At 53.7% G+C, this 112,562-nt stretch carries 133 protein-coding genes and 2 pseudogenes (2 of these 135 running past the window's edge); 119 read left to right on the forward strand and 16 right to left on the reverse strand.

The features are described 5' to 3' along the window. The 35 genes from B0G52_RS09525 to B0G52_RS09700 all read left to right on the forward strand — a co-directional run. Positions 1-272: the 3' portion of an HXXEE domain-containing protein gene (locus tag B0G52_RS09525; protein ID WP_094043543.1), read on the forward strand. 262 nt of this gene lie to the left of the window's left edge; the window shows 272 of its 534 coding nt (coding positions 263-534); the start codon falls outside the window, past its left edge; the stop codon is at positions 270-272. 58 nt (positions 273-330) lie between these two features. Then, positions 331-876, forward strand: coding sequence for a histidine phosphatase family protein (locus B0G52_RS09530; protein WP_094043545.1), 546 nt, complete (start codon positions 331-333; stop codon positions 874-876). A 33-nt stretch (positions 877-909) separates the two neighbouring features. Next, complete coding sequence (locus tag B0G52_RS09535; protein WP_094043547.1) at positions 910-1,470, forward strand: GNAT family N-acetyltransferase; 561 nt, start codon at positions 910-912, stop codon at positions 1,468-1,470. A gap of 50 nt (positions 1,471-1,520) precedes the next feature. Beyond that, on the forward strand, positions 1,521-1,994 hold the full coding sequence (locus B0G52_RS09540; RefSeq protein WP_094043549.1) for a DUF1572 family protein: 474 nt from the start codon (positions 1,521-1,523) through the stop codon (positions 1,992-1,994). Positions 1,995-2,070: 76 nt separating this feature from the next. Next, positions 2,071-3,012: a 5'-nucleotidase gene (locus B0G52_RS09545; protein WP_094043551.1), complete on the forward strand. Its 942-nt coding sequence runs from the start codon at positions 2,071-2,073 to the stop codon at positions 3,010-3,012. Positions 3,013-3,027: 15 nt separating this feature from the next. Continuing rightward, positions 3,028-3,438 carry a GNAT family N-acetyltransferase gene (locus B0G52_RS09550; protein ID WP_094044031.1) on the forward strand — a complete coding sequence of 137 codons (411 nt, stop codon included), beginning with the start codon at positions 3,028-3,030 and terminating at the stop codon, positions 3,436-3,438. 186 nt (positions 3,439-3,624) lie between these two features. Next, positions 3,625-4,041, forward strand: a complete 417-nt coding sequence (locus B0G52_RS35245) for a hypothetical protein (RefSeq protein ID WP_143762545.1) — start codon at positions 3,625-3,627, stop codon at positions 4,039-4,041. Between the two features lie 88 nt (positions 4,042-4,129). After that, positions 4,130-4,756: a bis(5'-nucleosyl)-tetraphosphatase (symmetrical) YqeK gene (yqeK, locus tag B0G52_RS09560; RefSeq protein ID WP_369827033.1), complete on the forward strand. Its 627-nt coding sequence runs from the start codon at positions 4,130-4,132 to the stop codon at positions 4,754-4,756. A 47-nt stretch (positions 4,757-4,803) separates the two neighbouring features. Next, complete coding sequence (locus tag B0G52_RS09565; RefSeq protein ID WP_094043557.1) at positions 4,804-5,415, forward strand: hypothetical protein; 612 nt, start codon at positions 4,804-4,806, stop codon at positions 5,413-5,415. 189 nt (positions 5,416-5,604) lie between these two features. Next, positions 5,605-6,105, forward strand: coding sequence for a DUF4269 domain-containing protein (locus tag B0G52_RS09570; RefSeq protein ID WP_233162524.1), 501 nt, complete (start codon positions 5,605-5,607; stop codon positions 6,103-6,105). 34 nt (positions 6,106-6,139) lie between these two features. Further along, the gene (locus B0G52_RS09575) at positions 6,140-6,580 is read left to right on the forward strand and encodes a hypothetical protein (RefSeq protein ID WP_094043561.1); all 441 of its coding nucleotides are present in this window, start codon (positions 6,140-6,142) and stop codon (positions 6,578-6,580) included. A 13-nt stretch (positions 6,581-6,593) separates the two neighbouring features. Then, entirely contained in the window at positions 6,594-7,157 is a 564-nt protein-coding gene (locus tag B0G52_RS09580; RefSeq protein WP_233162526.1) for a GrpB family protein, read from the forward strand. 49 nt (positions 7,158-7,206) lie between these two features. Beyond that, positions 7,207-7,632, forward strand: a complete 426-nt coding sequence (locus tag B0G52_RS09585; RefSeq protein WP_094043563.1) for an NUDIX hydrolase — start codon at positions 7,207-7,209, stop codon at positions 7,630-7,632. Positions 7,633-8,038: 406 nt separating this feature from the next. Further along, a complete protein-coding gene (locus tag B0G52_RS09590) occupies positions 8,039-8,581 on the forward strand; it encodes a hypothetical protein (RefSeq protein WP_094043565.1) in 543 nt (180 codons plus the stop codon). Between the two features lie 17 nt (positions 8,582-8,598). Continuing rightward, positions 8,599-9,111, forward strand: coding sequence for a DUF6933 domain-containing protein (locus B0G52_RS09595; protein WP_094043567.1), 513 nt, complete (start codon positions 8,599-8,601; stop codon positions 9,109-9,111). Between the two features lie 20 nt (positions 9,112-9,131). Continuing rightward, the gene (locus tag B0G52_RS09600) at positions 9,132-9,794 is read left to right on the forward strand and encodes a 3'-5' exonuclease (RefSeq protein WP_094043569.1); all 663 of its coding nucleotides are present in this window, start codon (positions 9,132-9,134) and stop codon (positions 9,792-9,794) included. A gap of 57 nt (positions 9,795-9,851) precedes the next feature. Next, positions 9,852-10,175, forward strand: a complete 324-nt coding sequence (locus B0G52_RS09605; protein WP_094044035.1) for a DUF3024 domain-containing protein — start codon at positions 9,852-9,854, stop codon at positions 10,173-10,175. A gap of 397 nt (positions 10,176-10,572) precedes the next feature. Further along, positions 10,573-11,133: a DEAD/DEAH box helicase family protein gene (locus B0G52_RS09610; protein WP_094044037.1), complete on the forward strand. Its 561-nt coding sequence runs from the start codon at positions 10,573-10,575 to the stop codon at positions 11,131-11,133. 94 nt (positions 11,134-11,227) lie between these two features. Continuing rightward, the gene (locus B0G52_RS35250) at positions 11,228-11,455 is read left to right on the forward strand and encodes a DinB family protein (RefSeq protein ID WP_143762546.1); all 228 of its coding nucleotides are present in this window, start codon (positions 11,228-11,230) and stop codon (positions 11,453-11,455) included. A gap of 275 nt (positions 11,456-11,730) precedes the next feature. Next, positions 11,731-12,141 carry a hypothetical protein gene (locus tag B0G52_RS09620; RefSeq protein WP_094043572.1) on the forward strand — a complete coding sequence of 137 codons (411 nt, stop codon included), beginning with the start codon at positions 11,731-11,733 and terminating at the stop codon, positions 12,139-12,141. 57 nt (positions 12,142-12,198) lie between these two features. After that, positions 12,199-12,621: a hypothetical protein gene (locus tag B0G52_RS09625; RefSeq protein WP_143762547.1), complete on the forward strand. Its 423-nt coding sequence runs from the start codon at positions 12,199-12,201 to the stop codon at positions 12,619-12,621. A gap of 482 nt (positions 12,622-13,103) precedes the next feature. Beyond that, entirely contained in the window at positions 13,104-13,691 is a 588-nt protein-coding gene (locus tag B0G52_RS09630; RefSeq protein ID WP_094043576.1) for a histidine phosphatase family protein, read from the forward strand. 75 nt (positions 13,692-13,766) lie between these two features. After that, positions 13,767-14,507: an SDR family NAD(P)-dependent oxidoreductase gene (locus tag B0G52_RS09635; RefSeq protein ID WP_233162528.1), complete on the forward strand. Its 741-nt coding sequence runs from the start codon at positions 13,767-13,769 to the stop codon at positions 14,505-14,507. 106 nt (positions 14,508-14,613) lie between these two features. Beyond that, positions 14,614-15,033, forward strand: coding sequence for a DUF3221 domain-containing protein (locus B0G52_RS09640; RefSeq protein WP_158223649.1), 420 nt, complete (start codon positions 14,614-14,616; stop codon positions 15,031-15,033). Positions 15,034-15,080: 47 nt separating this feature from the next. Further along, a complete protein-coding gene (locus tag B0G52_RS09645; RefSeq protein ID WP_094043580.1) occupies positions 15,081-15,500 on the forward strand; it encodes a hypothetical protein in 420 nt (139 codons plus the stop codon). 71 nt (positions 15,501-15,571) lie between these two features. Then, a complete protein-coding gene (locus tag B0G52_RS09650) occupies positions 15,572-15,886 on the forward strand; it encodes a hypothetical protein (RefSeq protein ID WP_094043582.1) in 315 nt (104 codons plus the stop codon). Between the two features lie 73 nt (positions 15,887-15,959). Continuing rightward, positions 15,960-16,541: a DJ-1/PfpI family protein gene (locus B0G52_RS09655; RefSeq protein WP_094043584.1), complete on the forward strand. Its 582-nt coding sequence runs from the start codon at positions 15,960-15,962 to the stop codon at positions 16,539-16,541. Positions 16,542-16,546: 5 nt separating this feature from the next. Further along, on the forward strand, positions 16,547-17,017 hold the full coding sequence (locus B0G52_RS09660; RefSeq protein WP_094043586.1) for a GNAT family N-acetyltransferase: 471 nt from the start codon (positions 16,547-16,549) through the stop codon (positions 17,015-17,017). Positions 17,018-17,082: 65 nt separating this feature from the next. Then, positions 17,083-17,652, forward strand: a complete 570-nt coding sequence (locus tag B0G52_RS09665) for a GNAT family N-acetyltransferase (protein ID WP_094043588.1) — start codon at positions 17,083-17,085, stop codon at positions 17,650-17,652. After that, positions 17,649-18,218: a hypothetical protein gene (locus tag B0G52_RS09670; RefSeq protein ID WP_094043590.1), complete on the forward strand. Its 570-nt coding sequence runs from the start codon at positions 17,649-17,651 to the stop codon at positions 18,216-18,218. The genes B0G52_RS09665 and B0G52_RS09670 overlap by 4 nt, the downstream gene beginning before the upstream one ends. Positions 18,219-18,389: 171 nt before the next feature. After that, entirely contained in the window at positions 18,390-18,815 is a 426-nt protein-coding gene (locus B0G52_RS09675; RefSeq protein WP_094043592.1) for an ADP-ribosylglycohydrolase family protein, read from the forward strand. After that, the gene (locus tag B0G52_RS09680) at positions 18,794-19,306 is read left to right on the forward strand and encodes a cysteine hydrolase family protein (RefSeq protein WP_255407492.1); all 513 of its coding nucleotides are present in this window, start codon (positions 18,794-18,796) and stop codon (positions 19,304-19,306) included. Before B0G52_RS09675 ends, B0G52_RS09680 begins: the two co-directional genes overlap by 22 nt. A gap of 574 nt (positions 19,307-19,880) precedes the next feature. Continuing rightward, positions 19,881-20,378 carry a nucleotidyltransferase family protein gene (locus B0G52_RS09690; protein ID WP_233162563.1) on the forward strand — a complete coding sequence of 166 codons (498 nt, stop codon included), beginning with the start codon at positions 19,881-19,883 and terminating at the stop codon, positions 20,376-20,378. 13 nt (positions 20,379-20,391) lie between these two features. Then, on the forward strand, positions 20,392-21,051 hold the full coding sequence (locus tag B0G52_RS09695) for an HAD family hydrolase (RefSeq protein ID WP_094043600.1): 660 nt from the start codon (positions 20,392-20,394) through the stop codon (positions 21,049-21,051). 31 nt (positions 21,052-21,082) lie between these two features. Then, on the forward strand, positions 21,083-21,436 hold the full coding sequence (locus tag B0G52_RS09700; RefSeq protein WP_094043602.1) for a VOC family protein: 354 nt from the start codon (positions 21,083-21,085) through the stop codon (positions 21,434-21,436). A gap of 127 nt (positions 21,437-21,563) precedes the next feature. On the opposite strand, the gene B0G52_RS09705 is transcribed toward B0G52_RS09700, so the two are convergent. Then, on the reverse strand, positions 21,564-21,827 hold the full coding sequence (locus B0G52_RS09705) for a hypothetical protein (RefSeq protein WP_094043603.1): 264 nt from the start codon (positions 21,825-21,827) through the stop codon (positions 21,564-21,566). A 170-nt stretch (positions 21,828-21,997) separates the two neighbouring features. Between B0G52_RS09705 and B0G52_RS09710 the strand changes: the two genes are divergently transcribed. From B0G52_RS09710 to B0G52_RS09765, 12 genes are all read left to right on the forward strand, one after another. Further along, entirely contained in the window at positions 21,998-23,365 is a 1,368-nt protein-coding gene (locus tag B0G52_RS09710; RefSeq protein ID WP_094043605.1) for an MFS transporter, read from the forward strand. Between the two features lie 130 nt (positions 23,366-23,495). Beyond that, entirely contained in the window at positions 23,496-23,954 is a 459-nt protein-coding gene (locus tag B0G52_RS09715; RefSeq protein WP_094043607.1) for a RidA family protein, read from the forward strand. Positions 23,955-24,008: 54 nt separating this feature from the next. After that, positions 24,009-24,488: a hypothetical protein gene (locus tag B0G52_RS09720; protein WP_094043609.1), complete on the forward strand. Its 480-nt coding sequence runs from the start codon at positions 24,009-24,011 to the stop codon at positions 24,486-24,488. 15 nt (positions 24,489-24,503) lie between these two features. Next, positions 24,504-24,983 (forward strand): SRPBCC family protein, encoded by a 480-nt coding sequence (locus B0G52_RS09725; RefSeq protein WP_094043611.1) that lies wholly within the window; start codon positions 24,504-24,506, stop codon positions 24,981-24,983. Between the two features lie 25 nt (positions 24,984-25,008). Next, positions 25,009-25,530, forward strand: a complete 522-nt coding sequence (locus tag B0G52_RS09730; protein ID WP_094043613.1) for a GNAT family N-acetyltransferase — start codon at positions 25,009-25,011, stop codon at positions 25,528-25,530. A gap of 94 nt (positions 25,531-25,624) precedes the next feature. Continuing rightward, positions 25,625-26,836, forward strand: coding sequence for an ROK family transcriptional regulator (locus B0G52_RS09735; RefSeq protein ID WP_094043615.1), 1,212 nt, complete (start codon positions 25,625-25,627; stop codon positions 26,834-26,836). A gap of 136 nt (positions 26,837-26,972) precedes the next feature. Further along, entirely contained in the window at positions 26,973-28,268 is a 1,296-nt protein-coding gene (locus B0G52_RS09740) for an ABC transporter substrate-binding protein (protein WP_094043617.1), read from the forward strand. A 93-nt stretch (positions 28,269-28,361) separates the two neighbouring features. Further along, entirely contained in the window at positions 28,362-29,231 is an 870-nt protein-coding gene (locus B0G52_RS09745) for a carbohydrate ABC transporter permease (protein WP_094043619.1), read from the forward strand. Between the two features lie 16 nt (positions 29,232-29,247). Beyond that, positions 29,248-30,117, forward strand: a complete 870-nt coding sequence (locus tag B0G52_RS09750) for a carbohydrate ABC transporter permease (RefSeq protein ID WP_094043621.1) — start codon at positions 29,248-29,250, stop codon at positions 30,115-30,117. A gap of 22 nt (positions 30,118-30,139) precedes the next feature. After that, complete coding sequence (locus tag B0G52_RS09755) at positions 30,140-30,979, forward strand: PIG-L deacetylase family protein (protein ID WP_094043623.1); 840 nt, start codon at positions 30,140-30,142, stop codon at positions 30,977-30,979. Positions 30,980-31,085: 106 nt separating this feature from the next. Continuing rightward, positions 31,086-32,387, forward strand: coding sequence for a purine/pyrimidine permease (locus tag B0G52_RS09760; RefSeq protein ID WP_094043625.1), 1,302 nt, complete (start codon positions 31,086-31,088; stop codon positions 32,385-32,387). A gap of 129 nt (positions 32,388-32,516) precedes the next feature. Beyond that, positions 32,517-32,753 (forward strand): hypothetical protein, encoded by a 237-nt coding sequence (locus tag B0G52_RS09765; RefSeq protein ID WP_143762548.1) that lies wholly within the window; start codon positions 32,517-32,519, stop codon positions 32,751-32,753. A 63-nt stretch (positions 32,754-32,816) separates the two neighbouring features. Here the strand turns inward: B0G52_RS09765 and pdxR are convergent, their stop codons facing one another. Next, complete coding sequence (gene pdxR, locus B0G52_RS09770; RefSeq protein ID WP_094043629.1) at positions 32,817-34,256, reverse strand: MocR-like pyridoxine biosynthesis transcription factor PdxR; 1,440 nt, start codon at positions 34,254-34,256, stop codon at positions 32,817-32,819. Positions 34,257-34,480: 224 nt separating this feature from the next. On the opposite strand from pdxR, the gene B0G52_RS09775 reads away from it, so the two are divergent. From B0G52_RS09775 to B0G52_RS09810, 8 genes are all read left to right on the forward strand, one after another. Beyond that, positions 34,481-35,437 (forward strand): carbon-nitrogen hydrolase family protein, encoded by a 957-nt coding sequence (locus tag B0G52_RS09775; RefSeq protein WP_094043631.1) that lies wholly within the window; start codon positions 34,481-34,483, stop codon positions 35,435-35,437. A gap of 74 nt (positions 35,438-35,511) precedes the next feature. After that, the gene (locus tag B0G52_RS09780; protein WP_094043632.1) at positions 35,512-35,976 is read left to right on the forward strand and encodes a GNAT family N-acetyltransferase; all 465 of its coding nucleotides are present in this window, start codon (positions 35,512-35,514) and stop codon (positions 35,974-35,976) included. 60 nt (positions 35,977-36,036) lie between these two features. Continuing rightward, positions 36,037-36,318 (forward strand): hypothetical protein, encoded by a 282-nt coding sequence (locus B0G52_RS09785; protein ID WP_094043634.1) that lies wholly within the window; start codon positions 36,037-36,039, stop codon positions 36,316-36,318. Between the two features lie 25 nt (positions 36,319-36,343). Continuing rightward, on the forward strand, positions 36,344-36,997 hold the full coding sequence (locus tag B0G52_RS09790; RefSeq protein ID WP_094043636.1) for a hypothetical protein: 654 nt from the start codon (positions 36,344-36,346) through the stop codon (positions 36,995-36,997). A 129-nt stretch (positions 36,998-37,126) separates the two neighbouring features. Beyond that, entirely contained in the window at positions 37,127-37,786 is a 660-nt protein-coding gene (locus B0G52_RS09795) for an HAD family hydrolase (protein WP_094043638.1), read from the forward strand. 16 nt (positions 37,787-37,802) lie between these two features. Next, a complete protein-coding gene (locus B0G52_RS09800) occupies positions 37,803-38,081 on the forward strand; it encodes a GNAT family N-acetyltransferase (RefSeq protein WP_094043640.1) in 279 nt (92 codons plus the stop codon). Between the two features lie 72 nt (positions 38,082-38,153). Continuing rightward, positions 38,154-38,723 (forward strand): NUDIX hydrolase, encoded by a 570-nt coding sequence (locus B0G52_RS09805; RefSeq protein ID WP_233162530.1) that lies wholly within the window; start codon positions 38,154-38,156, stop codon positions 38,721-38,723. 13 nt (positions 38,724-38,736) lie between these two features. Then, positions 38,737-39,153, forward strand: a complete 417-nt coding sequence (locus B0G52_RS09810; RefSeq protein WP_094043642.1) for a GNAT family N-acetyltransferase — start codon at positions 38,737-38,739, stop codon at positions 39,151-39,153. 38 nt (positions 39,154-39,191) lie between these two features. Here B0G52_RS09810 and B0G52_RS09815 read toward each other — a convergent pair whose 3' ends face one another. Then, complete coding sequence (locus tag B0G52_RS09815) at positions 39,192-40,097, reverse strand: LysR family transcriptional regulator (protein ID WP_094043644.1); 906 nt, start codon at positions 40,095-40,097, stop codon at positions 39,192-39,194. A gap of 176 nt (positions 40,098-40,273) precedes the next feature. Here B0G52_RS09815 and B0G52_RS09820 point away from each other — a divergent pair, with 176 nt between their 5' ends. From B0G52_RS09820 to B0G52_RS09875, 12 genes and pseudogenes are all read left to right on the forward strand, one after another. Next, a complete protein-coding gene (locus B0G52_RS09820; RefSeq protein WP_198960617.1) occupies positions 40,274-41,401 on the forward strand; it encodes an extracellular solute-binding protein in 1,128 nt (375 codons plus the stop codon). A 4-nt stretch (positions 41,402-41,405) separates the two neighbouring features. Next, positions 41,406-43,088, forward strand: coding sequence for an ABC transporter permease (locus B0G52_RS09825; protein ID WP_094043646.1), 1,683 nt, complete (start codon positions 41,406-41,408; stop codon positions 43,086-43,088). Then, positions 43,085-44,245, forward strand: a complete 1,161-nt coding sequence (locus B0G52_RS09830; RefSeq protein WP_094043648.1) for an ABC transporter ATP-binding protein — start codon at positions 43,085-43,087, stop codon at positions 44,243-44,245. The genes B0G52_RS09825 and B0G52_RS09830 overlap by 4 nt, the downstream gene beginning before the upstream one ends. A gap of 4 nt (positions 44,246-44,249) precedes the next feature. Next, positions 44,250-44,897, forward strand: coding sequence for a metallophosphoesterase (locus B0G52_RS09835; protein WP_158223650.1), 648 nt, complete (start codon positions 44,250-44,252; stop codon positions 44,895-44,897). A gap of 76 nt (positions 44,898-44,973) precedes the next feature. Next, the gene (locus B0G52_RS09840; protein WP_094043652.1) at positions 44,974-45,666 is read left to right on the forward strand and encodes an HAD family hydrolase; all 693 of its coding nucleotides are present in this window, start codon (positions 44,974-44,976) and stop codon (positions 45,664-45,666) included. A gap of 235 nt (positions 45,667-45,901) precedes the next feature. Then, a pseudogene (locus B0G52_RS09845) lies at positions 45,902-46,918 on the forward strand (LLM class flavin-dependent oxidoreductase). Positions 46,919-47,060: 142 nt separating this feature from the next. Continuing rightward, on the forward strand, positions 47,061-47,570 hold the full coding sequence (locus tag B0G52_RS09850; protein ID WP_094043654.1) for a hypothetical protein: 510 nt from the start codon (positions 47,061-47,063) through the stop codon (positions 47,568-47,570). Between the two features lie 33 nt (positions 47,571-47,603). Then, positions 47,604-48,131 (forward strand): hypothetical protein, encoded by a 528-nt coding sequence (locus B0G52_RS09855; RefSeq protein WP_094043656.1) that lies wholly within the window; start codon positions 47,604-47,606, stop codon positions 48,129-48,131. A gap of 12 nt (positions 48,132-48,143) precedes the next feature. Further along, entirely contained in the window at positions 48,144-48,704 is a 561-nt protein-coding gene (locus tag B0G52_RS09860; RefSeq protein WP_094043658.1) for a GNAT family N-acetyltransferase, read from the forward strand. 15 nt (positions 48,705-48,719) lie between these two features. After that, positions 48,720-49,244, forward strand: a complete 525-nt coding sequence (locus tag B0G52_RS09865; protein ID WP_094043660.1) for a hypothetical protein — start codon at positions 48,720-48,722, stop codon at positions 49,242-49,244. Continuing rightward, entirely contained in the window at positions 49,241-49,828 is a 588-nt protein-coding gene (locus tag B0G52_RS09870; protein WP_094043662.1) for a stalk domain-containing protein, read from the forward strand. Before B0G52_RS09865 ends, B0G52_RS09870 begins: the two co-directional genes overlap by 4 nt. A gap of 109 nt (positions 49,829-49,937) precedes the next feature. Beyond that, complete coding sequence (locus B0G52_RS09875) at positions 49,938-52,814, forward strand: hybrid sensor histidine kinase/response regulator (RefSeq protein WP_094043664.1); 2,877 nt, start codon at positions 49,938-49,940, stop codon at positions 52,812-52,814. Between the two features lie 233 nt (positions 52,815-53,047). Here the strand turns inward: B0G52_RS09875 and B0G52_RS09880 are convergent, their stop codons facing one another. Then, positions 53,048-53,473 carry a PH domain-containing protein gene (locus B0G52_RS09880; protein ID WP_094043666.1) on the reverse strand — a complete coding sequence of 142 codons (426 nt, stop codon included), beginning with the start codon at positions 53,471-53,473 and terminating at the stop codon, positions 53,048-53,050. A gap of 763 nt (positions 53,474-54,236) precedes the next feature. Here B0G52_RS09880 and B0G52_RS09885 point away from each other — a divergent pair. From B0G52_RS09885 to B0G52_RS09945, 15 genes and pseudogenes are all read left to right on the forward strand, one after another. Next, positions 54,237-54,794, forward strand: coding sequence for a hypothetical protein (locus B0G52_RS09885; RefSeq protein WP_094043668.1), 558 nt, complete (start codon positions 54,237-54,239; stop codon positions 54,792-54,794). A gap of 117 nt (positions 54,795-54,911) precedes the next feature. After that, a complete protein-coding gene (locus tag B0G52_RS09890; RefSeq protein WP_233162533.1) occupies positions 54,912-55,133 on the forward strand; it encodes a DNA-directed RNA polymerase subunit alpha C-terminal domain-containing protein in 222 nt (73 codons plus the stop codon). Then, positions 55,130-55,687: a GNAT family N-acetyltransferase gene (locus B0G52_RS09895; RefSeq protein WP_094043672.1), complete on the forward strand. Its 558-nt coding sequence runs from the start codon at positions 55,130-55,132 to the stop codon at positions 55,685-55,687. The genes B0G52_RS09890 and B0G52_RS09895 overlap by 4 nt, the downstream gene beginning before the upstream one ends. A 71-nt stretch (positions 55,688-55,758) precedes the next feature. Beyond that, positions 55,759-56,175 (forward strand): hypothetical protein, encoded by a 417-nt coding sequence (locus B0G52_RS09900; protein WP_094043674.1) that lies wholly within the window; start codon positions 55,759-55,761, stop codon positions 56,173-56,175. Between the two features lie 104 nt (positions 56,176-56,279). Beyond that, a complete protein-coding gene (locus B0G52_RS09905; RefSeq protein WP_094043676.1) occupies positions 56,280-56,474 on the forward strand; it encodes a DUF4177 domain-containing protein in 195 nt (64 codons plus the stop codon). A 28-nt stretch (positions 56,475-56,502) separates the two neighbouring features. Continuing rightward, complete coding sequence (locus tag B0G52_RS09910; RefSeq protein WP_094043678.1) at positions 56,503-56,781, forward strand: bL32 family ribosomal protein; 279 nt, start codon at positions 56,503-56,505, stop codon at positions 56,779-56,781. Between the two features lie 27 nt (positions 56,782-56,808). Next, positions 56,809-57,162, forward strand: a pseudogene (locus tag B0G52_RS36595) (VOC family protein); the annotation flags it as partial. A 315-nt stretch (positions 57,163-57,477) separates the two neighbouring features. Continuing rightward, positions 57,478-57,960, forward strand: a complete 483-nt coding sequence (locus B0G52_RS09915; RefSeq protein WP_369827041.1) for a GNAT family N-acetyltransferase — start codon at positions 57,478-57,480, stop codon at positions 57,958-57,960. A 25-nt stretch (positions 57,961-57,985) separates the two neighbouring features. Next, the gene (locus B0G52_RS09920) at positions 57,986-58,414 is read left to right on the forward strand and encodes a GNAT family N-acetyltransferase (RefSeq protein ID WP_094043680.1); all 429 of its coding nucleotides are present in this window, start codon (positions 57,986-57,988) and stop codon (positions 58,412-58,414) included. Positions 58,415-58,654: 240 nt separating this feature from the next. Then, complete coding sequence (locus B0G52_RS09925) at positions 58,655-60,604, forward strand: heavy metal translocating P-type ATPase (protein WP_369827034.1); 1,950 nt, start codon at positions 58,655-58,657, stop codon at positions 60,602-60,604. 141 nt (positions 60,605-60,745) lie between these two features. Then, complete coding sequence (locus B0G52_RS35560) at positions 60,746-60,922, forward strand: hypothetical protein (protein WP_158223651.1); 177 nt, start codon at positions 60,746-60,748, stop codon at positions 60,920-60,922. A gap of 110 nt (positions 60,923-61,032) precedes the next feature. Continuing rightward, on the forward strand, positions 61,033-61,815 hold the full coding sequence (locus B0G52_RS09930) for an ABC transporter ATP-binding protein (RefSeq protein WP_094043684.1): 783 nt from the start codon (positions 61,033-61,035) through the stop codon (positions 61,813-61,815). A gap of 90 nt (positions 61,816-61,905) precedes the next feature. Further along, the gene (locus B0G52_RS09935; RefSeq protein ID WP_094043686.1) at positions 61,906-62,217 is read left to right on the forward strand and encodes a DUF4870 domain-containing protein; all 312 of its coding nucleotides are present in this window, start codon (positions 61,906-61,908) and stop codon (positions 62,215-62,217) included. 78 nt (positions 62,218-62,295) lie between these two features. Beyond that, on the forward strand, positions 62,296-62,823 hold the full coding sequence (locus tag B0G52_RS09940; RefSeq protein WP_094043688.1) for an AAA family ATPase: 528 nt from the start codon (positions 62,296-62,298) through the stop codon (positions 62,821-62,823). Next, positions 62,820-63,659: a GNAT family N-acetyltransferase gene (locus B0G52_RS09945; protein WP_094043690.1), complete on the forward strand. Its 840-nt coding sequence runs from the start codon at positions 62,820-62,822 to the stop codon at positions 63,657-63,659. The genes B0G52_RS09940 and B0G52_RS09945 overlap by 4 nt, the downstream gene beginning before the upstream one ends. 27 nt (positions 63,660-63,686) lie before the next feature. On the opposite strand, the gene B0G52_RS09950 is transcribed toward B0G52_RS09945, so the two are convergent. Continuing rightward, positions 63,687-64,229, reverse strand: a complete 543-nt coding sequence (locus B0G52_RS09950) for a CGNR zinc finger domain-containing protein (RefSeq protein ID WP_255407491.1) — start codon at positions 64,227-64,229, stop codon at positions 63,687-63,689. A 41-nt stretch (positions 64,230-64,270) separates the two neighbouring features. Here B0G52_RS09950 and B0G52_RS09955 point away from each other — a divergent pair, with 41 nt between their 5' ends. From B0G52_RS09955 to B0G52_RS09965, 3 genes are all read left to right on the forward strand, one after another. Continuing rightward, positions 64,271-64,456: a hypothetical protein gene (locus B0G52_RS09955; protein ID WP_094043694.1), complete on the forward strand. Its 186-nt coding sequence runs from the start codon at positions 64,271-64,273 to the stop codon at positions 64,454-64,456. A 223-nt stretch (positions 64,457-64,679) separates the two neighbouring features. Beyond that, on the forward strand, positions 64,680-65,192 hold the full coding sequence (locus B0G52_RS09960; protein WP_094043696.1) for a hypothetical protein: 513 nt from the start codon (positions 64,680-64,682) through the stop codon (positions 65,190-65,192). A gap of 531 nt (positions 65,193-65,723) precedes the next feature. Continuing rightward, a complete protein-coding gene (locus B0G52_RS09965) occupies positions 65,724-67,295 on the forward strand; it encodes a family 10 glycosylhydrolase (protein WP_094043698.1) in 1,572 nt (523 codons plus the stop codon). A gap of 63 nt (positions 67,296-67,358) precedes the next feature. Here B0G52_RS09965 and B0G52_RS09970 read toward each other — a convergent pair whose 3' ends face one another. Beyond that, a complete protein-coding gene (locus tag B0G52_RS09970; protein WP_094043700.1) occupies positions 67,359-68,204 on the reverse strand; it encodes an alpha/beta hydrolase in 846 nt (281 codons plus the stop codon). A gap of 180 nt (positions 68,205-68,384) precedes the next feature. Between B0G52_RS09970 and msrB the strand changes: the two genes are divergently transcribed. Continuing rightward, positions 68,385-69,362, forward strand: a complete 978-nt coding sequence (gene msrB / locus B0G52_RS09975; protein WP_094043702.1) for a peptide-methionine (R)-S-oxide reductase MsrB — start codon at positions 68,385-68,387, stop codon at positions 69,360-69,362. Between the two features lie 33 nt (positions 69,363-69,395). Here the strand turns inward: msrB and B0G52_RS09980 are convergent, their stop codons facing one another. Further along, the gene (locus B0G52_RS09980; protein ID WP_094043704.1) at positions 69,396-70,286 is read right to left on the reverse strand and encodes a DNA-3-methyladenine glycosylase family protein; all 891 of its coding nucleotides are present in this window, start codon (positions 70,284-70,286) and stop codon (positions 69,396-69,398) included. A 196-nt stretch (positions 70,287-70,482) separates the two neighbouring features. Here B0G52_RS09980 and B0G52_RS09985 point away from each other — a divergent pair, with 196 nt between their 5' ends. The 5 genes from B0G52_RS09985 (at position 70,483) to B0G52_RS10005 (ending at position 74,015) form a co-directional block, all read left to right on the forward strand. After that, positions 70,483-71,415, forward strand: a complete 933-nt coding sequence (locus B0G52_RS09985; protein WP_094043706.1) for a manganese-dependent inorganic pyrophosphatase — start codon at positions 70,483-70,485, stop codon at positions 71,413-71,415. 79 nt (positions 71,416-71,494) lie between these two features. Continuing rightward, complete coding sequence (locus B0G52_RS09990; protein ID WP_094043708.1) at positions 71,495-72,490, forward strand: LLM class flavin-dependent oxidoreductase; 996 nt, start codon at positions 71,495-71,497, stop codon at positions 72,488-72,490. Then, positions 72,487-73,020 carry a 5' nucleotidase, NT5C type gene (locus tag B0G52_RS09995; RefSeq protein WP_094043710.1) on the forward strand — a complete coding sequence of 178 codons (534 nt, stop codon included), beginning with the start codon at positions 72,487-72,489 and terminating at the stop codon, positions 73,018-73,020. The genes B0G52_RS09990 and B0G52_RS09995 overlap by 4 nt, the downstream gene beginning before the upstream one ends. A gap of 194 nt (positions 73,021-73,214) precedes the next feature. Beyond that, positions 73,215-73,613, forward strand: coding sequence for a membrane lipoprotein lipid attachment site-containing protein (locus tag B0G52_RS10000; protein WP_094043712.1), 399 nt, complete (start codon positions 73,215-73,217; stop codon positions 73,611-73,613). An 87-nt stretch (positions 73,614-73,700) separates the two neighbouring features. Beyond that, a complete protein-coding gene (locus B0G52_RS10005; RefSeq protein WP_094043714.1) occupies positions 73,701-74,015 on the forward strand; it encodes a GRAM domain-containing protein in 315 nt (104 codons plus the stop codon). A 121-nt stretch (positions 74,016-74,136) separates the two neighbouring features. Here B0G52_RS10005 and B0G52_RS10010 read toward each other — a convergent pair whose 3' ends face one another. Further along, on the reverse strand, positions 74,137-74,712 hold the full coding sequence (locus tag B0G52_RS10010; protein ID WP_094043716.1) for an NAD(P)H oxidoreductase: 576 nt from the start codon (positions 74,710-74,712) through the stop codon (positions 74,137-74,139). A 144-nt stretch (positions 74,713-74,856) separates the two neighbouring features. Here B0G52_RS10010 and B0G52_RS10015 point away from each other — a divergent pair, with 144 nt between their 5' ends. From B0G52_RS10015 to B0G52_RS10040, 6 genes are all read left to right on the forward strand, one after another. Next, the gene (locus B0G52_RS10015) at positions 74,857-75,204 is read left to right on the forward strand and encodes a winged helix-turn-helix transcriptional regulator (RefSeq protein WP_094043718.1); all 348 of its coding nucleotides are present in this window, start codon (positions 74,857-74,859) and stop codon (positions 75,202-75,204) included. A 288-nt stretch (positions 75,205-75,492) separates the two neighbouring features. Next, positions 75,493-75,861 (forward strand): DoxX family protein, encoded by a 369-nt coding sequence (locus tag B0G52_RS10020; RefSeq protein ID WP_094044047.1) that lies wholly within the window; start codon positions 75,493-75,495, stop codon positions 75,859-75,861. Positions 75,862-76,092: 231 nt separating this feature from the next. Further along, a complete protein-coding gene (locus tag B0G52_RS10025) occupies positions 76,093-77,013 on the forward strand; it encodes an ABC transporter permease (protein WP_094043720.1) in 921 nt (306 codons plus the stop codon). Positions 77,014-77,032: 19 nt separating this feature from the next. Further along, the gene (locus B0G52_RS10030) at positions 77,033-77,932 is read left to right on the forward strand and encodes a carbohydrate ABC transporter permease (RefSeq protein WP_094043722.1); all 900 of its coding nucleotides are present in this window, start codon (positions 77,033-77,035) and stop codon (positions 77,930-77,932) included. Positions 77,933-78,006: 74 nt separating this feature from the next. Then, the gene (locus tag B0G52_RS10035; RefSeq protein ID WP_094043724.1) at positions 78,007-79,743 is read left to right on the forward strand and encodes an extracellular solute-binding protein; all 1,737 of its coding nucleotides are present in this window, start codon (positions 78,007-78,009) and stop codon (positions 79,741-79,743) included. Between the two features lie 153 nt (positions 79,744-79,896). Continuing rightward, positions 79,897-81,774, forward strand: coding sequence for a sensor histidine kinase (locus tag B0G52_RS10040; protein WP_158223652.1), 1,878 nt, complete (start codon positions 79,897-79,899; stop codon positions 81,772-81,774). Here B0G52_RS10040 and B0G52_RS10045 read toward each other — a convergent pair. From B0G52_RS10045 to B0G52_RS10070, 6 genes are all read right to left on the reverse strand, one after another. After that, positions 81,716-83,278 carry a response regulator gene (locus tag B0G52_RS10045; RefSeq protein ID WP_158223653.1) on the reverse strand — a complete coding sequence of 521 codons (1,563 nt, stop codon included), beginning with the start codon at positions 83,276-83,278 and terminating at the stop codon, positions 81,716-81,718. The genes B0G52_RS10040 and B0G52_RS10045 overlap by 59 nt on opposite strands. A gap of 105 nt (positions 83,279-83,383) precedes the next feature. Further along, positions 83,384-84,121 carry an SDR family oxidoreductase gene (locus B0G52_RS10050; protein ID WP_094043730.1) on the reverse strand — a complete coding sequence of 246 codons (738 nt, stop codon included), beginning with the start codon at positions 84,119-84,121 and terminating at the stop codon, positions 83,384-83,386. 1 nt (position 84,122) lies between these two features. Next, a complete protein-coding gene (locus tag B0G52_RS10055) occupies positions 84,123-84,602 on the reverse strand; it encodes a carboxymuconolactone decarboxylase family protein (protein ID WP_094043731.1) in 480 nt (159 codons plus the stop codon). A gap of 112 nt (positions 84,603-84,714) precedes the next feature. After that, positions 84,715-85,815: a GerAB/ArcD/ProY family transporter gene (locus B0G52_RS10060; protein WP_094043733.1), complete on the reverse strand. Its 1,101-nt coding sequence runs from the start codon at positions 85,813-85,815 to the stop codon at positions 84,715-84,717. A gap of 25 nt (positions 85,816-85,840) precedes the next feature. Further along, complete coding sequence (locus B0G52_RS10065) at positions 85,841-86,998, reverse strand: Ger(x)C family spore germination protein (RefSeq protein WP_094043735.1); 1,158 nt, start codon at positions 86,996-86,998, stop codon at positions 85,841-85,843. Next, positions 86,995-88,443, reverse strand: coding sequence for a spore germination protein (locus B0G52_RS10070; protein WP_094043737.1), 1,449 nt, complete (start codon positions 88,441-88,443; stop codon positions 86,995-86,997). The genes B0G52_RS10065 and B0G52_RS10070 overlap by 4 nt, the downstream gene beginning before the upstream one ends. Positions 88,444-88,678: 235 nt before the next feature. Between B0G52_RS10070 and sigJ the strand changes: the two genes are divergently transcribed. The 10 genes from sigJ to B0G52_RS10120 all read left to right on the forward strand — a co-directional run bounded on the left by sigJ (position 88,679) and on the right by B0G52_RS10120 (position 100,074). Next, a complete protein-coding gene (gene sigJ / locus B0G52_RS10075) occupies positions 88,679-89,560 on the forward strand; it encodes an RNA polymerase sigma factor SigJ (protein WP_094043739.1) in 882 nt (293 codons plus the stop codon). Between the two features lie 35 nt (positions 89,561-89,595). Then, complete coding sequence (locus tag B0G52_RS10080; protein ID WP_094043741.1) at positions 89,596-89,952, forward strand: VOC family protein; 357 nt, start codon at positions 89,596-89,598, stop codon at positions 89,950-89,952. Positions 89,953-90,043: 91 nt separating this feature from the next. Continuing rightward, a complete protein-coding gene (locus B0G52_RS10085; RefSeq protein WP_094043743.1) occupies positions 90,044-90,904 on the forward strand; it encodes an AraC family ligand binding domain-containing protein in 861 nt (286 codons plus the stop codon). Next, a complete protein-coding gene (locus B0G52_RS10090) occupies positions 90,901-91,827 on the forward strand; it encodes a DMT family transporter (protein ID WP_094043745.1) in 927 nt (308 codons plus the stop codon). Before B0G52_RS10085 ends, B0G52_RS10090 begins: the two co-directional genes overlap by 4 nt. Before the next feature lie 299 nt (positions 91,828-92,126). Next, positions 92,127-93,938, forward strand: coding sequence for a sensor histidine kinase (locus B0G52_RS10095; RefSeq protein WP_094043747.1), 1,812 nt, complete (start codon positions 92,127-92,129; stop codon positions 93,936-93,938). Continuing rightward, positions 93,931-94,962 carry a response regulator transcription factor gene (locus B0G52_RS10100; RefSeq protein WP_094043749.1) on the forward strand — a complete coding sequence of 344 codons (1,032 nt, stop codon included), beginning with the start codon at positions 93,931-93,933 and terminating at the stop codon, positions 94,960-94,962. The genes B0G52_RS10095 and B0G52_RS10100 overlap by 8 nt, the downstream gene beginning before the upstream one ends. A 149-nt stretch (positions 94,963-95,111) precedes the next feature. Next, entirely contained in the window at positions 95,112-96,785 is a 1,674-nt protein-coding gene (locus B0G52_RS10105) for a type 2 periplasmic-binding domain-containing protein (protein ID WP_094043751.1), read from the forward strand. 82 nt (positions 96,786-96,867) lie between these two features. Then, positions 96,868-97,776, forward strand: a complete 909-nt coding sequence (locus tag B0G52_RS10110; protein WP_233162535.1) for an ABC transporter permease — start codon at positions 96,868-96,870, stop codon at positions 97,774-97,776. A 13-nt stretch (positions 97,777-97,789) separates the two neighbouring features. Then, positions 97,790-98,683, forward strand: a complete 894-nt coding sequence (locus tag B0G52_RS10115; protein ID WP_094043752.1) for a carbohydrate ABC transporter permease — start codon at positions 97,790-97,792, stop codon at positions 98,681-98,683. A gap of 14 nt (positions 98,684-98,697) precedes the next feature. After that, a complete protein-coding gene (locus B0G52_RS10120) occupies positions 98,698-100,074 on the forward strand; it encodes an MGH1-like glycoside hydrolase domain-containing protein (RefSeq protein ID WP_094043753.1) in 1,377 nt (458 codons plus the stop codon). Between the two features lie 109 nt (positions 100,075-100,183). Here the strand turns inward: B0G52_RS10120 and B0G52_RS10125 are convergent, their stop codons facing one another. Continuing rightward, positions 100,184-100,663, reverse strand: a complete 480-nt coding sequence (locus B0G52_RS10125) for a DinB family protein (RefSeq protein ID WP_094043755.1) — start codon at positions 100,661-100,663, stop codon at positions 100,184-100,186. 315 nt (positions 100,664-100,978) lie between these two features. On the opposite strand from B0G52_RS10125, the gene B0G52_RS10130 reads away from it, so the two are divergent. The 10 genes from B0G52_RS10130 to B0G52_RS10175 all read left to right on the forward strand — a co-directional run bounded on the left by B0G52_RS10130 (position 100,979) and on the right by B0G52_RS10175 (position 108,479). Beyond that, positions 100,979-101,494 (forward strand): GNAT family N-acetyltransferase, encoded by a 516-nt coding sequence (locus B0G52_RS10130; RefSeq protein WP_094043757.1) that lies wholly within the window; start codon positions 100,979-100,981, stop codon positions 101,492-101,494. Between the two features lie 56 nt (positions 101,495-101,550). Further along, the gene (locus B0G52_RS10135) at positions 101,551-102,342 is read left to right on the forward strand and encodes a lipid II flippase Amj family protein (protein WP_094043759.1); all 792 of its coding nucleotides are present in this window, start codon (positions 101,551-101,553) and stop codon (positions 102,340-102,342) included. A 36-nt stretch (positions 102,343-102,378) separates the two neighbouring features. Beyond that, a complete protein-coding gene (locus tag B0G52_RS10140) occupies positions 102,379-102,918 on the forward strand; it encodes a YfiT family bacillithiol transferase (RefSeq protein ID WP_094043761.1) in 540 nt (179 codons plus the stop codon). Beyond that, on the forward strand, positions 102,905-103,483 hold the full coding sequence (locus B0G52_RS10145; protein ID WP_094043763.1) for a GNAT family N-acetyltransferase: 579 nt from the start codon (positions 102,905-102,907) through the stop codon (positions 103,481-103,483). The genes B0G52_RS10140 and B0G52_RS10145 overlap by 14 nt, the downstream gene beginning before the upstream one ends. A gap of 30 nt (positions 103,484-103,513) precedes the next feature. Beyond that, positions 103,514-104,011 (forward strand): hypothetical protein, encoded by a 498-nt coding sequence (locus B0G52_RS10150; protein ID WP_094043765.1) that lies wholly within the window; start codon positions 103,514-103,516, stop codon positions 104,009-104,011. Between the two features lie 170 nt (positions 104,012-104,181). Next, complete coding sequence (locus B0G52_RS10155) at positions 104,182-105,234, forward strand: NAD(P)/FAD-dependent oxidoreductase (protein WP_094043767.1); 1,053 nt, start codon at positions 104,182-104,184, stop codon at positions 105,232-105,234. A 140-nt stretch (positions 105,235-105,374) separates the two neighbouring features. Further along, a complete protein-coding gene (locus B0G52_RS10160) occupies positions 105,375-105,881 on the forward strand; it encodes a metallophosphoesterase family protein (protein WP_094043769.1) in 507 nt (168 codons plus the stop codon). Positions 105,882-105,947: 66 nt separating this feature from the next. Beyond that, entirely contained in the window at positions 105,948-106,826 is an 879-nt protein-coding gene (locus tag B0G52_RS10165; protein WP_094043771.1) for a radical SAM/SPASM domain-containing protein, read from the forward strand. Between the two features lie 58 nt (positions 106,827-106,884). Further along, positions 106,885-107,958, forward strand: coding sequence for a M42 family metallopeptidase (locus B0G52_RS10170; protein WP_094043773.1), 1,074 nt, complete (start codon positions 106,885-106,887; stop codon positions 107,956-107,958). 5 nt (positions 107,959-107,963) lie between these two features. Continuing rightward, positions 107,964-108,479 (forward strand): DinB family protein, encoded by a 516-nt coding sequence (locus B0G52_RS10175; protein ID WP_094044050.1) that lies wholly within the window; start codon positions 107,964-107,966, stop codon positions 108,477-108,479. 81 nt (positions 108,480-108,560) lie between these two features. Here the strand turns inward: B0G52_RS10175 and rsgA are convergent, their stop codons facing one another. Next, positions 108,561-109,670: a ribosome small subunit-dependent GTPase A gene (gene rsgA, locus B0G52_RS10180; RefSeq protein WP_198960619.1), complete on the reverse strand. Its 1,110-nt coding sequence runs from the start codon at positions 109,668-109,670 to the stop codon at positions 108,561-108,563. 446 nt (positions 109,671-110,116) lie between these two features. Between rsgA and B0G52_RS10185 the strand changes: the two genes are divergently transcribed. Then, the gene (locus tag B0G52_RS10185; protein ID WP_158223654.1) at positions 110,117-111,613 is read left to right on the forward strand and encodes an MDR family MFS transporter; all 1,497 of its coding nucleotides are present in this window, start codon (positions 110,117-110,119) and stop codon (positions 111,611-111,613) included. 166 nt (positions 111,614-111,779) lie between these two features. Beyond that, a protein-coding gene (locus tag B0G52_RS10190) for a DUF445 domain-containing protein (RefSeq protein WP_094043777.1) crosses the window boundary here: on the forward strand, positions 111,780-112,562 show its 5' portion. Its footprint extends 471 nt past the window's final position; the window shows 783 of its 1,254 coding nt (coding positions 1-783); its start codon is at positions 111,780-111,782; its stop codon lies beyond the right edge, outside the window.

The raw sequence follows: 112,562 nt of genomic DNA on the forward strand, positions 1-112,562 counted from the left end.
ATAATTATATTTTGTTCGTGGGTGTAAATGCTGTGTTACTCATCCATGTTTTTACGCACCTAGGTCAATCCATATATCTTAAATCGTATACTCCAGGAGTTATAACAGGGTTAATTGTTGTTTTGCCGTATTCGTTGTATCTGTTCTACAGAATGTTAAATGAAGAACTGGTGTCTATGAAAGAGATTTTATTGTATTCGCCGTCGGGATTGATATTAATTCCTTTGGTCATGTTGGGACATAAAGTAGGAAAGATAGTCATACGGGGATAAACTAGCGGTTAATCATAATTCGGCACACTTATGTGCAATTACAGGAAGGGGGATATCGTTGAAGCACATATATCTCATAAGGCATTGTAAGGCTGCGGGTCAAGAGCCAGGTGCTCAATTAACGGCTGAGGGGCATGCAGAAGCTGAGCTGCTAGCTAACTTTCTGACCGAAAAGCAAATAGATTACATCGCTTCAAGTCCATATGATAGAGCAATCTCGACGATTCAACCATTGGCACAGAAGCATAAGCTGAAAATAAATGTTGATGACCGGCTTCGGGAGAGAGTTTTATCTGCTTGTGAATTAGACAATTGGATGGAAAGGCTAAAGGAAACATTTGAGGATCTGGATATTGCATTGCCTGGCGGTGAATCATCTCGAGAAGCCATGAATCGCGGAGTATCAGCAATTGAAGAGTTACTTGTACGGACAGAGAGAAATGTTGTTGTCGTTACACATGGAAATCTGATGTCGTTAATACTGAAGTATTATGATGATCAATATGGATTCGATGAATGGAGAGGGCTGACGAATCCAGACGTGTATGAAATCGTCGTGGACAAAGACGGAGTAAAACCAAATATAAATCGCATTTGGAAGTAATTTGAGCTGCCCTGTCGATAGAGGAGGTTTAATATGAATCCTATTTTAATAGACTTTCCGAATCAATTTACAACCGAAAGGTTGCTAATCAGAATGCCCTATCCTGGTGATGGTACAGTGGTATACGAGAGTATACTGTCTTCGATCAATGAATTAAAACAATGGCTACCCTTTGCACAACACGAACAATCGGAGCAGAGTATTGAAGCAAATCTAAGAGAGGCACATTCCAAGTTTATTCTGAGAGAAGATCTTAGGTTATTGATTTTCGATAAAAAAACAAACCAGTTTATTGGTTCTTCCGGGCTTCATAATCCCAATTGGCGTATTCCCAAGTTTGAAATTGGATATTGGATAGATTCACGATTCAGTGGTAGAGGCTACATGACGGAAGCAGTACAAGGAATAGCTGATTTTGCCTTCTCAGAGCTGAAAGCAAGAAGGGTTGAAATTCGTTGCGACAGCTTAAATGTTAAAAGCAAAGCTATCCCTGAAAGATTGGGATTTACACTGGAGGGTACATTCAGAAACGATGATGTTTCTGCAGATGGAAGTAGGTTAAGGGATACTTTTATATTTGCCAAGGTGAAGTAAGGAAGGTTCTTTAACATCATGTTCACGATTAGGGATTAAGGGGTGCAACGATGAAGAGTGATTTTAATCGAGAGTGGCTCGTGAAGAAATTTGAAGAAATCAAAAGCCGAACGCTAAAGGCAATAAGTCAACTGGACGAAGAACAATTGAACTGGTCGCCAGACCCTGTAAGTCATAACATTCCGACGTTGCTAAGACATATTGAAGGAAATATTGTGGAAAGGATCAGAAAGGGAATTTGTAAAGAAGAGATAGATAGGGATCGCGATAAGGAATTTTTAAAGACGTTAATGACGAAATCAGAAGCCGAAATGCTAATCACTAAGAACTTAGAGTATGTAGTTGGAGTGATAAAGAGCTTACCAGAAGAGAAATTCGACGAGAAACAAATCGTAAGAGGAAAGGAACGATCCAACTTAGATATGCTGCATCAGTGCGCTGCACACTATTCGGAGCACATGGGGCAAATCTTCTATATCACCAAGCAATGCAAGAAAGACGAATATAAAACAACATCTGTGTAAGGAATTCGTAGAAAGTGTGGCGCGAGCTTCTGGACGGTTCCCCTGCTTGAGCGTTATAAGAAAGGAAAAAACTAAAATGCCATTTGATATTGATAGTAAATTTGTCATCGCAGTAGCTTCTAGCGCACTATTTGATCTGAAAGAATCCGATCAAGTATTCAGAGAAAATGGAGAAGAAGTTTATCGTAATTATCAGAGAGAAAACGAAAATGAAATATTGGCGCCGGGCGTTGCCTATCCGCTAATCAAAAGATTGTTGAGCATAAACACACCTCAAGATCAAATAGTCGAAGTCGTGTTAATGTCAAGGAATGACCCTGATACCGGGTTGAGGGTTTTTAAGTCCATTGAACATTACGGATTATCAATCAGTAGAGCGGCATTTGTAACGGGCAATAATCCATTTAAGTACATGGCTGCGTTCAATGCTTGTCTCTTCTTATCAGGAAACCCGGATGATGTAAAAGAAGCTGTTGAGCATGGGTTTCCTGCAGGATGCATCTATCCGTCAGATTATATTGATAACGATGATGATAACGAAATACGTTTGGCATTTGATTTCGACGGAATCATAGCGGATGATTCAGCAGAATCCATTTTTCAAGGAGGGACTTTAGATAAATTTCATTCCCATGAAAGGGAATTAGCCAATCAACCTTTGCCGGCAGGTCCATTACTTAAATTCTTTCAGGAAATATCTAAGTTACAACAAAGAGAGATTCAGAAGAACGAAAATGACCCTGATTATAAATCAAGAATTAGATTAGCAATTGCCACAGCCAGGAATGCGCCCGCCCACGAAAGGGTGATAACTACGCTAAGAAAACTGGATATTAGGGTTGACGAGGCTTTTTTTCTTGGAGGGATTGAGAAGATAAGGGTGCTGAGCGTCTTTAAGCCGCACATTTTCTTTGACGATCAAGCAGGGCATATTGAGGGAGTTGCAAGAACATTTCCATCAGTTCATGTTCCTTTTGGAGTTGTTAATAAAAGGAGAAACCCTGACCAGGGATGGTGAATAAATTTGTCATTAATGATCGTCAGTACAATAGATTCTCAAAACAAAGATTATGTAAGAGACAGGATGATAGCATTTAATTTAATGCATTTTTCTGATGAATTGAAGGGGCGTTATGAAGAATTAAGTTTGCACCTAGTCAACAATGCTGGCCAGATCTTTGGAGGAATTGTCGGAGAATTTTGTTGGAATTGGCTTGAGATTCAATATCTATTTGTTGAGACAGAATACCGTAAATCAGGATATGGAAAAGCGCTAATGAGAGAAGCAGAGAAGATGGCTAGGAAGAAAAAATGTGATTTTATCAAGCTAGATACATTGAGTTTTCAAGCGCTAGAGTTCTATTTAAAAGAAGACTTTCAGATCTATGGAACAATTGAGAATGCAGGAGGACATACGCACTATTATTTGAAGAAAGACATATAGAGATGATTCCGCAGTTTGATCATGGAACAAGTCAACCCTTCAAGAGGAATTGCAAAGTTGAGAAACCGACTTGACCTATATACATATTGATAAATCCTAAAGGTAGTAGAGACAATTAAAGAAGTGATCTAAGAGTCTCTCAATAATAACATTCACTTTACCTAGTTCTGGAAAGGATTATTGTAGATGCCACATAACATCATCAATAAATTAATCGGTAAGAGAATTCAACAAACACGACTTGCAGGAAATTCTTTAATTTTGTATATCGAATCCACTCACTCTATTTGGTTAGAACCAACTTGGCATATGCACGATGATCAAAGAGTCTTAATTGGATCGAGACAACTACAGGTAGATAGTAAGGAGGAGATGGACCAATTAGGAGAACCCCTTCAGGAACTTATCTCGAAACAAATAGGCAGAATTGATATAAACAAAATAACCAATGACATTTCAATACAAATTGATAAATTTTTTATTCACACATTTGTTGTAGATCCATTCGATGATTTCATGTGGCAAATTAACGACTTAGAAAGCAATAAATTAATTGAAGCAAGTTCTAAGGAGATCAAATTAAGGGAATCTCCAAAGAAGTAGGGATTTCAGTGGATACATCTATTGAGCTTTCGAACACAAAATCAAAGATAGGCGCTATCTAACGAACAATAGTAGAGACGAGGAACCAATGATGCATTCTATTTTCGAATCTTTAACGGATAATATCGTTTTTACAGGTGAATTAAAGACGGACATTTTATTGTTCTTATCGACCAATCAGTCATCAAAGACTGCTAAGCATTGTTTTGATGTTGGGAGAGAATCGAAGAGAATCGCTTTGATGTATAACATTGATCCGCAAGCCGCTGAAATAGCAGGTTGGCTTCATGATATCAGCGTTGTAATTCCAAATAGTGAAAGAATAGAAGTGGCAAGACAATTACAAATAGAAATTCTACCAGAAGAAGAACGATTTCCGATGATCATCCACCAAAAGATATCCAAAGTGATGGCTGAAGATATCTTTAATATTACAGATAAGGAAATATTAAATGCAGTCGGTTGTCATACAACATTGAGGAAAAACTCGACCCCAATGGATCAAGTATTGTTTGTTGCGGATAAGATATCCTGGGACCAGAACGGGGCCCCGCCGTATATAGATGCTCTAAATCGAAATTTGCAGGAATCATTAACGCACGGGGCATTTGCATATATCAATTACTTATGGGAACGAAGGGATACCTTAAAGGTAATTCATTCTTGGTTAAGAGAGGCTTATGAAGAGTTGAAGGATGAAATCCGGTTATTGTAGGTGGCTTAAGGAAGCGGGGCGTCACATTAAACCAACGGAGAGATTCTATGAATATTCTAATTGCACAGCCTCTGCTTGAGAAAGAACTTAAGCAGCTAGAACGAGAAATCCAAAGCTACCCTGATGTTGATGTTCTTATCTTTCCAGAGGGTTATGTAAACAACAATGTAGAACTCGCTTGTGATCTCGCCAGAAAGTTCTCGAAGATAATTATTTCGGGGCACAAGCAGCCAAAGGACAGAGCGCTTATCATTGATCGGGAAGGTCAAATCCTTCTTGATCGTGCAAAATATGATGAATCCATTCTAGTGGAGTCTGAAGGAAAAATAATTGGGTTTATGCTGTGTGATGAGATTGTTATTCAAGGCATGAGTAATTTAAAGGCTACAAAAATTCATTTTGTTGTTCATCCTATTGGAGTTGGAATGTTCAGTGACGATCAATTTGATGAATGGATAGAGGAAGCAAGAAAGTATGCAATGCAATATAAGACGATGATAATTGGGACGAGTCATGCAGATGGCTCATTCAGAGACAGCGATATTTCAATTCCAATTGCCTATTGTATAGATGGAGACGGTAAAGAAGTTTTTATATCTAGAAATGATACTCGAACAAGAATTTTAAATTTTGAAACAAGGCAAGTGATTATAATTTAAGTGCAGCTCATACCGAATGAGAGGACTGCTAAAAATGAAAAAACATCCTAGAGTGGATTCGTGGACACTCAAATCGACTAACGTTATGCGCATCCAGCAGAATGGAGGAGAAGAGAAATCGTCAATACTCGGTGGTTCAGTTTAGACTATTTGCGATCCGGGACCAAGGAGCAGGTTGAAGTATTCCAGTTGTTGACGGATTATAGGATTTTTCAGATCCTGGAGAATTACCAACCCATCTTAGTAGGGACCATTCCTATAGGGATTGCTGTTGAAACAAGTGATTTAGATGTGATCTGTTGTGTGCAGGACTTTGATGAATTTGAAAGGTTCAATAAAGCTAATTTTGAAGATTATGAAGGATTTTCTGTGATTAGACGAATGGTTGAAGGGATTGAGAGAATCAAGATCAACTTTACGCTTGGGAGATGGCCAATCGAAATTTTCGGCCAAAATAAACCGACTCACATGCAGAATGGCTTTTTACATATGGTTATCGAGGATCGGCTGCTAAGGCTATACGGGGAGCGATTTAAAGATTACATCGTTCAATTAAAAACAAATGGGTTGAAAACAGAACCGGCATTTGCAAAGGCATTAAAGCTCGAAGGTGATCCTTACTTAGAACTTTTAAAGTTAAGCAGATGGACGGATAGAGAATTAGAAGAGTTGTGGGAGGAGCCCAAATGACATTGCCTCACTTCATTCAAAAGGAATTTATTCTATGAATGATTCAAGGTTTAAAGATAGTGGTGAGAGAATTTACGATTTTTTATTCAACTATAACATTCTCATTGAATGCCCTTATTGTAAGAGGTGTGCTGAAGGGATGAGAAGAAATGGTAAGTCCGGCTATATGCTGCAATGTAAACACTGTGGACCATTAAGTGATTCGCTTGTTGGCACGTGGGGGAACGGAACTTTTATGGGACTGAATCTTTGGTTAAGAACGAATTGTTGCGGAAAATTGCTATGGGCTTATAATAAAGAGCATTTGGATTTTCTGGACAGTTATGTGAATGCCACTTTGCGTCAAAGACAGCCCAATAAAAATCAAAGTTTAGCAAGCGGACTTCCGGATTGGATCAAAAGCGGAAAAAATCGCGAAGAACTTTCAAGAGGAATTGCAAAGTTGCGAAACCGACTTGAACTATCTGAAAAGTAGTAGAGACATTTTGATGGACGGTGATTTTCAATTGAAGGAACCTGTAGTTATTGAGCCTTACAATGAGAATTGGCCTAAATTATATAGTGAAATTCGATCTCAAATCGTAAATCAAATAGGATCTTTAATTCAAAGGATTGATCATATTGGCTCAACAGCTGTAACTGGATTATCGGCTAAGCCTATTATAGATATTCAAATATCAGTATCAGATTTGGACAATATCGAAGAAGTCGCATCCGGTCTTAGTGAGATTGGATTTGAATTTCGTAAAGACAATCCGGATTTAACCAAGAGATACTTTAGAGAAAGAGCTGGAATGAAAAGAACTCATATTCATGTAAGGCATTCTGGAAGTTGGTCGGAACAATTCAATTTGTTATTCAGAGATTATTTAAGGGAACATGAGCTAGCAAGAAATGAATATTCTAAGGTCAAATATCAACTTGCCAATCTATACAGAGATCAAAGAGAGAAGTATGTAGAAGGCAAAACTAAAGTCGTATGGGACATCATGTTGAAGGCAAATAAGTGGAGCCAAGACTTCGGCTGGAAACCAAGTAAATCTGATCTTTAGGTCGTCCGAAGAAGTTTGTCAAATCCCATATTCATGAAAGGAGTAAGCAATGAATCCCCCAAAGCACATTGTTTCAGCAGCTGCGATCGTATTAAATGACAAAAACGAATTATTGCTTATTAAAGGCCCGAGGAGAGGCTGGGAGATGCCCGGCGGACAAGTAGAGGAAGGGGAGTCATTAAGTGATGCTGCAATAAGGGAAACCAAAGAAGAATCAGGAATTGACATCGAGATTGTTAGGTTCTGCGGAATATTTCAGAATGTTGGAAATTCGATTTGTAACACGCTCTTCTTAGCAAAGCCTATTGGTGGCGAACTAATTCAATCATCAGAAAGCCTGGAGTCTGATTTTTTTCCAATAAAAGAAGCATTAGAAAAAGTGGAATGGAAAGATTTCAGACAAAGAATAGAGTACTGTTTAAGATCTGAGATACAGCCTTTTTGTATTGAGTTTAATGATAAGAAGGATATTTAAAAGCAATTCAATAACGCGAGGAGTGCCCCCGTCCCGAAATTAGTTAGTCGTATGAATCCGATGAAGGTACAACATTCGTCGGTTTATGCGACTTTTTTGATACATGAGAGCGTATAAATGATAAGCACATTTAGAAGGTATGGGTTATAATACCAAATAAATGGATAACGTGATGTATTGAAGGGAGTAGGTTATGGGGATTGTAATCGTAATCCTGTTACTTATTATTGTAATTTTATTGTTCGAAATAAATAGTAAGTTACCGAAACGGGATCCAGGAAAGGAAGCCGTTAAAAGAGCATTAAAGCGAGATAGGAACACAGAAAGAGAGTAACTAGGTGGCTGAATCTGAATCTCCAGATAAGGATAGCAAAATCAAGCATAGGGAGAGGGGGCGGAGGAGCAAGTGAGTTACTTAAAGAAATATAAGGTGTTGTGCTCAATACTCCTAATTTTACTCTTCGTATTTGTTTCAACACAGTACATCAAGCCGCACTACCTGTTCAAAATTAAAGACAACGAGCGAGATATTAATCAATCAATAAGTAAGATGGTAAATCAACCGATTGAGATTAAACTAATGGAAGATATAGATAATAAGCGGATTGTTCTTTTCACTTCAGGGTCTGAGCTTGGCGAGTCAGTGCTTACTAGGGGTTCCAACAGCAAATACAGGCTCGATTCTGTCGGACATGGAACAAATGAAGTAAGGTATAGAATAATGGAAACTAATCAAGGACAGTACATCCGATTTGTAGGCAGGAATATAGGAGGAATCTCTGAAATTCTCACTTTTGTAGATGGAGAGAAATACAGTTTGCCGGTAACGGAGGGAGAGTTTTTTATTTCGCTTGTTCCAATAATCCAAGAGACAGAAAGTAAGTTTCCTTCTGGAACAGTGTTGTATGATGATCAAGGGAGAGAAATAGACGAGTCGGTATACCCATAAGAAAGGACGTAAAATCCATGCTGTTTATTAAAGCAACGAAAGATACCTTAAAAGATCTCAATACTACTCCAGTTGCAGTTGAAGCTACGGACCTGCTTTACAGTTGGCACGTTAATATATTTACCTTGTACAGGAAGAAACATTACGTATTCATGAACGATTTGTCCCGATTAAGCTTAACCATATCAGGAATTAGAAGCAATCAATCCGCCAAATTGAAAGATATTTTTATAGATAATTTAAAGCAGTATCTGGTCACGGAGCAAGTACCAGAACATCTTCTTAGGTATTACATAGAAAATTGCGATGAAATGGTAATTACAAAGACAGACAGCAGAAGCGTAAGAAGTACACTTAATGAAATTATGTTAGTAATGAAATCTCTGGAGTACGATAAACAGGGATACGAAGATTTGGACCAAAGGCATAAATGGAACAACAGATTTATCTATAAACCAATTGATTATAAGTATCCGATTGATGTATTTATGAATGAACTGGAAAAGAAGTATAAGAACAAAGATAACTAGAAAAAAGGGGGAGAACTCCATTGGAGATTACTTTGCTTTCGGACAAAGAGTATACCGTATCCGATTTATTGATAAAGAACATTCATACAAAGAGATTTTGTGTATTTGATTTTGAAGCAACAGGAATCAATCATGAAACAGAACATATTACGCAGATCGGAGCAGTTATTGTTGAGAACAATGAAATCGTAGAGAGTAGAACAGTTAAAACCTATGTTAAGCCATTAAAGCCGATTCCGGAATCGGTGGAGCGGTTTACTGGAATTTATAATACGGACCTAATCGGGGCTCCGAGTTTAGCAGCTGTATATGACCAATTCGTCAAGTTTACCGAGGGCTGCATTTTAGTGACTCATGCGGGTTATGAGTTTGATCTGCCTTTATTAAAGAACGAATGCAAAAGAAGCAATTTATCCATGATCACGGCTCCTTGCGTTGACACAAAAGCTTTATTCTCATACCTACATCCAGAGATAGAAGATATTATTTGGACGGATTATTTAATTAAGCATTACAATGTTAACGATAAGGATCTCAAGAGGCATGATGCACTGGGAGACAGCATCTTGATAGCTCGAATTTTCTTGAGAATATTGAATGAGTTTAAGAACAGGAACATTGAAGATGTCGATTTTATAAAGCCGGTTATAGTAAAGAGATTTCAAATTAAACCATTAGTTTGAATCCTAATCTGTGAGACCATGCGAGAATGACTTAAATACTATGAGGTGATAGATGTGTTGGATGATTTTACGAAGAAGAGAATAGAAAAAATACTCCAAAACTATATAGACAAGAAAATCCCGAAACATCTAAAAAATGAAATTCAAATCTTTTATAAATTTAGGGGCAAAACTGTCACATTAAGCCAAGAAAGACCAGGGTATATGGGAAGACGTTTTGAATACCCCATTGCTCAATTGAGATATGAGGAAGCGCAATGGAAGGTATATTGGCAAGATAGCAAGAAGAAATGGCATTTTGTAGATGACATTGAGCCCGATAAAGACTTTGAAAAACAATTAAGAGAAATCGATGAAAACAGTATTTTCTGGATTAGCTGATGGTACCAGTCACCTGCTTAAGAAGATCGACAGGCTCCTTCTCGGATTGAGATGGAGTTTTTGAGTGGTATACAGAATTTGTAAAAGATGCTTGTGTCGACTGCTTATGCGAAGCGTTCGAAGGAGCTTATACCAACCCCAGGAGAAGGTGATATGTTGATTTTTCTCTATGCTTTATTTTTGTTACTGGTCGTCATGGGACTTGGAAGCATACACTACACCTTAAAATTACAGTTGAAGAATGATGAAAGAATAATCAATCGGTTGGATTTAATCATTAAAGAACTAAGTATCTTAAATAACAAGTCGGGAGATAGGGAGCATTAATCGATTCGCATTCGGTAGTCTACATACATTGCTTCATGGCTCTGACAGATGAGATGAAGGAGTGAGCGATATCAAATTCGTTTTAATATTCGGTCCGCAGGCCGTTGGTAAAATGACGGTGGGTCATGAACTAACAAAGATTACTGATTTGAAATTGTTCCATAATCACATGTCGATTGAACTGTTCCATCCGTTCTTTGGTTTTGGACACGAAACATGGCGATTGGCTAACTTACTGCGCAAAGAGTTTTTTGAATCATTTTCTAATAGCAACCAGTATGGGCTTATTTTTACTTATGTATGGGGCTTTGATCTTCAGGGAGATTGGGATTTTGTACAGCAAACCTGTGATATTTTCGAATCAAAAGGTGCAGACATCTATTTTGTTGAACTGGAAGCGAACATAGAAGAAAGATTAAACCGAAATGCAACGCCGTTCAGGCTTAAACAAAAACCGACAAAACGGAACCTTGAACAATCCGAAAACGATTTGCTCAGCACTATGAATAAACACCGGCTGAATTCCTACCCTGGAGAAATTACAAGACAAAACTATTTGAGAATTAATAATACAAGTCTAAGTGCAGAAGAGGTTGCACAACGGATCAAAGAAGTATTCTTCTTTTGTTGAATTTTGTAAAATAATGCAAGGGAATTAAAGGAATATGTAAGGTGAATATGGAATTAGTGAAAGGGATTTCTACTAATTTCTAGGGGGATGCTAAATGGCGAAAACGACAACAGAAATGGTTGAGGAATTTAAGTCGTTTATTTCTTATGTACTGAGTTTGGATGGTTTGACTGAAGAATATTGGAATTCGCCAATAGCTGAAGGGAAATGGACTTTGAAGGATGTAATCACGCATATTATGCTGTGGGATAAATTCTTCTATGAGGAAGGTATTGAAAAAATTAAAGAATCAACCGCTGACCGTAAGACATGTGAACTTTAATGAGTTTAACGCTAAAGCAATTGAGTATTCGAAGCTGCATCCGAAGAAAACCATCCTTGAACAATTTGTAGAATACCGAATGAAGATCATTAACGATATTTCCGGACTTGATGAAATGGAGTATACAAGGGAATATGTGGACGGCGACAAAAAGAAATTTAGCATTCGGAAGTATCTGAGAGGATTTATTCCTCATGACAAACATCATAAAAAACAAATCGAGAGATTCATAAAGAGCATTGCATGATATAAAAGTGCTATTCTAGGATGATTAGATGAGAAAATATAAAAAAACGCTGATTTTTGTCGGGATCCTGGCTGCATTAGCTCTGCTTTATGGACTTACTTATATTCCGCATACAATCGTCAACATCAAGCCGGACAAGGTTTCCAGTATTAAGATTTTTGATGGGAACACAGGCTACGAGACGGAAATAACCGATACAGCAGCGATCCAGTACATCATCAACAACCTAAATGAAGTTACATTTCAGAAAGATAAATGGGCTTTCTTTTATATGGGCTATAGCTACAGAACAACGATCTACAATCATCAGGGAAAACCGGCGAAAAAATTAATCATAAATTCATCGGATACAATTCGATACAAGGGCTTTTTCTATAAAGCAAAAGGAAATCAAATTGATTATGAATATATTAAAAAAGCTGTAGGAAAACAGCCGTAGCCTCTCTTGAGAAATGTGTCATCTCTCAGTTCGACCATTAGTTCAGGGGGAATGGCGTTGAAATTAACTCTTGGATTTTTGATGATTATTGCTGCTCACTATGTATTAGGCGTGGTATATAACAGCTCTATTTTTGCGGAATCGAATTTCCCTTATGTTCCTGTATATACCGTTCTAATATGTATTAGTATACCGAATGGGGTTTTTGCGGTAAGGTCGGAAAACAAGAATACTTTAATTAAGTGGGTCGTTTTTTCTGCTATTCCTGGATTATTATTTATGACTTATGCAAAAATACAAGGTAATTCCAGAGGGATAATGCCGTTAACATGGGATTGGGGATTATGGGAGCTGTTTTTACCGTTTATATTTGCTGTAGTTCAATTAACGATTCTGATTTATTTTATTGCGACAAGGAAAAGTAAGGGCAGAAGGATAATGAATCGTTCCGAGGGAGATATAGGGAATACAAAGTCTTAAGTTTATGTATTTATGAGAGAACCTCTGTGGTTCCGGCTGGAGCAGCTTGAGCACTAACCTCAATTAGGATGGTATGAGAACACAGAAATGTTAGCAGCTATCAGCTTCCTAAGCTGCACACAAACGACAAAGGCGTGACTAGGTATGATTACTTTATTGTTCTGGCCATGCATGCTTGCATCGATCATTTGTTCTGTCCTCGGAATATTATTCAAGAGCCATCGAAGTCTGTATGCCGCGGCCCTATTAATCATTCCGATGTCTTTGTATCTTGCAGGATGGCCGGGGTTTCTGATAGGGGGATTAATATTCCCCTTGTTATACGTCGGCTCCGGATTACTCATAAAGAAGAACAGATATATAATGTCATTCTTGGTAAGCGTGCCGGTATATTGCGTTATTGGTTGGTTAGGTTTTGTGGTCCTGACGCAATGAACACGAATGTGAGATCGGTAAATTTTAATCCGGAAAGGAATCACAGCATGGCAACTATAGCTTTAATCAGGCATGGCAGTACCAGTTGGAACAAAGAGGGGAGAGCGCAAGGCAGCTCTAATATTCCTCTTGATCAAGACGGAATTAACCAAGCCAAGCTGTTAGCCGGCAGACTTAAGTCGGGGCAGTGGAATCACATTTATTCAAGTGGACTTGAAAGAGCCAAACAAACCGCACTTCTTATAGCGGATGCTACAGGGTTAAATGTTCATTTTGACGATCGCCTTAAGGAGAGATCAGGAGGGCAGATCGAGGGGACAACGGAAGCGGAAAGAATCGAAAAATGGGGAACAGGCTGGAGAGACGTAGACCTTGGCATCGAGTCCATTGAAGAAGTCCAAAAGAGAGGTAAAGATTTTCTGGAAGAAATCTACTTGAGGCATCCAGGAGAAAATGTTCTGGTTGTTTCTCATGGCGCGCTAATTCAATTTAGTTTTATTCATTTGGTGGCTGATTTTCCTTCAACGCATTTTGATAATACGTCGTTAACGATTTTGAAGAAACAAGATAATCGATGGACATGCGAGCTTCATAACTGTACAAAGCATCTTGATCACGACAATAATGGTGCATAAGAGTTGAAGAAGAAGCGACTAGCACATTCTTTTGTGGGAAGTGGAGAATGGTTGCAGTTCCAGGAGGAAGTGAACATGAACCATTTCATTATTACCGGAACGTCGAAGGGAATCGGAGAGAAGTTAGCCCAACTGCTTCTAGAGGAAGGTTATTTTGTCTATGGGATTTCACGAGGGGCTTCTGCGCTGTTAAGCAGCTATACGAAATACGAACATTTCAATTTTGATTTAGGCAATGTACTGGGTATTGAGCGCTTGGTGAGCGAGATTGCCGGACGAATTAACGGCAACAGCATACGTACGGAGATGATTTGTCTGATAAACAATGCCGCGATGCTTGAGCCTTTGAAGTCAATAGATCAGTGCAGTCCCGAAGAGATAAATACAAACCTGCAGGTAAGCTTAATTGCTCCAACGGTCTTGACAGCTTGTTTCATTAAGCAATTTAACCACGTTTCAGCGAGGCGAAAGATCATGAATATATCTTCGGGATCAGGGTCGTACCCGGCGCCAGGAATGAGCGTGTATTGTACGGCAAAGGCCGGGATGAACATGTTCACCCGATGCGTCGGGGAAGAGCAAAGAAGGCGAGAGCATCCAGTAGAGATCATTGCCGTTGATCCCGGAATGGTTGACACTGAAATGCAGGCAGTCGCACGCGAGAAAAGCGAAGAGCAGTATGAAATGGCGAATTTCTTCAAACGAGCACATCAATCCGGTCAACTACAATCCACAGAAAATCTGGGGAAGCACTTACTCAACATTATTCATAGCAAGATTGAAGCCGGAAAATTAGTCGCGCATTCAGAAGAATAAATGAAGGGAGAAGAATGCGATAAAGAAATCATTCATTCTTGTCCTTACCGCATTACTGCTTATGTCGTTGAATGCGTGCAACAGAGTTGCGCTCGGAGATCCCCAGTTGACAGGCAGAGTGGTTGCAACGGAGGGAAGCAGAATATTAGTAGTCGGAGGCATCACAAGAGAGGAAGCTGGCGAATCGGTAGAATCTATCCTATCTTCCGGTAAGTTTAAGGAAGTATATTGGGTAAAGGTCCGTAATTCCAAGCGCTATAAAGCCGGAGATCAGGTGAAGGTTTGGTTTCATGTGTCGAATGACTCTTATCCTGCTCAGACTGAAGCGGATAAGATAATAATGTACGAGAAGCTGGCGGACTACGATCTGAAAGTGCAGCAGACCAAAGAGCATTTGCAGCAGAAGATTGGAATGAATACGCACCTGAGCAGTGAAAAAGACGACACCTTGTCAGCAAGTCTGGCAGGCGTCGTCTTTTCCTATTTCAATTCATTCAGTAAAGAAGGGATAGGCTGTATTTTGTAGAAATAGGTAAATAAAGCATGTATTTCGTTCATAGGGAGGCCAACTTGATGTATAAAGGCATAAAGTCTTTGCTTATCCTTTCTCTGCTTTCTATTTTGCTCGTACAGCCGGCGACTGCCGCGGCTGCGAAAACGGTAAAAATAAAAGTGACCCTGGTAAGCATCGAATTGGTAGAAAACAATCATGTCGGCAATGAGTGGTACACGGCCGCCTATGTTAACGGCAAAGAAATTAAAAAAGGTTCGACGGTTACGTTAAACCTAAAACCAACTGAAAGTATTAAGCTAAAAGCCTACGCCGAGGAGCAGGATAAGATCCCGGATGTAGGAACATCCACCGCCTCGATCAAGGCGTCCTCCGTTTCCAAAGCTGTGAATAAAGCGCTGAAGGTAACGGTCAAAGAAAATCGCGGAAGGTATTCCGGCAACACGGCGGATTGGAAATTTACGTTCAAAATTCAAAAATAGGCGGGACTAACATCGTCCACAAACTTAAATGGTTGGCGATTGTCTCTGTAATATCAGTCGGAGTGATTTGTTTGCTTGCCTACGGGATAAGCAGGTTCTATGATTTTTCTTTGTCGGATACGACATTTGTCATTGGGTTGTTGGTCCTGATTTCAGGGCTTTATTTTTCGATGCAAGGCAGAGCGTTCGGCAATCGCTTCATGCCCAATAGCCAGTATAATGCAGCGGAAGCGTCGTTGGAGGCAGAGCGGGAAATTCGAGAGATGACAAGTCAAGGGTCTCTTAAATATGCAATGGAAAACCGGATTTTGATTTTCAGATTTAAGCCGTTTGTAATGATCATTTCCGGACTGATTTCCTTGTTAATCGCCTATTTGGTATCCTGACCGTTCACGTCGCCAGGCTTAGTTTTCCGTTGCTATCCTCGGAGGTTGCATACACGCCCTAGGAGATGATCCCATGAAGATTGCGTTCGTTCTTTTTAACGGAGTTACGTTTTTGGATTTTATCGGCTTTTACGACGTTATTTACCGCCTGAATCTCTTCGAAGAGACCAAAGGCACGACGTGGGACATTTGCGGGCTGTCGGAGGAAATATCCGATGAACTGGGCTTGACCGTTCGGGTAGGCCGGGTGAAGCCGGATTTGTCCCAATACGATCTGGTTTTCGTTCCAGGCGGCATGGGGACCCGAAATCTGAGGCACGACGAGGAATTCGTGAGTTGGATCAAACAAGCTGAAAACGTAAAATTTTTGGTATCCGTATGTACCGGCTCTCTATTATTCGGAGCAGCCGGATTTCTTAAGAATAAGAAAGCGACAACGCACCCCAATGTATACGAATTGCTGGAGCCGTACTGCAAGGAAGTTGTCAAATGCCGAATCGTGCGGGACGGCAATCTCATTACGGCCGGAGGAGTAGCGACTTCCATCGATCTTGCTCTGTATATGGTCGGGCTTTTCGTTAATGCGGAAGCCGTGGAACTGATCAAAAAGCAAATCGATTACCCTTATGAAATGCAAGGCATTGTTGAGGAGTAAATTCTATGGATATTTCATTACATAAATCCGGAAACAGCGAAGCGTCCGCCATTCATGAGATGCAGATCAAGGCGTTCATGCCGTTGTTGGACAAGTACCGGGACTTCGAAACAAGCCCTGCTAACGAGTCAGTCGAGCGGATTATAGCGAGAATGAACCAACCCTTTTCGGACTATTACATCATTAAAGATTCAAACATTGCCGTGGGCGCGATTAGAATTCTCCGGAAAGACAACAGCATCTATCGGGTAAGCCCTATATTTATTTTGCCGGAACATCAAGGAAGAGGAATCGCTCAACAAGTATTCGCCATCGTCGAACAATTGTATAGCGAGGCGAGCGCGTGGGAGTTGGATACAATATTGCAGGAACGGGGCAATTGCTATCTTTACGAGAAGCTAGGTTATAAGAGAACCGGTAAGACGGAAGTCATAAACGATAAGATGACCATTGTGTTTTATGAAAAGATACTCTAACCGCCGGGAACCAACCGCTTAAGGTGGCGAGGGGAAGCAGCAGCTGATGAAGGGGACTTACGCAGATGAGAAGTGATCGTTTATATTTCAGAGAATTCGGAGAAGAGGATTTCTCCTTGTTTTATTCCATTTTCTCTAACGAAACCATCATGAAATATGCGCTTATGGATAAGGCGGATAGCGAAGAAGATTTGCTTCCCTACTTTCAGAACATCTTGAAAAATAATGGAACGACCAATAATCGCTTAACTTTCGAATACGCCGTGTTCGACCAGACCGGCCGTCAATTCATCGGTTTTGCCGATGCCGGGATCATAAAGAAAAATAGGGACGGCGGAAGCGCGGAAATCGGATACTTTCTGCACCCGGAATTCTGGGGGAAAGGATATGCAACCGAAATAGCCAATTGCCTCATTAAATTTTGCTTTAATCAATTGGGCGTCCATCGCGTATTTGCGCGCTGCAACGCGAATAATGCAAACTCCGAAAAAGTCATGATCAAAACCGGGATGAAAAGAGAAGGCGAATTTCGAAAAGTAAGGTACAAAAATGGCGGGTGGGACAACGAGCTGCAATACAGCATTCTCGTCGAGGAATGGAATCAAAGCTTGGCATTCAAGGGAGTGTTAGAGTGAGCGAGTTCAGCGAGAGCTACCATCTGTTTTCAACGGAACAGAACGAAGGGATAAAGCTTCTAAAAAGTGCATGGCTTCGAGGATACGTATATCCGGCAAGTCATAATTGGGTAACGATACTGCCAAGCGGAAAAAGCTTCCAACCGAACAAAAGACTCATTAATCGTAATAAGGGGATTCTGGTTCATTTAATTCATGCCGAAGATCACGGTTGGTCTTTAAGTGTCTATGATGGAAGCCGGAGAACCTTTCATTTCGAATGTACATGGGAGGAAGAGATTGAGGTGAATCAAGACGAGTATCATAGAGAAAGGCTTGTAGATCTAATAAATCTGAATCCCAATAAACCGAGATCGGTCACGCCTCTGGATATTACAAAGATATTTTACATATCCGATTTTGAAGAAGCCATGGAGAGGGATCCCGTTAATCAAATTGCGGAACTGCTCAGACTGGAGAATTATGAATGGAACTCCTACGAATACGTTCAACAAGAGTATAAAGATAATCCGACCGAAATGAACAATAAAGGCATTGAAATCGTAAATGGTATTTTTACCTTTTAACGTACCGCTCCGATAATCGAAAGGACGGAAACTCGTGGAGCTTCGTCAGATCGGGAGTGGAAAGGTTAGCTTACTTTGAGCATCTTGCAGGTATTAAGAAATTTCGATAGAATCTCCGCTCGATAATCGAAGTACTTAAAATCGGACTAATCCGGGCTTGGAGGGTATTTCTTGAAATCTAAAATAATCAATGGTGTGGTAGGGCTTTGCCTAGGCGATGCACTTGGCGTTCCTGTTGAATTTAGATCACGAGAAGTGCTTGAGAGACAACCGGTCTCGGAAATGATAGGGTACGGAACCTATAATCAACCTCCTGGCACATGGTCCGACGATAGCTCATTGACATTCTGTTTAATGGAAAGTATTTGTCAGTGCAGGCAGATTGATTTATATGATATAGCGGATAAGTTTTCTTCCTGGTTATGGGAAGGATATTGGACTTCGCACGGAGAGGTATTCGATGTAGGGATCGCCACGAAGAAAGCTATCGAGAAATTAACCGAAGAGTTCGTTAGACCTGATTTTGCTGGAGGGCAGGACGAATACAGTAATGGAAACGGCTCTCTAATGAGAATATTGCCGTTAGCCTTTTATTAGGATTTCTAGTTATCGATATGCAGAGCGTTCACTTGGAAGGGATAGAGAAGAAAAACGTAGACAGAGCCTGCGAATATATCAATTACGCAGCGAATATGATCCGCTCGAACGGTCATGTCGTTATCCATATTCGCGACACCGAAGGGCTGACCGAAGAGAACAGAGAAGTCTACGATACGATTCCGGAAATTCAAGTCGAAGCAGCGGATCGGACGTTGACCAAAGAGTATTCGAATTCGTTTTGGAAAACCGAGCTGGAGCAAATTCTACGGGATCAAGGCGTTGAGTTTTTAGTCATCGCGGGCGATGCCGCGGAGCACTGCGTCCTGTTTACCTATAATGGAGCGCTAGAGAGGGGATTCAGCCCTGTTATGTTGCAAAACGGAATTTTGAGCCGATTCGACGACGTCATCGCGGCAACTTATAGAGATAGAAACGTCGTTTCCTATCCCGCGATTAAATACATGCTTAAGCCGCATTTCCCACAATGAAAATTCGGATTATCGGTTCGTGCGGGGGCGGTAAGTCTACGGCGGCGAAACAACTGTCGGAAAAGTACGGCATTCCTTGCTTCGAGGTCGATAATATGATCTGGGATAGAAGTGAGGGCAACTTGAAATTTCCGGAAGAAGTCAGAGATGCAACGTTAGCCTCGATTCTTCGCTCGGACTCGTGGATCATAGAAGGAGTCCAATATAAAGAGTGGACGCTGAGTTCGATCGAGCAAGCGGATCTGGTTTTTATACTTGCCCCGAACGTGTACATACGGGACTACCGGATCCTCAAGAGGTTTATTTTGTCTCGAACAGGAATTCGTCCATGGAATTACACGCAATCGTTTAGTAATCTATACAAGATGCTCGTGCATTGGAATCATCGCTACGACTACCGAAGCGCCATTGAAGTCGTACAGGATTACGGCAAACAACCTTATCTTGCCAAATCGAGGAAAGACATCGAGAAGCAGATCGAAAGGTGCTTAACAGCGAATCAACGGGGAGCAAGGGGACCTTAATGAAGCATGAAGATGAACTTATAGACTTATTACGAACTCATCCCTTCCTTATGAGAGACCTGAAGCTCGTCCATTCCTTAGGCTTGCCGAACGGATGCATAGCGGCGGGGTACGTAAGAAATTTTGTGTGGGATCATTTTCACGGGAAGAGCAGGTTTACGCCGTTGAACGATATCGACGTTCTTTATTACGATACAGCCGATCTTCGGGAAGAGACCGAGAAGCGCTATGAAGAACGATTGACCAAGCGGCAGCCCGAGTACAATTGGTCGGTTAAAAACCAAGCCAGAATGCATCAAAGAAACGATGAGCAGCCTTATCGCTCTGTCGAAGATGCCATGAAGCGTTGGCCGGAAACCGCAACTGCCGTCGGAGTCGCGCTGGACTACGCCGGCAAGTTAAAAGTTATTGCCCCTCTAGGCTTGGAAGATCTGTTCAGTCTGCAAATCAAGCGCAGTCCGTTTTTCGAAGATGCCGATTATTACAGATCCAGGGTGAAAAGTAAAAATTGGTTGAACCTGTGGCCGCGACTTAAGTTGATAGACTAAGGAGGAAACCCTTGTGTCCATCCAAGCAATCTTGTTCGACCTGGATAACACGCTGCTTGACCGGACGAGAACATTCGAGCAATTCACGAACGGTTTCATCGCAACGTATTTCAGCCATCTCGATGAAACTCGGGAAATTTTCGACAGGATCATCGAGCTCGACCAGGACGGGTACAAGGACAAGGAAGAATTGTTCGCAGAGCTCCTCGATGAATTGCCATGGAGGATTCCGCCGGAGCATTCCGAATTGTTGGCGTTCTATAAGCGTGAATACGTGAATCATGCCCTGCTAATGGAGCAAGCCCGAGAAGTCGTTCTCGGCTTGAGGGAGAAATATCGACTCGGTCTGATCACGAACGGCAAGACGGCGATACAGCATGGGAAAATCGATCGACTGGGCATCAGAGACATGTTCGACGTCATTCTCGTGTCGGAAGAAGCAGGCGTCAAAAAGCCGGATCGTGCGATATACGAAATGGCAACCGCCAAGCTGGAGCTTCAACCGGAACAATGTCTCTACATCGGGGATCATCCGGTGAACGATATCGAAGGCGCGACCAACGCCGGAATGCGGACAATCTGGTTCAAGGTCAATCAGCCTTGGAGAGACCATATTACCGCTGCGCCGCTGCATACGATCAAGCATCTAAGCGAATTGCCGGCATTGCTCTAATCGATCATCATCCGTATAGGAGGCAACCGCCATGGCGTCCCCGATTTTAAACCAAATAGGAGCCGTGTTTATTCCGGTAAGCAGCATCGAGCAAGCTCGCGACTGGTATTGCGATATTCTGGGCATCCCGGCTGACGGAGAAATTCTGTTCGGCCATCTCTATATCATCCCCTTGCAGGGAACCAACCTTGTTCTGGACAGCAAAATCTATTCCGAGGACAGCGTCTACAAAGTGGCGGCGTTCCACTTCAACACGAACGATATCGAAGAGGCGTATCGCTATATGAAACGGAAGAACGTCAACCTCGTCACCGGAATCGAGCATGGCCAGTGGTTTAATTTCAAAGATCCTGACGGCAACCTTCTGATGGTCTGCAAGTGTTAACGGTCGCCAAGCTCCAACGTTCAGTATGAGGATTTTCGTGAAAATGAAGACGCCTCCTGATCGATAGATCAAGGAGGCGTCCGCGCCGGGAACCCGGGAGTATATCGATTATCCGACCGTTGCCGGCTCATGCGGCTGGATCGGTCGATTTCTGTTGATGCGAATTAACGTTCAATTCCACGGCAGGCTCCACAGGCGCATCGTCCCCGACCTTGTAATGTTTCTCATACATATGGGCCGGAACGGTCAGGCAGAAGAGTACGAGCACAAGACAGAAAGCGAAAAATCCGTATACGCTGATATAGTCCGCGGCGAGTTGACCGCCTTCCGCAGCCAGCTTCGCTACGCTTTCGCCGACAGGGGGCAGGTTGGACAGAAATGGAATGCTCATGAGCATAACCTCCAAATAAGAAGATTCTTTCTGACTCCTATATTAAAGCGCCGCGCCGCGGATTAATGTGATAAAAATCACTATGACGAAAATCACTTGCGATGAAGCGAAATCCATCAGAGGCAGCGAAGGATAAGCTGGCTCTGCAAGAGATACGATAAGGAGACACCATGGCCCTCCAACAGAACGCGATTAAACGAAAAGAAATGCTGCTCATTACCGCCGTAGCTCTCGGGACCTTGCTGAATCCGCTGAACACGACGATGATTTCGGTTGCGCTGGCGCGTCTTCAAGAGGATTTCCAGCTGACGTTTGCCGACGTGTCTTGGCTCATTTCCACCTACTACTTGGCAAGTGCGATCGGTCAGCCGCTTATGGGCAAGTGGAGCGATTTATTCGGTCGTAAAAAGGTGTTCATGATCGGGCTGCTGCTCGTCACCGTGTCGTCATGCCTTGCTCCGCTGGCCCCGAGCTTCGGTTGGCTGATCGGATTTCGGATCATTCAGGCGCTGGGAAGCTCGGCACTGTTCCCGTCGGGCATGGCGATGATTCGCAGCCAAATTACCGCCAACCAGGCGAAGGCGCTCGGCATCGTGTCGATCTTCTCCGGCACATCGGCGGCGTTCGGGCCTTCGATCGGCGGGTTCCTGCTTCACTACGGAGATTGGCCGCTCATCTTCCTGTGCAATTTTCCGTTTATTATCGCTTCCTTCCTGCTGGCGTGGAAAGTGTTCCCCAGAGACCCGAAAACGTCAGGACGCGCCTCCGACATGGACTGGCCGGGCGTCGCTCTGTTTTCCGCGACGATCTTCATGTGGCTGCTCTTCTTCCTGTCGCTCGCCGGCGAGGTCAGTCTGTGGATGCTTGCGGTCAGCGCCGGACTGACGTATGCGTTATACCGTTATGAAATCGGCCATAGCAAGCCGTTCATCAACGTCGCTTTCTTAAGGAGCAACAGAAATGTGACGGTGATCTACGTACAGTTTATTTTAACCAATATGGCGTTTTATTCGATTATGTTCGGCATCCCGTCTTACCTTCAACGTGTCCAAATGATGGATGCGCAGCAAGCGGGGCTCGTCATGCTGTCGATCGCCGGGTTCAGCGTCATCGTCACGCCGTTGGTCAGCCGCTGGATCGACCGAAGCGGTTCCAGGCCCTCGCTGCTGTTCGGAACACTCTCCGTCGTTGCGGGAAGTCTGCTCCTGCTGTTGATTCGGGATCAGGCCAGCGTTGTGACAATTTTCCTTGTGCTGTGCGTCCTGGGGATTGCCAACGGCTTTAACAATCTGGGCATGCAGACGGCGCTGTACGATTATGTGAAGAAGTCGGAGACCGGCATCGCCTCCGGTCTGTTCATGACGTCCCGCTTTATCGGGACGATCCTCTCTTCCAGCCTGCTGGCGGCGCTCTTCGGCAAAAATATCACCACCCCGCATCTGCACAGCATGGCATGGGTTTGCGCGGGACTCGGCGTCCTTATGTTTGTTTTAACAGTGCGCATGCCCAGAGCGGATAAGCAAGAAGCCGTTGAATAAGGGCAGGATCAAGCCGCGTTCGGTCGACGATCCTTCATCGAATGTGGCTTGAAATCGGACCGTTCATATTGACCAATCCGTTGAATCGGGGTACACTCTTTCCAATATTTATAATATTGGGGGTTTTTACATGTCCGGACATAGGATCGAGGATCGGCTGCATGAGCTTAACATTACCCTTCCCGCAGCAAGCCAGCCCGCCGCAAAATACGCGAATTTCGTTATCGTGGGCGACTTGATGTACGTCTCGGGCAAAGGTCCGTCCGGCAATCCGAAAGGAAAACTCGGAATCGATTATACGACGGAGCAGGGATACGCATTCGCACGAGAGACGGCGCTCGAAGTGCTTGCCGTCCTGCAATCGGCGCTTGGTTCGTTGGATAAGGTGAAGAGGGCGGTAAAGGTTCAAGGCTTCGTCAACGCAAGCGCAGCTTTCGAGGAGCATCATAAGGTGCTTAACGGCTTTTCGGATTTGCTGCTTGAGGTGTTCGGGGATAGGGGGCTTCATGCCCGTTCCGTCTTCGGCGCGGTCTCGGTAAGGGACAACCTGCCGATTATCGTCGACACGATATTTCAGATCGAGACTTGATCGTCGGTTAACGAAAAGAACGGGAAGAATCGTAAGCGTGAAAGGGGAAACACCGTGAGCAACAATACTTTATACGAACGCTTTCTGCTGCTCGCCGAGGATTTCAATCGCCAATCGGATATCGTGCCGCTATTGTACGGATCGTTAGGACTGGAAGTTTTAACGGGAGCTGACACCTATCCGGAGGACATTGACGTCCTGGTTCCGCTTGCGTTTCTTCAAGATCGCTGGGATGAGTTACGGCAGCTGATCGAGAGCCGAGGCTATACCCTCGTCGACCTTCGGGAACGCGAATTCGATAACGGACAGCACAAAATCGCTTTTGCGGATATCGAGGATCTTGAAGCCTTTGCCGGGATCAGGCCGGAGGAGATAGAGGAAAGAGAGGACGGCGCAGCGAAATATAAACTGCTGAATCTTCGCCAATACTACGCCGTCTATAATCGATCCGTGCTCGACGGCTACAGAATCGGTACAAGAAACAAAAAGGATAACGAAAAAATCGAACTGATCGAAAACCTGCTAGGGCAATAGGAGAGACGACAACGCATGGTGACCGTTACAACGCGAGTAGAGATCAATGCGCCGATCCGGCACTGCTTCGACTTGGCGAGAGACATAGACGTACATACCCGAACGGTGTGGAAGCATACGAAGGAAAAGGCGATTCGGGGCGTTACGAGCGGCCCGATCGGACCGGGACAGACGGTGACTTTCGAAGCGACGCATTTGGGAGTCAGGCAGCGGCTCACCTCCTTGATTACCGAGTACCGCGAGCCTTACTTGTTCGTGGATGAGATGCAGAAGGGCGCGTTCAAGCGGCTGAGGCACGTCCATGAATTCGAAGAGGCGAACGGCAAGACCGTCATGACGGATACGTTAACTTTCGAAGCTCCGCTCGGGATTATCGGAAGATGGGTCGAGAAGCTTGTCCTGAAGGATTACATGAGGAAGTTTTTGGAGCACCGCAACCTTGAATTGAAAAAGCTGGCCGAGGACCGCAACAACAAAAATGGAATCGAAATCTGAACGACCCGAAGGAGATTACACTTCGATGAATATACGGATTTTACAACATTCTGACGCTGAATCGTACAGGCAATTGCGCCTCGCCGGGCTGCAGACGAATCCGGAAGCGTTCGGCTCTACCTACGAGCAGGAGGCGCAGTTTACGCTGGAGACGATGATCAATCGAATTACGCCCAGCAAGGACAAGTTTGTGTTAGGGGCGTTTGCGGAGGACGGTTCATCATTGACGGGAATCGTGACGTTCGTGCGCGAAAGCGGCGTTAAAACCTCGCACAAAGCAAACGTATACGGGATGTATGTGGCGCCCTCTGCTCGGGGCAAGGGGATCGGCAGACGGCTTCTCGTCGAGTTGATCGAAAAGGCAAAGGAGTACGACGGACTGGAGCAGATCAATCTGGCCGTCGTATCGGACAACGCGCCCGCCAAGAAGCTCTACCGCTCGCTTGGCTTCGACACGTACGGGGTGGAGAAGAACGCCTTAAAATACAACGATCAGTATTACGACGAAGATTTTATGACGCTTAAGCTGCCCGGATCCAAGCAATAACGTATTGACAGCCCGGCAGAAAACGCTTAATCTATTAATTAATAAACCTAATTAATGTATTGGCAAGGTTACGCCCGGAAATGAGGAATAAAGAATGGCTAAACGTTCGGCGGACCAGACGCTGGTTCGCATGACCAATCAAAATCTGATTCTCTCGACAATACGCGAAAAAGAGAGCGCCACCCGAAGCGTCTTGTCCAAGACGCTGCAATTAAGCGTGCCGAGCGTATGCGCGAACGTCGACCAGCTCATCGAGCTCGGCATCGTGCGGGAGACGGGGGAAGAGACGTCGAGCGTCGGCCGCAAAGCCAAGCTGTTGAAGCTCAATACCCGGTTCGGCTACTTGATCTCCATCGACTTAAGCAACCCATGCATCACGCTGGCTCTCAGCGATCTGGAACCGGTCGTAGTGAGCGAATTGAAATTCGACCTGGAGCTGTATCGTACCGAACAATTAATGGAACTGCTGACGGAGAAAATCGGTGAACTGCTTAAGCAGGGCGGCATCGCTCCAAGCCAACTGCTGACGATCTCGGTGTCCGTCCCGGGCATCGTCGACAGCGTGAAGGGCATCGTCGAATGCGGCTCTTACTTGGCTCCGCTGGGCAAGGTGCCTTTCCGCGAGCTGTTTCAACGCCGCTTCGACGTCCCGGTGCTGCTGCACAAGGATATCGACGCAGCCATTATCGCGGAAAGAAACTTCGGCGCGGCGAAGGACAGCGACAATGCGGCTTTCGTAAGCGCGGACGTCGGAGTAGGAACCGGCATCGTGCTCGGCGGGACGCTGTTCAAGGGGAGTAAATACGGAGCCGGCGAGCTGAGCCGATTCGTCATGGACCGGCAGCCGCCGACCGACGGGGCCGCTTTGCCCCTTCTAGGCGACCTGGTTTCCGTCAAAGCGCTCGTACAGGCCGTGCGAGATGAGGTTGAGCTCGGAGCCAAGAGCTCCGTTCTGGATGAAGCGGGGGGCAAGCCGGACCGCATCGACTTTAACGCCGTCATCCGCGCGACTCTATCGGGCGATGCGCTCTGCGTCAAGCACGTGCGCGAGAGCGCGCGCATGATGGGCATCGCCGTCTCCAACATGCAATTGCTGCTGGATTTGGACTGCATTATCCTCGGCGGGGGATTTGCGACGCTGGGCGATACGTATACGGAGACGCTGGCGGAGGAAGTGAGGAGGCGGATTCCTGCGCCTCCGACGATCAGGACGACGGCGTTGAGAAGCAAGGCGGTCGTCCTGGGCGGCATCAGCTTGGCGCTGGATTCGGTATTCGACGAACTGCTGCTGGAGAAGTCCGTGTAAAGCGGCTTTCTCCTCTCTATATAATTAGGAAACTTAATTAACTAAATTCCCCGCCATTATGAACAAAGGTTGATTCTCGGGCAAACCGGTGTGTCCGAGTTCAATATATAACTTTTATCAAAGGGAGAGTCCAGGAATGCAGATCAGAAAAGCAAGCCGTAAGATGACCGTTTCACTGCTGCTCGCCGCGCTCGCGGGAGGATTGCTGGCCGGATGCGGCGGCAACAAAGACAACGCCGCTTCTTCTACCCAAGGCGCTTCCTCGCCGAATAGCGGCAAGCAGGTCAAGCTGCGCGTAGCGACGTCATTTGCCGGATCGGATCCGTGGGTGTCGGCATGGACCGATGCGGTCCAATCTTTTCAGGCGGCCAATCCTAACATTGCGATCGTCGACGAGTCGACCCCGGTTAACCAAGAGGCGCTGCGCACGAAGGTGAAAGCCGACGCGGCGACGGGTAACCTGGCCGACGTTCTGTTCTACTTCAACGGCAGCGAGACGAAGATTTTGCAGGAGACGAACGAGATCGTGTCTTGGGAAGACGAGTTGGCCAAAGATCCCGAGTGGGCGAGCACGTTCAACGCGGCTATTCTTGACAAGGTGAAGTACGAAGACAAGCAATATTCCCTGCCGTATATCGGCTTCTACGAAGGATTGTTCTGGAACAAGGAGTTGTTCGACAAGCATCAGCTCGAAGCCCCGACGACGTTCGAAGCCTTTATGAAAGCGGTTGATACGCTCGCCGCCAACGACATCATTCCGATCGCCACGTCGCTGACAACGCCTTACATCCAAGAGGCGCTTGTTCTGTCCCAAGTCGGCCCCGAAGGCCAGAAGCTGGCGTACGATCCGTCTTGGGCCCCGGCGCTGAACTTGATCAAAGAGCTGAGCGACCGCAACGCTTTCCCTCGCGATGCGCTGACGCTGGACGACGACAAGGCGCAAGCGCTGTTCTCCGGCGGCAAGGCGGCAATGATGTTCAACGGCTCCTGGACGGCCGTCGGCTTGTCCTCCAACCCGGCGATCCAGATCACGCCGTTCCCGCTCGTTCCCGGCGGCAAAGGCGAGAACATGATCGTGTCGGGCTTCGGCTCGGGCTGGTACATGAAGAAAAACGACGATCAAGCCCAGTACGACGCCGCTCTCTCCTTCGTCAAGTATATGACGTCGCCGGACGTGGCCGGCAAATTCGCCGCCGTCGGAGGAACCTACGCGGTTAAAACGACGGATACGGGCACTACGGCGCCGCTGCTCACAGCCGGCAACGAGATGGTCGCCCAGGCGAAGGATTTCGTCATGCCGATCGACTCTTTCGTTTCCCGCGAGTCGTATACCGATTTCCTGAAAGGCTTGGGCTACCTGGCGTACGGCAAGAAAACGGCGGAAGAAGTGCTTGCCCAGGCGAAGAAGCTCAGCGATCGCAATCAAGGTTAGGCAAGCGGGCAGGCGCTCCCGGAGATCGGCACGCAAGGCCGGTCGCGACTCGTCGGATGAGCCCGGGAGCTTGCCTCCTAAGGAGGAACGGAAGTGAATTTCAAAGACAAACGCTACATCGTGCTTTTCCTGTCGCCGACGGTCATCCTTTTGTTCGCGTTTTTGCTCTATCCCTTGATCCAATCGGTCTATTACAGCTTCACGGATTGGTACAACTTCTCGAACAAGAAGACGTTCATCGGGTTGGACAATTACCGGCAGCTCGTTCAGGACCCGGTCGTCGGCATCGCCTTGAGAAACACCCTTATCCTTATCGTCGGCGCGATCGTGCTGCAGGCCGGGGGCGGACTCGCGCTGGCGTTGCTGACGGCCAGCGTGAAGCGGGGCTTCAAGTTTTTCCGGACCGTCTACTTCTTCCCGATCGTTATTTCGGGGACGGCCATCGGCCTGATGTTCTCGATTATTTACAACTACGACTACGGATTGCTGAACGCGATTATGCGCGCCCTCGGTCTACCCGAGCAAGTCTGGCTGACGGAGCACAGCTCGATCTATCTCGTGCTGATTCCGATTCTGTGGCAATACGTCGGTTTTTACTTCGTCATTTTCCTGACCGGCATTTCGAAAATTCCGGAGGACATCTACGAATCGGCGCAATTGGACGGAATTACAGGCATACAGAAAGCGTTCAAAATTACGATTCCGCTGCTTCGCGACGTGATCGCTTCCTGCTTGACGCTTGCGACCGCGGGGGCGCTCAAGGTGTTCGACGTCGTCTACATCGTGACTAAGGGCGGCCCGATGAACTCCAGCGAGTTGCTCAGCACGTATATGTACGACAAAGCCTTCAACGGCCAGAACGCCGGATATGCCAGCACGATCGTCATCGCCATGATGCTGCTCGGCATTCTGATCACCGTGCTGCTTAACAAAGCCGTCAAGAAAGATACGATTAGCTACTGATCGGGAGGGAACAGCGATGTCTACCGTCGCGGAAAATATCGGGCAAAGGCGCGGCCCCGGCCGCTACGCCGGCAGAACGGTCGTTTATGCGGTGCTGATCGCGTGGGCGTGCACGACCATCGTTCCGCTGCTATGGGTGCTGCTGAGCAGCCTTAAGTCGTCCGACGAAATTTTGACCAACGCGTTCGGCCTGCCGGACACCTTCAGCTTCGTCAATTACGTCAAGCTGAACGAGTACGGCAACCTTAACATTTTGCGCGGCTTCGCGAACAGCCTGCTCATCTCCGGCTCCGTCGTGCTCGGCGTTGCGTTCTTCGGGGGCCTGGCCTCGTTCGTTCTGTCCCGGTTTCAATTCAGGGGCAAGAGCCTGTTTAACGTTCTGTTCGTCGTCTGCATGCTGCTGCCGCAGTTCGCGGTCATCATACCGAACTTCATGATCATTAAGGAACTGCACCTGAACGGCACCTACTGGTCCGTCATTTTGCCTCAGATCGCAGGCAATCTGAGCTTTGCCATTCTCATGATGACCGGCTTCATGGCGGCGCTGCCCGGAGAGCTCGAAGAGGCGGCCGTCGTGGACGGAGCGTCCATCTGGAAAATCTTCTGGCGCATTCTGCTGCCGCTCTGCGTGCCGATTTTCGCCACTGTGTCGATCATGATTTTCCTCTGGTCATACAATGAACTGCTTATGCCGCTCGTTTACTTGCCGGTACGGGACATGCAGCCGATCTCCGTGCTGCTCTCGCTCGTCTCGAATGCATACGGAACCGACTACGGGGCGATGATGGCGGCGATCGCCATCTCGATCGCGCCGCTGCTCGTCCTCTACATGATCTCGCAGGAGACCGTTATTAAAGGCTTGACCGCGGGAGCGGTCAAAGGTTAAATCGCTTGGAGGATTCTACACAATGAACGAAGCATTGCAAATTATCGTCATCGCCGCGCATCCCGACGAGGCCGAGATTTATGCCGGAGGCACGGCCGCTCTGTACGCCGAGCTCGGCCATAACGTCAAGTTCGTCTCGTTGACGAACGGAGACTGCGGTCATTACAGCATGAAGGGCAAGGAACTGATCGAGAGAAGAACGCAGGAAGCCTACGAAGCCGCCCGCAGGCTCGGCGTGAAAGAATATACGATTCTGGACATTCCGGACGGCCAGCTCTCCTCGACGCACGAGGTGCGTTCGGAAGTCATCCGCCTCGTCCGCAATTGGAAAGCGGACGTCGTCCTGACGTTTCATCCGGACGGACCCGGCCATGTCGACAATCGCGGAGCGGGCAAAATCGTTCGCGACTGCGCGGATTTCATCGCGATGGTGCCCAATGCCGTGCCCGATGCGCCGCATTTGCTGAAATCCCCGCTGTTCCTCCTTATGCCGGATTACGCCAAGAGGAGCGCGTACCGGCCGGACATCGTCGTGGCCGTCGATTCCGCGATCGAGAAGAAGCTGCTGGGCTGCGACGCCCATGCTTCCCAATTTTACGAATTCGCGCCTTGGCAGCGGGGATTCCTGGATTCCGTTCCGTCCGGGTGGGAGGACAGGCGGCAGTACATTCTGGACAACTGGAGCGCGTTTCTGGACGTCTCAGAGGAAATGAAGTCCCCGCTTGAAACGTTCTACGGCAAGGAAGCCGCCTCCCGCGTTCGATACGCGGAGCCCTTCGAGGTGGCGGATTACGGCCGAACGCCCGACGAGGAAGAGAAGAGAAAGCTGTTTCCGATGTTGTACCTCCAATACCGTCAATAACATCAGTAACATCAACAAACATCAACAACATCATAGCGTTAACGAGTCGAAATCCCCTGCCGCGACGGCCGGGGATTTCGACTGCCATGGAAACGAGGGAAAGAGAGTGAAGCGATTATCGCTAGGAAAAGAAGGGTTGAGCGCGCTGCAGTGGTTCATCTTCATCGCGGCGAGCTCCATAGCGCTGCCGATCGTGATCGGCGGCGTCTTCGGGCTGGCTCAGGAGGAGATTACTTCGCTGATGCAGCGTACGTTCTTCGTCGTCGGAGTCAGTTCGATGCTGCAGGCGATAGCGGGGCATCGGTTCCCGGTCATCGACGGTCCGGCCGGCTCTTGGGTCAGCGTGTTTATTATGATGGCGGGAATGGCGGAACGGCAAGGAATGAGCGGGGAAGACGCGCTGCGTCTGTTGGAGGGCGGTATGCTGATCGCGGGAGCGCTGTTGCTGCTGCTCGGCGTGACCCAGCTTTTTTACCGGCTGCTGAATTGGTTTACTCCGCTCGTTACGCACACGTTTTTATTTATTCTTTCTCTGCAGCTTAGCGGCGTTTTGCTGAAAGGGATGCTCGGCGTCAACGGGGAGGGGGGCAGCATTCGTCTCGAAGAAACACTTGTCGCTGTCGCCGTATTTGCCGGAGTGGTGTTTCTTACCGTCAGGGGCAGAGGCTGGACCCGCAACTATGCGATACTGATCGGAATCGCGTGCGGATGGGGGGCACATGCGTGGATTGGCGGCGAACCGAAGGCGGCGGTGCCGTCGTCCGAGTGGATTCGGCTTCCGGAGCTTTGGGCGTGGGGAAGTCCGAGCTTGAATGCCGGAATGGCGGCGACGGCGGTGCTGTTCACTTTGATTCTCATCTCGAATCTGTTCGCGGCGATCGCGGCCGCGGAGCAAGAGGTGCCGCGCCGTCAATCGGTCGGGCCGAGCGACTATAACCGAGGCAGCGTCGTGGGAGGAATCTCGCACGGATTGGCGTCCGCCTTCAGCTCCGTCGGCGTCGTTCCGCTGCCGATAACGGCCGGCTTCATCCGGATGACCGGTCAGACGGGCAGAAAATCGTTTCTCGTCGCTTGCGCCGCGTTGGCGGGCATATCGCTTGTCCCTGGCATCGTCCATCATCTGGCTCACCTGCCGACCTCCGTCGCGAGCGCAGTTTCTCTTGCCGCTTTCGTGCAGATGACCGCGAATTCGCTTCAGTCGTTGTCGCGCGCAGCGACAGGGGAGAGGGAGCTCAAGATCGCGGGAATCGGGCTTCTGATCGGAATCGGCTTTACGATAGCGTCCGCATCCGCGCCCGCAGCGCTTCCCGCAGCCGTCCAGTACGTATTGGGTAACGGCTTGCTGGCCGCTACCTTGATCGTGATGTCGCTTGAACGTGTCTGGCGTCCTTCGTTCCATTCGGGTTAGCGATGCGCAGCCGCTTGACGGTCCAATCTTGAAGGGAGGAACAACTGGACGGGCAAAAAAGATCGGAAATGGTTGGTTTACTTCTGCGGGCGGTTCATTATAATGGGTTGTGAGACGGAGATAACAAGATTGGCCTATTCACAATCCATTAGGCAGGTGATGAGCATGGAATGGCTGCTGGCGATTGTCGTTGTCGTTATGGTTGCAGGATTGGCAGCGACGCTGATCATCGGTCAATCGAAGAGCAATCGAGAATCGGACCCCCGCTATACTCAAAATACAGGCAAAAAGTGGCTGCGTCTCGGCGGAATTTACGTAGTCGGCATTATCGCGGTAATCGTCATCGTGATCGCGTTGAACGACTAGACGCCGTTTTCCCATCCTCATGCGCTGACAACCGCCGAGCGAAAGCTCCGCGGTTGCTTCCGGTTAACCGCCGATCGAAGCCCGCAGAGCTTCGGCAAACTTGGCGATCCCCTCCGCGATGTCCTCCGTTCGGGCTCTGGCGAACGTAAAGCGGACGAAGCCCGAATCCGAACCGTACACGCTGCCCGGCACGAAGACGACTCCCCTCCGAATTCCCTCCTCCAGCAGCTTGCCGTCGTGAATCTCGGGAACCAGCTTGCACCACAGATGCAGTCCCCCGCTGGGAACCGTGAACCGAATCAAACCCGGAAGCTCCCTGTTCAGCGCTTCGATCAACAAGTCCCGCTTAAACAGCAACTGCGCGCGCAGCCGCTCCAGATGTGGAACGAAATAAGGCGAATTCAGAAACTGCGCGGCCACCTGCTGCGGAATGACGCTCAGTCCGAAGTCCATCTGCTGTCTCGCGTCGGCCAGCCTCTCCGCGATGGCGCGGGGAGCGACCATCCAGCCGATTCGCAGACCGGAGGCAGCGATCTTGGAGAAAGAGCCGATGTGCAGGACGGAACCGACCTCGTCCATCGATTTAAGAGGCGCGGGAGCCATTCCATCGTAAGCGGTTAAGCTGAACGGATCGTCCTCCACGATCGGCAGCGCCAGTTCGCTCGCCGCCTCCAGCAGCTGCTTGCGTCTCTCTGCGGCCAGAACGGATCCCGTCGGGTTTTGAAAATTCGGATTCGTGAACACCATTTTGATGCGGTGCTTCTTGTATAATGCCCGAACGTCCTCGGGACGAACGCCGTGCTCGTCGACCGGAAGCCGGAACAGCCGCAAGCCCGCGGATTGGAACATCGGCAGGGAGTAACAGTATGAAGGATCTTCGATCGCGACGGCGTCTCCCGGCGACAGCAAGCATTGCGTAATGAGATACAGCGACTGCTGCGAGCCGGAAGTAATCAGGATCGAGGCTTCGGTTGCGCGAACGCCCCGATGCTTCTCCAGGTAGGCAACCAGCGCTTGTCTGAGCGGAACGTAGCCCTGAGGATTATCGTAGCCCAAATACGAAGTATACCGATGCTCGCTCATGAGCGCGGCGATCTCGTCGATCGGGGCCAGATCCGCGGCCAATTCACCGCTGGCGAAATCGATGAGGGCCGGGTCCGAGGCCAGAGCCTCCCGAATTTTGCGCATGAAGGGCAGATTGGGAAGGAAGTGGCCGCCTTCGGAATAGCGTTTCCAATTGGGCGTATGCTTGGGCGCCACTTCCCATTTGGATGTGCTGACGCGGGTCCCGCTGCCCGTCCGGCTTTCGATGAGTCCCGTTGCCCGAAGCTCGTCGAAGGCCATAATGACGGTGCTTCTATTGACTCCAAGCTGAGCGGCCAATTTGCGTTCCGACGGCAGCAAGCTGCCCGGCGGAAATTCGCCGTAGGATATTCTCTGTTCGAGATGATCGGCGATTTGCTCGTATAGAGGTTGTCGACTGTGCCGGTCCGGCTTCCACATGAATATACTCTCCCGTCGTGCTATCGAACCTGATGCGCTTATTATCATACCACTGTTTTCCTGAAAACAAGAAACCCGAATTCGCGCAAATCCCGAAGATTCCGTAACGATTCGTTGAACTTGGATGGGGAAAAGAACGGGGAAATGGAGGGTCTGTTAACGACCCGAATCCGATATCATAGGGTCAAAGCCGTCAATTTCGAAATGAGGAGAGAGGAACCGTCATGAGAAACCGTTATGTCAAAGTCGCCGTCGTACAAGCCGCGCCCATTCTGTTCGATAAATCCTCCGCCATGGAAGCGATCGAGAGCTTGACGCGGAAAGCCGCGGTGCAAGGGGCTAAGCTGATCGTGTTTCCCGAAGTATTTCTGTCCGGATATCCCCGAGGGCTGGCATTCGGCGCCCGCGTCGGCAGCCGGACGGAGGAGGGAAGACGGATCTGGCAGCGGTATTGGGAAAGCTCGATCGACGTTCCCGGCGCAGAGACGGACAAGTTGGGCGAGCTGGCCAAGGAATTCGGCGTATATCTGATTGTCGGGGCGGTGGAGCGGGATCGGGAATTCAGCCGGGGCACCTTGTACAACTCGATTGTGTACATCGGTCCCGACGGAGAGCTTCTGGGCAAGCACCGCAAGCTCGTACCTACCGGCTCCGAGCGCCTCTTGTGGGGGCAAGGAGACGGCAGTACGCTGACCGTGATCGATACCCCCTTCGGCCGGGTCGGCGGATTGATCTGTTGGGAAAATTACATGCCGCTCGCCCGCGCCGCCATCTATGCCCAAGGAATCGACATCTATGTAGCCCCTACGGCAGACGCCCGCGACTCATGGCAATCGACGATTCGCCATATCGCCTGCGAAGGCCGCTGCTTCGTGCTTTCCAGCAACCAGTATGCGACGAAAGCCTCTTATCCCGAAGATCTGGCGCGTCATGAGGATCTTCTCAAGGACGAAGAAGTGCTCAGCAGGGGAGGCAGCGCCATTGTCGATCCGCTCGGCAATTATGTCGCAGAGCCGCTGTACGACCGGGAGGGGCTTCTGGTTGCCACGCTCGATCTCTCCAAAGTCGTGCAGAGCCGGTTCGACTTCGACGTCGTCGGCCACTACAGCCGTCCGGACGTCTTCCAACTAATCGTAAACGACAGAAAACAAGAAATCGTCCGAAAGGCCTCCGACAATTGATGTATTTTCTGGTAAAATAAATGTTAGAAAAATGAACGAAGACGCAGGCTTCGGAGTTGGAGAGGATGCTTGGGATGTCGATTGCAAGAGCTGACAGAGAGGATTTGCCGGAAATACTGGAGTTGCAGTATGCCGCCTATCAGAGCGAGGCCGCGATCTACGACGATTACAACATTCAGCCGCTCACGCAAACTTTGGAAGATTTGGAGAGGGAAGCGGAAGATTGGATTGTGTTCAAGGCGGTGGAAGACAGGAAAATAGCGGGCTCGGTCAGGGTGCTGGTGGCGGACGGGCAGTGTACGATCGGCAAGCTGATCGTGCATCCCGATTATCAGAACCGGGGAATCGGCAAGCGGCTGATGAAAGCCGTCGAAGACGCCTTCCCTCATGTGAGGGCGATCGAGCTGTTTACCGGGCATAAGAGCGAACGGAATATCAGGTTTTACGGCAAGCTGGGCTACGAGAAATTTAAGGAAGTGCAAGTTAACGAGCACCTTTCTTTGGTTTATTTTCGCAAGGAGATCAAGGAGGGCGCATGACCGATACGGATGATGGCAGGCTCTGGAAGATCAGGGACGAAGGGATGGGATGCACGGGAAATGAGGGTCCGATATGTTATCGAAGCGCTGCTGTTCAGCCTGGTCGTGATCGGGGGATGGGTCGCCTGGGCAGTCGTGTCCGGGATGATGCTGACTCGCAGCTACGTTCCGGATATTGTGGAAAGCTATAGCAGTGTAGAACATTTGCAGAGCGAAGTATCCTTCGGTGTGGTCTACAACGTTCACTGGTCGATATTGGCGGGAGGCTTCATCGCGCTCGCCGCTCTCTATTATTTCGCACGAGCCTGGTTAAGCAATCGCTTGTCGGCAAGAAAGAGTTAAGCACCCAAGAAAGGGAATTGCCATCATGAAGAAACTTACCGCCATCATATTGATACTCTGCTTGACTGGCTGCGCCAAGGAGCCGGCCGAATCCCCGGCCGCTTCCGATAGCGGTCTGGAGAGCGGGCACATCGCGATCGACGGACCGATGACGATTTCCAGCAACGGCTTGTATCCGTTCAGTCATGAGAACGAACAATTAAATCTACAATTGGTGACGGGAAGATATTACGAGGATTGGACTCCGGGACCGCTCATGGGAAGAACCTGGACCGGGGAGTTCCGTCTGGTGCTTGCAGACGAGGGCGGGCAGATCAAGAAAGAGTTTTCGCTGCAAGGCTATTTCGACGAACCGCTCGTGTTCAACTCCTTGTTCGAAATCGAGTTCGAAGATTACAACGGAGACGGCAACGCGGACTTCACGATCGGACAGTACGGTTCGAGCAACGGCAACTTCTACAAGCTGTTTACACTCGGCGCGGACGACGAACTGGAAGAGTTGAAGGTTCGAGGGCATCGCGAGCTGTTCATTAGCGCGACGGACGGCAGGTATTCGACGAGATTGGAGAAGATCGGGGAAGGCTCCTTCAAGAAATCCGCCTACGACAACTCGATAGGAAAACAGGTAGAGACCGTCTTTACTTGGAACGGAACCGAGTTCGTCGAGCAAGCCGAATAATCCCCATGAACAGCTGCCGGGCCTGGTTCGGCGGTTGTTCGCGTTACACCGGCATTATATAATGAGAAACATCGCGGGTGCGGGCATCGTACTGCTAGTACTGAATCGTTAAGCGAGGGGGCGGCGCGCATGGGAGAGTACCCCGTTAAAGGAATCATTTTCGATATGGATAATACGCTGCTTCGTTCAAACATCGACTTCGGGCGGATGAAGCAGGAGATTTATGCGTACTTGCGGGAGCGCGACCTGCTGCCGGAGCAGGCGCCAATCGACCGGGAGACGTCTTCCACGCTCATTCGGCAAGCGTTGGCGGCGAACAGAATGACGCCGAGACAAGTGAACGAGGTGTGGGCGATCGCCGCCAAGCACGAAACCGAAGGAATGGCGGGGGCGGACCTGGAGCCGGGCGTGCGGGAGCTGCTCGCGGAGCTGCAGGGCAAAGCCGCGCTCACCGTTCTGACCAATAATTCGATCCTCGCGGCAAGGGCCGCCTTGGAAGAGAACCGCATTTTGCACGTTTTCGACCTGGTCGTCGGCCGGGAGGACGCAGGCGAGCTGAAGCCTTCGCCGGACGGGGTTCGGCTCATTCTGAATCTCTATCCCCGGCTGACCTCTCGCGATTGGATCTCCGTCGGAGACGCATGGATTGATTGCATTGCGTCGCAGGATGCGGGCGTCCGCTTTATCGCCTACCGTGCCGACATGGAGAAGATGCGAATAGCGGGAGCGGTTCCCGACGACAGCATCGCGCATCTCGCAGAGCTGACGCGGGTCATTCAGAGTACATAGGAGGCGCTGCCGCGACATGCAACTTCATTTAAGAGACGCGACGATAGACGATCTGGAGCTGCTGACGGATATGAACCGGCAATTGATCGAAGACGAGGGCAGCTCCAATCCGATGAATCGCGAACAGTTAAAGCAACGAATGCGAGACTGGCTGACGTCCGATTGGAAGGTCGATCTTCTGGTGAGCGGCGAGGACGTCGTCGGGTACGCGCTCTATCAATTCCGAAGCAACGTCTATCGGCCGGAAGTTCGGGAAGCTTACTTGCGAACCGGATCGGCAAGAGCTTCTGGTTAAAAGCCGGATTCGCGCCCTACGTGTCCAACATGAGAATGAGTAATCGGTCCGGCTGGAAGGATGGAGAATGATTTGGCTGACATCATAATCAAATACAATATTTGTTTCGTTAGACGAGGCGACGAGATTTTGCTGCTGAACCGCGAGTTCGCCCCGTGGATGGGGAGTTGGAACGGAGTAGGAGGCAAGCTGGAGAAGGGCGAGGAGCCTCGCGAAGCGATGATCCGGGAAATCGCCGAGGAGACGAACATCGAATGCGATCAGTATCGCTTGCATTACAAAGGGATGATCACCTGGAACGACGACGATACCAGCTTCGGAGGCATGTACCTCTACGTGGCGGAGGTGCCGGCAAGCTTCTCCTATTCGACTCCTCTTCAGACAGACGAAGGCATTCTGCAATGGAAGACGGTCGGCTGGATTATGGACGGCAATAACGGCGGGGTCGTATCGAACATTCCGAGATTTCTGGAGACGGCGCTGAACGATCCGGAGTGCTACGAGCATCACTGCTATTACCGGAACGACGAACTCGTAACACTAAGCTCCAACCGAATAGACCCGCTAACGGAAACGGACCGTCCGCTCAGGGAAACTTACCTGCGAGATAAGCACCGGGGAGTGCTGGCGATCGGAAAATAAGGAGGCAACGCGCATGCCGGAATCGCTTAAACCGACGAGAGGGACGAACGAAGAAGCCGTCTACGTGCGAAACAAACTGATCGAATTCAATTCCAAGCACACTCCGAATGGAACGTATGAAGAACTCTGCCTGACGTTGAAAAACGATGAAGGCGACATCATCGCCGGCCTCAACGGCGTTATGCGATGGAACTGGCTGGACGTCGATATTCTCTGGGTGGCGGACGACTGCCGCGGCCGGGGAATGGGGCGAACGCTGCTGGAGGAAGCCGAGCTTTTCGCTCGGTCGAAGGCGTGCACCTTCATCAAATTAAACACGTTCAGCTTCCAGGCTCCCGAATTTTACAAGAAATACGGCTACGAAGTCATCGCGATCATTGAGGACGCCCCGATCGGGCACAAACTTTATTTCTACAAGAAAAACTTGTAGGCGATAGACGATCCGAGCTCCCCGTGCCGGGCAGGCCTCTAGTCCGACAGAACGGACATGCTCGACCGGGCGAAGCTCAGAAACTGGCGCAGATGGGGAGACAACGCCTCCTCGTCGCGCAGCGCCAGACAGATAAACCGATTGTTGCGGTAGCGGGGAAGCGAGCGCTGGATCAGCTCTCCGGACTGCGTTTCCCGGATCGCGCTTCTCCACGGCAGCACCCCGACGCCCATGTTGCACTTCAATCCCTCTTTGATCGTCTCGATCGCTCCCATTTCCATGGCTGAATCCAACTTCAGCCCGACCTGTTCCGCCCATTCGTCGGTGAGCTGTCTCGAAGTCGTGCCGGACTCGTGCAGCAAGAACGTTTCCTGTTGCAGCTGCTCTAGCGTAATCTCCTCCGAGGAGGCCAGCGGATGGTCGGGGCACAGGAACAGCCGGAGTCCGTCCTCCGCCAATCGATGCACAACCAGCCCTTCGTCGTCCGTGACTTTCTCGGGCAGCGACACGATCGCCGCGTCGATCTCGTAGTTGCGCAGCATCGCCAGCGTCGATCGCGCCTTCTTGACGGTCAGCAGCAGCTGCACGCCGGGATGCTGGACGCGGAACTCCGCCAAATGCCGCGGGATGAAGTACGTCGCCGGCGTATGGCTCGCCCCGATTCTCAACCTTCCACCTTGGCGGCTCCGCAGCTCGTTCATCCGTTCTTCCGCTTCGTCCACCAGCATTACAATCCTGCGCGCATAAGGCAGAAGCTCGAAGGCGTCGCTCGTCGGCTGGAACCCCCGCGCGTTTTTGCGCCATAGCGCCAGACCCAGCGTCTCCTCCAGCTTCCGCAGATGGAAGCTCACGGTCGGCTGTTTCAGCCCCAGCTTCTCGGCCGTCTCGATCAGCGTATGGCCATCGCACACCGACAAGAACACTTTCAACTGCTGTACGTTCATCCGTATCCCTCCGCTTCTCCTCGTTCGAGCTGATTATAGATATAATCTATATTCATATCAATAATGATAGATTTATTTAACAAAACTAACGGGTGGAATTAACATCTCTTGTACAAACCGATGTTACCTTTTTAGTAGAGCATTTCATACTAGATTGGTGGAGGGTACAAGGGATCATGAAAAAAACGAAAACGAAGCTGACGGGAATTTCACTGCTGCTGGCCACGACGATGATGATCGTGTCCGCATGCGGAGCAAGCGGCAACAATGCGGCGAACGGAGGAGCTCAACCGTCGGCATCTCCGTCGACGGAATCGGCTTCCCCGTCCGAGACGACGCCGGCAAGCGAGACGCCGTCCCCCGAGGTGCAAGACGAAGGCACGTTGACCGTGTATCTGAACGACTTCGACGATATTATCGGTCCGATGTTCGAAGCGGCGACCGGGTACAAGGTCGAACTCGTCAAGGGTAACGGCGCCGAGATCATGTCCCGTATTCAAGCGGAGAAAGGCAATCCGCACTGGGACGTCGTCTGGCTCGACGCGATGCCTTCCATCTACGGCATGGGAGAGGATAATCAGCTGCTGACGGACTGGACGCCGGACAATGCGGCCAATCTGAAAGATTCTTACCAAGCGTACGTACCGGCGAACAAATCGTTCTATCCGACCGGCGCGCACGCGGCGGGAGTCATCGTCTACAACACGAACGCCTATACGGCCGACCAGGCTCCGAATTCGTGGGACGACTTCGCCAAGCCGGAGTTCAAAAATGCGGTCGGCATGGCCGATCCGGCGATCGCGGCTCCCGCGTTCCCGTTCGTTGCCCGCTTCTTCAGCGAGAAGCAGCTCGACGGCGGCCAAGCCTTCTTCGATTCCCTGTTCGCGAACGGCTTGAAGGTGTATCCGAAAAACCCGAACGTAGCGGCCGCGCTCAGCTCCGGCGAGATCAAAGCGGCGGCGCTGCAGGAATCCAACGCCTACGGCTTGGTTAACTCCGGCGAGCCGATCGGCATCATCTGGCCGGAAGACGGCGCTCCGGCATCCGTGCGGGTAGCGGCGATCCAGAAAAACACGAAAAACCCGAACGCGGCCAAAGCGTTCGTCAACTTCCTGCTCGACCCGGCTACGCAGCAGCAGTTGATCGATCAAGGCGACGAGAGCTACTTCGAGCCTTCCGTGCCGGGAGTTAATCCGAAGGCCGATCGCGCCGCCGACGCCAACCTGGTCGCTGCGGATGCTGCATGGGCGTTCGAGCACGAAGCCGAGATCAAGCAATGGTTCGCCGACAAAGCGGTGAAGTAAGCCGATGTTGAGGCTGAATCAGAATCGCCTCGGATGGTTCGTAAGCCTCGCCCTATGCATTCTGGTCCTGTTTCCCTTGGCGGCGGTCATCGTTCAGGTGCTGCTGCCGGGGGTTTTCTTCGGAGATTGGAAGCTGGGCGACTTGCGGCTGCTGCTGGAGCTGTTTAACCGTCCGTTATGGCTGAAGTCGTTGGAAAATTCCGTGCTGCTGGCAAGCGGAACGACGCTGCTGGCGGCGCTGCTCGGCGGCTCGCTGGCCATGGCGCGCGCGACATGGCGCTTTCCGACCGCGCGCTTGCTCGATGCGGCTGTCTGGGGATTGCTGATCACCCCCTCATTTATTTTAGCGCAGGGCTGGGTCATGTTCGCCGCGGGCGGCGGCTTGGCCGTCAAGCTGCTCGGCTGGAGCTGGGTGACGCCTGCCGTATTTCAGCCTGCCGGGCTGGTCGTCGTCATGACGCTGAGCAAATTTCCGCTCGCCTACTTGAGCGTGTATGCGGCGATGGAGTGGAAGGTAGAGCAGCTTGCCGAAGCGGCCCGGCTGTGCGGCGCGTCCGCCTGGCGCGTCTGGCGCACCGTGCAGGCGCCGCTTCTGCTGCCCGCTTTTCTGGCTGGCGCGGCGCTCGTATTCATGGACACGGTCGGGGATTTCGGACTGCCGGCTTCCATCGCCGCCGTCTATCGGTTCCCGACGCTCCCGTACTCCATCTACTCCGCGCTGTACACGTCGCCAATCCGCTTCGATATGGCCGGGGTGCTGTCGTTTTACCTCGTTCTGCTGATTTCCTTGGCTATGCTGCTGCAATTTTACGTGATGCGGAAGTCTCGCTTTGATTTTCTGTCGGCGCGCGCCATACCTGCAGAGCCGAAGCCGGCAGGCCGGTTGACGCCGCTTCTGACGATCGGCAACCTGCTGTTCCTGCTCGTCGTAGTCGGCATTCCGATCGGCACGAACGTGCTCATGTCGCTGTTCCGCACGCAATCCGGCGGGTTCACGCTCGACAATCTGACGTTCGCGCATTACGTCTCGCTGTTCGCGGACCACAGCCAGCTGCTGGCGGGATTGGGCCGCTCCTTGCTCATCGCTTCCGTCTCCGCGCTGGCAGGGCTTGCGTTGGGCGTGGCGGTGTCGTTCGTGCTCACGTATTCCCGGTTCCGCTTCAAGCGCTGGATTGAAGTAATGTCGCTCGTGACGCTGGCCGTGCCGGGCGTCGTGCTCGGCATCGGCTACATTTTCGTCTGGAACCAGGCCTGGCTCGAGAAGATCGGACTGCTGCTGTACGGCAAGCCGGCCATTCTCGTCCTCGCTTCCGTCGCGGGCGCCGTCCCCGTCATCACCAGAATTATGGTAGGCGCGATGGCGAAGGTGCCTAACACGCTGCTCGACGCGGCGCAGATGCAGGGAGGCTCCTTGCTCAACCGCGTGCGGCTCATCCTGGCTCCGCTCATCCGCGGCGCACTGCTGTCAGCGGCGCTGGCCGCTTTCGGCTCCAGTGTGTTCGACTTGGCGGTCAATGCGATTTTGTTCCCGCCTAACTTCTTCACGCTTCCGGTTTCGATCAACAAAGCCTTCGAAGATTTGAACTTCGGCTACGCGTCCGCCGCCACAATGCTGGGCGGAGGAACCGTTATTCTGATTATCCTGCTGCTGGAGATGCTCCTGCGGCGAAAGGTGGCCCGCACATGAACGGCGCTTCTCTCGAACGACCGCTTCTGGAAATCAAAGACGTCGCCAAGCGCTACGAATCCCATCAAGCGTTGCGAAGCGTCTCTCTCGATATGCGCAAAGGAGAAATCATCAGCGTCCTCGGGCCGTCCGGCTGCGGCAAGTCTACGCTGCTGCAGCTCATTGCCGGACTCGCCCTGCCCGACAGCGGAGAGATCCGGCTGGACGGCGAAGTGATCTCCTCCTCTCGCGGCATGCTGCCGCCCGAGAAACGCGGCGTCAACATGGTGTTCCAAGATTACGCGCTCTGGCCGCACTTGAGCGTGTTCGACAACATCGCGTATGGGCTGAAGAACCGGCGCATGGATCGCGCCGACATGCGCAAGCGCGTCGGCGAATTGCTGGAGATGCTGCAGCTTGCCGGACTGGAGAAGCGGCTTCCGCCGCAGCTGTCCGGCGGGCAGCAGCAGCGGGTCGCGATCGCGCGGGCGCTGGCGACGCAGCCCCGGCTGCTGCTGCTCGACGAGCCGCTGTCCAATCTGGATATGCGGCTGCGGATCGAGATGCGCACCGAGATGGCGTACCTGTTCCGCCAGCTCGGCACGAGCGTGTTCCACGTCACGCACGATCCGGAGGAGGCGTTCGCCATGGCCGACCGCCTGCTCATTATGCGCAGCGGCGCGGTCGATCAGATCGGCACTCCGTCCGATTGCTACGCGCGGCCCGCCAGCCGATGGGCCGCCGCGCTGCTCGGCGCGATCAACCGGATCGAAGGGACGATCGTCCGCACGGCTCGCGGCGTCGCGTTAAGAAGCGGCTCCGTCCTGATCGAAGGAATAGGGGCGGAGGACTCCGCGGAAGGCAGCGAAGCGGAGCTGCTGTTCCGCCCGGACGACGTCGTCTATGTGGGCTCGGGAGGCGCGCCTTCCGCCGCCGTCGCCGAGACGGCCGCCGCTTCTCAAGACGGCCGGCGCCCGGACGGCGAACGAACGACGTTCGAGCTCGACGTGCTGCACAGCACCTTCGAAGGCAAGAGATGGCGCATCGTCGCCAAGACGGCTGCCGGTCAGAAGCTCTATCTGCTGGGCGAGCGGCCACTGCCTCCGGGTACGCCCATTGCCGTCTCGTTGCCCAGATCAGCCGCCTACATTTACGACAAGACGCAGGAAGGGAGCTAGTCTGTTGAGCAATTCCGCAAGTCCCCGTTTATTAGCCATATCGGATATACACGGACACGAAGACGGGCTGCTGCAGCTGCTCGACGCTGCCGGCTATAAAGCGGGGAAGGATCGACTGGTGCTGCTGGGAGATTACGTGAACGAGGAACCGAACTCCTGGGACACCTTGAGAACGATTAAGCGCTTGGCCGACCAGGGAGCCGTCGCGCTTCCGGGCAATACCGACCTCACGGTCGCCAATCTGGGAGAAGCGCCGACTCATCTGGTGCCGCTGCTCGGATGGCTGAAGTCGCTTCCGCCTTATTGGATCGCGGACGGCTACCTGTTCGTGCACGCCGGCATACGCCCCGGAATCCCGCTCGACCGGCAGCCGCTTCGCGACCTGACGGAAATTCGCGAAGCGTTCTGGAAGGAGAAGGTCGAAGTTCCGTATACCGTCGTCTTCGGGCACACGCCGACCTACAAGCTGGGAGCCGAGATCGGACGAATCTGGTGCGGCGACGGACGCATCGGCATCGATACCGGCGCGAAGCACGGCCAGCGCCTGACCTTGCTGGACGTCGGCGAGCGGCTGAGCTACTCCTGTTCGACTTCCCCGTTGAATCTGTATCGGGACATTCGGACCGATTCCGTGTATAATTTTGAAAGATAACTCGAAACGCACAAGACCCCGCCTAAGATAGGAGAGCTATCTAGGGCGGGGTTCGTCTTTTAACGGGGGGAAGAAGATGTACAAGGCCATCCTATTCGATCTGGACAATACGCTGCTCGACTACTCGCACAGCGAGGTCGACGCCATGAAGAAGACGCTCAGGGACCATGGGATTTGGGAGGACGAGGAGGCGTGGTGGGAGTCGTTCTGGCCCGTTTTCTCGCAGCATAATTTCAGGCATTGGATGGATTTCGTTAACAAGAGAGGTCCCCACAGAACGATTCAGGACGTGCTGATCAGCTCCTTCCGCGATTCGCTGGACGCCGACTCGGCCCGGCACGAACGGCTTACGGCATCTTATTGGGACTATTTCTGCAACAATTGTCATTTCGAGAACGGCGCGCAAGGCGTGCTTGATTTCGCCAGGGACCGCTACAAGCTGGGCATCATCTCCAACGGAATCGGCGAGGCGCAGCGCAAGAGATTGGCGGCGGGAGCCATCTCCGACCTTTTCCATTCCGTCGTCGTCTCGGACGAGGTAGGCATCCGCAAGCCGAGAAGAGAGATTTTCGATCACGCTCTGGCGGAGCTGAGATTGGCGCCGTCCGACGTTCTGTTTGTCGGGGATTCGCTGACGGACGACTATCAGGGCGCGGCCAATGCGGGCATCGACTTCTGTTACTATAATCGCGAGAAGATGAGGCTGGCGGATTCGCACAGACCCAAATATAAAATCGACGAGCTGCAAGAGCTGTTGAACTATCTTTGAGAATATCGCCGTGCATGATGAAATTTCGGATGAAAGGTTATGAGGACTTCCATAGAACGATTTAATCGTCGAATAGAAAATGTGAATTAGACCCTTGGGCGGACGGGTGATATAGTGGATAAACAATTCCAATCGGAAAAGTTTGTCGGATGCCCGATCCGGGACAGTCGCCCTGCTTGAGGCATCGGTTCCGTTCGGCGCTTCGCGAAGCAGTCGAGCGAAGGGATGGCCGCAGATGAAATTCGCGTTATTCAGCCTATTGATGAACGTTCCAAACGCCGTAACCGGCGAGACTTTGACCGAACACCGGAAAATCGAGAGCGTCCTGAACCAGGCCGCTCTTGCCGAGAAGCTCGGGTTCGAGGCGTACGGCATCGGGGAACGGCACGGAGCGCCTTTCCTGTCCTCGTCTCCACCGGTTTTGCTGGCTGCGATCGCCGCCCGCACTTCCCGCATTCGGCTGCTGACGACCGTCACCGTACTTAGCGTCCTTGACCCCGTGCGGGTGGCCGAAGACTACGCGACGCTCGATCATCTCTCCGACGGCAGACTTGAGATTATCATCGGCAAGGGCAACGATCCCCGGCACTATCCTCTGTTCGGCATACAGGAAGAGGAGCAGTGGGATTCGCTCGAAGAGCGCTATGCGCTGTTAAGGAAGCTGTGGGACGAAGAGGGAGTTACTTGGCAGGGCAAGTTTCGTCCGCCTCTGAACGACGTGACGACATTCCCGAGGCCGCTGCAGCGGCGAATTCCCATCTGGCACGGCAGCGCATCCAGCCCCAGATCGACCGAGCTGGCGGCGAGATACGGCGATCCGTTGTTCTCGTCGAATACGTTCCATCCGCAAGAGAAGTACAAGGCGTTGATCGGCCTATTACGGGCACGATCCCGCCCATGCGCTCGTCGGAGCGGGAGCGGGAAGTCTCTACTTGGCCGGTACGAAGGAAGAGGCGATCCGGCGCTTTCGCCCGTATTACGACGCCTTCTTCTCCACGGATGCCGCCAAGCATAACCAGTCGCCTTTCACCGGATTGGAAGATACGATCGCCAGAGGCTCCATGCTCGTAGGAAGCCCGGAGAGCGTGGCGGAGAAAATTTTGAATTATTACGAGGCGTTCGGCCACCAGGTACTCGCCATCAGCGTGGACGGACTTACCGAGTCGGAACAGGCGGAACAGATCGAGCGCTTCGCCGCCGAAGTCGCGCCCGTGCTTAGACGGAAATTCCAAGCTCCGTGTGGAGCGCATAACGTTTGCGCAGCCGCGTATTCGCCAAAGGATGCACAATCCGGGCGGATACGCTGCTTTTATTTTGAGGACACAACTAGAAAGTATGGGTTATAATACCAGTATCTGATCGGCCAAGGCGCATCTGGAGAGGAGCAAAGCCGCTTGGGTCTCGCAAGAAATCTGAAAATCGCAGGTTTTCACGTCTTCTTGAACACAGGAGCATTACTCTTATTTTTGTTGTTGAATAAGAATGGGGCAGTCTTTGCGCTAGCCAAAATCTATGTTCTGATTGTCCTGCCGCTGGCGTACATCTTTCTAGGCTACCGATACGTACCGGCCGAAGCCTCGTTCAGGTCAAGGATGATGAGTCTGTCACTCGTTAGCTTGATCGGAATCGCGGTGTGGACCGTTTGCTTGTACTTCTATGTGATGGACGACGCCGCAGCCCGCGCCGAGAGCGCTTTCTTGGTTCTGCCTTCCGAAATCGTTTGGATTTTCTACGGGGCGTACAATCTGCTTCTCTACGTACCTCTGATTGTGCTGGACTTCCTCTCGTTGAAGGGGGAATGGAAGCTGCAGGGATATGAAGCGGCGGGGGGAGTGTTGCTGGTTAACTTTATTCCGCTGGTGCTGATGTATCTGGGAGCGTTCATCAAGAAAAACAGGTCTTAGGGGGCGGAGGATGAGCGAAAGGGGCGGAGAAAAATGACCAAACGGACGGCCATAGGGGCCGCGGCGGCCGTCTGCTGCGCGGCAATCGTTTTTATCGCGGCGGCGGTGCTGTTCAGCGGCGACGACAAGGACGAGGGCGTGTCGCTGGCGTTCGTTAACGCGGGGCTGCAGGCGGACGGCGTTCAGCTCGGGATGCGCGAGCAGGAGTTGGTGAAGCTGTGGGGGCTCGGACAATATCAAGAAGGGTTCGGGGGCCACTTCCGTCTCTATCCGGACAGGCAATGCCATATCGGCATTCCCGGCGATCCGGACAACGACCTGTACGGAGACGTCGGGCAGCTGGAGATTTCGAATCCGCAGTACGGCATATTCGGCATCAGCCCGGGGGATGCCGTCGCGGCAGCGGAGGAAACGCTCCATGCCCAAGGATTCCGTCCCACAGAGCACGATGCCTCGATATGGGCTTCGGGAGAATTCACGATCATGCTCCGCGGGCAATTGGAGATCGACTCTATTTACGTAGGCTTCAACGACAAAGACTTGAGAGACAGACAGTATTGAGGGGAATGGCTCATGGAAATCAAGCGACTCGCAGCTCTAACCGAAGACGAACTTCTTTCCCTGGGAGAGTTCGGATATACGTCGATGCACCAATACGAAGCGATCGCGGAGTCGACGGCCGAAGCGTTCAGCATTCGGTTAAACCTGGTTCAACTGAACGAGCCGTTCGTCAAGCAAGAATCGAACGACGGAGATGACGCCGTAGACTACGGGAAGATGGCCAAACTGGGCTATTCGTTAGGAATGTATGATGGCGGCAAGCTGATCGCTCTGGCGATATCGGAGCCGCAGAGATGGAACAACACGTTAATGATATGGCATTTTCAAGTGCATGAAAATTACAAGCGGCAAGGCTGCGGCACAAGGCTGATGGGGCAAGTCGTAGAAATGGCGCGAAGGGGAGGATTCCGGGCGGTAACGTTGGAAACGCAAAATACGAACGTCGCGGCTATCCGATTTTACATGCGCTGCGGCTTCACGATAGAAGGAATCGATCTGTCGCTCTATTCGAACCGGGATACGGGCAAGGAGGAAATCGCGCTGTTTATGAGGAGGAAGCTCGAAAATTCCTAAGCGGAGGGAACTGTGATGAAAATTAGAGAGTTGGCGTTTCTGGTGATCAGGGTGCTGGCGGTTTATTTTTTCGCGCTCGGTCTGAACCATCTGGTCGCATATTTGGACTATTCCTTGCCGGCCTACTTGCAAGTGCTCGGGGACGATGCCTCGTATGGAGAGGTATTCCTGCTCGTAGGCATACCGTCGATCTTATTGCTGCTCATCAGCGTCGCGTTGTGGCTGTCGGCCGGTAAACTGTCCAGGTTCCTCGTTTCTTCGAATTCCGAAGAGGAAGCAAGTTCTCCGTCCTTCCGCGGAATCGAAGCGTTCGTGCTGGCGGTTGTCGGACTTGTGCTGGCAATCTTGTCGTTCTCGAGCTTGGCGAGAATACTGCTAAACTACGCGAATATGGAAGGCCAACGTCTGTATATCGACCATCGAAGCTTCTATATCGCTCTTGCGGAGCAAGTCATTCGTCTGCTGCTGGGCATTGTACTGATCTTGAAGGCGCAAGGGTTCGCGAAGCTGCTGCGGAAAATAAGGGGGGATCGGGAGTGAAAAAGTTTATAGCCGGTTTCGTGCTGGGAGCGCTGCTGTTCGGAGGGATCGGAGCGTATGCCGCTACGCAGCAGGAGACGATCGAGATCACCCGCAACGTCCGCAAGCTGGTGATCAGCGGGAACAGTTACGAGACGAAGAGTTACGAGATGGGGGACAACATGTTCATGAGCGGCGGAACGACGTACGTCCCCTTGCGGTTTCTCGTGGACACGTTCAACCACTTCGTCGATTGGGATAATCGGGAGAAGACCGCGCACATCTATCTTGACCCTTGCATGACGATGGCGGGAGTTCCTTTAAGAACGCTGAATCCGGCGATGATCGACGCTCCGCGGGATTGGAGAGCGATCTGCGTGAACAAACGATCCGTGCTGCTGCCCAAGGACGTCATCTTGGAGGCGTTAAAATTTACGGATCACGGCATACCGTCGGACCAGTTTCCCGCCTACCTATTAAGCCGCGGGGAGCGTATGATATTAATCGGCTTCGGGGGCATGCTGTTCGCCGAGGACAAATCCGAGCTCGGAGACGAATTCGCCTTTTTGTCGGACTATGTGTACCCTGAGGGACGAAGGTCTTGAGACCTATTCTCAAGCTCGAATTATGACGAATTAATCGTGAAACCGCTATCCATTCGCCTAGTTTTCATGTACATTAATAATAAATGGCGGATAAGAGGCGGTGATCGCAATGCTGAAGGATCTCGTGCTTAACTTTGCGATTTTGGGCGTATTTCTGTTTCTCGTCTCTCCGCTGTTCATCCGCGGGCGCACCCGACGGACGAACAAGCTCGTCCACCGGCTTATTATCGGGGGCGTATTCGGCGTACTCGGAATCATATTGACATTTTTCGGCATCGACATCAACGGATCGGCGCAGTTGAACTTGCGAGGCATCGCCTTGATGCTGGCCGCTTATTTTGCCGGGCCGGCCGGCGCGCTCGCCGATCTGGCCGTCGTCTATTCGTGGCGGCTGGCCGAGAACGGCTATTTGGACGCTGCGCAGGTCGGCATCGGCATGGCGGCCGCCGTCGGGACGGGGCTGCTGTTTCAGAAGATCAGGCCCTATTTCCTGAAATGGCTGTGCGGCACGTTGTTTCTGCTATATTTCTACTACGGCGGACTGTGGCTTGCGGGACAGATCTCGTGGGGCACCGTGGAATATTATCTGGTCTACCAGACCGGCTTCTCCGCGTTGATCTCGGTCTTCCTCTACTATCTTGAGCGCAACGAGGCGAATAAGAGCAAGGCGATACAGACGGAACGGGACATGAGCTCCATGCTGCGGATGCAGCCCGGATTTACCTTCCGCTTTCAGAAGCGCGGCGGCAAATATTACTATACGATGATCGAGGGACGACTGCTGCAGCGGATCGGGGCCGCGCCGGCGGATTTCATCGGCAGATCGGTCGAAGAAGTCGGGCTCTTCCCGCGCGACTACATTGAGCTTCTCAACAATCAGTACGACGAAGCGTGGGAGGGAACGGAGGTTTCCCACGAGCGCCTGTTCAACGATCTGATCCTTCATGTCAATCTGCATCCGATTCGGACGGACGGCGTCGTGACCGAGGTGATCGGGACCGGAATCGATATTACGGAAGAGAAAAGACGGCTGGAAGCGGACGAATCGAATAAAGCGAAGAGCCGGTTCCTGGCGCAGATGAGCCACGAAATCCGCACGCCAATCAATGCCATTATCGGATTGAACTACATTCTCCAGCAATCCGATCTGAGCGAGAAGCAGCTCGATTACGTCAATAAGTCGATTACGGCGGCCAAGAGCTTGTTGGCGATCGTCAACGACGTGCTGGACTTCTCCAAGATCGAGGCCAACAAGGTCGTGCTGGAGAATATTGAATTCGACCTCTACGAAGTGCTTCACAACCTATCCAATATGGTCAGCTTCAAAGCTTATGAGAAAGGCCTGAAGTTCCGCTTCTCGATCGATCCCCAAGTTCCCCAGATGCTGATCGGCGATCCCTACAGGCTTCAGCAGATTCTCTTGAACATCACCAATAACGCCGTGAAATTCACGAACAGCGGCGAGCTGGCGATTTCGGTTCATTGCGGCGAGCAGGTTCACGGGATGACGCAGGTGAAATTTGTCGTTCGCGATACGGGCATCGGAATGACCAAGGAGCAGCTCGAAGGATTGTTCCGCGAATTTACGCAAGCGGACATGACGACGACTCGCCGGTTCGGAGGAACGGGGCTGGGGCTGGTCATCAGCAAGAGATTGGCGGAAATGATGGGAGGAGCGATTCGAGCGGAAAGTCGGCCGGGGCAGGGAAGCACGTTCGAGATCGCGCTGCCTCTCGCTTCGGCGGACGCTTCCGTTTACGGGGAGGAATTCGACCAAGCGCTGAGCTTCGTCCGCGTGCTTCTTGTCTGCTCCGATCTGCAGATGCAGTGGGTGCTGCGCAGGCAGCTGACTCAGTTCAAATTCGTCGTGAATGTGGCTAACGGAGCGGTCGACGTGTTGGACAAGCTCGATCGCGGAGAGTCGTACGATATGGTTATTGTGGATTGGAAGCTGAAGGGGGAGGACCCTCTGACGCTTGCCCAGGCCATACGCGGCAGAGGGTTATCTGAACAGCCCTCGGTCGTTCTCGTCAGCTCCTGCCACGAATCGGAGCTGCAGCAGGCATTGCAGTCCGGCTGCGTCTCCCGGGCGCTGCTGTATCCGATCAGCCAATCGCAGCTGTATAACGAGCTCATCGGCCTGGTGCAATGGAAAACGATGTACAAGCAGCAGCCGTCGACGGGCCGCAGCCGTCCCGAGCCGTCATCCTCGCTTAAAGACGCCGTCGTGCTTCTCGCAGAGGATAACGAGATTAACCAGCTCGTAGCGGTGGAGCTTCTCAAGGCAGTCGTGTCGAGGGTGGATGTGGCGGATGACGGGTTCGAGGCCGTCGAGCTTGCGACCCGCAATCGTTACGACGTCATCCTCATGGATTTGCAGATGCCGGAGATGGACGGCTACGAAGCCGTTCGTCAAATTCGCCAGACCGAAGCGGGAAGGAACGTGCCGATCATCGCCATGACGGCGGACGCGATGAAAGGTGTGGAAGAGCAGGTGCTGGCGGTCGGGATGGACGCCTATCTGACGAAGCCGTTCGACCCGCTGGAGCTTTACAAAATGCTGCATCAATTCGCGGCCCCTTCCGGGGAGCAGGAGGCGAGCGCTTCCGCTCAAGCTGCGGCGTCCGCCGATGGCGGCGCCAGACTCGACATCGAGGGCGCCCTGAAGCGATTGGGAGGCAATGACAAGCTGTACGAGCATATCCTGGAGCTGTTCGTCGCGGATCACGCGAACGGGATCGAGCTGATCCGCTCGGCGATGGCGGACGGAGCCGAAGGCAGGGCCGAACGTCACGTTCATTCGTTAAAAGGAGTTGCCGCGAATATCGGCGCGACCGGATTGGCGGATCTTATGGACGAGCTGCAGGCGGCGCTGCGCAGCGGAGATCGGAGCGGGTGCGACAGCCTGCTGAGCGTTGCGGAGAGGGAGATGCGGATTACGCTTCAAGACGCCGGTCGGATCAGAAGAAGCCTGACCGGCGCTTGAAGCGCGGGGGTTGCCAGGCAAGCCGCCGTTATTGCAGTCTGGAAGCAAGGAATCGTCCCGTAAGTCAGGCAACTTAGCATCCTCGAGATACTGCCTCGCAAGTATTCGCCGATGATGCTGTCTGTTGCACTCCGATGACTTATGGGACGATTCTTTTTGCGTTGCGGAACATTTTCTTGGTGAGAGCCGTCTTAAGGATAATCAGGATAGTTCGCCACCCAGAACAGCCGCCGTTAAGAGTTCAAACGTTTGCTGTTCTGGGTGGCGATAGCCATCAGGGCAACGTAAATCGGCTGCACGGTCATCTTTTTGCCGAATTCGAACTTGTAGCTCGCGGTTTGGACGTTATTGGCTCTATAATAAGGCGACGTAATATAGTGGATGACGATCTCGCTGTCGTCGAAGCCGGTTCCGGCCGTCTCCATCGTCACCTCGTAGATCGAGCTCAAGTGGATGGACACAACCCTCGTTTTTCGGCCGGTCACGCCTTGGTGATCAATCAGGATCAAGCGATCGTCGGTGAAAATAAACGCGTCGCGAACGAGCTTGAAGCCCATGTGGATGTGCTCGTCCGGCATGAGATAAGCCCCGTACTGATTTTGCAGCTCTTGCACCGATACTTCCGAGTAATTGCCCAGCAGACCCCCGAACAGCGCCATTTGAATTTCCTCCCTGATTTGTCGATATCTATCGAATGCATAATCGATTATAATAGCTTCTATGATTAGAAGATATTTCCTTTCGGGTCGCCATTATTTTTAGAAAAAACGGCTGACCAATTGATTTTGCAAATAGCTTGCTAGATCTCTCGGGATAAAGAATGTACGGAATGATCGATTAATCTTTGCCATCCAGGCTTCACCCGAGCGTCGATGTGCGATTCTTTCGAGCCGATTCCGCCGTTTAGACACCCGATTCGGTCGAAGAAACTTGCGCAATGGTCTACCAGACCGCTAGAGGCGGTCATCGGTCAGGATTCGCCCACGTAACGGTCTGTCGGACCGTTAGCGGTCCCTTGTAGCGGGGAATCGGCGGATTAACGGTCTACCAGACCGTTAGAGGTGGTCATCCGCTCGGATTTGCCCACGTAACGGTCTGTCGGACCGTTAGCGGTCCCTTGTAGCGGGGAATCGGCGGATTAACGGTCTACCAGACCGTTAGAGGTGGTCATCCGCTCGGATTTGCCCACGTAACGGTCTGTCGGACCGTTAGCGGTCCCTTGTAGCGGGGAGTCGACGGATTAACGGTCTACCAGACCGTTAAAGGCAGTCATCCGCTCGGATTCGCCCACGTAACGGTCTACCAGACCGTTAGAGGCGGTTAATTCGAGTAGCTTTATACTAATTCTTTCGGTGTGTGTGTGCGCTCAGGTGTGTGAATTGGTCCGTCATATAAAAAAGATCAGAGAGAGGGGGGAGACGGATGAAGAAGACGACATGGGTGATGATGATCGGATTGATACTGCTTGCGACGATGCTCGTTCCTGAGCAGAGAGCCTATGCCTGCAGCTGCGCGGCCGGCAGCGCAGCGGAGAAGCTGGAGCTCTTCGATGCCGTGTTTACAGGCAAAGTGGTCGGCGTCGGCGGCAGGAAGCGTTTTGTACACGATACATCGAGAAAATATACGTTCGAAGTCGATACGGCATGGAAGGGGATAGCCGAACCTCGCGCGACCGTCTACAGCTTTGACACCGGAGAAGCTTCTTGCGGCTATTCCTTCTCGCGCGGCAAGACCTATCTCGTATTCGCCTACGAAGAAGAGGGCAATTGGAAGACAAACCTGTGCGCCGGAAATCTTCAGATCAACGAAGCCGCATCCGCGATAGCATTGCTGGGCGACGGCACGAAGATCGAGAAGACAGGGGGCGCAAACCTCTTCTCGAACGGCATGCTGCCAACTTGGGCAGGTCCGGAGACGGGCGCGGCGGCCCTGCTGATACTGATCGCGCTGCTGTGGTCGTGGAGACGAAACAATCGGTGAAGCTTCGAATGGGTCCGTAAGGCGCAAGACCATTCCTTTATTTAGCTGTGGTACAATATATGCATGGGAATCCTGTTCTCAGACATGGGAAAACAAGCATGGAAAGGAGCGGTGACGATGACGGAAGCGAACTCGGGACATCCGTTTCCGCCGGGCATGTCGAGACCGGCTCTTCAGGCGCTGGAGGTTGCCGGAATTACGTCGTTGGAGGACATTGCCCGACACAGCGAAGCGGAATTGCTGAAGCTGCACGGCTTCGGGCCGAAATCGATTCGCATCCTTCGACCGGCGCTCGAGCAGATCGGTCTTGCTTTTGCGGAAAGCGGGAAGAAGCGATGATTAGAAAACAATACGCCACTCCTCGTTTAAAGCTGAGAACGCTGGACGAGAGGGGCGCGCCGCAAGTGTTGGATTACGTGACGCGGAACGAAAGTTTCCTTCAACCTTGGGAACCGTCGAGAACGCCGGATTTCTTCACGCTGGAGAGACAGCGGGAGCTGCTCCGCTTCGATCAGTCGAGCATGGCGCTGGATCAGCTGTTCAAAGTCTGGCTGTGCAAAAAAGATGAGCCGGACCGGATCATCGGATCGATCGCCTTGAGCAACATTGTCCGGGGCGTCTTCCAATCGTGCCATCTGGGTTATCGGCTGGACGGGGAAGAGGCGAACCGGGGCTACATGGCGGAGGCGCTGCAAGCCGTCGTGTCGGTCGCCTTCGGGGAGCTGAAGCTCCACCGGATAGAGGCGAACATTATGCCGCGCAACGCGGCGTCGCTCCGACTGGTCGAGAAGCTCGGTTTCCAGCCCGAAGGTTTGGCGCGCCAATACTTGAAAATCAACGGCAAGTGGGAAGACCACATCCATATGACCTTGATTAACGAAGAGATGGAGTAGCACGCGCTTGGAACTTTGAATGAGACGGATTCGTCTAACCTTGTATCCGGCCGAATCAGGGAGAAATTGCCATGTTCCGAGTGCAGAGAAGCTTCGCGAGCAAACTGATCAGCGCCTTCGCGACGTCCATACTGTTCGCCGTCTATATCGAAGTCATGTATCCGGATTCGGGCGGAGACTACGGTTCTCTGTTCCTCCCGGCTTTTTTCATCGCGTTCGCCTTCGTTACGATTATCGCTTTTCCGGTCTCCCTGCTCGCCGATAAAATGGCGAAGTCCGTTCGCCGCGTCACGGCGCCCACGACCCGCAACGCTCTGGTGAGCGGGGCGGCGCTCGCGACGGGGATCGGAGCTCTGATCCTGTTCGGTTCGAAGGAAGGCAGCAGGCTGGCGCTGTACGGCTTGGTCTTGCTGTACGGCTACTTTACGATCGACTATTTGGTTTCCCTCATCGAAAGCAAATACAGGAGAAATAACGATTTATTTTGATCGCTCTGAATAACGTGTTAAGGTGCTCAAGGAGATTTCCCGGAAGCTGGACGGACGCAAGTAAGCGGGACGGCGGCATTCCGGCGAGGAGAGGTGAAACGGTAATGGAACGTTGGGAATACAAAACAATCAAGTACAAGACGGGCGGCTTCATGGGCGGCAAATTAGACCCGGAAGAGTTCGAAGCTCAGCTTAACGAATACGGCGGCCAAGGCTGGGAGCTGGTTTCCTGCTTCGATACGAGCATGGGCCAGGGCGCGTCCCGCGACGTGATCGTCGTGTTCAAGAGACGCAAGTAGTTCAAATCTTCGCGAGGAGGGATAGAAGATGATTGCTATCGTCGTTTGGTTGATCGGCATGGTTATTTTCTTTTTCATTCTGTTCAACGTCATTCAACACGCGCTGAACACTTCGGAGATGGCAAAGGATTTGTCCGAGATCAAGCGCCTTCTGAGAGAGCAGGCCGCGGGCCGTTCCACGGCTGCCCCGCCCGCCCCGAGGGACATCGCGGAGCTGCGGAAAGTATACGACCGCTGCCCGGGCTGCGGCCATGCCGTTCAAGCGCACCATCTCGTTTGTCCGGATTGCGGCCTGCGCCTGACTTGACGGAACATCTAGTAAGGAGGGGCGCGAATGCGCATTGCCAGAATTAAACTGTACGCACTAGAGCTGGAGCCTCTTCGGCGCTTCTATCGCGATACGCTGGAGCTTCCGCTGTGCGAGGACGGGGAAGGCTCCTTTACGGTGCGGGCCGGACAGTCCCTGCTGACTTTCGATCAGGGGCTTCCCGATTCCGATTCCAGTTCCAGTTCCGATGAGCCTCCGTATTATCATTTTGCTTTTAACATTAGCGAGAACAAGATCGCGGAGGCGGTCGAGTGGCTGGAGCGGAAGGGAGTTGCGATCAGCCCGGTCAACGGCCGGACGGTCGTCCGTTCCGAGTCGTGGGATTCCGATTCCGTCTATTTTATCGATCCCGCAGGCAATATCGTCGAATTCATCGCCAGGCACCGTCTGTCGAATAGGGCGGATACGCCGGGCTTCTCCGCCGAGAACGTCGTCAATATTAGCGAGATCGGCTGCGGGACGGACGACGTGAACGAATTGTCACTGTTGCTCCGCAAGCGGCTGCGCGAGTCGGTCTATCTGGAGGGAGACGAGCTGTTCACTCCGATCGGGGACGAGGAAGGGCTGGTCATTCTTTCTTCGCTTCGACGTAATTGGCTCGGTTCGAACAAGCCGGTGCGGATTTTTCCGATGGAAATAACCGTTCTCACGGGAGAGACGGGCGAATCGCAGGTGCTGCGCTTCCCCTATCCGGTTCGTACGCTGAGCTTCAGGAAAAAGACGAACGAGGAAGCCTTCCCCTACGATCTGCTGCTGCTCGCCGATCCTTCTCGGGAGATGGTCGACGATTACGTCGGCAGAGGGGACTGTTACTTGGCGTACGCGGACGGCGAGTTGGTCGGAGAATTCGTGCTCGTCGCGACGCATCCGCGGACGATCGAGATCGTCAACATCGCCGTCCGGGAATCCTGGCAAGGCCAAGGCATCGGCAAGGCGCTCGTGTTGAAGGCGATCGAGACGGCCAGAGCGTCGGGCGCCGCGGCGCTGGAGATCGGCACGGCCAATTCGAGCTTCGACCAGCTCAGATTGTATCAGAGCTGCGGGTTTCGAATAGTCGGCGTGGATGCCGATTTCTTCGTCCGTCATTACCCCGAGCCGATCTACGAGAACGGACTTCGAGTGACGGATATGGTAAGATTAAGAATAGAATTACGGTAAATTAAGAGAACGGAAGTGGCGGGACATGCTGGTTGAAGTCAAAGACAGGTTGGACGATCCGTCCATACGCGAGATTGTAGGAGTCAGCGTCTATCCCGATCCCGACAAGCTGGAGAAGACGATTGAAGCTTACAAGTCGGACAGCGGACTCGAGCTGTACGGATACGAAGCCGAAGGAGAATGCATCGGCATTATCGGTCTGCGCATGAACGAAGGCGGAGAAATGAAGATCGAGCATCTCGCGGTGTCCCCGGATTATCGGGGGTTGGGTTACGGGCGCGGGCTCGTTCTCGAAGCGATCGACAAGAAGAGCCCGACCGTCCTGGTCGCCGAGACGGACGAAGACGCGGTGGATTTCTATCGCAATATCGGCTTCGAGATCGAAAGCTTGGGCGAATTGTATCCGGGCGTGGAACGGTTCAAATGCGTCTATGTCGTGCAGGCGAACGAGTAGCGGAGGACGAACATTCGCGGTTTTCGACCCGATTGCAGCGGACGGCTCCATTCTCCTCTTTATTTTTATTAATTCCTATATTATAATAATTTTAAATAAGATGCGCTGCATCTCCCACAAACGAATATCCATGGCGAGGTCTTGACTCGCTTGACATGCTGCTCCCTTCCGGGAGCAGCATGTGTCGTTTTAAGGGGTGTAATAATGGGAGTCATTCTCAATGGAGAGGGAGAGATTACAATGAGCCAAGCGATACATTCGATGAAGGAACATACCGAACGGAACGGTCTCCGGCAGGGCCGCTCCGCGACAACGGCCGATTGGCTGAGCCGTTACGGGGAAGGGATGGCCGCTCTGGCGAGCGGCCTGCTGCTGGCAATCGCTTATATGCTGGAGCAAGTGTCCTATCCTTGGGCGGTTGCCGTCTATATTGCGGCATTCGCGATAGGCGGATTCGTCAAGGCGAAGGAAGGCGTGCTCACGCTCGTGCGGGAACGCGATCTTGACGTCAATCTGCTGATGATCGTCGCGGCGATCGGGGCCGCGAGCATCGGCTACTGGACGGAGGGCGCCGTTCTGATCTTTATTTTCTCGCTGAGCGGGGCGCTGGAAACCTATACGATGGACCGCAGCAGCAAGGACATCTCGTCTTTGATGGACCAGAAGCCGGAGACGGGCACGCTGATTCAGGACGGCGCAGAACGCATCGTTCCGATCGACGAGCTGAAGGCCGGAGATCTTGTTCTCGTTAAGCCGGGCGAACGGATTCCGTCCGACGGGGTCGTGACCGAGGGGGCGTCGGACGTGAATCAAGCGTCCATTACGGGGGAATCGATTCCGGTCGACAAAGGCCCGGGAGACGCCGTGTATGCAGGGACGCTGAACGGCGAAGGCGCGCTGTACGTGGAGGTAAGCCAGACGAGCGAATCGACGCTGTTCGCGAAAATCATCCGGCTCGTACAGGAGGCGCAGAGCGAGAAGCCGGCGTCACAGCGGTTCATGGAACGGTTCGAGCGCCTCTACGCGCGGGCGATTGTGCTTATCTCGGCGCTGCTCGTAGCGGTTCCGCCGCTCGCGATGCAGGTCTCCTGGGAGCAGGCTTTCTACAAGGCGATGGTGTTCCTGGTCGTAGCGTCACCGTGCGCGCTCGTTGCGTCGATCATGCCGGCGATGCTGTCGGCGATCTCCAGCAGCGCAAGGAAGGGCGTGCTCTTCAAAGGGGGAGCGCACCTGGAAAATCTCGCGAACGTGCGGGTCGTCGCCTTCGACAAGACCGGCACTCTGACGCAAGGCCAGCCCGTCGTGACCGACATCGTCTCCTTCCAGGATTACGGAGAGGCCGAGGCGCTTTCTGTCGCGGCCTCGCTCGAGAGCCTGTCCGGACATCCGCTGGCCAAAGCGATCGTTCGCGCTGCGCGGGAGCGGGGCTTGACCGCAGAACGTCCCACCGAATTCGGCGCACTGACGGGCCGCGGTATTCAGGCGAAGCTCGGCGGCGAATCGTGGACGATCGGCAAGGCGTCCATGCTGGAAGAGCGCGACCGGCAGGGGCGGATCGCGGAGACGATCGATCGGCTGGAGGACGAAGGCAAGACGGTATCCGTGCTGATGAACGAGCGGGGAGCGATCGCCGTGTTCGCTCTGCGGGACCGGATTCGGCCGGAAGCCGGACGCGCGATTGCCAGGCTGAAGAAGCTGGGCGTGCAGACCGCCATGCTGACCGGAGATCAGGAGAAAACCGCGCGGGCAATCGCCGGCGAGCTGGGCATCGACCGGGTGTACGCCGATCTGCTGCCCGAGGACAAAGTCGCGAGGATCAGGGAGCTGAAGGAAGTGTATGGCGCGATCGCCATGGTCGGCGACGGCGTGAACGACGCTCCGGCGCTGGCGACGGCCGGCGTCGGCATCGCGATGGGGGCGGCCGGCAGCGACGCGGCCTTGGAGACGGCGGACGTCGTGCTGATGAACGACGACATCGGCCGGATCGCGGACGCGATCGTGCTCGGCAAGCGCGCCAGAACGATTATCAAGCAGAACATGACGTTCGCGCTGAGCGTCATCGTGCTGCTGATCGCCGCCAACTTCGCGCAGGGGATCGCGCTTCCGCTCGGCGTCGTCGGCCACGAGGGAAGCACGATTCTGGTTATCCTCAACGGGTTACGGCTGCTCGGCTATCGGGCGGGCGAATGATGGATTTGACCAAGGGGTATGAAGCAGCAGCGTCCGCGAATCGCTCGCGGTTCCGCTGCTTCATGCCCCTTGATTTTGCATCCGAATGGGCTATAATGATGATAATGATTCTCGTTATTGCGAAGCGGAGGAGATTCGAAGATGAACGCGCTGTTTCCGATCGTGACCGTGCTGCTGATCGCGCTTGGCGCGCTCTGCTTGTTCGCCGCGATGGCTAACGCGGACCGTGCTCGCTTGGGCCGGAAGACGGTCTCGTCCGATGGAAGCGTTCCGGGCGAGCTGGCGGCTTCGAGCCCCGTTTGGAAGACGAGAGAATAAAGATTCGGTCATACAGAGAGCCGTCGGGGGCCGTCCCGGCGGCTCTGTCGCGTTCTCGTGGAGCAATCCGCCGATTGAACCAGGTTCTTCCACATGCTATGATGCCTAGTATGGAGACGAATATCATTGAACTCAGAGACGTAAGCTGGAGACGCGAGAAGAAGACGATTCTCGAGCAGGTCGATTGGACCGTTCGCAAGGGCGAACATTGGGCGCTGCTCGGATTGAACGGATCGGGCAAGACGACGCTGCTCAACATGATCAACGGTTATATTTGGCCGACCTCCGGGCGGATTTCGGTGCTCGGACACACATTCGGTGAAGTGGATCTGCGGGACCTTCGCAAGCGGATCGGATGGGTCAGCTCCTCCCTTCAGGAGAAGCTGTACGCTTCGGATAAGACTCAGTACGTCGTCATCAGCGGCAAGCATGCTTCGATCGGTCTTTACGAGACTCCTACGGAAGAAGATTTCGAGACGGCTCGCAGGCTTATGGAGCAGCTTTCCTGCATACATTTATACGACAGGACCTATCAATCCTGCTCTCAAGGAGAGAAGCAGAAGCTGCTCATCGCCCGCGCATTGATGGCTTCCCCCGATCTGCTGATCTTGGACGAGGCGACGAACGGACTCGATTTTCTGTCCCGGGAAAATCTGCTTGGGAGCATCGACGAACTGGCCCGCAGGCCCGACGCGCCGACGATGCTGTTCGTGACGCACCACATCGAGGAGGTGCTGCCCGTATTCGGCCGATCCTTGCTGATCCGTCGCGGGACCATATTCGAGCAGGGGACGACTCGCGAGACGCTGACCACGGAGACGTTGTCGGCTTTTTTCGAGACCGGAGTCAGAATCGATTGGCGGAACGATCGCGCATGGCTTTCCGTTCCATAAGCAAAAAACGCGACTAAAGTAACTAGCGCACGGGGAACGAATTCGTTTACATTTAATGCAGATTAATCCAACGGGAGAGGTGTTTGATCGATGGTTCCTACGGAATCGGACGTTCAGCAGAACAAAGGCATGGCCATGGTCGCTTATATTTTATTTTTCATTCCCCTGCTTGCCGCTAAGGAATCGCCGTACGCTCAGTACCACGCGAGACAAGGCTTCAACCTCTTCTTGCTCGCGCTGGCGACGAACGTAGTGCTGGGCATCATTCCAATTATCGGCTGGCTGCTGCTTCCGTTGGCCAATATCGGCATTCTCTGCCTCGTCATTATCGGCATTCTTGCCGCGGCGAACGGCCAGGCGAAGCCGCTTCCCCTCATCGGGAAATACGAGATTTTGAAGTAAGAGAATCGTGCGGACAGCCCCCGGCCCTCAGCGGCGTCAGGGGGCTGTCGCCATTGTTCAGACAGGAGCGAAGGCTGTATGGCGATTACGGTTTACGTGATTTCCGGACCTGCGGGAGCGGGCAAATCGACGACCTCCAAGACGATCGCCGCCAAGCTGCCCCGAAGCGCGCACATCGAAGGGGATTTGGTCGACCGGATGGTGGTGGGCGGCTACGAGATGCCTTGGCTCAGCGACTATCATACCGGTTTGATCTGGCGCAATATCGAGTCGCTGACCCGCAACTTCGTTCGGGAGCGGCATGACGTCGTCATCGACTATGTCGCTTTTCCGCACAATGCGAGGGCGATAGCGGAGGCATTGCGAGGTCAGGACGTCGCGGTGAAATACGTTGTTTTGGTCATGAAAGAGGACGAGCTGCTGCGCAGAGACGCTCTGCGAGCGCCCGAATACAGAATGGGAGAGCGGTGTCTCGCCGGACTGCGGGAAATCCGGGAGTCGCGGCCGGACGACCGCCATGTGCTGGATACGACGGAGATGACGGTCGAAGAGGCGGTCGAAGCAATCTTGGAGGGAACAAATTGGATTGTGGAGGGATCGGCATGAGGGAGGCGAACCGGTTATCGGATCGGACCGAAGCGATCGAAAGCTCGGAGATCGGCTACGTGCTGGACCGCATGGAAGCGATTCGGAGTCGGCCGGGCAACCCGGAAGGGATCGAGATCGCGCGCTTTGGAGGTGCGGCATGTTTCTATAGCAAGACGATGCCTTGGGCGACGTTCAACACGGTCAAGGGCTTAAAAAGCGGCGATGGAGACGCGCTTGCGGCCATCGTCGATTTTTATCGGTCCCGCGGACGCAAGCCGCAGTTCGAGCTCGTGCCGGGATTGGCCAATCAGGAGCTGATGAAGCGGCTGGACGAGCTAGGCTTCTATCAGACGGGTTTCCATACGTCGATGGTGATGACGGCATCTGACGCAGAGGCGCTTCCTCTGGAGTCGTATGCGGACAAGTTGGAGGTACGGCTGCTGAGGGAAGATGAATTCGAGCTGTACGCGACCGTCCATTGCCGAGGCACCGGCTTGCCGGACAGCGGCATTGCCCCGGTAGCGGCGAATAATGGGGTGCTGTACGGCCGTCCGGGGTGGCGCTTCTACGTTGCGCTGTGGGAAGGTGTTCCGGCCGGAGTCGCCGTGTCGCATACGAGCAAGGGGACAGCGTCCCTAACGTTCGCCGCGACGCTGCCGGAATATCGCGGCCGCGGCATTCAGACGGCGCTGCTGCGAAGAAGAATCGGAGACGCGTTCGCCGAAGGCTGCGGGCTCGTCGTCGGCCAGTGCGCATTCCTGTCCCCGAGCCATCGGAACATGGAGCGGGTCGGCATGCGCATCGGTTATGTCAGAGCCTCGTGGAACGAGAGGCAGCGCGAAGCGAGACGATAACCCCGTCGATCGCGCCGCGATGGCGATTCAGGATTGAGAATCATCCGAGGCATGGCCGGAGCCCGAGGCTGCGGCGGCCTCGGCTTTTTTGCGTGCGCGGAAACGGCGAACCTTCATCAGGTTGCCGCACAGCTTGTCGTCGCAATAACGCTTCGACCGGTTGCGCGTATCGTCGTAATACACCCACAGACAGCTCGGATTGTCGCAGAAGCGGATGCGGGACGGTTCCCCTTCCGAGAGCATGGCGGCGAAGGAGGCGGCGATCTCCGCTTCCACGGCCGGCCAGCCGCTTTCGAGCGGAATGAGCTCAACCTGGTAACGGCGGCCCTCGGCTTCGGCGGAAGCGGACAGTCTGCGCGCGACTTGTCCGCGCGCCATGAGCGCGTTCAACCGCTCGAAATCCGCGGCTTCGGGCGCTTGGCCGTCCACGAACGCCCGCGCCATGCGGTGAAGCAGCAAGCGAAGCCGCTTCAGCGAATCAAGCTGCTCTCCGCCCGGCATTCCACCCGCGGCAAGGGGCAGCTTGTCCGCCCATAACCAACGACGACACTTTCGCGATCGGAGACGCAACGGAGGATGGCTGGCGGAATACGATATCGAATCTGGAGAAAGTGCATTTCGACATTCGGGACCGCCTTGCCGCGCTTGCGGAGGAGCGGCTGGACGACATGCTGCCTCATACTCCGATCGGCAAGTGGGCGCATAACCTGCTAGCTCACGACGGCTACCATGTCGGACAGATCATTTTGCTGCGCAAGCTGCAAGGCTCCTGGCCGGCCCGCAGGTCTTTCGAGTAGCCCCGGTCGGTACAACCCGAGCGCAATTTTCTTCCACGGCGACGAGTCCACGCAGACTAAAATCCGTATCCCCGCAATAACCTGACGTATAGGCACAATTTGGGATGAGAAAATTTTAATTTTTCCGACGCGGACATGTAACTTTCCGTTTGCCTAATCCGTCTAATGGGTAATAGGAAAGCGAAGGCTGCTGTCACGGGCCTCTGAAGGAGAGAATGCGGTAATGGTCAACAAAATGCTCATCAGCTTAGTCGCCGTGTTGTTCGGGTTCATGTCGTTCGGGTCGATTCAAGCCAATACTTACGAATACACGCCGGTTCCCAAAGACGAGAACACGCGCGTCGCTTACGTTGGCGCAATCTATCAGGAAGATGAAGGCTATTATGCGGATGCGGATTTCATAGAGTGGTACGAAGGGGAAGCGGCTAACGCGATTTTCCGCGAGAGGGAAGCCGACTCCGGCATGGACGAAGCTCCGGACGGCTATTACATCGTTAACGACGACACGACGGTCGAGAGGCTGAAGCTGGCGCCGGACGCTCAGGTGTTCATGCAGATTTACGACCGGACGGGCGACATCGCCGAAGCGGACACCGTATGGAACGAGCAGATTTCTCTCGACAAGTTCCTGGCGCTGCTGGCGGACGATTCGGCCATGAATTTGCGGGATTATCCTTACCATCTGTCGATCGTGAACGGGGTCGTCGTCAAAATTACGCAGCAGTTTCTCCCATAACCTCTTGTATTCGCGAACACGTCTTGGAGAGAAACCGATCCGAGTAGGCCATAGCGGCTGAGGATCGGTTTCTCTTTTTTGTACAATTGACCCATTTGCATACTTGAGCAAATGAAACGCCCGATGGCGAAGGTTGTGCAAGGCGAACGAAGGACGATGTTCTAAAGATTCGGTTATCGTCTCCCGAATTGCGCTCAAACGGAGGGTGATGTTCTAAATAATCGGTCATCGTCTCCCGAATTGCGCTCAAACGGAGGGCGATGTTCTAAAGATTCGGTTATCGTCACCCAAATGGCGCTCAAACGAAAATTGTTGCTCGAGAGAATCGCACCTCGGTACACGGGGGAGGCCGTGACGAAAAGCTTTTACTCTAAAAGAGCCTGAAGAACTACTGCGAGTCTGTCGGTCAATTGCACTTTTTTTGCCTTTATCACTTCAATTGACTGCAACTCCCGGGAGATTCGCTCGTCTAATGATTGTACCCGCTTGGCGGCGGGACAAGAGAATAAGAGATTCGGAGGCTTTGCAGCAATGAGCATGTGGAGGAATCGAGGTACGAAGCTGCTGTGCGCCGCGCTGATCGTCGCGCTGCTGGCGCCGCTCTTCGGCCAGTCGGATGCCCGCGCGGCTTCCCAGCCGCAGATCGGCATCTATCTCGACGGGAAGAAGATCGTGACGGACGTTCCGCCGTTCATCATTCCGAAGGCGAACGTGACGATGGTGCCGCTGAGCGTCATCAGCAAGAGCTTGGGAGCGAACGTCGGCTGGTCGCAAGCGACGAAGACGGCGACCATTCGCCATGAAGGCCAAGTGCTCGAGATGACGATGGGGCAGAAGTTCGCGCTCGTCAACGGACAGCGCACGGAGCTGGAGACGACCGTACAGGTCGTGAACGGTCGCGTCATGGTGCCGCTTCGCTTCGTCGGAACGCAGCTGCAGCTGCTCGTGACCTGGCAGCAGGCTTCGCGCACGATCTTGCTTCAGACGCGCGACGGATCGTCCGAACGCGAATCGCTGAAGGGCGCATGGGTATCCACTGTGTACAATCTGGATTGGCCGTCCGACAAGTCGTACGGGCAAGCGGAGAAGCAGAAGCAGGAATATGTGCAGCTGCTGGACGAATTGCAGGGAATGGGGCTGAACGCCGCGTTCGTGCAGGTGCGTCCGTCCGCCGACAGCATCTATCCTTCCGCGCTTGTGCCGTGGTCGCGCTATTTGTCCGGCAAGCAGGGAGTGGATCCGGGTTACGATCCGCTGGCGTTCATGATCGAGGAGACGCACAAGCGGGGGATGGAATTCCATGCCTGGTTTAACCCGTTCCGCGCGACGGTCGACGGGAAGACGGACAGCTTGGCGGCGAATCATGTCGCGATTGCCCATCCGGAGTGGATTGTCCTGTCCGGAGGCAAGCATTATATCAATCCGGGCATTCCTGAAGCACGGCAGCACATTATCGACGCGATTATGGAAGTCGTTCGTGGCTACGACATCGACGGCGTCCATCTGGACGACTACTTCTATCCATCCGGCGGCACGTTCCCGGACGACGCCGCTTATGCGGCTTACAATCCGGGCAAGCTGGGCAACAAAGCCGATTGGCGGCGGGACAACATCAACCGGTTCGTCAAGGAGCTGGGCGAATCGATCCACCGGGCGAAGCCTCAGCTGCAGTACGGCATCAGCCCGTTCGGCGTATGGCGCAACATTGCCGACGATCCGACCGGATCGGATACGCGGGCCGGCGTGACGACGTACGACAGCATGTACGCCGACGTTCGTACGTGGATCAGGCAAGGCTGGATCGACTATGTCGCTCCGCAAATTTATTGGAGCCTATCGTTCGAGGTCGCCCGCTATGACAAACTGGTCGACTGGTGGGCCAACGAGGTGCGGGGGACGAACGTCGAACTGCTGATCGGCCACGCGCCTTACAAGCTCGGCACGAAGGAAGCCGGCTGGAGCAGCGCCCAGGAAATTATCAACCAATTGAACTACAACAAGAACGTCCTCGAGGTGCAGGGAGACATCTTCTTCAGCGCCAAGGATTTGCGGAGAAATCCGCTCGGACTCATTCCGCTTCTTCGTCAGTATTATCAGCAATAGAGCGCCCGACTAATCGAAGAGGCTGCCCGAGATCGCATAGATCCCGGAGCAGCCTCTTCGCATTCATCTGTTTAACTGGACCGAGAGCCAGTCGCGAATGACGGAGAACACTTCCTCCCGCCGCGACTCGTTGTGCAGCTCGTGCTTGAACTCCGGCCATTCCCGCCAATCGACGCGCCTGCCGGCCTTGCCGGCGAACGCCTTGCTCGCGTGGATCGACGTCACTTTGTCGTCACCGCCATGCATCAGCAGCAGCGGAACCTGCAGCATATACGCATGGCCAAGCGCCCACAGCCCGGCTCTCTGCACGCCGAAGAAGAAGCGTGCCGTAATCTGCCCGTGTCCGAGCGGATCGTTCACGTACCGCTCGATCATCGCCGGGTCTGACGTCAGATGCTCGGCGACCATCGGCCGGTTGTTCGTGTAGGCCGGATATATCCGCTCGACGACTTTGCCCACGATCGATTGCAGCGAAGGAGGCTTAAACGCCAGCTTCAGCCAAGGTCCCGTCACGACCGCCCCGCGGATGGCGGGCTGCCGCCGCAGCAAGTAATTCAGCGTGACGTTGCCGCCCATGCTGTGACCGTACAGAAACACAGGCAGTCCGGAGTATTTCCGCTGCGCCTCGTCGAGCAGCAGATCCACGCCTTCGAGCAGCGACTCGTACGCCGGCACATGGCCGCGCTTGCCCGCGGTCTTGCCGTGTCCCCGCTGATCGAACCCCAGCACGGCGTAGCCTTCGGCGTTCAGCATCTCCGCCAGATGGGCGTAGCGTCCCATATGCTCGCCCATGCCATGGACGAGCCCGACGACCGCCCGGGGGCTGCCGCCGAAGGAATCCGGGCTCCACTCGCAAGCGTGCATAAGTGTCTCGTCCTTGCACCGCCATTCCAAAGCGTTCATGCCCATCGGCCATTCCTCCCCGTCCAAGAGAACGTTTTTCTTATACATTTATCATATCCGAAAACGAGCAAATGAGCGAGGGGAACGCGCGCGGGGGGAGGGATTGGAATCGGACATCGATATTGATTACAATAGAGATAGAAGCAGAATACAAGCGATTAAGGAAACGGGAGGGAGAGATTCGACATGGAAAACAACGCTCAACCGTCGCTTCACAAAGCGACTTTCGCCGGAGGATGCTTCTGGTGCATGGTGACGCCGTTCGAGGAGCTGCCCGGCATTCACGGCATCGTATCCGGCTATACGGGAGGACATACCGTCAATCCGACCTATGAGGAAGTGTGCTCGGAGACGACCGGGCATACCGAGGCGGTGCAGATTACGTTCGATCCGGGACTGTTCCCGTACCGCAAGCTGCTCGACATCTACTGGCGTTCGGTCGATCCGACCGACGGGGAAGGTCAATTTCACGATCGGGGCTCGTCCTATCGTCCCGTTATTTTCTATCACGACGAGGAGCAGCATCGGGAGGCCGAAGCTTCCAAGGCGGAGCTTCAAGCGAGCGGAAGGTTCGACAAGCCGATCGCGGTCGCGATCGAACCGGCGGTCGAGTTCTACGCCGCGGAGGAGTACCATCAGGACTACCATCTCAAAAATCCGCTCAGATACAAGTACTATCGCCACGGCTCGGGCCGGGATTCGTTCATCGAGCGGCACTGGAATACGTCGAAGGATAAGGAAGCGCTGCACAAGGAGCTGCGCCAGCGGCTGACGCCGATGCAGTTCGAGGTGACGCAGAACAACGCCACCGAGCCTCCGTTCCGCAACGAATTTTACAATAACACGGAGCCCGGCATTTACGTCGACATCGTCTCCGGAGAGCCGCTGTTCAGCTCCCGCGATCAGTTCGACGCGGGATGCGGCTGGCCGAGCTTCTCCCAGCCGCTGCACGGAGGCAGCATTCAGGAGCGTCAGGACTTCACGCACGGCATGTACCGCATCGAAGTCAGAAGCCGGGAAGCCGACTCGCATCTTGGCCACGTGTTCGACGACGGGCCGAAGCCGGGCGGGCTGCGTTATTGCATTAACTCCGCTTCCTTGCGGTTTATTCCGAAGGATCGGATGGAGGAGGAAGGCTACGGCAGCTACTTGTCGGAGCTGTAAACCGCCGCAGTCCGGCCTCCGCTCCTGCCCTTCTTAGTAGAGCACCCGCCATAAGTAGAACGTCGCATACGCCTCCCAGCCTTGCCAGCCGACCGCCAGCTCCTTGATCCGGGCTACGGTCGGCTTTTGCTCTTCTTGCAGCACCGCTTTGATCGCATTGTGCAGACCGACGTCGTCGATCGGGAAGGCGGACGGATAGCGCAGACATCTCATCAGCACATAGTTGGCCGTCCAAGGCCCGATGCCGCGAATCGAGACGAGCTTTTTTTCCGCGGAGCGGATGTCGCCTTCCAGCAGCCTCTCTCTGCCAAGCTCTCCGTCCGCGATCAGGCGGGCGACGCCGATCAAATACTCGGCCTTCTTCGTCGTCATCTTCAGCGCCGTAATGTCGCCAACGTCCAGCCCGGCAATGTCGCGAGGCTCGGGGAACAGCCAGCAGTCGACGTCTCCGCGCCGGACTTGCCGCCCGAACGTCTCCACGAACCGGCGCTTGAGCGTGTAGGCGAACGCCAGATTGATCTGCTGCCCGATAATGCCCCAACAGAGCGCTTCGAACAAGTCCGGAATGCCCATGTTGCGCAGGCCGTGCAGCCTGGGGACGACGCCGTGCAGAATCGGGTCGCGGCTTGCCAACTCGTAAAAAGGCGAAAGATCGTTATCGAGGTCGAACCACTCTCTCGTATAAGCGGCGACCTCACGTTCGGTTTCGTCGCTCCACGGCTCGTCATCCAGCGGACGAACGAGCAGGAAGCCCGGCTCGGCGCCGACTTCGAAGAAAGCGGCGCTCGAACCGACGGGAATCGTCTTGTACAGCCGACCGTCGCGGATGCGGTATAAGCTTTCATCCGGGGATCGCGACAAGTAATTGAGATTAACGGAAAAGTCGAATTCGGCGGGAACGGGGATGCGAATCGTGCGGTTCATGAACGGCTCTCCTTGCCATTAAGGTTTGATCTCTTAGTTGTACCACAAATCGGGAGACGGCGAATTACGTTATCTTGCGGTTTTATCGGAGCAATGACGAGGTAAGTCTATCGGAATAGAGCGGGGTTTGTCTTGATTCCGATGTCGCTTTTGCGGTATACTTTTCTCGCCAATATCATAGATGAGGAGCAAGAAAATGAGCAAAGTATTGATTTTCGGTCACAAAAATCCGGATACGGATACGATTTGTTCTGCCATTGCTTATGCGGATTTGAAAACCCAACTGGGAGAAGAAGTCGAAGCGGTTCGCTTGGGCGCCGTCAGCGGCGAAACCCAATACGCGCTGGACAAGTTCGGTTTCGCGGCTCCGCGCCTTGTCGAGACGGTTGCCGGCGAAGCGAAAGGCGTCATTCTCGTCGATCATAACGAACGCCAGCAAAGCGCCTCCGACATCGATCAAGTAACGGTGCTCGAGGTTATCGACCACCACCGGATCGCCAACTTCGAGACGAGCGCCCCTCTGTACTACCGCGCCGAGCCGGTAGGCTGCACCGCGACGATTCTGCTCAAGCTGTACAAGGAGAACGGCAAGACCGTTCCTGCGAACGTTGCCGGCTTGATGCTGTCCGCAATCATCTCGGATTCCTTGCTGTTCAAGTCCCCGACTTGCACCGCTCAGGACGTTGCCGCCGCCAAGGAACTCGCCGCTATCGCCGGAGTCGACGCGGAGAGCTACGGCCTCGACATGCTGAAAGCCGGCGCGGACCTGAGCGACAAGACGATCGCGCAGCTCATTTCCCTGGACGCCAAGGAGTTCAGCATGGGCCAAGCGAAAGTCGAGATCGCCCAAGTCAACGCGGTCGACGTCAACGACGTTCTGTCCAAGCAGGCCGAACTCGAAGACGCGCTGACGAACATCATTAACGAGAAGGGTCTCGACCTGTTCCTGTTCGTCGTAACCGACATCTTGAACAACGATTCCGTCGGCCTTGCTCTTGGCAAAGCGGCAGACGCGGTCGAAGCGGCTTACAATGTGAAGATCGAGAACAACCGCGCGTTGTTGAAGGGCGTTGTTTCCCGGAAGTCGCAGATCGTTCCCGTTCTGACCGACATCTTCAACAAACGCTAACGGCTACGAGAGGAGCCCGCGGAATCGCGGGCTCTTTTGTGCATGGACGCACGAACAAGAAGCATGGAGGCTTCGAAACATCATGAAACTAAGCGTACTCGAACATTCTCACGTGAACGAAGGCAGGTCCGCGAGGGACGCACTGGACGAGACGGTGGCGCTGGCGCAGGAGACGGAGAAGCTCGGATATTGCCGCTTCTGGGTATCCGAGCATCACGGAAGCGCCGCCCTCGCTTCCTCAAGTCCGGAAATTCTGATGGCGCATGTGGCCGCGCACACGAAGACGATCCGCATCGGATCTGGCGGCATCATGCTCCCTCACTATAGCGCCTACAAGGTTGCCGAGAACTTCAGGCTGCTGGAGGCGCTGCATCCGGGCCGGATCGACATGGGCCTCGGGCGGGCTCCGGGCGGGAGTCCGCTCTCGACCAGAGCGCTGCAGGAGCATAAGCGGCACGAGGTCGATCCGTACCCTCAGCAGATCGTCGATCTGTATCATTACTTGCGGGACGATAATCCGGCCAATCACAGGTTTGCCGGACTGCGGGCGTTTCCGGAGACGGAGGGCATGCCCGAGCTGTGGCTGCTCGGCTCCAGCGAAGGCACCGCCAAGATCGCCGCTCAGCTGGGCACGCCGTACGCGTTCGCGCAGTTTTTCGGAGCGGCGGGGGACGAGCCCCTCCAGCACTATAACTCCTACTTCCAGCCCTCGTCCTACTGCGCTCGGCCGAAGGCGCTGGCCGCCGTCATGGCGGTGTGCGCCGACACGGAAGAGGAGGCGAGACAGCTCGCGAGAAGCAACGAGCTGTTCTTCCTTAAGCTGCTTACCGGGCAGGAGCTTGGTTCGATGCCCTCGGTGAAGACCGCTTCGGAATATCCTTACTCGCTCGCCGAGCAGCAGGTGCTTGAGCAGATGCGGACTCGCCGTTTTATCGGCACGCCGGGGCAAGTGAAGGAGGCGCTCAAGCGCTACGCGGATCGGCTTCATCTGGACGAGCTGATGATCGTCTCGCATATTCACGATTTCGAGAAGCGGGTTCGCTCCTACAGATATATAGCGGAGGCCTTTGAATGAAAAGAATCGCAATCGATATGGATGAAGTCATCGCCGACTTTATCGGGAAGTATCTGCTCCATTTCAATCGCAGCTTCAACGGCAGCGTTACGGTGGAACAGCTTCATGGGACGCGGTTCCAAGAGCTGGACCCCCAGATGGAGGTCTATCTCCACGAATGTTTGGAGGACCCTCTGTTCTTCGGGGATCTGCCCGTTATGCCGGACAGTCAGGAAGTCATTCGGGAGCTCAGCGAGCGTTACGAAATTTTCATCGCGACGGCCGCCATGGAGGTGCCCGCCTCGTTCACCGCGAAGTACAGGTGGCTTAAGGAGCACTTCCCGTTCCTGAACGAGATGAACTTCGTGTTCTGCGGGGACAAGAGCATCATCGACGCCGATTATTTGATCGACGACAACAGCCGGCACTTCAAGCGCTTCAAGGGGCAAGGAATTTTGTACACTTCTCCTCTCAACGTGTACGAGACAGGCTTCGTCCGCGTCAACAATTGGCGGGAAGTCAGAGAGTATTTTCATAGTTTGAATGATTAGGTTGGATGAATGGATGAGGATGTGCCGCAGAGCCTGAAGCTTGCTTCGGGCTCTTTATGATGTTTAAGTGCGGATTTATATCCACATATTCCCTTTTGTGGTACAATGGATCGAAAAGGGTCGAAAGCTGTCAGATGCGAATAATGCAGGCGAGACAACCGCCCGGGAGAACATTGCCATAAAGGGGACCCGTCGTGAAAAAGATACTGTTTGCGATCTGTCTTGTATTTCTGCTGTCTGCCTGTTCGGCTAAAGACGGAGGAACCGGATATATCTCCGAGGATAAGTACGAGGGAGACGAGCTGGACATCGTGCGGTTGATCAATCAAAGAATCAAGTATGTCCAGGAAGGGAACGAAAGCAAGTACCTGGAGCTGTTCTACGAGGAAAGCCCGATCAACGGACTGCCGCGCTATAAACTCCAAAGGGTGAAGTTGACAAGCGACATCGAGATTCGGGAGCAGAGACGCTTCTATATCGCGGTCGTTCAAGCCGAAGACATTATGGAAACAGGCGAAATGTTCAACAGCCAATATGTTTTTCTCAAGCCCAAGGAAACCGATGAAGGATGGCAGATTGCCGACATCGACTGACGTTTCGCCGAACCGGGTGACAGCGATGAGATCGGACGAACAGGAGCGGGAAGAAGGCTTTTTAAATCGAAGCAAGGAGAGATTTCAATGAGCGCAGTGAACACTCAGAAGGTACTGGTAGAAAAGAAAGCCAATCTGTTCCGGGGCATTGAAGCCGTCGGAGGCACGCTGACGGTCACCTCGGACAAGCTGATCTTTCAGCCGCACGCCGTTAATATTCAATCTGCGCCGCTGGAGCTTCCGCTTGGCGAGATCGAGCGCGCCGACAAGAGAAACTCGCTGCTGGTGGTGCCTAACGGAATGAAGGTGACCGATCGATCCGGGAAGCAGCATAAGTTCGTGCTGTGGGGAAGAGACGAAGTCATCGCTATTATTAATGAAGCTGCGGCCAAGAGCCACTAAGAATCCGCGCCCCGTTTCAGACGGAATGTCCAAGCAATGGGAACAGCGCCCTCCCGAATTTCCTGTCGGGAAGCGAGAGGGCTCCCAGATCTACTTGATTTCCCCTAGCCAAATCCTCTTCTCACAGCCGATTTTCATAGTCAAGTCCGAGCCGATAAGCATGCGACAGCAGCTCTTCGCGGATTTCCGGCTTTGAACTAAGCGTGTCGTACAGCAACTCGACCCTGCTGTTCGAAATTCCGCAATAATCGGCGATGGAGATATTCAGATGCTGGTTCATCATCTGCTCGTATTGTCTCTTCGCCATATGTTCCTTCGAATCTGCCGCCAGACCCAACCACAGCACTTGCTTATGCCGCAGCTTATTCCCTCCGTATGCGAAGTCTTTGTTCCACACCCGGTCGATATACCCTTTCAGCATAGCCGGCACACTGTACCACCACACCGGAAAAACATAGGCAAGCGCGTCGTGACGGCTCATGCGTTCCATTTCCGTCCGAACCTCAGCCGAATATATTTTTTCCCCCGCCCAGTCAGGCTCGTCCGCTTCCCATAGGACGGGATTAAACCCGATGCGATGCAGATCCAGCACCTCGGTTTCGTGACCTGCATCAACAAGACCCTCGACGAATCGAGCGGCAACGGCAAAGGTCAAGGAATCCACTCTCGGGTGCGACACTACGGTCAATACTTTCATTTTAATCCCCTTTCGTTTTCATAAATTGTGGTACTATTGGATTATGCAGCAGGCAGACCGATCAGGGAAGAACGCACTTTTTTGTTCCTCTGTAACCGGAAGGTGCTATAGGTACCAACAAGTAACGTGCAAGGGTGGATAGTTATGGAAAAAGAAATACAGCGATTTTACAATAACCCGGCGGAAGCGACTTTGGAGGTCATAGGAGGCAAGTGGAAATTGTTGATCCTGTGTTACCTGAACAGCGGGCCGATGAGAACGAGCGAAATCAGGAAGGAAATCCCGGATATTTCGCAAAAAGTGTTGACACAGCAGCTTCGAGAGCTGGAAGCGGACGGGATCGTCAAGCGAACCGTCTACAATCAGGTGCCGCCGAAGGTCGTCTACGAGATTAGCGAATTAGGGAATTCGCTGAAGTCGATCCTCGATCAATTGTGCGAATGGGGCGAGCAATTTATTAAAAATCGCCAAACAAGCAATATCAATAAGTAGAACGGAAAAACCAACAAGCCCGGTCCATAGCGACCGGGCTTTTGTGCGCTTGGGAGCGGTCGACTAAACCAGATGAAGCGCCACTAAGCCCTACTGGATCGGGCTGCTGCGCTCCACAGGGGATTGACAACGAATTCCAATTGATAAATAATACTTTAAAGTAATATTACTAATAAGTAACTCAAACAAGAGAGAAGGGAAGGAAGCGGTGAACGAGAAAGGACGCAAAGCAGGAGAGCGAGGCAACGATCAAGCAGGATAAGGAGTGAGAGAGCAACTATGCTCGTTATGAAAATGGGTTTGGCAATCTTTATGCTTATTGGCGGAGGGATCAAAGTGTTTCGCGTGCCTTTTCAGGTGGAGCACTGGCATCAATATCAGTACCCGCTGTGGTTCCTCACCGTTACGGGAATACTTGAAATTGCCGGAGCGCTTGGCATGATCGCCGGGGGCTGGAACCGTTATCTGGCGCTCGCGGCGGGAGCGCTGTTCTCGGTGCTGATGGTCGGAGCCATCCACGCTCATCTGTTCCGGGCCGGTCAGTCGCTCATGACGACCATACCCGCCGTCATCTGCCTTGTGGTCTCGCTTATTATTCTAGTCAGAGAGCTCAGAGCCCTTTGTGGAGCAAAAATGTTGGTTGAAAATATCGGTTGAACCGGAGGAGTCGTGCTGATTGCACGGCTCCTCTTGCTATTGTGCGGGAACTCGCGTTATGCCGAATGGATTCGAAAAGATAAGCAATAATTAGTGCAAAAAGCCGAAGTTTTTATTATATCCGGCATTTTCTCCGACCTTTACAATTAAGCGTAGCCAAGGATGAAAGCGTTAGCAATCTGAGCTGGCACAACGCTTTAGAACGGCTTCACAGAATAGGAGTGGGAAGGATTGAGGGAAGGCTCTGGATTAAAAGCGGCGGGTTTGCGCCTGTTCGGACTTTCGCTGCCATTGTTGCTGGTCGTCTTTTTGTTTTCTTATCTGCCCTTATACGGGTGGATCTACGCATTCTACGATTATCACGCCGGAATGAAGCTGTCCGACACCGAGTTCGTAGGCTTTCGGCATTTTACGGAACTGATAGACAATCCCGTGATTGCGAACGAAATCGTGAGAGTGCTTCGAAATACGTTCGCGATGAGCCTTCTTGGCATTGCGACTTCGCCTCTGCCGGCGCTGTTCGCGATCTTCTTGCTGGAGGTTCGCTCGAGAACCTTTCGCAAGCTTGTGCAGACGTTGACGACTTTGCCGAATTTTATCAGCTGGATTCTCGTCTACGCGGTAGCCTGGTCCGTCTTCTCGGTAGGCGACGGTTTCTTGAACCGATTGCTCCTCGAACTCGGGTGGATCGAGACGGAAATCAATTTTCTCGCCTCCTCCGATCACGTCTGGTTGACCATGCTCGGCTATTCCTTGTGGAAGGGGCTGGGGTGGGGGGCGATTATTTTCCTCGCCGCGATCGCCTCGATCGATCATGAGCAATACGAAGCGGCTACGGTGGACGGAGCGGGACGATTTCAGAAAATGCGGCACGTGACGATTCCCGGCATCCTGCCGACCTTCTTTGTCCTGCTGCTGTTATCCATTGCCAATTTCATCAACAGCGGCATGGAGCAATATTTTATTTTTCAGAATCCGCTCAACAAAGACAAGATCGAAGTGCTCGATCTATACGTGTACAACCAGGGGATGGTGGGACAGAGCATTTCGTACGCCACGGTCGTCAGCATGCTTAAGTCCCTGGTCAGCGTGGCGTTGCTGTTTGTCGCGAATACCCTGTCCAAAGCAGTACGCAAGGAATCTATCATTTAGCGTCCGGAGGTAAACGTCAGTGGTCGAGAACCCCAAAACTATCGGATCGATTGCATTCCATCTGATCAACTACGGCGTGTTTGCGATTTTTACGATAGCCTGCGTTTTTCCGTTCTACTATATTTTCATCAATACGATCAGCGACAATTCGCTATCTTCGTCGGGTCAGATTTTACTATTGCCGCAAGGCATCCATTTCAATAACTATGCCGAGGTGTTCAGGGTGCGGGGGTTAGGGAGCGCCGCCTTTGTCTCCATTTCCAGAACCGCGATTGGAACGGCGCTTACGCTCGTCGGAACTTCGTTTCTCGGCTATGCGTTCAGCAGGCCAGAGTACTGGCGGCGCAAGCTGTGGTACCGTTTCGTCATCGTTACGATGTACTTCAACGCCGGCATCATTCCCTGGTTCGTCACGATGAAAAACCTGGGCATGGTCAACAATTTCTGGGCATACGTGCTGCCCTCGATCGTCGCTCCTTTTTTCGTCGTGCTGTTCAAAACCTACGTGGAGCAAATTCCGGCTTCGCTGGAAGAATCCGCGCAGATCGACGGAGCAGGGTACGGTACGCGCTTCTTCCGGATCGTCTTTCCGCTGTCGGCGCCGATTCTGGCGACCATCGTCGTGTTCACCAGCGTCGGGCAATGGAACAGCTTCATGGATACGTTGTTTCTGATTCGAGATTCCAAGCTGTATACGCTCCAGTTTTTGCTCTATCAGTATTTGAATGAAGTGAACGCGGTGGCGGCTTCGCTGAGGAGTTCCCCGCAGGGACAATTGGTCGATCCATCCCGATTGCTGACGGCCACTTCCATTCGCATGACGATCTCGATCGTCGTCGTCCTGCCGATTCTGTGCGTGTACCCGTTCCTTCAGCGTTATTTCGTGAAGGGATTATTGCTGGGCGCAGTAAAGGGATAACCGGATGCAGCGCGCGCAGCCGGAAGTTCTTTTATGCCATATATCATTCGAGAGAAGGAAAAGGAGACAGGTCGATGCACAATAGGATTAGAAAGTTTCAGGTTGCGGCATTGCTCATGGCGGTCGTTCTGACCGCGATTCTCGGCGGCTGCAGCGGCAGCTCCCGCAACGGGAGCGATTCCGCCGATTCGTCGAAAGGCTCGGAAGGTTCAAAACCCGCAGAGGCCGTAACGCTGCAGGTGTTCTCTCTGCCATCGAACACTTCCGGTTTGCAGCAAGGATGGTTTGCCGAGGTCTTACGGGACCAAGTCGGCGTGAATCTGGAGCTGCTGCCGGCCGGAGACCAGGGCGAGCAGAAGCTGCAAGCGCTCATGGCAGGCGGGGAATTGCCGGATATCGTCGTGTTCAAGACGAAGAGACAGGTTGAAGACGCGGTTCGCGCAGGAATGCTGGTCAATCTGGACGACCATATCGACAAGCTCCCGAACGTCGTCAAGAACGCTCCGGCAGCCTTGCAGTACTACCGGGACGCAGCGAGCAACGGCTCGGGCAAAGCCTATGCGATTCCGAATCAAGTCGGACCGAGCGAGGTGGGAGCCACGATCAATTACGGCCCTCTTATCCGCTGGGACCTCTACAAGAAGCTGGGCATGCCGCAGATCAAGGATCTGGAAGATTATTTGCCGGTACTTAAGCAGATGCAGGAACTCGAACCGAAGAACAAAGACGGTCAAAAGGTATACGCATTCTCGCTGTGGCAGGATTGGGATTCGATGCAGATGATGCTGGCCGCCCAGCCTTCGAATTTCATGGGCGTGGATACGGGAGACCAGATGGGCGGCTCTCTTCCCTTCATGCAGGTGGACGTCGCGTCGGGGGAGACGATGAGCATTCTGGAACGGGACAGCCAATATATCCGGGCTTTAAGGTTTTATTATGAAGCGAACCGCATGGGCCTGGTCGATCCGGATTCGCTGACGCAGCGCTGGGACACGGCAGTCGAGAAAATGAACCAGGGCCGGGTGCTGTTCTCGATCTGGCCGTGGTACAACAACAATAAGAAAGAGCTTGTGGACGCAGATCCGCCAACGGGTTTCGAATTCGTGCCGTTCGATGCGTACAAGGGAACCTGGTTCGGCGACAATCCGATCGGCAACTCTTGGGCGTTCGCGATCAGCGCTTCGACCAAGCATCTGGACGCGGCGCTCAAGTATATCGATTTCATGTACTCTACGGAAGGCTTGCAGGTGCTCATGAATGGACCTGAGGGCGTCATCTGGGAGATGAACGAGAAGGGAGAGCCCTATATCACGGATCAAGGTTGGGATTTGATCGAGAACGGCAAGGAGCTGCCGGGAGGCGGCGTGCTGGGCAGCGCCGTCAACGCGGTGAACGCGCAAGGGCTGTCGGGAGCCGTCGTCCACCCGGAGACGAATGCCCCGTTGAATTACGCGTTATGGCCGACGACGATCAGTCGCAATCCTTCGAAACTAAGTCAGGACTGGCAGAGCACGACCGGCTTCAAGACGCAGACGGAGATGCTTAAGGCCAAAAACATGTATACGCTCTCAACGCTCGCCATGAAGCTCGTTCCGACGATTCCGGAAGAGATTAACGCGAAGGCGGCTCGTATCGGGGACGTCGTGAAGACGAATTCCTGGCTTGCCGTATTCGCGAAGAACGATGCGGATTTCGACAAGTTCGTGGACGAGATGGCAAGCAAAGCCGATGCGCTCGGCCTGCAAGAAGTGCTGGAGTGGGATGCCTCCGCATGGAAGCAGGCGCAGGAAGAAGCTGAGCGGTACAAGTAGAGAAAACGGAGAATTCGTATGTGCGGCATGCGGACTTCCAATAAAGGCGGAGACTGCGTACATGGCGATCCATGGGCAGTCTTTTCCTTGTTTTATCGCGGGGGGCAATACCGGAGAAACGGGAACGTTGATGAAGAGGGGGGGGGGGACGTCATGGGAGCAGTAAGCGGTCGATGGCGGCAATTTCGAAGCCTGTTTCGCATGCGCATGCACAACCGGCTGATGCTCTACAATACGTTGATCTTTTTGATCGTCGCATATTCGCTCGCCGGCATTTCGACCCACTACGCGCTGAAGCTGAGCAGAGTCTCTCAATTGCAGCAGAGCCGCGAAGTGCTTCATACCTTGTACAATTATTACGATATCAAGCAGGATGAATTTTTGAATCTGTTGTTTCCCCTATACGAAATCCAGCAAAATTACTCTGCCATGAGCCGGTTGCTGGAATCGTCGTCCGACTCCGATTACGAGAACGATCCATTCCACAAACGGGAAATCGTCGATCTGGCGCAGAGCATCGCAACCCGCGATTCCGATATTGCCGCCGTCCTGCTCCGCAAAAACTTGACCGGCGCCCAATACGTGTACAACTCCCGAAGCCGTACGCTGTCGCTCGTCCCGGACGATTATCCCTTCTTCGCCAAGCTGGGGCTTAAGGGAGTCGGGCGTACATTATTCGGAACGACCGCGATTGCCAGCGGCTCGTCCAGCGTATCGGACATCCCCGTATACGGAATCGCGGGGACGCTGGGAACGGCGAACATTCGCCAGAATGCCGGGCAAATCCTGATCGCCTACGGCGTTCAGGCGCTGCAGCGCCTATACGAGGGCTCCAGAGACAAGACGCTTGGCCGGTTCGTGATCGCGACGGAGGACGGCGAGCTCGTGTACGATTCCGAGAACCGGTATGGGCAGGGCGACTTCTCCGAGATGGATGCGTTGAAGTCCGGAGCGGCTCACATTACCCTCGCGGGCAAACGTTACTATGTCCAGTCGATCAAAGCGAACAACCGCAACTACATTGCGGCGAATTTTGTGCCGCAGGAGTTGCTTGACCGGAACGCCGCTCATCTGCCTTATTTGATTTTCGGAGTTGTGACGGCAATGGCGCTGGTCTGCGCGCTGCTGTATTCTTTGGCCGGTTCGCTGGCGTTCCGCCGCGTGAGAGAACTGATCGGGGCAATGAAAGTCGTAGGCGCGAACAATCTGTCCTACCGCATTCCGCTGGGCGCAAGAACGGATGAATTCGAGGAATTGGCCAAGCGCTTCAATTCGATGTGCGATGAACTGGAGCACAGAATCCATCGGGAGTACGCGAGCGAAATCCGCAAAAAGAATGCCGAATTAAAGGCTCTTCAGGCGGGGCTCAACCCCCATTTCCTATACAACACGCTGGAAACAATCCGGATCAAAGCGCTCGATGACGGCAATGCCGACGTAGCCGAAATGATCGTCTTTTTGGCGAATCTGTACCGCAATATCGTTCGGGATAACACGTTCATTCCCGTCCGTAAGGAAATCGGCATGTGCGGCATGTACATGGAGCTCTTCGCGCTGCGCTATGCGAGCCGGTTCGATTTCGAAGTGGACGTCGATCCGCGGGCGATGGAATACGGAATTCCCAAAAATCTGCTGCAGCCCGTAATCGAGAATTACTTCGTTCACGGCATTCGGGAGCAAGGCGATGACAACCGGTTCGCGATCCGAGGATTTCTGAGGGAGGGGGATCTTTATTTTCACTTCGAGGATAACGGCAAAGGGCTCGATTCAGATCGCCTGCGCGAAGTTCGCGGCGGTCTGGAATCGAGCGTTCCTGTCGCAAGGTCCAGCTATGGCCTCTATAGCGCGAACGAGAGAATTCAACTCGTGTACGGCAACGATTACGGCATACGCATTGACAGCGAAGCAAACCGCCAGACGCGCGTGATCGTACGAATTCCGGCGATGACGTGCGGGGAGCTGAACGCAAGCTTCAACGCATTTGAGCATGCCGACGGAATTCCACGGGAGAGATCCCGTGCACTTTTTTGAAGATCCGATTAAAGTAGCTTTGATTGGGAATGCCGACCCGATTGGAGATTTCTCCGACCTTGAGATCCGTATCGATCAAGAGCGCTTGAGACGCTTGCAGACGAATTTGCAGCAGATAATCATGGAAATATCTCCCGGTCTCTTCCTTGAATAGTTGGCCGAGATAAGCCGGACTTACGTTGAAGTCCGAGGCCAGCGTCTTAAGCGATAAGCCCGTATCGTAATTTTGCCGCAGTTGCTCCAACGCAAGGTGCACCAGCATATGGTACGAAATCCGGCGGCCGTGAATGACAAGGAAAGCTTCGTTAAGAGTCGTTGCCAGCCAGTGGGTCAGCTTGTCGCTTGACTGCGCCGAAGTGAATTCCGCCAGCTGCAGAGTAATGGATTCGGGCAGCTCGTCGGATACCCGGCCCGATTCGCCGAGCATGCGAACAAGAGACAGAACCAGCGGCAGCATCGCTTTCCGCATTTCCGTCAGAGTAACGGCGGTCGACGCCTTCATGTAGTTCCGGGCCCATTGCATCGCCGCCTGCTGCTCGCCGTCTCGCAGGGCATTCTCGAATTGCAGGGCAAGCAGCTGCCGTTCGTTCGGAATGCCTTGCCGCGGATCGCTTAAGCGTCCGCTGAAGATGTAATGGGCAGGCGGATCGACCAACCGATAGCCAAGATGGAAGAGAGCTGCGGAATAGCTGGCGTTAACGCCCGTGAAGGACGGGGTTACCGGACCGATGGAAGCGAAGACGCGGGTATCGCGTGACGAGGCTTGCGTCGCAATTCTCCTGATTGCGGCAACAAGCCGATCGTCCTTTCCGGCCAAATCATCGCCGTGCAGGATGCAGACGACGCGCAGCGACGAATCTATGAAGAACTCTCCGCGATATTCGGCAGACATCGTGTTCGTGCATAGATCAAGCCATCGGGAAGCCTCCCGAATTCGATCCGCCGATTCCGGGAACCGGTAGAAGCCCAGCACGATGACCCGGTACTCCGGTTCCGTCAGCTGGATGTGCAGCAATTCCGCGCGTTCGTAGAGTTCGAAATCCTGAATGGAGCCGTTCGCCCAGCGTTCGAGAATGTTGGCGCGAAACACATGAACCGCGGGGGAATGCGCATCCGCCGCCGATCTGTCCCTGTCCAGGTTAGCTTGCGTTTTAACCAGCGTATCGCTAAGCTCGTCTCCGTTGATGGGTTTGAGCAAATAGTTTTCGACTCCTAATTGGAGCGCCGACTTCACGAATTCGAATTCGTTGAATGCGCTTATAAGGATGCATCGCATAGAAGGGAATTTGCGTTTGACTTCCAGGATCAGCTTCAAGCCGTCCATCTGAGGCATGCACACGTCGGCAATCAGCAGATCGATAGGGCCGCTTTCCATGATAGAGAGCGCATCGACTCCGTTCGTAGCCGTGGCAGCGACGATCATGTTGAATTCTTCCCAATGGATCTGTTTGCTTAACCCGTAAACGATTTGCGGTTCGTCATCCACGATCAGAACTCTATACATCTCTTTCAACCTCTTATTCTCGATTGGACTGGGATAGCGGGCAGAATAGAGATAAAGAAGCTGTCTTATAAGTAACTTATAAGACAGCTCCGGCATATTTGCTGATTACGATAGCCAATCCTCGTAACGAGTCTGGGCAAGGCGAGCTTGATCGCCCGGGACGAGAGACAGATCGTTCAGTTCCGCTCCGAAATATAAGGCTTTGTCGTCCGTGACAACTTGGCGCGCGTCGATGGTTGCGTTCAGAAAATGACGTACGAGCTCATCGAGACGAAGCCGTTCCGGACCGGCCAACTCGACGGTGCCGTTAACGGGAGCGCCAAGCGCGAAGTCCGCCAGAGCGGAGGCCACGTCGTCAGATCCGATAGGCTGAATGGATGCGGACGGCAGTCGAACGGCGCCTCCCTCGGTCGCCACGTAGGCAATGCTGGGGACGAACTCAAAAAACTGCGTCGCCCGAACGATCGTGTAAGGAACTTTCGAACCTTTAATGAGTTCTTCCTGAGCCAATTTCGCCCGGAAATAACCGCTCTGGAGAAGGCGATCAGTACCGACGACCGACAACGCGACGTGATGGCCCACTCCGGCCGCGGCCTCGGCAGCAAGAAGATTTCGGCTGGACTTCTCGAAAAACTCCATTACAGCCTGATCCTCGAACGAAGGAGAATTGGCAACGTCAACGACGACTTGCGCGCCGTGAAGCGCTTCTTCCAGCCCTTCGCCGGTGACGGCGTTAATGCCCAGAGAAGGCGACGCCGCCACGACTTCATGACCGAGCCCGCGAAGGTTTTTGACGAGTTTCGCTCCGATAAGCCCGCTGCCGCCTATCACTACGATTTTCATATTAGTTCAATCCCGCTTTCGTCAAGCCGAACGCCGCGTCGGCGGAACCGGGTACGGTCTTGAAGGCGACGTTAACGCGATTCCAGGCATTGATGGCCATGACTGAGAAGGTCAGGTCCGAGAGCTCCTTCTCGGAGAACTGCTCGCGAACGCGTTGATAGACATCGTCGGGAACGCCGTGCTCAGGCAGCTTGGTCAAAATTTCGGTCCAGGCCAGGGCGGCCCGTTCACGCGGTTCGAACAGAGTCGATTCCCGCCAAATCGGCAGATGATAGAGGCGAAGCTCCCGCTCTCCATGGATTTTGGCTTGCTTGATGTGCATGTCCAGGCAGAAGCCGCATCCGTTAATTTGCGAAGCGCGAATATGAACCAGATGAAGAATGCTCTCTTCGATTGCTCCCGCCTGTTCCGTGTTGCTGAATTCCAGCAATTTCTTGAAGAACTCGGGGGACTGCTGCATATAGTTGATCCGTTGTGCCATCGTTAATTACCTCTCTTTGCTTTGGTTTGAAGTTCGAATACGCCGCTCCGTATTTCTCCCTTCGTACATATAACGATGACCGGATTTGTTCTGTGACACGGGACGATCCGGCTCAGGCGGCGTTAGTCGTCTTGCGCCGTCGCCGCAGGCTTCCCAGCATCCATAAGATCAAGGGGAGGACGATGTAGAGAGCGGGATACACGAGTCCGATCAGATACGCGTTCTTAAGCGTATTGGAAAGTTCGATACGGTGCGCGCTGAACAGCACGAACGCCAGACAGGCGACAGCCGCCAGCCAAGCGATCAGCCGCCAGTTTTTGAAGCCGGTCCATTCCGATATCCCATAGCTGAGAATGAACAAGCCTACCGATAATTTAATAAAAGCGCCGAACAACCAGAACGGGATGTAAAAGGCATCGATATTTTGCACGAAATTGAGAATGGATACGAACTTGGTGAGCGAATAGACGGGAACGACCAATTCGGCCGCGATACGTGGGCCGGTCACGAATACGAGAACGAGAGTGGCCAATACGCCCCACAGCATCGCGACCGCCGTTCCCCACATAATCGCGCGGGAGGCGGTTCGTTTGTTCTCGGCGAAGAAGAACAGCATCAGGACGATCGAAGGGTCCACCATGTAGTTGAACGAATGCAGCGTACCCGTCAGAATGGCGAGCCAGCCCGAGTCGGCATAGATCGGCAGCACCCTTTTGACGTCCATATCCTGCGGATTCAGAAACAGCTGCACGTACAGCAGGAGTACGAACAGGGGGCCGATGATTTCCGCGCAGCGGCTGACGGCGATAATACCCCCGCGATAAACCGCATAAGCAACGAGAAACAGCATGCACAGCAAGATCAAGACCATCGGCGTGTTGTGGAGCATGACCAGATTTTGAAATTCCGCCATTCCTCTTACGATCGTGGCCATTTGCGTAAACCAGAGCAGGAAATAGAACACAACGACGATTTTACCCAGCACGGTGCCCAGGAGATCATTGACGAAGCCGACCAAGGTTTTGTCCTTGTTCTGCATGCAGACCCGCAGGGTGATCCAGGTAGCCGCCAGCATAATCATGCCGCCAAGCAGAATGGAGATCCAGCCGTCCTGGCGCGCCTGCTCTACGGCCAGATGCATGGGAAGGAATGAGAACACGATCAAGGAGGAGATGCTGATCAGCCAGAACATCTGATAACCGCTCACTTTCATGCTTTGCCGCCATTCCTTCCCTCTATCAATTAAACGACGTTCCGCTTGCTCCGACGGATCTTAGTTGAACGTTCGACCGGACGGTAACGTCGAGAGCTTTGAATTTATGATCCCAATCGTCCTTTTGCGATTTCCACCAATAGGGGGAGCTGCGGTGCAAGTATTCGCCGATTCCGAAGACGTCTGATCCCCACTCCTGGACTTTATCCATCGTAAGCTGCAAGTCCTCCCGAATTTTATCATTCATGTATTTCTGGACTTCCAGCATGTAATGCGTCTCGGATAAATCGAGCGAGGTCGTGTTTTCAAGAAGATAAGCTTGCGCCATAACGGTGAGTACGATGCGCTGTGGATCATGGTCGTCCGCCGAGTCGATCCGGCGTCGAAGATGAGTGAGCCGGAACGACAGGGTATCTTTGCCGTTTTTCCAAGGAAGCGTAATGGCATGGAAAGTGCCTTTCCCCGACATCCAGACGGCTCCGGCCCCTTCGGCATCGTTCAGGAAGCCCGCGATTTTCAGCTTCTTGTTCAAGGCGGCGAAGCCCGATAACGCGGCAATCGGCCCTGTCTCCTTGCTGCGCACTTTGACCTGTTCGATTTGCAGCACCGGCACGAGAGGGCGGGTCCCTTCGGACAGACTGTCGATGATGAATTGCCTGGTCGAGAAGCGGTTCATCCCGTTGATCTCCATCTCTTTTCCAGTGGCTATGCTGGACAGATGCTCCATCGGATGGTCGAGCAGGAGAAAGTTTTTGGCGAGATCGCCTTTGACCAGAACGGTAATATCTCTTAAATTGTTGGCAGGGTCTCGGTTGAGTTTATCGAATAACGTACTTACGTCATCTTTTTGAAAATACTGTTCGCTGATGGCGATCAGTTGGCGGTGACTCGGCATCAATCTGCGGGTCATCTTCTTCTGGACTTTGTGAATGGCTTCGAATACGTTTTTCCCTTTGGCCGACATCACGACGAAGCTGTCCGAATCCCCCGAGCCCCCAAATGGCCCGCTCTTCTGCGTGGGGATGACGATCTGATGGCTGACTTCGATTTCTCCGTCGTCGGCATGGTCGACGGCCGTCCCCATGACGAAGGCCAATTGATTCGGCTCGATAAAATCGGTGCAGCCGGAGGCGGCGCCAGCAAGAAGCATCAAGACGCTCGTGCGGAGAAGGAAGCGAATCATCTGCCCATTCCTTTCTTGTTCCGCCCGCTCTTCAGGGCGAAAGGGTAGCGGATCAGAATGTCTTTGATCCGTTTGCCGTCGAACGGGGCCACCGGGCTTAAGTAAGGCGTTCCGAAGGATTCCAGCATGACCAGGTGAATCAGCAGAAAGATGATGCCGAACGCGAAGCCGACGAATCCGAGCATGCCCGTAACGAACAGCAGGAGGTAGCGAATCAGGCGGAACGGCAGCGTCGCGCTGTATCTTGGAATCGTGTAAGTCGCAACGCCCGTCAAGGAAATGACGATAATGATCGGAGTCGAGATGATGCCGGCTTCGACGGCGGCTTGTCCGATGACGAGCGCTCCGATAATGCTGACGACGGGGCCGAGCTGATTGGGAAGATGGACGCCGGCTTCCTGCAAGCCGTCGAAGATGAACATCATGAGGAACACTTCGACGACGGTGGGGAACGGCGAGCTCTCTCTGGCCGTCGCGATGCTGATCATGAGATAGCTGGGGATCATCTCCGGATGGAAAGTCGAAAGCGCGACATAGATGGCGGGCAGGGCGAAGGAGATGAAGGTCATGATGTATCGGATCGTTCGGATCAGCAGGACGAAGACGAATCTCTCGAAATAGTCGTCCGCCGACTGAAGACCCGACCATAGAGTGATCGGCAGGATGAGGACGGAAGGCGTTCCGTTCGCGATCAGAGCGACTTTGCCCTCCAATAAGCTCGCGACCACGACGTCGGGACGTTCGGTATTTTGCACTTGCGGGAAGATGGAGAACGAGTTGTTTTCGAGCCATTCTTCAATATAAGCGGAATCGATGACGCCGTCGGTGTCGATCTTATCGAGCTTGTCGCGGACGACCGACAGCACTTGCTCATCCGCGATTCCTTGCATGTAGGACAGGACGACTTCCGTTTGCGTATATTTGCCGACCGTGTACGACTCCATTTTCAACTGCGGGTGAACGATTCTCCGTCTAATTAACGACGTATTGGTGCGAAGATGCTCGACGAAGCCTTCCTTGGAGCCGCGCAAGGTCGATTCCTTCTGCGGTTCTTCGATGCCTCGCTTCTCATAGCCTTGCACTTGAGCGACGAGCGCGGAAGCTTCTCCGTCGACCAATATTCCCAGACAGCCCTGCAGAACGCAGGTGACCAAACCGTCCAAGGAATCCTCCGTCTTTATGCTCGTTAACGGAAGCCATTCGCGCCGGAACATCTCGACGAGAGACGATATTCGGTCTATGCCTTGCGGCAATCCGTCGAACAGGAGGGGCTTGAGGAAGTTGTCTTCTACGCTTTCGGATCGAATCATTCCATCGAGATAGACGAGCATAAGCCGGGTTTCGTCCCTTAACGTAAAAGAACGCAGCACGAAGTCCGAGCAGCGTTGGAACTGAGCCCGCAAATAAGCTTCATTGATTTCAGCGCTTTGGCTTACGGCACCCATGAACGATCACTCCGGCATCATCGTATTGCTTGCTGGTAGTATGTACAATGCCAAAAACAGTATGCGGATTTCGGATTTTCGCAGGGGAACGAAGACATATTCGGTTGGAAGTTGGAGAGGTTATGATACGCGAAGAGGAGCCGTGCCGGCGGGCGATGTCACAGAAACGGTCTCTGTTTCGTTTAATTCATAAGGCTATCTATAGGCGAAAAAAGAAAAGGGAGTAGGTAGGGAAATGCAGGAGGGACACGCGCAAGAGTTATATATGCAGTATAAGGGGCTGCTGTTCAAGCTCGCTTATCAATTGACCGGATCGGTATCCGACGCGGAAGACGTGGTGCAGGACGTTTTTCTGAAAGTATACGACGTGCCTCCGGAACGACTGGCCGAACCGAAAGCTTATCTGTGCAAAATGGTCGCGAACCGCTGCAGGGATTTAAATAAATCGGCGCGCAAGAAGCGGGAAGAGTATTTCGGAGAATGGCTTCCCGAGCCGCTCTTGAGTTCGGACGAGGATTTGTCGGAGGCGGTCGCCCGCGACGATCTCTTGTCCTATGCCATGCTCGTCTTGCTGGAGCGGCTGTCTCCGACGGAACGCGTCGTTTTCGTCCTTCGCGAGGCACTCGGCTTTGAATATCGGGAGATTGCCGAGTTGATCGACAAGAGCGAGGTGAACTGCCGCAAGCTGTTCAGCCGCGCTAGCGCCAAGCTTGGACGGGAAGACGACAAGAGCGGCGTCTCAACCGAAGCGGCTAATCCCGAATGGGCTTACAGCTTTATGGACGCGCTCAAGCAGGGGAGCATGGACCGAATGCTGGCCTTGCTCGATCCGGACGCGGTGCTCGTGGCCGACGGAGGCGGCAAAGCTACGGCGGCCGTCAAGCCGATCAGGACGGGGGAGCTCGTCGCGCGGTTCCTTCTGGCGACGCTGGCCCGATTCGTATCGGACGAAGGCCATTCCAGCATGGAAGTGCGCCGTCTGAACGGTCAGTACGGCATTCTGTTCCGTTCAAGCGAAGGCGTTCATACCGTCGGGATGCTTCACGTCGAAGACGGAGCGATTCGCAACTTGTACGTTGTCCGGAATCCCGACAAGCTGGCGCACGTGGGAGACTGAGAAACAACGATCGATCGAAGGAGGGGGAATGAACGATGCGAGTCAAACGAATTGTAGCCAACATAGAGACGCAGCGAATCGAGGCGGCGCGCAGCTTTTACCAGGACGTGTTGGGGCTGGAGCTGCTCATGGACCACGGCTGGATCGCCACGTACGGATCGGGCGAGCGAATGGATGTCCAAATCAGCTTCGCAGCGCAAGGCGGGTCGCAGACGCCAACGCCCGACCTGTCGATTGAGGTCGACGACGTGGACGAGGCGCATGAGAGAATGAAGGAAGCCGGCTTTGCGATCGAGTACGGACCGGTCGACGAGCCGTGGGGCGTCCGCCGCTTCTACGTTCGCGACCCGTTCGGCAAGCTGGTCAACATCCTTGCGCATCGTCTCGAATAGAGCCGGAGCGAAGCCCTGAGCAATATCGTCCAATCTCCCGAAGCGGCTTTTCTGGTATAGTTACAGAGGAAACGCTTAGGAGGGATAAGAAGTGCCGGACGAGCTCAGAACCGTATGCTACGATGCGGATTTGCGTATCGAAGCCTATCGTTTTCAAGGATTGATGCAGAAGTTTCCGAATCATTTCCATGATTATTATGTCATTGGATTCATAGAGAGCGGCAGACGGTACATGCAGTGCAACAACAAGAGCTATATCATTAACCCCGGCGACATCATCCTGTTCAACCCGAGGGACGTTCACTCCTGCGAGCAGGTCGACGGCAGGCCGATGGATTATCGCAGTCTCAATATCGGTACAGAGGGCATGCGAAGAATCGTGCGCGAGATTGCCGGCAACGACGAATTGCCGAGATTTTCGCGCAATGTCGTTCCTGGCAGCGAGCTGGCGGCGCCTTTGCAGCAGCTGCACGAGATGATTCTGCAGGGGGAGACGGATTTCGTCAAGGAGGAGCTGAGCTTCTTCCTGATTGGCCAACTGCTTCAGGAGCATTCGGACGCTTCCGAGCAGCAGGAAGGACCGGGCGGCGAGTCCCTGTCTGGCTTCGAGGCGGTATGCGAATATATGGAAGCCCGTTACGCGGACAAAATTACGTTGGATGAACTGAGCGAGCTGGCCGGTCTCAGCAAGTATCACTTTCTCCGCTCCTTCGCCCGCCAGAGGGGGCTGTCTCCTTACAGCTATTTGGAGACGGTTCGGATCGGCAACGCCAAGAAGCTGCTGGAGGACGGAGTCTCCCCGGCGGATGCGGCCCATCGGACCGGTTTCAGCGATCAGAGCCATTTTACGAATTTTTTCAAACGCTACATCGGTTTGACGCCGGGGCAGTACATGCGGATTTTTGTGCGGGATCGTTCCGAACGGCAATCTCCGGTTCGGGAGGCGAGATGACGGATAAGCGCTTAAGGGCTTCCGCGCATGCCGCCACGCTGCTGACGATCGTCATTTGGGGCACGACGTTTATTTCGACCAAAGTGCTGTTAGACGACTTCAGCCCGCTGGAAATTTTGGTGTTTCGATTTCTGATCGGCTATGCGGCGCTATGGGCCGTCTATCCTCGCTTCGTCCCTGTTCGGCGATGGAGAGAGGAGCTGCTGTTCGCGGCGGCCGGGCTGTGCGGGGTCACTTTGTATTTTCTGCTGGAAAATATCGCATTGACGTACACTTACGCTTCCAACGTAGGGATTATTGTGTCTGTCGCTCCGTTCTTTACCGCAGCGGCCGCTCATCTGATATTGAAGGACGAAGGGCTGCACTTGTCGTTCTTGATCGGATTTCTGATCGCGCTTGCGGGCATTGCTCTGATCTCGTTCAACGGCAGCTACGTTCTGAAGCTGAATCCGCTGGGGGACGGTCTGGCCGTTCTGGCTTGCGTCTGCTGGGCGTTCTATTCCGTCCTGATGCGCATCGTCAGCCGTCTTGACCGCCCGGCTCTCGGGAGCACCCGGCGAGTTTTTTTCTACGGGATGCTGTTCATGCTTCCGGCGACGGCGCTGCTTGATTTTCGCTGGGATCTGCATCGCATTGCCGAAGGGGCCAACCTGTTTAATCTGCTGTTCCTCGGCTTGGGCGCCTCCGCGATGTGCTTCGTCGCCTGGAATTGGAGCGTCGGCGTTCTGGGCGCAATCCGGACGAGCACCTACATCTACCTGGTGCCGGTCATTACGGTCATTGCCGCTTACTTGCTGCTGGAGGAGACGATTACCGCGACGGCTCTGGCGGGAGCGCTGCTGACCCTTGTTGGCCTTGTTGTGTCGGAGCGTCGGCTTATTGGCAGGAAAAGATTTGATGAGAACGAGAACCTCTCAGCTTGACGAGGCTCTTCATTCGGGCTTGGCCTCAGACGGAAGGCTGTCCCAAGGGCAACAGGCATTATCGAGATAGGATAGGGGATACATACCCCCGACTTATTCTTCGATAATTGTACCTGTTGCCTTTTTGATGTTATAAGAGACAGCCTGCATTTATTTTAGGAAAGGAAAACACAAGTTAGTAGAGAAAGAGACAATCCCTGAGGGGAGGGGCCCATACCGGGCGTCGAACGCCGTGTTATACTGTAAGCGTTATCTCGGCAAAACTGTGCATCTTGGCGCTGCTTGGAAGGAGATTGGCAATGGCTTATTTCCGGGACCTGTCCCTTAAGCTGAAAGTTTATTTGCTCATGCTGGCGATTTTCCTCATCGTGGTGATCATGGGCATGCTGTGGTATACGACGTCCGCGAAAGCGATCGAGAAGAACGCGATCGATTACACCAACCAGATCGTCGAACAGGTGAATTCACATCTGGACACGTATTTCGAGAACATCCAGGAGCTGACGTTCCCGCTGTTGGCCGCTCCGCTCACCCAGCGGTTTCTAAGCTCGACGTTCGACGACCCGTACGTTCGCTACGAGCTGTCCAACGCGATCGATAAGGAACTGCTGACTCCGATTCTGATCAACCGCGAGAATATTCACAGCATTTCGCTCGTGTCGGACAAGGCGATCGCCAGCTCCAGCACGAGCTTTCTGTCCGCTCAGGAGCGATACGCGGATTACATGTCGCGGATCGCCGAGACGGGCAAGTATCAGATCATGGGACAGGAAACGATGATCAACACGAACGTCATCGCCATGGCGATCCGGTTTCTGGACATTAAGCGGGAGCAGGCCAGCGGGCTGCTGATCGTCGACCTGAAGCTGAGCGAGATTATCCGCATCTGCCGCAGCGTCACGCTCGGCCGGACCGGCTTCATGTGGATCGCCGACGAGCAGGGCAACATTCTCTATCATCCCGACGAGGTGCTGATGAAGGGGCGGAAGCTGCCGGATTACGTCTCCGAAGTGTTCAACAAAGAGAGCGGCTCCAAGCTGATCGATTCGCCCGAGGGCAAGAAGCTCGTGCTGTTCAACTACTCGGACAAGACGAATCTCGTGCTCGTCTCGGAAGTTCCTTTCCGCGAGTTGAACGCGCCTCTCGTCCGGTTCAGCCGGATGTCCATTCTGATCGTCATCGTCCTCATGCTCGTTCTATCCCTCGTCATCCTGGGTGTCATCGTCCACCCGCTTACGAGCTCGCTGCTGCTGCTCAAGAAGCTGATGTTCCGGGCCGAGAGGGGCGACCTCGACGCGCTCGCGCCGGAGAATCGCAAGAATGAGATCGGCAGCCTGTATTTGAGCTATAACCGGATGGTCAGCGAGATCAAGCATTTGATCAACATCGTGCAGAATGCTCGGCTTAAGGAGAAGGAGATGGAGGTCAAGCAGAAGGAATCGCAGCTGCGCTACATGCAATCGCAGATCAATCCGCATTTTCTGTACAACACGCTGGAGGTGGTCAATTCCAACGCGATCGTCGAAGGCAACTTCAAGATCAGCAAAATGATCGTCTCGCTTAGCGAAATTTTCCGTTACAGCGTCGGCAATCCCGGAGAACGCGTCTCCTTGCGGCAGGAAGTCCGGCATACCCGCTTTTATCTGGAAATCCAGATGGAGCGGTTCGGCAGTCTGCAGACGGACGTGCTCATCGACGAGCCGGGCTTGTCCGCGGTGCCGGCCATTCGGCTGATGCTCCAGCCGATCGTCGAGAATTGCTTTAAGCACGGCTATGAGCGCCATCGGCTTAAACCGGTTTATATCGGTTTGTTCGGACGGGCCACGACGCTTGGCTATGAGCTGCTCGTTACCGATCGGGGCGGCGGCATGAGCCCGGAGACGATGGAACGGTACAACGAGCTGTTCGGCCGCTCCGAGAAGGAAGCTGCGGAGGTGGAAAACCATATCGGCATGTGGAACGTCCACAACCGGATCCGCATGACCTTCGGCGAGTCGTACGGTTTGCATATCGTTCGTTCGGACAAGGCCGGCACGGTGATCGCCATCCGTCTGCCGTTCTCGATGCCCGACGGCGAAGACCACGAAGAAAAGGTGAACTCCTATGCTTAAAGTCATTACGGTAGACGATGAACGCGCCGTCAAGCAGGGGCTGCGGAAAATTATCGAGACATATTGTCCGGGCTTTACGGTCGTAGGCGAGGCCGAGGACGGCCAGGAGGCGTTGGAACTCGTATCCCGGCATGATCCTGACGTCGTCATCACGGACATCATGATGCCGGTGATGAGCGGACTCGAGCTGATCGCGAACATCCGGCAGCGAAGTGAGTCGACCGAATTGATCGTCATGTCCGGCTACGACGATTTCAAATACGCGCAGGAGGCGCTGCGCTATGGAGTCAGAGAGTATTTGCTCAAGCCGATGAACGTCGAGGCGGTCAGCAAGCTGCTGAACGGGCTGCGGGATTCCCGGCTACGGCGCATGGCCGATCTGGAGCGATACAGAAGCTGCCTGTGGGAGTGCACGGCGATCGTCGAGCGGCTCGCGGAGCAGCTGTGGCTGTTGGACGAAGCGGGCAAGATGAGCAGCCTCGCGGCCGTCGCGGAACGAATCGGCGAAGCTCGCCTGACGGACGGCGAACAGGCCCAGCTTTACGGGGATCTGGCCGCCTGTCTGCGAAGATTGATCCGGGAGCGCGGACTCGGCGTTCAAGAGCCGGCGATTCCGTTCGAAGGCGGAGCTGCGGGGCTTCGGCGTCTTGCAGACTTCTATTCGGACGCGATCCGCTCCGAGCGCAACTGGGGCCAGCGGGCAGCGATCCGTACCGCGCTGGCGTACATTCACGAACGTTACCCCGATCCCGGGCTGTCGCTCGAGGAGCTCGTCGCGCTGACCGACGTGTCTCCGGCTTATTTCTACAAGATGATGAAAGAAGAGACGGGCCGCAATTTCAAAACCTATCTGATCGAATACCGGATCGCCAAAGCCTGCGAGATGCTGCGCGAGGGCGACCTGAAAACGTACGAAATCGCCGAACGGGTCGGCTATCCGGACTACCCGCACTTCACCAAGCTGTTCAAAAAGTACGTCGGACTGTCTCCGAGCGAGTTCCGCAAAAATATGGGCAGCTACTGAAAACGCTTCACGACGGGTAGCGAAAACCGCAACTTTGCGAAGGTAACGACATGTTCCGATCGTCCCGCGCCGTCTACAATGACAATTGACGAGGCGGACGGCGACTGCCGGCTTGCCGAGGCCATCACAGAAGAGGGGAGTTCACGCGAGTGAAAAAGACATCTAGCACCATCATAGCGGCAGCACTTGCAGTCGGGTTGTTGGCAGGTTGTTCGTCCGGGCAGGAGGAGGGACCGGCGGCGTCCCCGGCGCAACCGTCGTCTTCCGGAGCGGAGTCGGCGGGAGAGCCTAACGCCTTCGGCTGGATCAAGCCCGCGCAGACGACGGTCATCGACTTCTACCAGGCGGATCGGGATAATCCGGACAAGGTAGCCAGAGATACGGTTCGACTGCACGATTATTTGCTGAACAACTTCAACGTGGACCTGAAGAAAACCGTATACGACGTCGATCCGAAGGAACGGCTCAATCTGATGCTCGCATCCGGCGAGTATCCGGAAGTCATCGCCGCCATGGACGACGATACGGTGGACAAGTGGAAAGCCCAGCGCAAGATCATCGACCTGACCCCGTACGTGGATCAGTACGGTCAGAACATCAAGAAAGCGCTCGGCGACAAGTACAAGACGTACTTGGACGAGGACGGCAAGCTGTGGGGGCTGCCCCGCGGCTGGGGCTATCTTCCGGGACCCGACTTTACGGCCCATATCCGCATGGATTGGTACGAAGAGATGGGATCGCCGAAGATCGAAACGCCGGAGGACTATTACGAGGTGCTGAAGCAGATGGTCGCCGCCCATCCGACGAACGCCCAGGGCGAGAAAGTGTACGCGCTGTCCTGGAACGACCAGGTCAACATCAACAACGTGATGGGCATCTGGGGACTGAAGGACGGCTACAAGGAGGACGCGGATCACAATCTCGTCCACTGGCTCAACACTTCCGAAGGCTTGGAGGCGGCCCGTTTCTACAACAAGATCTACCGCGACGGCCTGCTCGATCCGGATCTGTTCATCAACAAATTCGACGACTGGAAAACGAAGTTCGCCAACGAAAGAATCGTCGGCCATATCGGATCGTGGTGGCATTCGTGGAACGCCGGTCACGAGATTTGGCGGAACTCGGTGCCGGATTACCAGGAGGACATGCGCTACGTTCAGATCGCAATCAAAGCGGCGGGTGCGGAGAATGCGTATTTGTCGCCGAAGGATGCCAGAGGATGGAACTACACGGTACTGACCGACAAAGCGAAGAATCCGGAAGCGATTATCAAATTCCTCGATTTCACGATGTCTCCGATCGGAACGCGTCTGCTCGGCTGGGGAGTTCCGAATGAAGAGGACTCGCTCTGGAATTACGAAGGAGACGACAAGTGGAGCTTTAACGAGGCGCAGAAGACTGCGCTGCTGGACGGCACGTTTGATTACGAGAAATCCGACCAGCTCGGCGGCAACCGCTTCTGGCTCGTCCACGGTCAAGGCTTGCTGGAAGACGACAACAAGAGCACGGCCTGGTACGACCAGAACTTTGTCGATGAAGACAAATGGAAGAAGCTCATGTACGACAATACGAAGGACACGGTCTATGACAATACCGCTCGCCGGGTCGTCTTCTCCGTCGACAATCCGTACACGCTCGTCAACCAGCAGATCGAAGACCTCGTGAAGAACGGCTTCGCGCAAGCGGTCACCCGCAAGACGGAGGACGAATTCGTGAGCACGTTTAACGAGCTGAGGGACAAAGCGAACAAGCTGGGCTTGCAGGACCTGGAGAAATACAGAACCGAAGAGTACAAGAAACAATTGGAAATCCTGAATCAATAGGCCGTCCGAAACGAAGAGGAAGGGTGCCTGAACCGCGCCGCTTCCTCTTCGCTTCGTTAAAGGCCGTAGGAGGCAACTTGGCATGAACACTTGGCGACGGCGGATCGCGAAGGAACGGCAAATCTGGATCATGACCGTGCCCATGATCGTCTGGGTGCTCGTCTTTTCCTATTATCCGATGTACGGCATGATTATCGCTTTCCAGAACTACGTGCCGGGCAATTCTTTTTTCTCGGGGGATTGGGTGGGCTTTGCGCACTTCGAGCGGTTTTTCAACTCTCCCGATTTCGGCACAATCATGAGGAATACGTTTGCGATCAGCGGATTGAACATCTTGTTCGGCCTGCCGGCCCCGCTCATTCTCGCGCTGCTGCTTAACGAGCTGAAGAACAAAGCGTTCAAGCGGTTTACCCAGACGCTTTCCTATATTCCCTATTTCATCTCGTGGGTCGTCGTGGCCAGCATTCTGTTCACGCTGCTCGGCAGCGACGGCCTGCTCAACAAGCTGCTGATCGACTTCGGTTTCATTCGCGAGCCGATCTCCTTCCTTGGGGAAGGCAAATACTTTTGGAGCATTTTGACGACCTCGAACGTCTGGAAGGACGTCGGCTTCAACTCGATCATTTACTTGTCCGCCCTGGCCAGCATCGACCGCGAGCAGATCGAGGCGGGCAAGGTGGACGGCATCGGCCGGTTCGGCACCGTCTGGCATATCTACTTGCCGGGCATTCGGACGACGATCATTTTGCTGTGGATTCTCGGCCTCGGCGGCATCTTGAACGCCGGCTTCGAGCAGCAGCTGCTGATCGGCTCGCCGACGACGGCGGAATATTCCGAAGTCATCGACACTTACGTCTACAAGTACGGCGTTCAGCTCGGCTACTATTCGTTCGCAGCCGCCGTCAATTTGATGAAAGCCGTCGTCAGCGTACTGCTTGTCATCGGCATGAACCGGATCGCCAAAAAGTTTTTCGATACTTCGATCTTGTAAGGAGGGAACGAGAATGCGCGACTATTTGAAACCAACGCTCGGCAGCCGGGTATTCGATACGGCCAACGTCGTCTTTATGCTCGTCTTCTGCGCGCTCATGATCTATCCGTTCCTGAATTTGCTCGCCATCTCTCTGAACGACGGCGTCGACGCGGCGCGCGGCGGCATCTATCTGTTCCCGCGCAAGCTTTCTTTTTCCGCTTACGAGCTGCTGTTCCAGAACAAGAAAATGCTGAACGGCTTCATGTGGTCGATTCTCCGCGTCGTCGTCGGCACGGTCGCCTGCCTGCTCGCGACGGGGCTGCTGGCGTATCTGGTGAACATCCGCCATTTTTCCGGAAGGAAGTTTATGCGGATTTTGTTTTTCATTACAATGTACTTCAACGGGGGCTTCTTCCCGGTGTATCTGCTCATCGTTAATCTCGGCTTGACCAACAGCTTCCACGTGTATTGGCTGCCGGCCTTATTCAACGTGTACTTCATGCTGCTCATCTCCTCGTACATCCAGAACCAGCCGGACGCGCTGTTCGAATCGGCCAGAATCGACGGAGCCGGCGAGTTCCGCATTTACTGGAAAATCGTCATTCCGATCTGCGTGCCCGTATTCGCGGCGGTATCCGTCTATTTGGCGGTATCGCACTGGAATTCGTGGTTCGACGTCGTGCTGTACAATCCGAGCGGCAAGTTCGATACGCTTCAAGTGTATTTGCGGCGGCTGCTGCTCGAGATGGAAGGCCTGCAGCAAATTCGCGATCAGCAGGTGTTGTACAACCGGTACCGGGACTTGTCCCCGCTGACGCTGAGGGCGGCGACGACGATCGTCGTGACGGTGCCGATCCTGCTCGTGTACCCGTTCGTGCAAAAGTATTTTATCGGCGGCATTATGCTGGGGTCGGTCAAAGGATAAGGGAGGTACGCTTAATGATGAAGAACGAACGGTTGAACGTAGGGGAGGCGGAGTTTGCCTCTTCCGAGCCGAAGCTGGACGCGGGCTTCCGCTGGGCGAAGGCGCAGGCGCTCGCATACGCGCACAGCGGACTCGATCCTGTCGGCTTATGGTACGAGGCGGCGCTGCCCGGCCGCAACGCCTTCTGCATGAGAGACGTCGCGCATCACAGCGCAGGCGCCTCCGTGCTGGGCTTGTCCGCCCATACGCGCAATATGCTGCTGCGCTTTGCCGAGAACATCGCCGAATCGCGGGATTGGTGCACCTACTGGGAGATCACGGGCGACAACGAGCCCGCGCCGGTCGACTATACCGACGATGCCGACTTCTGGTACAACCTGCCCGCGAACTTCGACCTGGTGGACGCCTGCTACCGGCAGTGGCTGTGGACGGGGGACACCGATTACGTGCGGCATCCGGCGTTTGCGAGTTTCTACCGGCGCACGTTCGAGGACTACATTCGAACGTGGGACAAGGACGGCGACGGCGTGCCGGAGCATTGGCCGGAATACGGCAGGCGAGGCATCGCTTCGTACAACGAAGACGGTCTGCAGCCGCTTGTCGGCGGCGATCTGGTCGCGGCCCAATTCGCCGGCAGCCGGGCATACGCGAAGCTGCTCGCCGAAGCCGGGGACGCGGCGGGAGCGGCCCGTTACGAAGCGGAGGCCGAGCGGTTGCGGACACTGTACGAGAGCGGATGGTGGGACGAAGAGCGGGGCGCTTTCTTCGGAGCTTTGCTGCACGGGGGAACGTTCTACGACCGTTATTATGCCGAGGGCAACTATTTGCCTCTGTATTTCGGCATCGTGAAGGACCCGCGCAAGCTGCGCGGTGCCTTGGCCGAAGTCGCACGGCACGGCGCGGCCATCGTCGAAGCGAAGACGTACATGCCCGATTTGTACTATCGCAGCGGGGATCGGGACAACGCCTATCGCGAGCTGCTGGAGCTGGTCGATCCCGCGCTGAAGAGAAGAGAGTACCCGGAGGTATCCTTCTGCGTCGTCGGAGCGATCGCCTCCGGTCTGATGGGCCTGTCCGCCGACGGTCGTTCTACGGTATCGTCGCTCGGCCAGCTGCCGGACGAGCTGGCGCATGCCAGCCTGCGCCGCGTTCCGGTGCTGAACCGGGTACTCGATCTGGAGCACGTCGGAGGACGAGAATCCAGGCTGACGCTGCGCGGCGGCGAGCCGGTGGAGTGGAAGGCAGGCTTCAGTGGACGGCATGACGCGCTTCTGCACGACGGCGTTCCCGTTCCGGTCAGCATCGAGACATCACCGGACGGCGCCGTAACGACCTATGCGCTCATTCGGGTCGAAGCGGGACGGACTCATTCCGTTCGGGTGGGGGAATAGTAGAGACGCAAATCATTCTTTCGTGAACAGGTCAATCGGAATGCAGCATTCCGGTTGGCCTGTTCTTTAGAATATAAGGGACGGCTAAATTTCGTTATTCACGAAAAAATCAGATAACCGATAAAATCTGATTCTTGTGATGAATGTCATGTTCAATAAATTCATGAATGATGTAGAGCAACGAGTACGGAGTACCTGTATGAGGGCAATTCTCTACGCCGTTGGCAGTCACATGCTTGGCGGTAACGTCTGGCTCTGTCAGCAGTATCTCAATCAACTGAAGACGAGTTTGCTTGAATTCGTCGAGCATGCTTTCTTTAGAAACGCCCGAACGAGCATATTCGTAAGCTTTTTGGTTGAACGAATCGAAATCTGGAAAGACCATTCCTTCGCCATTTTTAATTGCCGGGATAATCGTATTGGTGAGGTAATGATCCCAATTTTGAAGATGCGAAATGATTTCCGCGACTGTTGCTTTCCCTTCAGCGATTGGAGTTAACCAAATGTTATCGTCCAAATCCCGCAATGTATCCGTCCATTCTATAAATTCGTTATACCGATGAATCGTCTCTTTGCCTAAGCTAATCATATCGGAAACCTCCATGTTTTTAAGATTAAACACGAACTAATGTTCCTATTTTATTTTGTATTCTCCCAGAAAGCAACAATATTTAAGAAAACAGCGTTTGAAAAAAACGAGATTTTGAGGATGAGGGAAGGGATAGCGGCAAAAGGCACAGAGAATGAAGGAGAGAGAGAACGAACTGATCGAAAGAGCGTCATGCAGGTGAATGGTGGGGTTATCGCAGTTTTTTTGCCAACCAATCCAACCAACGGGTACTCGCCTATGAATCGCTTTGCTATAATAGTATGCATGTCCAATGTTTGGAAGGAGGGGGCTTTGTTGTCGAGAGAGATTTCGGTACGGCGGCTGCATACAATAGAAGAAACGCGGCTGTTGGACGAGCGCTTTGCGCGGAACTATGCCTGGTATAAGCCGGGGAATTATTTTGCGCAGTGTCTGGAAGAGAACCGGGAAGGCGGCCGGGTGACGCTGATGGCGTTTCTGGGAGAGGAGTTGGCCGGATGCTGTCACTTGCTCTACAGATCCTACTATCCCTATTTCCGTGAAAACGGGATTCCGGAAATTAACGATCTGAACGTGTTCCCCGACATGCGGGGCAAGGGAATCGCGGGAGCGCTGCTGGACGAGCTGGAGGAGATTGCGGCGCGAACGTCCAAGAGCGTCGGTCTCGGCGTAGGGCTCTATGCCGATTACGGAAACGCTCAGCGCCTCTACGGCAAGCGCGGTTACGTGATGGACGGCAGAGGGCTGGTGTACGCCAACGAAGCCGTTCGGCCGGGTCAGACGGTGACTGTGGACGACGATTTGCTGTTGTATTTGACTAAAGAGTTGTAGGCAAAAAGCTAGAGCCGAGGGAAGACGATTACCGGATTCGGAGTTGATCTGAGCGAATGGAACAACAGCTGCTGATCGTATTCGCGATGACGATGATTATACACGCTGCCGAGACGTTGTCCTACTCGATCCGATTGGCCGGCGTGAGGCTGAACAAGATCGCCGTCGCTTTGTCGTTGACCGGCATTATCGTGCTCGTATCCCGGACGGCGAACCTCGTACAGGCGCCGCTGACCGCGAAATTCGTAGATTTCGCGAGAGACCACGTTTCGTTCGATCTGCTGCATTATTTACGCGTCATTTTGTTGGCTTCGTCCGTCGGCACTCTCATCGCGATCGTTCTTTTTCCGAGCTTTGTCGGCCTGTTCGCCATTATCATCCGTAGATTGGAAGTGACCGGCTCGATTCCGAAGCTCATCTCCAGCGTAACGCTCGGCCAGCTGCGCAACACCAAGCGCTACTTGCGGGCGCCGCGGCTGCGGATCAGCCAGTACCGGTATTTGGGCATATCCAAGAAGTTCATTTTGCTCAATATGGTCGTCACCTCCTTCTACACCGTCGGAGTTCTCGCTTCGCTCTACGCCGCCCATCTTCTGCCGCAGTTCAGCACGACCGCGTCGCAGGCTTCGGGCATCATCAACGGGATCGCGACCATTTTGCTCACCGTATTCATCGACCCTCAGCTCGGCTTGATCACGGACAAAGCGTTAACCGACTCGCAGCGGCGGGAGCAGCTCGGCAAAATTTACGTACTGATGATGACGACCCGGTTTTTCGGCACGATGCTCGCCCAGTTGGTGCTCGTTCCGGCGGCTTATTTTATCGGCATGGTGGTCAAATGGATTTGAGGTTGCCGATCGCCAAATTACAGGAGGAATAGAAGAATGGACGATATTCGTTTTCCGCTCGGACGTTTCGAGCCGATTGACGATCAGACCGGTGCCGGACGCCGCGCTCTGATCGCAGAAATTCCCGGGCTTGCGAACCGGCTTCGCGAGCTGATCGTCGGCCTGCCGCCGGAGCGGCTGCTCGTTCCTTACCGGGAAGGAGGATGGACGATCGCGCAGATCGTTCATCATCTGGCGGACAACGACATGAACGCTTATCTTCGCTTCAAGCGGGCGCTAACGGAAGAAGAGCCGCTGGCCAGCTCGTATCGCGAGGATCTATGGGCGGAATTGCCGGATTACGCCGCATTGCCGCCCGAGCATTCGCTGCTGCTTCTGGAGACGCTGCATGCCCGATTCGCCGCGCTGCTGACCGAATTGGAGCCTGCGGCTTTCGAGCGCAAGCTGCGCACGCAGGCGCTGGGAAGCGTGACGCTGGATATTGCCCTGCAGCGGTTCGTCTGGCACAATCGGCATCATCGCGCGCAGATCGAATCGTTCCTGGGAAGGGAGGCTAGCGGGCATGTTCGCGTTTGAAGCTATGGAAGGCGAGCGGGTGAAGCTGGTTCCGCTGTCTCTGGATCATGTTCGGCCGTTGTTCGATTGCTCCCGCGATCCGGCGATCTGGGACGCCTATCCGATTCGCATCGAGCGTATCGAGCAGATGGAGCAGTTCGTCCGGAAAGCGCTGGACGGGCGAGACCGCGGCGAGCAGTATCCTTACGCGGTGTATGACAAGACGCTTGGCGCTTATGTCGGCTCGACGCGATATCTCCGTATCGCAGAGGAGCATCGCAACCTGAACATCGGCTCTACCTGGTACAGTTCGGAGGTGTGGCGCACGAGAGTGAACACCGAGACGAAATATTTGCTGCTGCGCCATGCGTTCGAGGGTATCCTGGCCGTGCGGGTGGAGATCATCACGAGCACCGACAATATCCGCTCGCAGCGCGCGATCGAGAGATTGGGAGCCGTCCGGGAAGGTATTTTGCGCAAAAAGTATTACGGGCTCGATTACGTCTTCTATAGCATTGTCGCAGAAGAATGGCCCGTCGTTAAAACGAGACTGGAAGGGTATCTTGCGACGCAGCTGAGGCTTTGAGATTACCGTGCGCGGGAGGAGGATAGCGTCATGCGTATTGTGAAGCTATGCGGTTTTATGTTGGCGATTGCGCTGCTGATCCGGCCCGCTGCGGTTTCGGCCGATTGGGCATACCCGTTCGTCGTGTATTCCGGCAGCATATACGTCGTGACCGATACGGTCGTCGAGCCGGAGAGGATCGGCAATCTCCTCGGCAAAGTTACCCGTTATTCGGATCGAGAAGGGACGTATAGCGGCAATTTCTCCAATGCGTTTCCGAAGGGAACGCGCTGCTATGCGATCGAAGGAATGAGCGAGAAGCAGGGGATTGCCGTTCGGACGGAAGATGGCCGATATGTGCTCTCCGAGTACGGGGGAAAGTACGGGGGAAGTTTGTATGCAAGCGAAGGAATGAGCGAGGAGCAGGAGAGTGGGGGAGAGTACGAGGAAAGCTTGTCCGACAGATTAGGGGGGCTGAAGGGCTGGCTGCTCGGGGCTGCAGCCGTCGTCTTCGCTGTCATTGGATACAGGCATCGCAGGCATCGGTGATTTTTGTCCAACAAAACTGTCCTTTTTGTCCATTGCGCGAACAGAAGCAACATTCTATCATAGATGCAGGCGTAATTGAGAATCAATATCAATTGTGAAGGCCTGCATCGAACGAAGACGATTTGTGCGTTCGCGGCTGGCCGGACATCGGCGGGAGGACACGCGAGAACATGCAGCCATCCATGGAATTATACGACGTGACGATTATCGGAGGCGGCCCTGCGGGGATGTACGCGTCTTTCTATAGCGGCATGCGGGACATGAAGACGAAGCTGATCGAGGCGAAGGAGGAACTGGGCGGACGTCTGCTCAGCTACACCGAGAAAATGATCTGGGACGTCGGAGGGGCGGCACCGATCCGCTGCTCCAAGCTGATCGAGGAGCTTCGCAAGCAGGCGACGACGTTCGACCCGACGGTCGTGCTGGGACAGCAGATCAGCGGCTGCGAGCGGCAGGAGGACGGGACGCTGCTGCTGACCTCCGCGACAGGGGAGAAGCATTGGACGCGGACGCTTATTCTGGCGATCGGCTACGGCATTCTGAAAATGGCGAAGCTGGAGATCGAAGGAGCAGAACGCTACGAGGTCTCGAACCTTCATTATACCGTTCAAGAGCTGGACGCCTTCAAGGGGAAAAAGGTGCTGATCTCCGGCGGCGGCAATTCCGCGGTCGACTGGGCGAATGAGTTGGAGCCGGTTGCCGAGCAGGTGACGGTCGTCCATCGCCGCGACAAGTTCGGAGGCCACGAGAAGAACGTCATCCGCATGAAGGAGTCTTCGGCGGACGTTCGTACGCCTTATGCTGTCCAGGCGCTTCATAGCGATGACGGTGAGAACATCACTTCGGTGACGGTCTACCACGTCGACACGGAGGAGACCGAGCGAATCGAAGTGGACGCCGTCATCGTCAACCACGGCCTGAAATACGACTTCGGCATGTTGACCGAATGGGGCCTCGACATGGGAGAATGGAACGTCAACGCGGGCAGCAAGCTGGAGACGAACTTGCCTGGCGTATACGCCGCGGGGGATTTCGCCAGCTACGACAGCAAGCTGTGGCTGATCGCCGGCGCGTTCACCGATGCGGCTCTGGCGGTCAACAGCGCCAAGCGCTACTTGGAGCCGGAAGCGTCCGAAGCCGCTTATGTGTCCTCTCACAATATCCGCTTCAAGGAGAAGAACAAAGCGCTGGGCGTCGAGCACGACGATTATCGTGGGCACTAATAAAGTGAAGGTCGGCTTTGCGGCATCCGTTGCCCGCTTGCCGGCTTTTTTTGCCGCTTCCTTGCGGATGCGGTTGCCCGAAACCGTTCCTCCCGATATGATGAAACTATAATATCGCGAGCGAAAAGAGGTCGGAGCGGATGAGAATCGTCGTCGTATCCGATACGCATATGCCGAGAATGGCCAAAAAGCTGCCGGACAGATTGCTTAAAGAGCTGGAGAGGGCGGATGCGATCGTGCATGCCGGAGACTGGACGAAGCTGTCGGTGTATGAGCAGTTGGCCGCGTTCGGTCCGGTCTACGGAGTGGCAGGCAATAACGACGGAGCCGAGCTGCAGGCCAAGTTCGGGCTGCGCAAGCTGTTGAAGTTCGAGGAATGCCGGATCGGCGTCGTCCACGGGCACGGCGCGGCCAAGCGCTCGTCGACCGAAGCGCACGCGATCGAAGCGTTCAAGGGGACGAAGCTGGACGCGCTCGTGTACGGACACTCCCATATTCCCGTACGCAAGACGGTCGCAGGGCTGCTCGTATTCAACCCCGGGTCTCCGACGGACAAAAGGCGGCAGCCGAAGTATTCGTTCGGTATTTTCGATATCTCCGAGAGCGCGCTGAGGGCGAAGCACGTTTTCTACGAGGATAAGGCCTGAGAGGCGTCGCTAGGTATGCTATAATAGGAAGCGATCGAATGGGCAAACCAGATTGGAGCACCGGACTTGAAGAAATTCAAAAAGTTCTACATCGAAATTACGAGCATCTGCAACTTGGCCTGCAGCTTCTGTCCTCCGACGAAGCGGCAGGCGAATTTCATTAAAATCGATGCTTTTAAGCATACGCTCGACCAGATTCAGGGCCATGCCGAGCATATTTATTTTCACGTAAAAGGCGAACCCCTGCTGCATCCGAAGATCGACGAGCTGCTCGATATCAGCCATGAGAAAGGATTCAAAGTCAACCTGACGACGAACGGCACGCTTCTGGGCAAGAACCGGCACAAGCTGCTGGGCAAGCCGGCGCTTAGGCAGATGAATTTCTCGCTGCACAGCTTCGACGGGCATGAGGGCTCGGTCGACAAGGAGGGCTACGTCGGCAGCGTGCTCGAATTCGCCAAGGAAGCGGTCGCAACCTCCGACATGATCGTGTCTTTGCGCTTGTGGAATTTGACGCCGGATAACGAGACGAACGTGCAGAACGACCGCAATCGCGAGATTTTGGAACAGATTCAGCAGGCGTTTCAACTGGACTTCCGGATCGAGGAACGCTTCGTAAGGGGGCAAGGGATCAAAATCGCCGACCGCGTCTACCTGAATCACGAGGAAGAGTTCAAGTGGCCGGATCTGAAGGAGAAGGAAGACGAGGGGCGAGGCTTCTGCCACGCGCTGCGCAACCAGGCGGGCGTCCTTGTGGACGGTACCGTCATCCCGTGCTGCCTGGACGGGGAGGGCGTCATCAACCTGGGCAACCTGCATGCCAAGCCGTTCTCGGAAATCATCGAAGGCGAGCGCGCGAACCGGCTGTACGAAGGCTTCTCCCGCAGGGAAGTCGTCGAGGAGCTATGCCGCAAGTGCGGTTACCGTCAAAGATTCAGCCTCTAAAGTCGCATATAGAAGTCGCGGAAACGCGGCTTTTTACACATACAAGGAGTGGAAAAACATGACAAAAGCACTACAGCCTGCGCCGGACAAGGAATATATAATGAGAATACTCGAAGCTTTGCTCGCGACGCCGAGCCCGAGCGGCTTCTGCATGGAGATCATGAAGCGGGTGCGCGCCGAGACGGAGAAGCTGGGCTTCGCGCTGGAGATGACGCCGAAGGGCAATGCCGTCATCACGCTGCCCGGAGCGGAAGAAGATGCGGGCGGTACGCTCGCGCTGACTGCGCATGTGGATACGCTAGGCGCGATGGTTCGTTCGATCAAGCCGAACGGCATGCTGCGGTTTACGCCCATTGGCGGATACGCGATGCAGACGGTGGAAGGCGAATACTGCCTCGTGCATACCCGGGACGGCAGAACGTACGAAGGCACGGTGCTGTCGACGCAGCCTTCCGTTCACGTCTACGCCGACGTGCGCGACCAGAAGCGGGAAGAGGCGAACATGGAAATCCGGATCGACGAGCTCGTCCGGACGAAGGAAGAGACGGAGAAGCTCGGCATCGCTCCGGGCGACTTCATCTCTTGGGATCCCCGTACCCGGATTTTGCCGAACGGATGGATCAAGTCGCGGCATCTGGACGACAAAGCGAGCGTCGCCGCCCTGTTCGGCGTCATGCATTGGCTGAAGCGCGAAGGCGTTCGCCCGGCCAGAACCGTTAAGGTCGTCCTGTCGACCTACGAGGAGGTCGGACACGGCAGCTCCCACATTCCGCCGGATATTACGGAATTGATCGCCGTCGACATGGGCGCGATCGGAGACGACCTGTCGACGACGGAGCGGGACGTCTCGATCTGTGCCAAAGACTCGTCAGGCCCTTACGACTACGGCATGACTTCCAGGCTGATCGAGCTCGCCCGCCGGGAGAGCCTTCCGCATGCCGTCGACATCTATCCGTATTACGGCTCGGACGCATCCGCCGCTCTTCGCGGAGGCAGCAACATTCGCGCGGCGCTGATCGGTCCCGGCGTGCATGCCTCGCACGGAATGGAGCGAACGCATGCGGACGCCGTCGCGAACACCGCCTCGCTGCTGATTGCCTACATTATGGACAAGGGAGAAGATGACAGATGAGCAGCTTGACTGAACGCCCGACGAAGGAAGAATACGGCGGACATTTCGGAACGTATATCGACATCGTCCCCGAGGGAAACATTGTCGATATCTTGGCGGACGATTTGAAAGCGACGTCCGAGTTTCTGTCCGATCTTCCGCTGGAAAAAGCGGAGCACCGCTACGCGCCGGGCAAATGGAGCATCAAGGAAGTCATCGGACACATCGCCGACACCGAGCGGATCATGAGCTACAGACTGCTCCGCATCGCGCGGGGAGACAACACGCCGCTGCCGGGCTTCGATCAGGACGAATACATGAAGTACGTCGATTTCGATGCTTACACGTTGTCCGACCTGATCGAGAACTACATCTCCGTGCGCAAAGCGACGCTGTCGCTCGTTCGGGGATTGACGGACGAAGCGTGGGCGAGAACGGGAACGGCGAGCAACACCGTCATGAGCGCGAAGGCGCTTGCCTACGTCGTCGCCGGTCACGGACTGCACCATATTCGCATCGTGAAAGACAAGTATTTGGCTTAGGGCGTGTATGCAACCTCCGAGGATAGCAGATGTTGCCGAATTTGAGCGGGTTTGCATACACGCCCAAGCAGAATCGCCGTCCTATTCGTCGTCCATATATTCGAGCAGTCTATTCGGCCGCCGATCCGCCCTTCCCGCGGATCGCGGCCGTTTGCCTTTGGAGTTCCCTTTGGCGGCCGACCGTTCTTTGCGCGCCAGGTGGGCGAGCTCCTTCTCCGTTTTCCGGTAATTGGCGAATCGCTTCGGATCGAGCTCGCCGGAGCTCAGCGCTTCGAGCACCGCGCATCCGGCTTCGCCGTCGTGCTTGCAATCCCGGAAGCGGCAGCCCGAAGCGAGCTGCTCGATGTCGGAGAAAGCCAGCTGCCAGCCTTCTTGCGCATCCCACAGCTGCAGCTCGCGCATGCCCGGCGTATCCATGACGAGCGATCCGCCGGCGAGCAGGAACAGCTCGCGGTGAGTCGTCGTATGGCGGCCGCGCGCATCGTCTTCCCGGATGCCCTGCGTAAGCTGCAGGTCGTGCCCGGCCAGCCAGTTCAGCAGCGTCGACTTGCCGACGCCGGACGAGCCCGTGATCCCAATCGTCGCTCCGGGCTTCAGATAGGCGCCGAGCGCTTCCTTGCCGGACCCGTTCAATGCGCTGACGCAATGAACCGGTACGCCCGGCGCGGCATCCTCGACCAGGGCGGCGAACGCTTCGGGGTCCGGGCACAGATCCGCTTTCGTCAGCAGCACGACCGGGGAGGCGCCGCTTTCCCAGGCTGCGATCATGTAGCGCTCAATTTTGCGCAGATTGAAGTCCTGGTTCAGGGCGTTCACGATAAACAAATAATCGAGATTGGCTCCGACGATCTGGTCTTCGATAACCGACCCCGCGACTTTGCGAACCATCGCCGACCGGCGGGGCAGAACTGCGTGGATGACGGAGCGTTTCTCCCCGGGCAGCGGCTCGGTCAGCACCCAGTCGCCGACGGCGGGGTAATCGCCGCGCTTCGCGGCCAGAAACTCGAACTTCCCGGTGACGGCCGCGCTGTGCAGTCCGTCCGCGGTCATCAGGTTATACGAATGGGAAAATTGGGCGACGACTCGGGCGGGCGAATACTGGCGCAGCGGCTGTTCCATCTCCGCGAGCGTTTGCTGCCAGCCATCGTTCCAGCCGTAAGCCGTCAGTTGATCGTTGATTATAGGATTCATAGGTTAAGTTAACTCCTCATAATTGAATTTTGCGTAACAACGCGAACAGCCGCAGGGATTCCCTGCGGCTGTTCAGAGAGTGCCGAACGGATCGGCACGCAAAAAAACCGCTCAGAAACCGGATGGTCTCTGGCGGTCTGCATCTGCAACGCGGCCAAGCAAACGTCAAATCCGCTTGCTCAATCGAACGGCATTACAGCGCAACATTCCGTAGAGACCGGGGACTATGCCCGCGAACAACCGACTCGACAACCGATCCATTCGTGAAGTTAACCATATTCCTCAGCCTCCTTGCGTGTAATATGGTGCTATTATAGGCGTCCTTTATTTTCCTTGTCAAGCTGCAAACAGATAAAAAACCGTGTTTGAAGATTTGTCAATCGGATGGTATAGTATGAAAGCTGGACATAATAATCCATCATTGGATATGGAGGAAACAGAGAAAAGTGAATACCGCAGACAACACAGCGGGGTCTCAGTACAAGGATCTCGAGAACGTCAAGCGCCTGCCGATCCTGATCACGCTGATCATCGGAGCGTTCTTCTCCATCCTGAACGAAACTCTGCTCAATATCGCATTCGTCGACCTGGTAAAAGATCTTGAAGTGCCCTATACGACCATTCAATGGCTGTCCACCAGCTACATGCTCGTCGTCGGCATACTTATCCCGGTATCTGCTTTGCTGGTGCAATGGTTCACGACAAGGCAGATGTTTATCGGCGCGATGGTGCTCTTCTCCATCGGAACGCTCGTATGCGCCATCGCTCCGGGTTTTTCCGTCCTGCTGGTAGGCCGGATCATTCAAGCGTTCGGCACCGGCCTGATGCTGCCCGTTATGATGAACACGATTCTCGTGCTGTATCCGCCTGAGAAGCGCGGAGCGGCGATGGGAAGCATGGGTCTCGTCATCATGTTCGCTCCGGCGATCGGACCGACGCTGTCGGGTCTTATTCTGGAGTCGCTCGACTGGCGCTGGCTGTTCTACCTGGTGCTGCCGTTCGCCATTTTGTCCGTCGTCATCGCTTCGATCTATCTGAAGAACGTAACGGACGTCACGAAGCCGAAGGTCGACGTTCTGTCGATCGTTCTGTCCACGGTCGGCTTCGGCGGCATCGTCTACGGCTTCAGCAGCGTCGGCGAAACCGAAGGAGGCGGCTGGTCCGAGCCGAAAGTGTACTGGACGCTCATCGTCGGAGGGCTTGCCCTCGTTCTGTTCGTCTGGAGACAGATCGTGTCCAAGCAGCCGATGCTCGACTTGCGCGCGTTCCTGTCGCCGATGTTCTCGCTTAGCACCGTTCTGCTTATCATCGTCATGATGTCTCTGTTCTCGACGCTGATGCTGCTGCCGATCTTCCTGCAGCAAGGGCTGTTGATGACCGCGTTCGCGGCGGGACTCGTGCTTCTTCCGGGGGGCATTCTGAACGGCTTCCTGTCCCCGGTGACGGGCAAGCTGTTCGACAAGTTCGGTCCGCGCGTGCTCGCGATTCCGGGCGCGATCATTCTTGCCGTCGTCATGTATCTGTTCACGACGATCGACCTGGAGACGACGAAGGGCTTGATCATCCTGTACCACTGCATTATGATGGTCGCCATCTCGATGATCATGATGCCGGTGCAGACGAACGGTCTGAATCAGCTGCCGCGCGCTTACTACCCGCACGGAACGGCGATCCTCAACACGCTGCAGCAAGTGTCCGGAGCGATCGGCGTAGCGTTCTTCATCAGCATTATGACCAACGGAACGAAGGACTACTTCGCCAATCCGCCGGCCGATGCCGCTCCCGAACAGCTTCCGGCGCTCGCGCTTAACGCGGGCATCCACAACTCGTTCAAGATCGGCATGATCTTCGCGATCGTCGCGGTCGTTCTGGCGCTGTTCCTCAAGAAGACGAAAGCTCCGGAAGCGGAAGCCCAGCAGAAAGCCGCTTTAGCGGATAGATAAGTCATCCATACAGCGAGAACCGCGCGGCAACGCGCGGTTTTCTGCTGTGTTCCGAAACAATCGCCGAGCGGCTCTTCGCCGGAACCGTTCGACAAGTTTCAGGTTGGCCGCCGCTTTCGGTTATACTAGAACATAACGCCTAATCTTTCCATACGAGGTATTCATCATGAAAACAATGAGAACGAGATATGTTGCCGCCTTGTCGCTGGTCGCGATGGGAGTCGGGTTCGTCGTGACGCTGCTTCTGCCGTACCATCCCGTCACCGAGTTGCTGAAGGGAGGCTTCGAAGCGGGATTGGTAGGAGGCTTCGCGGACTGGTTCGCCGTGACGGCGCTGTTCCGCCATCCGCTGGGCATTCCGATTCCCCATACGTCGCTGCTGCTCAAAAACCGGGACAAAATCGCCAGATCGCTCATTTCCGCGCTGGAGAACGAGCTGCTGAACAAGGAAAGCATCAAGGAGAAGCTGAAACAGTTTCAGCTGATGAGGACGGCGGGGGCGGCGCTGACCCGCCTGGCGGCGAAGAGGAGCAACCGCGTCGGCGTCCTTAAGCTGGCGCACGCCTTCGTCGCCCGGCTTCCGGTGGACACGTTCGCGCCTTACGCGCAGCGCGCGATCGCCGAGGCGGTTAAGCAGGTCGATCTTCAGCCTTTGGCAGGCAAGGCTGCGGAGGCCGTCGTCCGGGAACGAATGGACGAGCGGGCGCTTGACTACGCGCTGCGTCAAGGCGGGGCATGGGTGAGCAAGCCGGAGACGGCTTACATGCTCGGATCGATCGCCATGCAAAAAATGTCCGAGGCCAAAGTCGGCGGATTTATGGGCTTTGCGGTGCAGGCGTTCACGGGATTCATGAGCGAGGACAAGCTCGGCGGCATGATTCAACAGCTGCTGCTGTCGGGTATTCGAGATTTGCTCGTGCCGGGCAACGCAAACCGGGACAAGCTGCTG

It is taken from the genome of Cohnella sp. SGD-V74, from assembly GCF_003001675.1.
Lineage (GTDB): Bacteria > Bacillota > Bacilli > Paenibacillales > Paenibacillaceae > Cohnella.

Coding starts and splice junctions, on each gene's coding strand:
- B0G52_RS09535 (WP_094043547.1), top strand. CDS start 910: ATGAATCCTATTTTAATAGACTTTCCGAATCAATTTACAACCGAAAGG.
- B0G52_RS09540 (WP_094043549.1), top strand. CDS start 1,521: ATGAAGAGTGATTTTAATCGAGAGTGGCTCGTGAAGAAATTTGAAGAA.
- B0G52_RS09545 (WP_094043551.1), top strand. CDS start 2,071: ATGCCATTTGATATTGATAGTAAATTTGTCATCGCAGTAGCTTCTAGC.
- B0G52_RS09550 (WP_094044031.1), top strand. CDS start 3,028: ATGATCGTCAGTACAATAGATTCTCAAAACAAAGATTATGTAAGAGAC.
- B0G52_RS35245 (WP_143762545.1), top strand. CDS start 3,625: ATGCCACATAACATCATCAATAAATTAATCGGTAAGAGAATTCAACAA.
- yqeK (WP_369827033.1), top strand. CDS start 4,130: ATGATGCATTCTATTTTCGAATCTTTAACGGATAATATCGTTTTTACA.
- B0G52_RS09565 (WP_094043557.1), top strand. CDS start 4,804: ATGAATATTCTAATTGCACAGCCTCTGCTTGAGAAAGAACTTAAGCAG.
- B0G52_RS09575 (WP_094043561.1), top strand. CDS start 6,140: ATGAATGATTCAAGGTTTAAAGATAGTGGTGAGAGAATTTACGATTTT.
- B0G52_RS09580 (WP_233162526.1), top strand. CDS start 6,594: ATGGACGGTGATTTTCAATTGAAGGAACCTGTAGTTATTGAGCCTTAC.
- B0G52_RS09585 (WP_094043563.1), top strand. CDS start 7,207: ATGAATCCCCCAAAGCACATTGTTTCAGCAGCTGCGATCGTATTAAAT.
- B0G52_RS09595 (WP_094043567.1), top strand. CDS start 8,599: ATGCTGTTTATTAAAGCAACGAAAGATACCTTAAAAGATCTCAATACT.
- B0G52_RS35250 (WP_143762546.1), top strand. CDS start 11,228: ATGGCGAAAACGACAACAGAAATGGTTGAGGAATTTAAGTCGTTTATT.
- B0G52_RS09620 (WP_094043572.1), top strand. CDS start 11,731: ATGAGAAAATATAAAAAAACGCTGATTTTTGTCGGGATCCTGGCTGCA.
- B0G52_RS09630 (WP_094043576.1), top strand. CDS start 13,104: ATGGCAACTATAGCTTTAATCAGGCATGGCAGTACCAGTTGGAACAAA.
- B0G52_RS09635 (WP_233162528.1), top strand. CDS start 13,767: ATGAACCATTTCATTATTACCGGAACGTCGAAGGGAATCGGAGAGAAG.
- B0G52_RS09645 (WP_094043580.1), top strand. CDS start 15,081: ATGTATAAAGGCATAAAGTCTTTGCTTATCCTTTCTCTGCTTTCTATT.
- B0G52_RS09655 (WP_094043584.1), top strand. CDS start 15,960: ATGAAGATTGCGTTCGTTCTTTTTAACGGAGTTACGTTTTTGGATTTT.
- B0G52_RS09660 (WP_094043586.1), top strand. CDS start 16,547: ATGGATATTTCATTACATAAATCCGGAAACAGCGAAGCGTCCGCCATT.
- B0G52_RS09665 (WP_094043588.1), top strand. CDS start 17,083: ATGAGAAGTGATCGTTTATATTTCAGAGAATTCGGAGAAGAGGATTTC.
- B0G52_RS09690 (WP_233162563.1), top strand. CDS start 19,881: ATGAGAGACCTGAAGCTCGTCCATTCCTTAGGCTTGCCGAACGGATGC.
- B0G52_RS09700 (WP_094043602.1), top strand. CDS start 21,083: ATGGCGTCCCCGATTTTAAACCAAATAGGAGCCGTGTTTATTCCGGTA.
- B0G52_RS09705 (WP_094043603.1), bottom strand. CDS start 21,827: ATGAGCATTCCATTTCTGTCCAACCTGCCCCCTGTCGGCGAAAGCGTA.
- B0G52_RS09710 (WP_094043605.1), top strand. CDS start 21,998: ATGGCCCTCCAACAGAACGCGATTAAACGAAAAGAAATGCTGCTCATT.
- B0G52_RS09715 (WP_094043607.1), top strand. CDS start 23,496: ATGTCCGGACATAGGATCGAGGATCGGCTGCATGAGCTTAACATTACC.
- B0G52_RS09725 (WP_094043611.1), top strand. CDS start 24,504: ATGGTGACCGTTACAACGCGAGTAGAGATCAATGCGCCGATCCGGCAC.
- B0G52_RS09730 (WP_094043613.1), top strand. CDS start 25,009: ATGAATATACGGATTTTACAACATTCTGACGCTGAATCGTACAGGCAA.
- B0G52_RS09735 (WP_094043615.1), top strand. CDS start 25,625: ATGGCTAAACGTTCGGCGGACCAGACGCTGGTTCGCATGACCAATCAA.
- B0G52_RS09740 (WP_094043617.1), top strand. CDS start 26,973: ATGCAGATCAGAAAAGCAAGCCGTAAGATGACCGTTTCACTGCTGCTC.
- B0G52_RS09750 (WP_094043621.1), top strand. CDS start 29,248: ATGTCTACCGTCGCGGAAAATATCGGGCAAAGGCGCGGCCCCGGCCGC.
- B0G52_RS09755 (WP_094043623.1), top strand. CDS start 30,140: ATGAACGAAGCATTGCAAATTATCGTCATCGCCGCGCATCCCGACGAG.
- pdxR (WP_094043629.1), bottom strand. CDS start 34,256: ATGTGGAAGCCGGACCGGCACAGTCGACAACCTCTATACGAGCAAATC.
- B0G52_RS09775 (WP_094043631.1), top strand. CDS start 34,481: ATGAGAAACCGTTATGTCAAAGTCGCCGTCGTACAAGCCGCGCCCATT.
- B0G52_RS09780 (WP_094043632.1), top strand. CDS start 35,512: ATGTCGATTGCAAGAGCTGACAGAGAGGATTTGCCGGAAATACTGGAG.
- B0G52_RS09785 (WP_094043634.1), top strand. CDS start 36,037: ATGAGGGTCCGATATGTTATCGAAGCGCTGCTGTTCAGCCTGGTCGTG.
- B0G52_RS09790 (WP_094043636.1), top strand. CDS start 36,344: ATGAAGAAACTTACCGCCATCATATTGATACTCTGCTTGACTGGCTGC.
- B0G52_RS09795 (WP_094043638.1), top strand. CDS start 37,127: ATGGGAGAGTACCCCGTTAAAGGAATCATTTTCGATATGGATAATACG.
- B0G52_RS09800 (WP_094043640.1), top strand. CDS start 37,803: ATGCAACTTCATTTAAGAGACGCGACGATAGACGATCTGGAGCTGCTG.
- B0G52_RS09810 (WP_094043642.1), top strand. CDS start 38,737: ATGCCGGAATCGCTTAAACCGACGAGAGGGACGAACGAAGAAGCCGTC.
- B0G52_RS09815 (WP_094043644.1), bottom strand. CDS start 40,097: ATGAACGTACAGCAGTTGAAAGTGTTCTTGTCGGTGTGCGATGGCCAT.
- B0G52_RS09820 (WP_198960617.1), top strand. CDS start 40,274: ATGAAAAAAACGAAAACGAAGCTGACGGGAATTTCACTGCTGCTGGCC.
- B0G52_RS09825 (WP_094043646.1), top strand. CDS start 41,406: ATGTTGAGGCTGAATCAGAATCGCCTCGGATGGTTCGTAAGCCTCGCC.
- B0G52_RS09830 (WP_094043648.1), top strand. CDS start 43,085: ATGAACGGCGCTTCTCTCGAACGACCGCTTCTGGAAATCAAAGACGTC.
- B0G52_RS09840 (WP_094043652.1), top strand. CDS start 44,974: ATGTACAAGGCCATCCTATTCGATCTGGACAATACGCTGCTCGACTAC.
- B0G52_RS09855 (WP_094043656.1), top strand. CDS start 47,604: ATGACCAAACGGACGGCCATAGGGGCCGCGGCGGCCGTCTGCTGCGCG.
- B0G52_RS09860 (WP_094043658.1), top strand. CDS start 48,144: ATGGAAATCAAGCGACTCGCAGCTCTAACCGAAGACGAACTTCTTTCC.
- B0G52_RS09865 (WP_094043660.1), top strand. CDS start 48,720: ATGAAAATTAGAGAGTTGGCGTTTCTGGTGATCAGGGTGCTGGCGGTT.
- B0G52_RS09875 (WP_094043664.1), top strand. CDS start 49,938: ATGCTGAAGGATCTCGTGCTTAACTTTGCGATTTTGGGCGTATTTCTG.
- B0G52_RS09880 (WP_094043666.1), bottom strand. CDS start 53,473: ATGGCGCTGTTCGGGGGTCTGCTGGGCAATTACTCGGAAGTATCGGTG.
- B0G52_RS09885 (WP_094043668.1), top strand. CDS start 54,237: ATGAAGAAGACGACATGGGTGATGATGATCGGATTGATACTGCTTGCG.
- B0G52_RS09890 (WP_233162533.1), top strand. CDS start 54,912: ATGACGGAAGCGAACTCGGGACATCCGTTTCCGCCGGGCATGTCGAGA.
- B0G52_RS09895 (WP_094043672.1), top strand. CDS start 55,130: ATGATTAGAAAACAATACGCCACTCCTCGTTTAAAGCTGAGAACGCTG.
- B0G52_RS09900 (WP_094043674.1), top strand. CDS start 55,759: ATGTTCCGAGTGCAGAGAAGCTTCGCGAGCAAACTGATCAGCGCCTTC.
- B0G52_RS09905 (WP_094043676.1), top strand. CDS start 56,280: ATGGAACGTTGGGAATACAAAACAATCAAGTACAAGACGGGCGGCTTC.
- B0G52_RS09910 (WP_094043678.1), top strand. CDS start 56,503: ATGATTGCTATCGTCGTTTGGTTGATCGGCATGGTTATTTTCTTTTTC.
- B0G52_RS09920 (WP_094043680.1), top strand. CDS start 57,986: ATGCTGGTTGAAGTCAAAGACAGGTTGGACGATCCGTCCATACGCGAG.
- B0G52_RS09925 (WP_369827034.1), top strand. CDS start 58,655: ATGAGCCAAGCGATACATTCGATGAAGGAACATACCGAACGGAACGGT.
- B0G52_RS35560 (WP_158223651.1), top strand. CDS start 60,746: ATGAACGCGCTGTTTCCGATCGTGACCGTGCTGCTGATCGCGCTTGGC.
- B0G52_RS09930 (WP_094043684.1), top strand. CDS start 61,033: ATGGAGACGAATATCATTGAACTCAGAGACGTAAGCTGGAGACGCGAG.
- B0G52_RS09935 (WP_094043686.1), top strand. CDS start 61,906: ATGGTTCCTACGGAATCGGACGTTCAGCAGAACAAAGGCATGGCCATG.
- B0G52_RS09940 (WP_094043688.1), top strand. CDS start 62,296: ATGGCGATTACGGTTTACGTGATTTCCGGACCTGCGGGAGCGGGCAAA.
- B0G52_RS09945 (WP_094043690.1), top strand. CDS start 62,820: ATGAGGGAGGCGAACCGGTTATCGGATCGGACCGAAGCGATCGAAAGC.
- B0G52_RS09960 (WP_094043696.1), top strand. CDS start 64,680: ATGGTCAACAAAATGCTCATCAGCTTAGTCGCCGTGTTGTTCGGGTTC.
- B0G52_RS09965 (WP_094043698.1), top strand. CDS start 65,724: ATGAGCATGTGGAGGAATCGAGGTACGAAGCTGCTGTGCGCCGCGCTG.
- B0G52_RS09970 (WP_094043700.1), bottom strand. CDS start 68,204: ATGGGCATGAACGCTTTGGAATGGCGGTGCAAGGACGAGACACTTATG.
- msrB (WP_094043702.1), top strand. CDS start 68,385: ATGGAAAACAACGCTCAACCGTCGCTTCACAAAGCGACTTTCGCCGGA.
- B0G52_RS09980 (WP_094043704.1), bottom strand. CDS start 70,286: ATGAACCGCACGATTCGCATCCCCGTTCCCGCCGAATTCGACTTTTCC.
- B0G52_RS09985 (WP_094043706.1), top strand. CDS start 70,483: ATGAGCAAAGTATTGATTTTCGGTCACAAAAATCCGGATACGGATACG.
- B0G52_RS09995 (WP_094043710.1), top strand. CDS start 72,487: ATGAAAAGAATCGCAATCGATATGGATGAAGTCATCGCCGACTTTATC.
- B0G52_RS10005 (WP_094043714.1), top strand. CDS start 73,701: ATGAGCGCAGTGAACACTCAGAAGGTACTGGTAGAAAAGAAAGCCAAT.
- B0G52_RS10010 (WP_094043716.1), bottom strand. CDS start 74,712: ATGAAAGTATTGACCGTAGTGTCGCACCCGAGAGTGGATTCCTTGACC.
- B0G52_RS10015 (WP_094043718.1), top strand. CDS start 74,857: ATGGAAAAAGAAATACAGCGATTTTACAATAACCCGGCGGAAGCGACT.
- B0G52_RS10020 (WP_094044047.1), top strand. CDS start 75,493: ATGAAAATGGGTTTGGCAATCTTTATGCTTATTGGCGGAGGGATCAAA.
- B0G52_RS10035 (WP_094043724.1), top strand. CDS start 78,007: ATGCACAATAGGATTAGAAAGTTTCAGGTTGCGGCATTGCTCATGGCG.
- B0G52_RS10040 (WP_158223652.1), top strand. CDS start 79,897: ATGGGAGCAGTAAGCGGTCGATGGCGGCAATTTCGAAGCCTGTTTCGC.
- B0G52_RS10045 (WP_158223653.1), bottom strand. CDS start 83,278: ATGTATAGAGTTCTGATCGTGGATGACGAACCGCAAATCGTTTACGGG.
- B0G52_RS10050 (WP_094043730.1), bottom strand. CDS start 84,121: ATGAAAATCGTAGTGATAGGCGGCAGCGGGCTTATCGGAGCGAAACTC.
- B0G52_RS10055 (WP_094043731.1), bottom strand. CDS start 84,602: ATGGCACAACGGATCAACTATATGCAGCAGTCCCCCGAGTTCTTCAAG.
- B0G52_RS10060 (WP_094043733.1), bottom strand. CDS start 85,815: ATGAAAGTGAGCGGTTATCAGATGTTCTGGCTGATCAGCATCTCCTCC.
- B0G52_RS10065 (WP_094043735.1), bottom strand. CDS start 86,998: ATGATTCGCTTCCTTCTCCGCACGAGCGTCTTGATGCTTCTTGCTGGC.
- B0G52_RS10070 (WP_094043737.1), bottom strand. CDS start 88,443: ATGGGTGCCGTAAGCCAAAGCGCTGAAATCAATGAAGCTTATTTGCGG.
- sigJ (WP_094043739.1), top strand. CDS start 88,679: ATGCAGGAGGGACACGCGCAAGAGTTATATATGCAGTATAAGGGGCTG.
- B0G52_RS10080 (WP_094043741.1), top strand. CDS start 89,596: ATGCGAGTCAAACGAATTGTAGCCAACATAGAGACGCAGCGAATCGAG.
- B0G52_RS10090 (WP_094043745.1), top strand. CDS start 90,901: ATGACGGATAAGCGCTTAAGGGCTTCCGCGCATGCCGCCACGCTGCTG.
- B0G52_RS10095 (WP_094043747.1), top strand. CDS start 92,127: ATGGCTTATTTCCGGGACCTGTCCCTTAAGCTGAAAGTTTATTTGCTC.
- B0G52_RS10100 (WP_094043749.1), top strand. CDS start 93,931: ATGCTTAAAGTCATTACGGTAGACGATGAACGCGCCGTCAAGCAGGGG.
- B0G52_RS10110 (WP_233162535.1), top strand. CDS start 96,868: ATGAACACTTGGCGACGGCGGATCGCGAAGGAACGGCAAATCTGGATC.
- B0G52_RS10115 (WP_094043752.1), top strand. CDS start 97,790: ATGCGCGACTATTTGAAACCAACGCTCGGCAGCCGGGTATTCGATACG.
- B0G52_RS10120 (WP_094043753.1), top strand. CDS start 98,698: ATGATGAAGAACGAACGGTTGAACGTAGGGGAGGCGGAGTTTGCCTCT.
- B0G52_RS10125 (WP_094043755.1), bottom strand. CDS start 100,663: ATGATTAGCTTAGGCAAAGAGACGATTCATCGGTATAACGAATTTATA.
- B0G52_RS10135 (WP_094043759.1), top strand. CDS start 101,551: ATGGAACAACAGCTGCTGATCGTATTCGCGATGACGATGATTATACAC.
- B0G52_RS10140 (WP_094043761.1), top strand. CDS start 102,379: ATGGACGATATTCGTTTTCCGCTCGGACGTTTCGAGCCGATTGACGAT.
- B0G52_RS10145 (WP_094043763.1), top strand. CDS start 102,905: ATGTTCGCGTTTGAAGCTATGGAAGGCGAGCGGGTGAAGCTGGTTCCG.
- B0G52_RS10150 (WP_094043765.1), top strand. CDS start 103,514: ATGCGTATTGTGAAGCTATGCGGTTTTATGTTGGCGATTGCGCTGCTG.
- B0G52_RS10155 (WP_094043767.1), top strand. CDS start 104,182: ATGCAGCCATCCATGGAATTATACGACGTGACGATTATCGGAGGCGGC.
- B0G52_RS10160 (WP_094043769.1), top strand. CDS start 105,375: ATGAGAATCGTCGTCGTATCCGATACGCATATGCCGAGAATGGCCAAA.
- B0G52_RS10170 (WP_094043773.1), top strand. CDS start 106,885: ATGACAAAAGCACTACAGCCTGCGCCGGACAAGGAATATATAATGAGA.
- rsgA (WP_198960619.1), bottom strand. CDS start 109,670: ATGAATCCTATAATCAACGATCAACTGACGGCTTACGGCTGGAACGAT.